The sequence below is a fragment of the Sphingomonas sp. genome, assembly GCF_041661825.1.
Classification (GTDB): Bacteria; Pseudomonadota; Alphaproteobacteria; order Sphingomonadales; family Sphingomonadaceae; genus Sphingomonas.
On record NZ_JBAZTU010000003.1, the window covers coordinates 965,923 to 1,078,350 of the forward strand.

Annotated in this window: 113 protein-coding genes, 1 tRNA gene, 1 pseudogene and 1 riboswitch (2 of these 116 cut by a window edge); of the genes and pseudogenes, 53 read left to right on the top strand and 62 right to left on the bottom strand. The window is 65.0% G+C overall.

Translation table 11 applies throughout. From position 1 onward, the window contains the following. Nucleotides 1–945: the 3' portion of a 2-isopropylmalate synthase gene (gene leuA, locus WC729_RS17515; RefSeq protein ID WP_372855061.1), read on the top strand. Its footprint begins 714 nt before the window's first position; only the last 945 of its 1,659 coding nucleotides appear in the window; its start codon lies off the left edge, out of view; it ends in the stop codon at nt 943–945. 104 nt (nt 946–1,049) lie between these two features. After that, nucleotides 1,050–1,376, top strand: a complete 327-nt coding sequence (locus WC729_RS17520; RefSeq protein WP_372855063.1) for a hypothetical protein — start codon at nt 1,050–1,052, stop codon at nt 1,374–1,376. Between the two features lie 80 nt (nt 1,377–1,456). Here WC729_RS17520 and WC729_RS17525 read toward each other — a convergent pair whose 3' ends face one another. The 4 genes from WC729_RS17525 to WC729_RS17540 form a co-directional block, all read right to left on the bottom strand. Next, nucleotides 1,457–2,167, bottom strand: a complete 711-nt coding sequence (locus tag WC729_RS17525) for a hypothetical protein (protein ID WP_372855065.1) — start codon at nt 2,165–2,167, stop codon at nt 1,457–1,459. Beyond that, complete coding sequence (locus WC729_RS17530; RefSeq protein ID WP_372855067.1) at nt 2,164–2,679, bottom strand: hypothetical protein; 516 nt, start codon at nt 2,677–2,679, stop codon at nt 2,164–2,166. The genes WC729_RS17525 and WC729_RS17530 overlap by 4 nt, the downstream gene beginning before the upstream one ends. Nucleotides 2,680–2,771: 92 nt before the next feature. After that, nucleotides 2,772–3,263: a DUF3237 domain-containing protein gene (locus WC729_RS17535; RefSeq protein ID WP_372855069.1), complete on the bottom strand. Its 492-nt coding sequence runs from the start codon at nt 3,261–3,263 to the stop codon at nt 2,772–2,774. A 173-nt stretch (nt 3,264–3,436) separates the two neighbouring features. Then, entirely contained in the window at nt 3,437–3,952 is a 516-nt protein-coding gene (locus tag WC729_RS17540; protein ID WP_372855071.1) for a nuclear transport factor 2 family protein, read from the bottom strand. 96 nt (nt 3,953–4,048) lie between these two features. On the opposite strand from WC729_RS17540, the gene WC729_RS17545 reads away from it, so the two are divergent. Then, nucleotides 4,049–4,945 (top strand): LysR family transcriptional regulator, encoded by an 897-nt coding sequence (locus WC729_RS17545; RefSeq protein ID WP_372855073.1) that lies wholly within the window; start codon nt 4,049–4,051, stop codon nt 4,943–4,945. On the opposite strand, the gene WC729_RS17550 is transcribed toward WC729_RS17545, so the two are convergent. Together WC729_RS17550 and WC729_RS17555 are read right to left on the bottom strand one after the other, a co-directional pair. After that, nucleotides 4,864–5,544 (bottom strand): DUF1772 domain-containing protein, encoded by a 681-nt coding sequence (locus WC729_RS17550; RefSeq protein ID WP_372855075.1) that lies wholly within the window; start codon nt 5,542–5,544, stop codon nt 4,864–4,866. The genes WC729_RS17545 and WC729_RS17550 overlap by 82 nt on opposite strands. 2 nt (nt 5,545–5,546) lie before the next feature. Next, nucleotides 5,547–6,371 (bottom strand): NmrA family NAD(P)-binding protein, encoded by an 825-nt coding sequence (locus WC729_RS17555; protein ID WP_372855077.1) that lies wholly within the window; start codon nt 6,369–6,371, stop codon nt 5,547–5,549. Nucleotides 6,372–6,468: 97 nt separating this feature from the next. On the opposite strand from WC729_RS17555, the gene WC729_RS17560 reads away from it, so the two are divergent. The 5 genes and pseudogenes from WC729_RS17560 to WC729_RS17580 form a co-directional block, all read left to right on the top strand. Continuing rightward, entirely contained in the window at nt 6,469–7,119 is a 651-nt protein-coding gene (locus WC729_RS17560; protein ID WP_372855078.1) for a TetR family transcriptional regulator, read from the top strand. A 248-nt stretch (nt 7,120–7,367) separates the two neighbouring features. Further along, a complete protein-coding gene (locus WC729_RS17565; protein WP_372855079.1) occupies nt 7,368–8,270 on the top strand; it encodes an alpha/beta fold hydrolase in 903 nt (300 codons plus the stop codon). A 99-nt stretch (nt 8,271–8,369) separates the two neighbouring features. Next, nucleotides 8,370–9,686, top strand: coding sequence for an FAD-dependent oxidoreductase (locus WC729_RS17570; RefSeq protein WP_372855081.1), 1,317 nt, complete (start codon nt 8,370–8,372; stop codon nt 9,684–9,686). 353 nt (nt 9,687–10,039) lie between these two features. Continuing rightward, nucleotides 10,040–11,518 carry a ComEC/Rec2 family competence protein gene (locus tag WC729_RS17575; protein WP_372855083.1) on the top strand — a complete coding sequence of 493 codons (1,479 nt, stop codon included), beginning with the start codon at nt 10,040–10,042 and terminating at the stop codon, nt 11,516–11,518. Nucleotides 11,519–11,525: 7 nt separating this feature from the next. Continuing rightward, a pseudogene (locus WC729_RS17580) lies at nt 11,526–11,864 on the top strand (DUF3470 domain-containing protein); the annotation flags it as partial. 196 nt (nt 11,865–12,060) lie between these two features. Here WC729_RS17580 and WC729_RS17585 read toward each other — a convergent pair. Then, on the bottom strand, nt 12,061–12,852 hold the full coding sequence (locus WC729_RS17585) for a phytanoyl-CoA dioxygenase family protein (protein ID WP_372855085.1): 792 nt from the start codon (nt 12,850–12,852) through the stop codon (nt 12,061–12,063). A gap of 272 nt (nt 12,853–13,124) precedes the next feature. Here WC729_RS17585 and WC729_RS17590 point away from each other — a divergent pair, with 272 nt between their 5' ends. Next, entirely contained in the window at nt 13,125–13,547 is a 423-nt protein-coding gene (locus WC729_RS17590) for a VOC family protein (RefSeq protein ID WP_372855087.1), read from the top strand. Between the two features lie 406 nt (nt 13,548–13,953). Here WC729_RS17590 and WC729_RS17595 read toward each other — a convergent pair whose 3' ends face one another. From WC729_RS17595 to folE, 3 genes are read right to left on the bottom strand one after another with little or no spacing between them, the layout of a single operon-like run. After that, nucleotides 13,954–14,331: a dihydroneopterin aldolase gene (locus WC729_RS17595; RefSeq protein ID WP_372855089.1), complete on the bottom strand. Its 378-nt coding sequence runs from the start codon at nt 14,329–14,331 to the stop codon at nt 13,954–13,956. After that, a complete protein-coding gene (locus WC729_RS17600) occupies nt 14,324–15,085 on the bottom strand; it encodes an SDR family oxidoreductase (RefSeq protein ID WP_372855091.1) in 762 nt (253 codons plus the stop codon). Before WC729_RS17600 ends, WC729_RS17595 begins: the two co-directional genes overlap by 8 nt. A 6-nt stretch (nt 15,086–15,091) precedes the next feature. Then, complete coding sequence (gene folE / locus WC729_RS17605) at nt 15,092–15,712, bottom strand: GTP cyclohydrolase I FolE (RefSeq protein ID WP_372855497.1); 621 nt, start codon at nt 15,710–15,712, stop codon at nt 15,092–15,094. Nucleotides 15,713–15,943: 231 nt separating this feature from the next. On the opposite strand from folE, the gene WC729_RS17610 reads away from it, so the two are divergent. Continuing rightward, nucleotides 15,944–18,577 carry a TonB-dependent receptor gene (locus WC729_RS17610; protein ID WP_372855093.1) on the top strand — a complete coding sequence of 878 codons (2,634 nt, stop codon included), beginning with the start codon at nt 15,944–15,946 and terminating at the stop codon, nt 18,575–18,577. A 247-nt stretch (nt 18,578–18,824) separates the two neighbouring features. Next, nucleotides 18,825–19,097, top strand: a complete 273-nt coding sequence (locus WC729_RS17615) for an SWIB/MDM2 domain-containing protein (RefSeq protein WP_372855095.1) — start codon at nt 18,825–18,827, stop codon at nt 19,095–19,097. Nucleotides 19,098–19,143: 46 nt separating this feature from the next. Here the strand turns inward: WC729_RS17615 and WC729_RS17620 are convergent. From WC729_RS17620 to WC729_RS17640, 5 genes are all read right to left on the bottom strand, one after another. Next, nucleotides 19,144–19,220: transfer RNA gene (locus WC729_RS17620), tRNA-Arg, on the bottom strand. 66 nt (nt 19,221–19,286) lie between these two features. Further along, nucleotides 19,287–19,736, bottom strand: a complete 450-nt coding sequence (locus WC729_RS17625; protein WP_372855097.1) for a DUF1178 family protein — start codon at nt 19,734–19,736, stop codon at nt 19,287–19,289. Then, entirely contained in the window at nt 19,733–20,557 is an 825-nt protein-coding gene (locus WC729_RS17630; protein WP_372855099.1) for a carbon-nitrogen hydrolase family protein, read from the bottom strand. Before WC729_RS17630 ends, WC729_RS17625 begins: the two co-directional genes overlap by 4 nt. Further along, nucleotides 20,554–20,811, bottom strand: coding sequence for a glutaredoxin 3 (gene grxC / locus WC729_RS17635; protein ID WP_372855101.1), 258 nt, complete (start codon nt 20,809–20,811; stop codon nt 20,554–20,556). The genes WC729_RS17630 and grxC overlap by 4 nt, the downstream gene beginning before the upstream one ends. A gap of 31 nt (nt 20,812–20,842) precedes the next feature. Then, the gene (locus tag WC729_RS17640; RefSeq protein ID WP_372855103.1) at nt 20,843–21,697 is read right to left on the bottom strand and encodes a ComF family protein; all 855 of its coding nucleotides are present in this window, start codon (nt 21,695–21,697) and stop codon (nt 20,843–20,845) included. Between WC729_RS17640 and WC729_RS17645 the strand changes: the two genes are divergently transcribed. Further along, nucleotides 21,620–22,453 carry a class I SAM-dependent methyltransferase gene (locus tag WC729_RS17645; RefSeq protein WP_372855105.1) on the top strand — a complete coding sequence of 278 codons (834 nt, stop codon included), beginning with the start codon at nt 21,620–21,622 and terminating at the stop codon, nt 22,451–22,453. The two genes, WC729_RS17640 and WC729_RS17645, sit on opposite strands and share 78 nt — an antisense overlap. Before the next feature lie 405 nt (nt 22,454–22,858). On the opposite strand, the gene WC729_RS17650 is transcribed toward WC729_RS17645, so the two are convergent. From WC729_RS17650 to WC729_RS17675, 6 genes are all read right to left on the bottom strand, one after another. Then, nucleotides 22,859–23,248 (bottom strand): response regulator, encoded by a 390-nt coding sequence (locus WC729_RS17650; protein ID WP_372855107.1) that lies wholly within the window; start codon nt 23,246–23,248, stop codon nt 22,859–22,861. Between the two features lie 66 nt (nt 23,249–23,314). Next, nucleotides 23,315–25,801, bottom strand: a complete 2,487-nt coding sequence (locus tag WC729_RS17655; RefSeq protein WP_372855109.1) for an ATP-binding protein — start codon at nt 25,799–25,801, stop codon at nt 23,315–23,317. Nucleotides 25,802–25,861: 60 nt separating this feature from the next. Continuing rightward, a complete protein-coding gene (locus tag WC729_RS17660; protein WP_372855111.1) occupies nt 25,862–27,268 on the bottom strand; it encodes an EAL domain-containing protein in 1,407 nt (468 codons plus the stop codon). A 524-nt stretch (nt 27,269–27,792) separates the two neighbouring features. After that, complete coding sequence (locus WC729_RS17665; protein WP_372855113.1) at nt 27,793–29,289, bottom strand: flavin-containing monooxygenase; 1,497 nt, start codon at nt 29,287–29,289, stop codon at nt 27,793–27,795. An 83-nt stretch (nt 29,290–29,372) separates the two neighbouring features. Then, the gene (locus WC729_RS17670; RefSeq protein WP_372855115.1) at nt 29,373–31,457 is read right to left on the bottom strand and encodes a malate synthase G; all 2,085 of its coding nucleotides are present in this window, start codon (nt 31,455–31,457) and stop codon (nt 29,373–29,375) included. Between the two features lie 72 nt (nt 31,458–31,529). Continuing rightward, a complete protein-coding gene (locus tag WC729_RS17675) occupies nt 31,530–31,982 on the bottom strand; it encodes a MarR family winged helix-turn-helix transcriptional regulator (protein WP_372855117.1) in 453 nt (150 codons plus the stop codon). A gap of 82 nt (nt 31,983–32,064) precedes the next feature. Here WC729_RS17675 and WC729_RS17680 point away from each other — a divergent pair, with 82 nt between their 5' ends. Together WC729_RS17680 and WC729_RS17685 are read left to right on the top strand one after the other, a co-directional pair. Further along, entirely contained in the window at nt 32,065–32,643 is a 579-nt protein-coding gene (locus WC729_RS17680) for a TetR family transcriptional regulator C-terminal domain-containing protein (protein WP_372855119.1), read from the top strand. A gap of 156 nt (nt 32,644–32,799) precedes the next feature. Beyond that, nucleotides 32,800–33,549, top strand: coding sequence for an SDR family NAD(P)-dependent oxidoreductase (locus WC729_RS17685; RefSeq protein WP_372855121.1), 750 nt, complete (start codon nt 32,800–32,802; stop codon nt 33,547–33,549). A gap of 43 nt (nt 33,550–33,592) precedes the next feature. Here the strand turns inward: WC729_RS17685 and WC729_RS17690 are convergent, their stop codons facing one another. Genes WC729_RS17690 through WC729_RS17700 form a run of 3 tightly spaced genes read right to left on the bottom strand, consistent with a single transcriptional unit; the run spans nt 33,593 to nt 36,173 of the window. Beyond that, nucleotides 33,593–34,030, bottom strand: coding sequence for a PilZ domain-containing protein (locus WC729_RS17690; protein WP_372855123.1), 438 nt, complete (start codon nt 34,028–34,030; stop codon nt 33,593–33,595). An 18-nt stretch (nt 34,031–34,048) separates the two neighbouring features. Beyond that, nucleotides 34,049–35,704 carry a TadG family pilus assembly protein gene (locus WC729_RS17695; protein WP_372855125.1) on the bottom strand — a complete coding sequence of 552 codons (1,656 nt, stop codon included), beginning with the start codon at nt 35,702–35,704 and terminating at the stop codon, nt 34,049–34,051. 1 nt (nt 35,705) lies between these two features. Further along, the gene (locus WC729_RS17700; RefSeq protein WP_372855499.1) at nt 35,706–36,173 is read right to left on the bottom strand and encodes a TadE/TadG family type IV pilus assembly protein; all 468 of its coding nucleotides are present in this window, start codon (nt 36,171–36,173) and stop codon (nt 35,706–35,708) included. A 209-nt stretch (nt 36,174–36,382) separates the two neighbouring features. On the opposite strand from WC729_RS17700, the gene WC729_RS17705 reads away from it, so the two are divergent. Continuing rightward, nucleotides 36,383–37,279, top strand: coding sequence for a PAS domain-containing protein (locus WC729_RS17705; RefSeq protein ID WP_372855127.1), 897 nt, complete (start codon nt 36,383–36,385; stop codon nt 37,277–37,279). 33 nt (nt 37,280–37,312) lie between these two features. On the opposite strand, the gene WC729_RS17710 is transcribed toward WC729_RS17705, so the two are convergent. Continuing rightward, on the bottom strand, nt 37,313–37,822 hold the full coding sequence (locus WC729_RS17710) for a hypothetical protein (RefSeq protein ID WP_372855129.1): 510 nt from the start codon (nt 37,820–37,822) through the stop codon (nt 37,313–37,315). Between the two features lie 333 nt (nt 37,823–38,155). Here WC729_RS17710 and hppD point away from each other — a divergent pair, with 333 nt between their 5' ends. Together hppD and hmgA are read left to right on the top strand one after the other, a co-directional pair. Then, the gene (gene hppD / locus WC729_RS17715; protein WP_372855131.1) at nt 38,156–39,229 is read left to right on the top strand and encodes a 4-hydroxyphenylpyruvate dioxygenase; all 1,074 of its coding nucleotides are present in this window, start codon (nt 38,156–38,158) and stop codon (nt 39,227–39,229) included. A gap of 272 nt (nt 39,230–39,501) precedes the next feature. Next, nucleotides 39,502–40,800 carry a homogentisate 1,2-dioxygenase gene (gene hmgA / locus WC729_RS17720; protein ID WP_372855133.1) on the top strand — a complete coding sequence of 433 codons (1,299 nt, stop codon included), beginning with the start codon at nt 39,502–39,504 and terminating at the stop codon, nt 40,798–40,800. A gap of 251 nt (nt 40,801–41,051) precedes the next feature. Here the strand turns inward: hmgA and WC729_RS17725 are convergent, their stop codons facing one another. Both WC729_RS17725 and proS read right to left on the bottom strand, forming a co-directional pair. Beyond that, complete coding sequence (locus tag WC729_RS17725; protein WP_372855135.1) at nt 41,052–44,810, bottom strand: ATP-dependent RecD-like DNA helicase; 3,759 nt, start codon at nt 44,808–44,810, stop codon at nt 41,052–41,054. Between the two features lie 1,103 nt (nt 44,811–45,913). Next, on the bottom strand, nt 45,914–47,449 hold the full coding sequence (gene proS / locus WC729_RS17730; RefSeq protein WP_372855137.1) for a proline--tRNA ligase: 1,536 nt from the start codon (nt 47,447–47,449) through the stop codon (nt 45,914–45,916). Nucleotides 47,450–47,532: 83 nt separating this feature from the next. Here proS and WC729_RS17735 point away from each other — a divergent pair, with 83 nt between their 5' ends. Continuing rightward, entirely contained in the window at nt 47,533–48,426 is an 894-nt protein-coding gene (locus WC729_RS17735; RefSeq protein WP_372855139.1) for a DMT family transporter, read from the top strand. Between the two features lie 54 nt (nt 48,427–48,480). After that, nucleotides 48,481–48,948: an isoprenylcysteine carboxylmethyltransferase family protein gene (locus tag WC729_RS17740; RefSeq protein WP_372855141.1), complete on the top strand. Its 468-nt coding sequence runs from the start codon at nt 48,481–48,483 to the stop codon at nt 48,946–48,948. Here WC729_RS17740 and WC729_RS17745 read toward each other — a convergent pair. From WC729_RS17745 to WC729_RS17775, 7 genes are all read right to left on the bottom strand, one after another. Next, a complete protein-coding gene (locus tag WC729_RS17745; RefSeq protein WP_372855143.1) occupies nt 48,945–49,460 on the bottom strand; it encodes a CcdC protein domain-containing protein in 516 nt (171 codons plus the stop codon). The two genes, WC729_RS17740 and WC729_RS17745, sit on opposite strands and share 4 nt — an antisense overlap. 86 nt (nt 49,461–49,546) lie before the next feature. Continuing rightward, nucleotides 49,547–51,115 (bottom strand): aminomethyl-transferring glycine dehydrogenase subunit GcvPB, encoded by a 1,569-nt coding sequence (gene gcvPB / locus WC729_RS17750; RefSeq protein WP_372855145.1) that lies wholly within the window; start codon nt 51,113–51,115, stop codon nt 49,547–49,549. Then, nucleotides 51,112–52,470: an aminomethyl-transferring glycine dehydrogenase subunit GcvPA gene (gene gcvPA, locus WC729_RS17755; RefSeq protein ID WP_372855147.1), complete on the bottom strand. Its 1,359-nt coding sequence runs from the start codon at nt 52,468–52,470 to the stop codon at nt 51,112–51,114. Before gcvPA ends, gcvPB begins: the two co-directional genes overlap by 4 nt. Before the next feature lie 40 nt (nt 52,471–52,510). Next, complete coding sequence (gene gcvH, locus WC729_RS17760; protein ID WP_372855149.1) at nt 52,511–52,882, bottom strand: glycine cleavage system protein GcvH; 372 nt, start codon at nt 52,880–52,882, stop codon at nt 52,511–52,513. A 1-nt stretch (nt 52,883) separates the two neighbouring features. Then, a complete protein-coding gene (gene gcvT / locus WC729_RS17765) occupies nt 52,884–54,035 on the bottom strand; it encodes a glycine cleavage system aminomethyltransferase GcvT (RefSeq protein WP_372855151.1) in 1,152 nt (383 codons plus the stop codon). Nucleotides 54,036–54,206: 171 nt separating this feature from the next. Further along, nucleotides 54,207–54,339, bottom strand: a riboswitch (glycine riboswitch). A 79-nt stretch (nt 54,340–54,418) separates the two neighbouring features. Continuing rightward, nucleotides 54,419–55,066 carry an MOSC domain-containing protein gene (locus tag WC729_RS17770; RefSeq protein WP_372855153.1) on the bottom strand — a complete coding sequence of 216 codons (648 nt, stop codon included), beginning with the start codon at nt 55,064–55,066 and terminating at the stop codon, nt 54,419–54,421. Next, a complete protein-coding gene (locus WC729_RS17775; RefSeq protein WP_372855155.1) occupies nt 55,063–55,668 on the bottom strand; it encodes a hypothetical protein in 606 nt (201 codons plus the stop codon). The genes WC729_RS17770 and WC729_RS17775 overlap by 4 nt, the downstream gene beginning before the upstream one ends. Before the next feature lie 156 nt (nt 55,669–55,824). On the opposite strand from WC729_RS17775, the gene ispH reads away from it, so the two are divergent. Genes ispH through rnhA form a run of 3 tightly spaced genes read left to right on the top strand, consistent with a single transcriptional unit; the run spans nt 55,825 to nt 58,191 of the window. Beyond that, a complete protein-coding gene (ispH, locus tag WC729_RS17780; RefSeq protein ID WP_372855157.1) occupies nt 55,825–56,781 on the top strand; it encodes a 4-hydroxy-3-methylbut-2-enyl diphosphate reductase in 957 nt (318 codons plus the stop codon). A gap of 4 nt (nt 56,782–56,785) precedes the next feature. Beyond that, on the top strand, nt 56,786–57,745 hold the full coding sequence (gene thrB, locus WC729_RS17785; RefSeq protein ID WP_372855159.1) for a homoserine kinase: 960 nt from the start codon (nt 56,786–56,788) through the stop codon (nt 57,743–57,745). Further along, nucleotides 57,742–58,191 carry a ribonuclease HI gene (gene rnhA / locus WC729_RS17790; RefSeq protein ID WP_372855161.1) on the top strand — a complete coding sequence of 150 codons (450 nt, stop codon included), beginning with the start codon at nt 57,742–57,744 and terminating at the stop codon, nt 58,189–58,191. The genes thrB and rnhA overlap by 4 nt, the downstream gene beginning before the upstream one ends. A 9-nt stretch (nt 58,192–58,200) precedes the next feature. Here rnhA and WC729_RS17795 read toward each other — a convergent pair whose 3' ends face one another. The 4 genes from WC729_RS17795 to WC729_RS17810 all read right to left on the bottom strand — a co-directional run bounded on the left by WC729_RS17795 (nt 58,201) and on the right by WC729_RS17810 (nt 62,048). Next, nucleotides 58,201–59,319, bottom strand: coding sequence for an acyltransferase family protein (locus WC729_RS17795; protein ID WP_372855163.1), 1,119 nt, complete (start codon nt 59,317–59,319; stop codon nt 58,201–58,203). A gap of 452 nt (nt 59,320–59,771) precedes the next feature. Beyond that, entirely contained in the window at nt 59,772–59,945 is a 174-nt protein-coding gene (locus WC729_RS17800; protein WP_372855165.1) for a YegP family protein, read from the bottom strand. Nucleotides 59,946–59,992: 47 nt separating this feature from the next. Continuing rightward, nucleotides 59,993–61,087: an NAD(P)/FAD-dependent oxidoreductase gene (locus WC729_RS17805; RefSeq protein ID WP_372855167.1), complete on the bottom strand. Its 1,095-nt coding sequence runs from the start codon at nt 61,085–61,087 to the stop codon at nt 59,993–59,995. Between the two features lie 19 nt (nt 61,088–61,106). Next, nucleotides 61,107–62,048, bottom strand: a complete 942-nt coding sequence (locus WC729_RS17810; RefSeq protein WP_372855169.1) for an alpha/beta fold hydrolase — start codon at nt 62,046–62,048, stop codon at nt 61,107–61,109. 60 nt (nt 62,049–62,108) lie between these two features. Between WC729_RS17810 and WC729_RS17815 the strand changes: the two genes are divergently transcribed. The 8 genes from WC729_RS17815 to WC729_RS17850 all read left to right on the top strand — a co-directional run bounded on the left by WC729_RS17815 (nt 62,109) and on the right by WC729_RS17850 (nt 70,551). Continuing rightward, a complete protein-coding gene (locus tag WC729_RS17815; protein WP_372855171.1) occupies nt 62,109–62,570 on the top strand; it encodes a prepilin peptidase in 462 nt (153 codons plus the stop codon). 49 nt (nt 62,571–62,619) lie between these two features. Then, on the top strand, nt 62,620–63,648 hold the full coding sequence (gene cpaB / locus WC729_RS17820) for a Flp pilus assembly protein CpaB (RefSeq protein WP_372855173.1): 1,029 nt from the start codon (nt 62,620–62,622) through the stop codon (nt 63,646–63,648). A gap of 1 nt (nt 63,649) precedes the next feature. Next, nucleotides 63,650–65,326, top strand: coding sequence for a type II and III secretion system protein family protein (locus tag WC729_RS17825; RefSeq protein WP_372855175.1), 1,677 nt, complete (start codon nt 63,650–63,652; stop codon nt 65,324–65,326). A gap of 22 nt (nt 65,327–65,348) precedes the next feature. After that, nucleotides 65,349–65,978 carry a CpaD family pilus assembly protein gene (locus WC729_RS17830; protein ID WP_372855177.1) on the top strand — a complete coding sequence of 210 codons (630 nt, stop codon included), beginning with the start codon at nt 65,349–65,351 and terminating at the stop codon, nt 65,976–65,978. Nucleotide 65,979: 1 nt separating this feature from the next. Beyond that, a complete protein-coding gene (locus tag WC729_RS17835; protein ID WP_372855179.1) occupies nt 65,980–67,272 on the top strand; it encodes a pilus assembly protein CpaE in 1,293 nt (430 codons plus the stop codon). A gap of 102 nt (nt 67,273–67,374) precedes the next feature. Beyond that, on the top strand, nt 67,375–68,349 hold the full coding sequence (locus WC729_RS17840; protein WP_372855181.1) for a type II secretion system F family protein: 975 nt from the start codon (nt 67,375–67,377) through the stop codon (nt 68,347–68,349). Between the two features lie 22 nt (nt 68,350–68,371). Continuing rightward, entirely contained in the window at nt 68,372–69,367 is a 996-nt protein-coding gene (locus WC729_RS17845) for a type II secretion system F family protein (protein ID WP_372855183.1), read from the top strand. A 98-nt stretch (nt 69,368–69,465) separates the two neighbouring features. Continuing rightward, a complete protein-coding gene (locus WC729_RS17850; protein ID WP_372855185.1) occupies nt 69,466–70,551 on the top strand; it encodes a hypothetical protein in 1,086 nt (361 codons plus the stop codon). A 337-nt stretch (nt 70,552–70,888) separates the two neighbouring features. On the opposite strand, the gene WC729_RS17855 is transcribed toward WC729_RS17850, so the two are convergent. From WC729_RS17855 to WC729_RS17880, 6 genes are all read right to left on the bottom strand, one after another. Continuing rightward, complete coding sequence (locus WC729_RS17855) at nt 70,889–71,413, bottom strand: DUF1254 domain-containing protein (protein WP_372855187.1); 525 nt, start codon at nt 71,411–71,413, stop codon at nt 70,889–70,891. Then, nucleotides 71,410–71,985 (bottom strand): DUF1214 domain-containing protein, encoded by a 576-nt coding sequence (locus tag WC729_RS17860; protein WP_372855189.1) that lies wholly within the window; start codon nt 71,983–71,985, stop codon nt 71,410–71,412. The genes WC729_RS17855 and WC729_RS17860 overlap by 4 nt, the downstream gene beginning before the upstream one ends. 104 nt (nt 71,986–72,089) lie before the next feature. Then, complete coding sequence (locus tag WC729_RS17865) at nt 72,090–72,320, bottom strand: hypothetical protein (RefSeq protein ID WP_372855191.1); 231 nt, start codon at nt 72,318–72,320, stop codon at nt 72,090–72,092. 256 nt (nt 72,321–72,576) lie between these two features. Then, nucleotides 72,577–75,243, bottom strand: coding sequence for a pyruvate, phosphate dikinase (gene ppdK / locus WC729_RS17870; protein WP_372855193.1), 2,667 nt, complete (start codon nt 75,241–75,243; stop codon nt 72,577–72,579). Nucleotides 75,244–75,321: 78 nt separating this feature from the next. After that, nucleotides 75,322–77,697 carry a glycine--tRNA ligase subunit beta gene (gene glyS, locus WC729_RS17875; RefSeq protein WP_372855195.1) on the bottom strand — a complete coding sequence of 792 codons (2,376 nt, stop codon included), beginning with the start codon at nt 77,695–77,697 and terminating at the stop codon, nt 75,322–75,324. A gap of 160 nt (nt 77,698–77,857) precedes the next feature. Then, complete coding sequence (locus WC729_RS17880) at nt 77,858–78,697, bottom strand: glycine--tRNA ligase subunit alpha (protein WP_372855501.1); 840 nt, start codon at nt 78,695–78,697, stop codon at nt 77,858–77,860. 259 nt (nt 78,698–78,956) lie between these two features. Here WC729_RS17880 and WC729_RS17885 point away from each other — a divergent pair, with 259 nt between their 5' ends. The 6 genes from WC729_RS17885 to ychF all read left to right on the top strand — a co-directional run bounded on the left by WC729_RS17885 (nt 78,957) and on the right by ychF (nt 84,372). Continuing rightward, on the top strand, nt 78,957–79,988 hold the full coding sequence (locus WC729_RS17885) for a TraB/GumN family protein (RefSeq protein WP_372855197.1): 1,032 nt from the start codon (nt 78,957–78,959) through the stop codon (nt 79,986–79,988). Nucleotides 79,989–80,040: 52 nt separating this feature from the next. Beyond that, the gene (locus tag WC729_RS17890; RefSeq protein ID WP_372855199.1) at nt 80,041–80,976 is read left to right on the top strand and encodes a TraB/GumN family protein; all 936 of its coding nucleotides are present in this window, start codon (nt 80,041–80,043) and stop codon (nt 80,974–80,976) included. 233 nt (nt 80,977–81,209) lie between these two features. Beyond that, nucleotides 81,210–81,914, top strand: coding sequence for a 50S ribosomal protein L25/general stress protein Ctc (locus WC729_RS17895; RefSeq protein ID WP_372855201.1), 705 nt, complete (start codon nt 81,210–81,212; stop codon nt 81,912–81,914). Between the two features lie 93 nt (nt 81,915–82,007). After that, nucleotides 82,008–82,583, top strand: coding sequence for an aminoacyl-tRNA hydrolase (gene pth, locus WC729_RS17900; RefSeq protein WP_372855203.1), 576 nt, complete (start codon nt 82,008–82,010; stop codon nt 82,581–82,583). Then, a complete protein-coding gene (locus tag WC729_RS17905; RefSeq protein ID WP_372855205.1) occupies nt 82,580–83,182 on the top strand; it encodes a TIGR02466 family protein in 603 nt (200 codons plus the stop codon). Before pth ends, WC729_RS17905 begins: the two co-directional genes overlap by 4 nt. 89 nt (nt 83,183–83,271) lie before the next feature. Then, nucleotides 83,272–84,372: a redox-regulated ATPase YchF gene (gene ychF, locus WC729_RS17910; protein WP_372855207.1), complete on the top strand. Its 1,101-nt coding sequence runs from the start codon at nt 83,272–83,274 to the stop codon at nt 84,370–84,372. On the opposite strand, the gene WC729_RS17915 is transcribed toward ychF, so the two are convergent. Next, nucleotides 84,369–85,694, bottom strand: a complete 1,326-nt coding sequence (locus WC729_RS17915; RefSeq protein ID WP_372855209.1) for an MFS transporter — start codon at nt 85,692–85,694, stop codon at nt 84,369–84,371. The genes ychF and WC729_RS17915 overlap by 4 nt on opposite strands. Nucleotides 85,695–85,866: 172 nt before the next feature. Here WC729_RS17915 and cyoA point away from each other — a divergent pair, with 172 nt between their 5' ends. The 11 genes from cyoA to WC729_RS17970 all read left to right on the top strand — a co-directional run bounded on the left by cyoA (nt 85,867) and on the right by WC729_RS17970 (nt 96,000). Next, the gene (cyoA, locus tag WC729_RS17920) at nt 85,867–86,829 is read left to right on the top strand and encodes a ubiquinol oxidase subunit II (RefSeq protein ID WP_372855211.1); all 963 of its coding nucleotides are present in this window, start codon (nt 85,867–85,869) and stop codon (nt 86,827–86,829) included. A gap of 8 nt (nt 86,830–86,837) precedes the next feature. After that, on the top strand, nt 86,838–88,844 hold the full coding sequence (gene cyoB / locus WC729_RS17925; protein ID WP_372855213.1) for a cytochrome o ubiquinol oxidase subunit I: 2,007 nt from the start codon (nt 86,838–86,840) through the stop codon (nt 88,842–88,844). A gap of 3 nt (nt 88,845–88,847) precedes the next feature. Continuing rightward, entirely contained in the window at nt 88,848–89,471 is a 624-nt protein-coding gene (cyoC, locus tag WC729_RS17930; protein WP_372855215.1) for a cytochrome o ubiquinol oxidase subunit III, read from the top strand. Continuing rightward, nucleotides 89,468–89,830, top strand: coding sequence for a cytochrome o ubiquinol oxidase subunit IV (gene cyoD, locus WC729_RS17935; protein ID WP_372855217.1), 363 nt, complete (start codon nt 89,468–89,470; stop codon nt 89,828–89,830). Before cyoC ends, cyoD begins: the two co-directional genes overlap by 4 nt. Beyond that, complete coding sequence (locus WC729_RS17940) at nt 89,827–90,507, top strand: SURF1 family protein (protein ID WP_372855219.1); 681 nt, start codon at nt 89,827–89,829, stop codon at nt 90,505–90,507. Before cyoD ends, WC729_RS17940 begins: the two co-directional genes overlap by 4 nt. A gap of 9 nt (nt 90,508–90,516) precedes the next feature. After that, nucleotides 90,517–91,830: an ATP-binding protein gene (locus WC729_RS17945; RefSeq protein WP_372855221.1), complete on the top strand. Its 1,314-nt coding sequence runs from the start codon at nt 90,517–90,519 to the stop codon at nt 91,828–91,830. Then, the gene (locus WC729_RS17950; protein WP_372855223.1) at nt 91,823–92,359 is read left to right on the top strand and encodes a response regulator transcription factor; all 537 of its coding nucleotides are present in this window, start codon (nt 91,823–91,825) and stop codon (nt 92,357–92,359) included. The genes WC729_RS17945 and WC729_RS17950 overlap by 8 nt, the downstream gene beginning before the upstream one ends. A 36-nt stretch (nt 92,360–92,395) precedes the next feature. Beyond that, on the top strand, nt 92,396–92,716 hold the full coding sequence (locus tag WC729_RS17955; protein ID WP_372855225.1) for a hypothetical protein: 321 nt from the start codon (nt 92,396–92,398) through the stop codon (nt 92,714–92,716). A 104-nt stretch (nt 92,717–92,820) separates the two neighbouring features. Next, the gene (locus WC729_RS17960; RefSeq protein WP_372855227.1) at nt 92,821–94,152 is read left to right on the top strand and encodes a hypothetical protein; all 1,332 of its coding nucleotides are present in this window, start codon (nt 92,821–92,823) and stop codon (nt 94,150–94,152) included. A 119-nt stretch (nt 94,153–94,271) separates the two neighbouring features. Continuing rightward, nucleotides 94,272–95,549 (top strand): ectonucleotide pyrophosphatase/phosphodiesterase, encoded by a 1,278-nt coding sequence (locus tag WC729_RS17965; protein WP_372855503.1) that lies wholly within the window; start codon nt 94,272–94,274, stop codon nt 95,547–95,549. A gap of 1 nt (nt 95,550) precedes the next feature. Continuing rightward, nucleotides 95,551–96,000, top strand: a complete 450-nt coding sequence (locus tag WC729_RS17970; RefSeq protein ID WP_372855229.1) for a MaoC family dehydratase — start codon at nt 95,551–95,553, stop codon at nt 95,998–96,000. A gap of 21 nt (nt 96,001–96,021) precedes the next feature. Here the strand turns inward: WC729_RS17970 and WC729_RS17975 are convergent, their stop codons facing one another. The 8 genes from WC729_RS17975 to WC729_RS18010 form a co-directional block, all read right to left on the bottom strand. Continuing rightward, nucleotides 96,022–96,423, bottom strand: a complete 402-nt coding sequence (locus WC729_RS17975; RefSeq protein ID WP_372855231.1) for a hypothetical protein — start codon at nt 96,421–96,423, stop codon at nt 96,022–96,024. A gap of 107 nt (nt 96,424–96,530) precedes the next feature. Beyond that, nucleotides 96,531–97,034, bottom strand: coding sequence for a DUF5681 domain-containing protein (locus WC729_RS17980; RefSeq protein WP_372855233.1), 504 nt, complete (start codon nt 97,032–97,034; stop codon nt 96,531–96,533). Nucleotides 97,035–97,214: 180 nt separating this feature from the next. Then, nucleotides 97,215–97,661 (bottom strand): hypothetical protein, encoded by a 447-nt coding sequence (locus WC729_RS17985; RefSeq protein ID WP_372855235.1) that lies wholly within the window; start codon nt 97,659–97,661, stop codon nt 97,215–97,217. A 90-nt stretch (nt 97,662–97,751) separates the two neighbouring features. After that, a complete protein-coding gene (locus WC729_RS17990) occupies nt 97,752–98,339 on the bottom strand; it encodes an adenine phosphoribosyltransferase (protein ID WP_372855237.1) in 588 nt (195 codons plus the stop codon). Beyond that, a complete protein-coding gene (locus tag WC729_RS17995; protein WP_372855239.1) occupies nt 98,314–99,159 on the bottom strand; it encodes a cytochrome c1 in 846 nt (281 codons plus the stop codon). The genes WC729_RS17990 and WC729_RS17995 overlap by 26 nt, the downstream gene beginning before the upstream one ends. Before the next feature lie 15 nt (nt 99,160–99,174). Then, the gene (locus tag WC729_RS18000) at nt 99,175–100,464 is read right to left on the bottom strand and encodes a cytochrome bc complex cytochrome b subunit (protein ID WP_372855241.1); all 1,290 of its coding nucleotides are present in this window, start codon (nt 100,462–100,464) and stop codon (nt 99,175–99,177) included. A gap of 10 nt (nt 100,465–100,474) precedes the next feature. After that, complete coding sequence (petA, locus tag WC729_RS18005; RefSeq protein WP_372855243.1) at nt 100,475–101,059, bottom strand: ubiquinol-cytochrome c reductase iron-sulfur subunit; 585 nt, start codon at nt 101,057–101,059, stop codon at nt 100,475–100,477. Then, a complete protein-coding gene (locus tag WC729_RS18010) occupies nt 101,060–101,191 on the bottom strand; it encodes a hypothetical protein (RefSeq protein WP_372855245.1) in 132 nt (43 codons plus the stop codon). It lies immediately after the preceding gene. Nucleotides 101,192–101,243: 52 nt separating this feature from the next. Here WC729_RS18010 and WC729_RS18015 point away from each other — a divergent pair, with 52 nt between their 5' ends. The 3 genes from WC729_RS18015 (at nt 101,244) to WC729_RS18025 (ending at nt 103,196) form a co-directional block, all read left to right on the top strand. Beyond that, entirely contained in the window at nt 101,244–101,693 is a 450-nt protein-coding gene (locus WC729_RS18015) for a tRNA (cytidine(34)-2'-O)-methyltransferase (RefSeq protein WP_372855247.1), read from the top strand. A 76-nt stretch (nt 101,694–101,769) separates the two neighbouring features. Further along, complete coding sequence (gene hemF / locus WC729_RS18020) at nt 101,770–102,609, top strand: oxygen-dependent coproporphyrinogen oxidase (RefSeq protein ID WP_372855249.1); 840 nt, start codon at nt 101,770–101,772, stop codon at nt 102,607–102,609. Continuing rightward, nucleotides 102,600–103,196, top strand: a complete 597-nt coding sequence (locus WC729_RS18025) for a GNAT family N-acetyltransferase (protein ID WP_372855251.1) — start codon at nt 102,600–102,602, stop codon at nt 103,194–103,196. Before hemF ends, WC729_RS18025 begins: the two co-directional genes overlap by 10 nt. On the opposite strand, the gene WC729_RS18030 is transcribed toward WC729_RS18025, so the two are convergent. Further along, nucleotides 103,163–103,909 (bottom strand): hypothetical protein, encoded by a 747-nt coding sequence (locus tag WC729_RS18030; RefSeq protein WP_372855253.1) that lies wholly within the window; start codon nt 103,907–103,909, stop codon nt 103,163–103,165. The two genes, WC729_RS18025 and WC729_RS18030, sit on opposite strands and share 34 nt — an antisense overlap. Continuing rightward, nucleotides 103,906–104,727 (bottom strand): hypothetical protein, encoded by an 822-nt coding sequence (locus WC729_RS18035; RefSeq protein WP_372855255.1) that lies wholly within the window; start codon nt 104,725–104,727, stop codon nt 103,906–103,908. Before WC729_RS18035 ends, WC729_RS18030 begins: the two co-directional genes overlap by 4 nt. A 116-nt stretch (nt 104,728–104,843) precedes the next feature. Between WC729_RS18035 and lipB the strand changes: the two genes are divergently transcribed. The 3 genes from lipB (at nt 104,844) to WC729_RS18050 (ending at nt 106,725) form a co-directional block, all read left to right on the top strand. Then, nucleotides 104,844–105,512: a lipoyl(octanoyl) transferase LipB gene (lipB, locus tag WC729_RS18040; protein WP_372855257.1), complete on the top strand. Its 669-nt coding sequence runs from the start codon at nt 104,844–104,846 to the stop codon at nt 105,510–105,512. A 101-nt stretch (nt 105,513–105,613) separates the two neighbouring features. After that, nucleotides 105,614–105,865, top strand: a complete 252-nt coding sequence (locus tag WC729_RS18045; RefSeq protein WP_372855259.1) for a hypothetical protein — start codon at nt 105,614–105,616, stop codon at nt 105,863–105,865. 173 nt (nt 105,866–106,038) lie between these two features. Next, a complete protein-coding gene (locus WC729_RS18050; RefSeq protein WP_372855261.1) occupies nt 106,039–106,725 on the top strand; it encodes a hypothetical protein in 687 nt (228 codons plus the stop codon). A 1-nt stretch (nt 106,726) separates the two neighbouring features. Here WC729_RS18050 and queE read toward each other — a convergent pair whose 3' ends face one another. From queE to WC729_RS18085, 7 genes are all read right to left on the bottom strand, one after another. After that, on the bottom strand, nt 106,727–107,359 hold the full coding sequence (gene queE / locus WC729_RS18055) for a 7-carboxy-7-deazaguanine synthase (protein WP_372855263.1): 633 nt from the start codon (nt 107,357–107,359) through the stop codon (nt 106,727–106,729). 10 nt (nt 107,360–107,369) lie between these two features. Then, entirely contained in the window at nt 107,370–108,059 is a 690-nt protein-coding gene (gene queC / locus WC729_RS18060; protein ID WP_372855265.1) for a 7-cyano-7-deazaguanine synthase QueC, read from the bottom strand. Nucleotides 108,060–108,230: 171 nt separating this feature from the next. Next, nucleotides 108,231–108,665, bottom strand: coding sequence for a DUF3617 domain-containing protein (locus tag WC729_RS18065; protein ID WP_372855267.1), 435 nt, complete (start codon nt 108,663–108,665; stop codon nt 108,231–108,233). A 95-nt stretch (nt 108,666–108,760) separates the two neighbouring features. Beyond that, entirely contained in the window at nt 108,761–109,672 is a 912-nt protein-coding gene (locus tag WC729_RS18070; RefSeq protein WP_372855269.1) for an Hsp33 family molecular chaperone HslO, read from the bottom strand. Nucleotides 109,673–109,801: 129 nt separating this feature from the next. Next, nucleotides 109,802–110,719, bottom strand: coding sequence for an ornithine carbamoyltransferase (gene argF, locus WC729_RS18075; RefSeq protein ID WP_372855505.1), 918 nt, complete (start codon nt 110,717–110,719; stop codon nt 109,802–109,804). A 7-nt stretch (nt 110,720–110,726) separates the two neighbouring features. After that, the gene (locus tag WC729_RS18080; protein ID WP_372855507.1) at nt 110,727–111,899 is read right to left on the bottom strand and encodes an aspartate aminotransferase family protein; all 1,173 of its coding nucleotides are present in this window, start codon (nt 111,897–111,899) and stop codon (nt 110,727–110,729) included. A gap of 128 nt (nt 111,900–112,027) precedes the next feature. Beyond that, a protein-coding gene (locus tag WC729_RS18085) for an NAD(P)H-dependent flavin oxidoreductase (protein WP_372855271.1) crosses the window boundary here: on the bottom strand, nt 112,028–112,428 show its end. It continues 1,003 nt past the right edge of the window; the window shows 401 of its 1,404 coding nt (coding positions 1,004–1,404); its start codon lies off the right edge, out of view; it ends in the stop codon at nt 112,028–112,030.

The following is a 112,428-nucleotide window of genomic DNA, read 5'->3' on the forward strand; positions in this document are numbered from 1 at the left end:
GTCGTCATCAGCCTGCACCCGCATAACGACCGCGGCACGGGCGTCGCGGCGGCGGAGCTGGGCCTGATGGCGGGCGCCGACCGGGTCGAGGGCTGCCTGCTCGGCAATGGCGAACGCACCGGCAATTGCGACCTGGTGACGGTCGCCCTCAACATGTATACGCAAGGCATTGATCCGAAGCTGGATTTCTCTGACATCGACGAGATCATCAATACGGTCACTTATTGCAACCAGCTCCCCGTCCATCCGCGCCACCCCTATGCCGGCGAGCTGGTGTTCACTGCCTTTTCGGGCAGCCACCAGGACGCGATCAAGAAGGGCTTCACCGCCCAGGCCGAACGCAACGACGAATTCTGGGAAGTCCCCTATCTGCCGATCGACCCGGCCGATCTCGGCCGCAGCTATGAGGCGGTGATCCGGGTCAACTCGCAATCGGGCAAGGGCGGCGTCGCCTGGGTGATCGAGCAGGACAAGGGCCTCAAGCTCCCCAAGCGCCTCCAAGCCGATCTCAGCCGCCACGTCCAGGCCATGGCCGACGAGACCAGCCGCGAGCTGAACGCCGAGGATATCTGGAACGCCTTCCAGAAGGCCTATCTCGCCAAGCCCGACGATCGCTTCACCTTGCTCGATTATCACGAGAGCGGCGCCTCGGGCGACCGCCTGTTCGTCGGCCGCGTCGCGATCGGCGGTGAGGAACGCTCGATCTCGGGCCGCGGCAACGGCCTGATCTCGGGCGTGATCGCCGCGCTCGGCGACACGACCGGCCCGCAGCTCGACGTGGTCGATTACAGCGAACACGCCATCGGCCACGGCGCCGACGCGCAGGCCGCGGCCTATGTGGAATGCCGCACGGCCGATGGTCGCACGGTGTTCGGCGTCGGCATCGATGCGGATATCGCGACGGCGTCGGTGCGGGCGGTGCTCAGCGCGGCAAACGCGGTTTAATCCCTCTTCGGCCCGCCATTGCGCCCCGTGAAGCCCCATCATAGGTTGCCCGCTGTGGCACCGATGCTGCGGCAATGGGGGGCTAGACCGGGATGACTCGCATAATGGCCCCGGCGCTGCTGGCCGGGAGTGCTTTGGCGCTGAGCGGTTGTGTCGCCGGCCTCGCGGTCGGCGCCGCCGGCATGGCGGCGCGCGGCGTGGCTGGGACACCGAAGAACAACGAACAGGCGCATTCCGCCGCAGCGACCGATTGCAGCACCCGTGCATCGTCCTATGGCACTGTGCGCCTCATCGATATCGAGCAGCGCAGCCCGAGCAAGATCGTCGTCTGGGGGACGGTGGACGACGGCAAGCAACGACGCTCGTTCGAGTGCCACTACGGGACCAAGGTCACCGGCTTCAAGCTGCGGCCGATTGCATCTTACAAATAGCAACGGTGCGAAGCGTCTGGTGTTGCGCTGAAGGCGCACGCCTTCCCGGGACAGAGACCACCGTCACAATCGCGGTACAGCTACCGCAGCCGCTGCCCCGTCTTCGCATCGATGATCTCGTCGCGCTCGTAACGAAGGATGCCGGGCATGACGCTGATCCGGTCGATCATCGTGCCGTCGAGGTTCGGCAGCGTGCCCGCCGCCCGATAGCCCGCCGGCACCCGCGTCAGCGCCGCGAGCGACGCCGGCACCGGATCCTTGTCCGACACTGGCTCGACCAGGATGGCCCGCGCTGTGGCATTGCCCAGCAGCTGGTGCGTCACGCCGCGCGCGTCGGCGCGCTTGCCGTTGCCCGTCTCCTTGGCCAGGTCGCGGATCGTGCCGAGATCGGTGATCACGCCGGGCTTCGCGTCGAACCGGATCGTGCCCATGCACAGGCAGTTCAGGAAGGGACCCTCCAGATGGAAACCCGTCTTCTCGCCATAGAGCCAATAGGTGCCGGGGCGCACCGCCAGCACATGAGTCCGCACCGGCAGGCTCTTGTCGAAGCTGCGATAACCGGGAAATTCGGCGAACTCGGCCGGGTCCGCGACTGAACCGTCGTCCCCGGCGATCCGGACGAAGCGGAATCCCCACAGGTCGATCGAGCGGACCAGGAGATAGGCGGTATCCGGCGCGAGCACGACAGGCTCCCCGGCCTTGTACTCGCGATACGGCAGTTCCTTGTCCTTGCCCGAGACGGGAGCGGCCAGCGCCAGCATGGCGAGCGCGAGGATCGATCCCGTCTTCATTCGCCCAGTGCCTCCCCTGCCGGGCGCGCGCCCGAGGCGATCTTCGCCTGCTGGAGCAGGAAGGGCGTCCGCTCGCTCTCGGCCAATGGCTTGCTGCCTTCTTCGAAATTGAACTGCGCCCAGACGGCTTTCGGCGCGCCGAACCGCTGATATCCCTTGAAGAACATGCATCGCCGCAGGTTCACGCGGCGAAGCGCCCGCCGGTTCCCCGATGCGATGGCGCCCGACACGCCCGCCAGCGCCAGGCCGCCCATCACCGGATTGCCCGTTCCCGGCGTCAGCCCCGACGCAAGACCGTCGCAATAGCGAATGTCGGCAAGCGCGGCCGGGAAGTCGGTGCCGTCCCGGTGGAAGTAGAAATATTTGTCGAAATCGGCGCGATCCGCAGCGGTGACCGCACCATCGAGTGCCGGAACAGCGATCGTGGCAGGATCGACGGCGGCCTGCGCTTCTGCGGCGCACTGCGCCGCCAATGTGGCGGCGATCCCTGCCATGGTGCCGAATATTCTCATCCGATTCTTTCCCCGCTTCTTTCTCCACGCCCGGCGCGGGTTGGGCAAGACCGCCTTGCCGCACGTCCCGGCCGTTCCGCTGCGTGGCGACCTCAAAGCATCTCGAACAAACTATAGATCGGCCCCGTCGCAACCCGGTGCCCGATCCCCACCGCAAGCACCCGATTGAGCCACTCGTACCGCGCATCCGAGGTGGTGAAGCTCGCGCTGGTCCGGAAATAATAGCTCTCCGGGTCGACCGCCTCCCCCTTCGCGATTCGCGCCATCACATCCGGCGGCCCGTGGCGGATGCCGGTATAGGTCATGCCGATCAGCGCGCCGTCTCCGGTCTGGAGGACGAGGCGGACGTCGAGCGTCGTCGCGCCATCGCCGTGAACCGTCTGCCAGTCGCTGCCGCCATCGAGAACGATCCCGGACAGCCGCCCGCCCTCGAAACTGCCACTCGGCACCACGCCGACGCGCCGCGGCGGACCTTCCGGGCCGCCGATCGAATGGATCGCACTCACCTCCAGGCGCAGCACGAACAGCGGCCGGGTCCGCACCGTTTTCAGGGTCTCGGGAAGATCGTCACCGGGTTGCGTCATCTCTGCTTCATCCTTCGGGTCGCGCGGGTTGCGCCCATTCCAGCTCTTTCCCGGCTACGGCAAACCACGGCACCGCGATATACCTGCGACAGCATGGCTGCACACCACCGCTGCGAACCGGCCGTCAGGAATGAATATGGTCGCCGCAATCCAGCCCGCATCGGGCATTTCACTTAACCCCAACCGAGCATTCGACCGAAACTGCCCTTCGTCGGGGCGCTGTTGCCTGCCGGACAAATACGCTCCGGTACGAACACCTGACCCGTGAGGGAGGAATCGCCGAGATACCTGACTTGCAATGCCCGGCGGGTGAATTTCCATCGCCCATGATCCTTGCGGACCTCGTCGTCGTAGAACGCGACCGCGCACCAGGGGTGGCCGTTTTCCCGCTCGCGACCGAATTCGATCAAGGTGCTGGTCACCATCGCCCGGCTGGCATCCTCCAGCACCACGGTGACGCCGGAACAGGTTTGGACGAGCAATTCTTGGCGCAGCACCGAGTTTCGCAAGCCTGTCATGACCGCGTCGTGCCCGTCGAATCTCAGGTCGATCGGGGCACGCGCTTCCCACACCGCATCGGGTGCGAACAGTGTATCGAGCAATTCCCAGTCGTGACGGTTGATCGCGGCATGATAGCGATCGATCAGTTCCCGGATCGCAAGACGATCGGCACTCTCTCTGGACAGCATTCCAACCTCCATCTGGCAACATGCGTGTCAAGATAGTGCCTTCGCGATATTGAAATAGTCGGCAAAATGTAGAATGACTATCTCATGTCAGAGAGAATGACGCGCACGTTGAACGGGATCGTTCTGTTCACGAAAGTGGCCGAGCTTGGGAGCTTCACGGCCGCCGCCAAAGCGCTGGGCGTGCCGTTGCCAACGGTCAGCCGGCGCGTAGCCGAACTGGAAGCGGAGATCGGCCTCCGGCTTTTTCACCGCACCACGCGACGCTTGAGCCTCACGGAGGTAGGTACTCGCTACCTGGAACATGGCAGGCGGATCGTCGAGGAATTGACCGCCGCGGGAACGGAAGCGGCAAACACGAAGCGGGAACCGGCCGGAAGGCTCAAGCTCACCGCGCCCGTTCTCTTCGGGCGTGATCAGATCGCCCCGGTCGTCGCGGAGTATCTGGCGACATACCCCAAGGTTCATTGCTCGTTTCATCTTTCCGATCAAACCGTCGATCTGGTCGAGCAGGGCTATGATCTGGCGATCAGGGGCGGCGACCTGACCAACTCGACCATGATCGTGCGTCGGATCGGCCGAATTGTTTCGGGCCTGTACGCGTCGCCGGACTTTCTCGCCCGGCAGAATGAGAAGCTGGAGCCGGGCGACCTCGATCGCTATCCACTCATCGACGTTCGGGTCGACAGCCTGAGACGAAGGTCCTGGATACTGTCTTCCGGCCGCGATCAACGCGAGATCATGTTCACCCCGCGACACGAGGCGAGCGACGCCGAAGCGGCGGCCCAGCTTGCCGAGCGCGGGCTGGGAATCTGTCAGTTGCCGACATTCATCGGCGACCGGCGCTGTGCGGCAGGCCGATTGACGCGTATCTTGCCGAGCTTCCTCGCAGGAGAGGTGCCGGTCAGCGCGATCTATCCGTCCCAGCGCGGGCAGACGCCGGCGGCGCGCGCGCTCATCGATCTCATCGCGGCTCGCCTGGCCGGGGAATCCTGAATGTGTTTGTCGGCAAGCATCGGTAACGACCACGCTGTTCCGCTAACGGCTTTCGGCAGCGTATCGCTCTTGAGTCGATACGCTGCCGACAACGCAATCGGGAATGATCGCATCACCTTACGGTGAGGGCAGCGATAAACATCCCCATCGCGATGGTGCTCGCGACGGTGCGGACATGGTTCCACATCGTCCATTCGGTCACGTAGCGCGACCAGTAGGCGACACCCTGCGGGGCTGGCGGGATCGATGCCCAGGAGTGCCTGGTTCATGGGCTGGTTGACCGCCATGGTTACGACGAACATGCCAAGGACATAGACCACGCCGCCCATCACCATCAGCGCCGAACCGGGCTGCCCCCACCGCATGATACCGAGGACCGCCAGGCTGGCGGCCGTGAGCGTCGTCAGCATGAACACGGGAATGAACGGCGATTTCACGATGTCGACGATCGTCGCGTTCATCGCAGCCATGCCCGCTGCGGGCGCGATGCGCCCGAGCGAGGTCATGATGAAAGCGGAGAAAGCGAAATAAACGCCCGCCATCAGACCGCAGCCGATCGCCGAGGTCCACAGCAGCGCAGGAGCGAGCAAGGCGCGCATGGTCAGATCCTCCAGGCGTTCGCTGCGGCGGCATCGCGGGCATAGTCGGCGAAATCCTTGGCCGGCCGGCCAAGCGCCTCCATCACGCCATGCTGGACCGCGCAGTTGCGGCCATCCAGCGTGACGGTGAAGAGTTCGTCGAGCAGATGGATGATGTCGTCGGGTACGCCCGCACCGCGCATGCCCGCCGCAAAGTCTTCTCCCGAAATCTGCTGGTAGGTGATGGGGCGGCCGACGGCCCTGGAGACTTCAGCGACTGCCTGCGAGAAGGTGATCGCGCGCGGCCCGGTCAATTCATAGAGCTTGCCGATATGGCGCGCATCGGTCAGCGCCGCCGTCACGACATCGGCAATATCGTCGACATCGACGAACGGCTCGGGGACCTCGCGAGCGGGCAAGGCGATCTCGCCCGACATGACGCCGTCGAGCAGATAGCCTTCCGAAAAATTCTGGTTGAACCAGCTCGACCGCACGATCGTCCACGGCACGCCCGACGCTTGCAACGCCACTTCGGCATCCTGGGCACCCGGCTCTCCGCGTCCCGAGAGCAGGACCAGATGCTGCAGACCGACCTTGCCGGCGAGCGCAGCCAGCGCGGCAATATCGGCCGCGGCGCTCGGCAGGGAAACGTCGGGGTAATAGGTGACATAGGCCTTCGCCACGCCGTCAAGCGCGGCCGGCCAGCTGGCCGGATCCGCCCAGTCGAACGGAATCGGCGTCGATCGCGACGACAGGCGAGTCGAAAATCCACGCTGCCGCAGACGGGAATCCACGCGGCCACCTGTTTTGCCGGCACCGCCGATGATGAGGATGGGTTGAGTGTCCATGGGGTAGCTCCTCTCCTTAAATACGAGACTATCTCGTATTTGCAAAACCCGATAAACTCTCGTATTGGAGTCGTCAAGCGATTTCCCTGGAGCGCACATGAACAGCAAGACATCGAAGACCGAGCCGGCCCCCGGGGGTGTTCGCATCGTGAGATTGGTCCCGACCCAGCAGCGCAGCCGCGAGCGGTTTGAGCGCATTCTCGATTGCGCGGTCGAGGTGATGACGGAAAAAGGCAGCGACGCGTTCAAGATGAGTGATCTTGTCGAGCGGACAGGCATCCCGTTCGGCTCGCTCTATCAATATTTCCCGGACAAGACGTCGGTGATCGGCACGCTCGCCGAGCGCTACAACGCCCTCGGCCGGGATTGCGTGCGCAAAAGCCTGTCGCGGCTCACCAGCGCAGCGCGTGTCCACGACGTGCTCTGCGACATCACCGACAGCTATTACCAGTTCTTCATCGACGAGCCTGCGGTTCGCCAGATCTGGCAGGCCACCCAGGCCGATCACGCGTTGCAGGCGCTTGATGAGGATGAGGGGAATGTGCTCACCCATCTGTTGTTCGAGGCGATGAGACCGCACACGCCAGGTGTGGCGGAGGCGTCGCTGGCGGAGTTCTGCCAGCTGATGATGATCCTCATCGCCGCAGCGGTGCGGCATGCGATTGTCTTGCCGCCCAGGAAAGGGCGCCGGATCCTCGCCTTGTTCAAGCGAACGCTGCCGAAGGACCTGAGCGCGCTCGGCGCATGATGGGTCCAGCTGCGCGTCCTCGCGACGCGCCGATCAGGCGATCAGGCGATCATGCTTTTTTCAAGCTACCGCCGGATTCGGCTGATTTTCAGGGTTTGATGGGCAGGAATTGTGGGAGATACACCATGGAAGACATGTGCCGCCTGGGTCGTTCGCCGTTGAGCGCGAGGGTTGAGATTCGACGAAGAGACTTCCTGTCCTCCTGTGCTGCCGTTGCTGGAATTGGGGTCCTGCCCGGGTGCCGGACGATGCGGGACGCGCGGGAAGCGCCGATGCGGCTGGACGCCGCCGCGTTTCAGGCATCGCGGCGTCTCGTCGATACGCCGTTCGGGCGCATCGCCTATGTCGAGCGCGGGGCCGGGCCGGCGGCGCTCTTCCTCCACGGCTTCCCGTTGAACGGATTCCAGTGGCGCGGCGCGCTCGAGCGCCTGTCGCAACACTGGCGCTGCCTCGCGCCGGACTTTATGGGCCTGGGCTATACCGAGGCGCCCCAGCAGCAGGACCTGTCTCCCCAGGCCCAGGCGACCATGTTGGCAGCGTTCCTTGATGCCCTCTCGATTCCTGCCGTCGACCTGATCGCCAACGACAGCGGTGGGACCATCGCGCAACTCTTCGCGGTGCAGCATCCGGCGCGGGTGCGCACCATGCTGCTCACGAACTGCGACGTGCACGAGAACAGTCCACCCCCGCAAATGCGCAACTCGATCGCAGCCGCGCGGGCCGGCACCTACGACCAGAAGATGGCACGTCATCTGGCGGACCGCACCTATGCGCGTTCACCGGGCGGCATCGGCGGTTCCGCTTATGTCGATCCTGCCAACTTCACCGACGAGGCGATCGACTATTATTTCACGCCGCTCGTGGCGTCGCCGCTGCGGCGGTCGCAACTCAACGGCTATCTGGCTGCCTTCGAGCCGAACCCGCTCCTGGCCATCGAACCGGCGCTGCGACGCAGCACCGTCCCGACACGCATGGTATGGGGCACCGCTGACCCGCTGTTCCCGGTCATATGGGCTGAATGGCTCGACCGGACCTTGCCCAAATCCCGCGGCATCCGCCGTGTCGAGGGCGGGAAGCTGTTCTGGCCGGAGGAATTGCCCGAGGTGATCGCAGAGGAGGCGCGCACGCTCTGGGGCGTCCGGCGTTCGTGACGTCGAAGGAGCGGCAGGCCGGATAGCATTGGCGTGTGAGGGGGTAACCGTTGGACCAAGGCACCCCAATAACTGCTGAACAAAGTGGGAGAAGACCCAGTGACCGTTGATGCCACATCTTCAGAGCCGTACCGCGTCATGATCATCGGCGGTGGAATCGGTGGCCTGTGCCTGGCCCAGGGGCTCAAGCGCGCCGGTGTTGGTGTCGCCGTTTATGAGCGCGACCGGACGCCGGAGACGCGCCTTCAGGGCTATCGACTCAACATCGAGCCGGTCGGCGCCAGGGCGCTAAATGCCTGTCTGCCGGAGTATCTCTGGTCGTTGCTGCTAGCGACCGCTGGCGATAGCGGCCAGCCGATGGGGGTTTTCGACGAGCGCTTGAACGAGTTGATGCGTGAAGATGCGAATCCGGCGTCGGACTCCCCCCTGGACGCAACACACTCCATCAGCCGGATCACGCTTCGCCGCCTGCTGCTCGATGGCCTTGCCGGGGAGGTAATGTTCGACAAGACGTTTGTGCGCTACGAGATGGCTGACGGCGGCAAAGTCACGGCCTTCTTCGCTGACGGGACGTCGGCGACGGCCGATGTGCTGGTCGGGGCGGACGGTGTCGGTTCACGTGTGCGCAAGCAGTTCCTGCCTCACGCTCGCGAGATCGACACAGCTGGCGTCGGGATCGCCGGCAAGCTTCCTCTCAATGCCGAAACGGAAAGCTGGGTGCCGGCAGGGCTCCTGGGTGGAAAGTCGATGATACTGCCTCGCAAGGATTTTCTCTTTACGGCGGTCTTTCGGAAGCGCGAGCGGACGCCCGAAGTCGATGAGAGGCTCGGCCTGGCACGATCGACAGCAGGCCTGCCCATGCAGGCGCATGAAGCCGACGTTCTGGACCAGGATTATCTGATGTGGGCGTTCGTGGGCCACCGCTCTACTTTTCCATCCAACCTGACGTCGCTCGGGCATGCTGCTCTCGCTGCGCTGGCTCGAGATCGTATGGGAGGGTGGCACCCGGCGCTCCGCCGGCTGCCGCTTGAGTCCGGGCAAGACGGCATCGAGATATTCGAGTTCCGGGCCGCGGCACCCGTGCGCCCGTGGCAAAGCGCGAATGTGACGCTGCTGGGCGACGCCATTCACGCCATGCCTCCTGTCGGAGGTGTCGGGGGCAACATCGCGTTGCAGGATGCAAGCCGGCTTTGCGCAGCACTCATTGAAGCTGCCAGCGGTCGATCGACACTCGGGGATGCGCTAAGCAGCTATGAAGCCGGGATGCTCAAATATGGGTTCGAAGCCGTAAGACAGACCCGACTCTATCTCCAGCTCGCCATTTCCCCCAGTCGGCTGCTTCGATGTGTCGCCAAAATGTTTTTTCGAGTCTGCGGGTCCGTGCCGGCCCTGCGACGGGCCGTCTTCCAGGATTGAGCGCCGAAATCGTCGCTTATCATCAGCCGCAACGTTGAGCGATCGGTCATGCCGCTTGGGATTCTCCGAATGAATCCTGGAGAGCTGCAGGAAGACCAGTTGGGACGCCCGCGAGACTGCCCTCGAATCTCCGTGGGAGCGGAGCCTTGGGAAGATCGTCGCCGGGTTCCCTCATCTCTGCTTCACCTTCGGGTCGCGCGGGTTGCGCCCATTCCGGCTCTTTCCCGGCTACGGCAAACCACGGCACTGCGATATACCTGCGACAGGATAGCTGCACACGACACCTGCACACAGGGACGCGTCTCTGATCCGTCACGCCGGGACGATATCAGATGCGCGCCGGGAGGCCGATCATGCTCAAATATCTCGACGACGACATCGTCAATCTGCGCCGCGCCGATGGCAGCGAGGGCCAATATTATTGGGGCGATCAATGCGACATCCTGTCGTCGACGCCTGCCGGCATGCATGTCGCGATCCACGGCGTGCGCGGCAAGATCGATGAAGGCATGATCGATCCCGACACCAAGCTCCGCGATACCGGCATCCTGCGGCTGTCGATGGTCGATGTGCAGCAGGGCGACGGCCTCATCCTCGAGACGCCGAAGGGCAAGGTGATGTTCATCGACGGCGGCGACAATCAATTGTTCGCCCGCCACGCCAATGCCCGGTTCCGCAACACCAGTGCGGTCGATCCGCTGGTCGTGGAGCTGATGCTCATCACGCACGGCGACGCCGATCATTTCGAAGGGCTGAGCGAGTTCCGCAAGTCGGAGACCGACACCCGCCCCGACAAGCGCATCTTCGTCGCGCCGAAACGGGTCTATCACAACGGCATCGTCAAGCGCCCGGGCAAGGACGCCGCCAAAAAGGCTCGCAAGGAAAGCGAGATGTTCGGCGCGACGGCCAAGGTCGGCACGGAGACCTTCATCACCGGGCTGGTCGACGATCCGGCGTCAGTGCCCCAGGCCGAGCGCAACGAGCCCTTCGACGAATGGGTTGCCACCCTGGCGGCATGGGAACCGCGCGTGCAGGCGGTCACCGGCCACCCCATCGAACGGCGCCGGCTCGATCACCTCAGCACGGGCGCCTTCGATTTCCTGACGGACGAAGCGATCAGCGTGGAGCTGCTCGGCCCGATCAGCGAAGCCGTCGCCGGACAGCCGGCGCTCCGCTTCCTGCGCGCGCCGAAGGATGACGCCAATCTGATGCTGGGGACTCAGCCTGCGGCGAAGAAGGGGAGCCTGTCGGCGTCCCACACGATCAACGGGCATTCGATCAACTTCCGGCTGCGCTTCGGCAATGTGCGCTTCTTCTTCACCGGCGACATGAACCAGGAAGCCAGCCAGCGCATGCGCGAGGCGATGCCGGCCGCGGCCCTGCGGTCGGAAATCCTCAAGGCGCCGCATCACGGCTCGGCCGATTTCGACATGGAGTTCCTGAAGGAGGTCGGTGCGGTCGTGTCGCTGATCTCCTCCGGGGACGAGAGCGAGGCGAAGGAATATATCCATCCGCGCGCAACCTTGATGGCGGCGCTCGGCAAGGCATCGCGCACCACCCCGGCGATCATTTTCTGCACGGAGCTGGCGGCCTTTTTCAAGACGCTCGGCTATGTCCCCCACCCGAAAAAGGCGGCGGAAAAGGTCTTCGCGTTCGAACGCACCAATTTCGGCATCGCTCATGTCCGCACCGACGGCGAGCGCGTGCTGGCGTTCACCCATTCGGGCAAGAAGTTCATGAACGAGGCGTATCGGTTCACCGTCTCGCCGACCGGCGACGTGGCCTTCGCGCCGGCGGTCGTGAAACGAAGCGCTCCGAAGGCGGCGGGATAGAATTTATATGACAGGCGTGATCACTGACGCATGCATCAAGTGCAAGCACATGGCCTGCGTGGAGGTCTGCCCCGTTGACGCCTTTTACGAGGGCGAGAATATGCTCGTAATCAGTCCGCTCGAATGCGTTGATTGTGGGTGCTGCATTGAGGAATGCCCGATAGACGCCATTGTTTTCGACGATAATCCCATCGCCAGACCCTGGCTCGACCTGAACGCAGAATATTCCCGCCTGTGGCCCAACGTCACCTTCGACGGCGGGCAAACGCCACCCGATGCGGACCAGTTTCACTATTTGCCGGGAAAGTTCGAACGCTATTTCTCCCCCAACCCGGGGAAAGGCGACATTGGCTCTCCATCCAAATCCGCACGAAATAATCCGTGTGCCGGGTGCAATGGAGAAACCACATTGGGACGCATGATCGGAATTTTCAGGAAATTCCTGAGATAGCTTCGAGGAAAGGGGTCAGAGTCATTTATGCGTCGCGCCAGTTGCCGGCGCAGCTGGCGCGACGAGGGCGAATCCACCCTTTGATCGGCAATCAGGTGATCGCGTCTCGTATCGCCATCTCGACCGGGCTGTAAGCGCCATCCGTCCGCTGCAGCGATAGCGGTTCGGCCGGCAGCAGCGGCGGCTGCGCCATGAAGCGTGGACGCGTCCCGCGATGCGGCTGCGCCGAGTGAACGAGGAACGGATGGCAGAGATACACCGTCCCCGCCTCGCCGGTCGCCAGAGCCTCGGGCCGCCCGGCCGATCCGGCGAAGCCGTCCGCCGCCAGCTCCCGTAAGGTCAGCCCCGCCTCGCCCGCCGGCGCCAACTGCCGGGCGATGTCGCGGTGCGACCCCACCCGGATCCGCGTCGGCGCATCCTTCTCGCCGACATCGGAGAACAGGAAGAGCATCAGCAACGCCCGCCCCCTGCTCTCCACATTGGCGCGCCACTCCATGAAATCGGGCTGCTCGGTGCCGAAGCTGACATCGATATGCCAACCCGCATCTCCGGGCTCGTCCGGCGACGGAAAGCGCACCGGGAACGTGCCGAGCGCCCCTTGCGGCAGCCAGCGGCCCGGCCCGACGAGCTGGTCGAACGCGCGGTGCAGGGCGGGCGTGTTGGCGGCCGCGCGGAACGGGGGCTGGCCATAGTGGCCGAGCCGGATCACCGGCCGGGTCCAGGTCGACGGGTCGTCCGGATCGCAGCCGGTGTCGCGCCACAGCAGCGCGCGCGCCTCGTCCGCCAGCTCCCTGGGGAAGGCATGGTCGATGCGGATGAAGCCGTCGGCGATGAAGGCACGGATGGTGTCGGCGCTCAGCGAGCGCAAGGGATCATCGGTCATGGAAAACTCTCGAACAAAGCATCGCGCCCGCGCCTCGGCACGGGCATCGACCAGGGCAAGGGATTCGGCTGGCCGATCAGGCCAGCGGAAACGCTGCCGCGAGATTGAGAGCGAAGATCGTCATGCTGCCGGCATGATATCGCGGCGCCCGGCCGATCGCAAATCAGGATCGAGAACCCCGCTCCGAAATATTTTTCACCCGCCTGTCGAAATCGCCCGCCCCCGTTCGACGCAGGATCAGAGGCGCCATGCCTCATGAAAGGAAAGCACCAATGCCCGACATGATTTTCGTGAACCTGCCGGTGACCGATCTCGCCGCCGCGACCCGTTTCTACCAGGCGATCGGCTGCACGAAGAACGAGCAGTTCAGCGGTGAGACCGCTTCCAGCATGGTCTGGTCGGAGACCATCACCTTCATGCTGCTGACCCGCGACTATTTCGCGACCTTCACGCCCAGGCCCGTCGCCGATGCCAGGGCGAGCACCGAGGTACTGCTCTGCCTGTCGCGCGATAGCCGCGAGGATGTCGATGCGCTCGCCGAGACTGCGGCGAAGACCGGCGGCACGGCCGATCTCCGCGATCCGATGGATCTCGGCTTCATGTACAATCGCACCATCGCGGATCCCGACGGCCATATCTTCGAGCTGGTCTGGATGAACCCGGCGGGCATGCCCTCCGGCGATCAGGCGGGCTGACCGGCCATATTCGACACCCGCCGGATCAGCGCGATCCGGCGGGAAGACTCGTCCGGACCCCGCCGCGATTCAACCAGGCCTCCGTCCGTGCTGAACTATCGCCCCGCGTTCAGCGGGGATCGACAGGAGCAGTACACCATGAGAGCCCAAGTAAAGCCGCGAGAAAATCCGATACCCCTCGCTGAAATATTCAAAAACTCGCGCAGTAGACGCGCAATGCCGATCCACCGGCGCGACCGCGTCAGCACGGTATTGGGCTAGATCCGTAATGCCGCTCTTCAATAATCGCTGCGCAGCCGCCAAGAACCGCTCGGATTCGCGCCTCTCGCAAGTGGGTCGCATAAATCGGCGAATGCTTGGCGGTCTCGCGCAGTCCGGGGCATTTCCCAACACCGTTTCGCGGACGTTACTGGGCCGCTGCACCCCTGCCCCGCACGATTTCGCACCCGACCGCCGCATCCGGATAGATATCCGGCTTCATCGACCGCACCGTTACGCGCACGACGCGGGCATCTGCGAGGCACAAGGCCGCGATCGCCTCGCACAATGTCTCCTGCAGATGGAAGTGCCGCCCCGCGACCAGCGCGCGGATATCATCGCGGACGAAGTCGTAATCGAGCACTTGCTCGATCCGGTCGTCAGACGGCGGTGCGGGATAGTCGACCTCCATCCGCACGTTCACGATCACACGCTGCGGCCCGGCCAGTTCCTCGGCGTGGATGCCAAGCCCCATGACCAGCTCCAGCCCCTCGAGGATCGTCGTGAAGCGCACGCCCTCAGCCATGTTGACGCGTCTCGAACATCACGTCGCTGTCGCGCGGCAGGAAATGCTGGCCATTGTCCACGAACAGGTTCTGCCCGGTGATGCCCCGCGCCGTCAGCAGGAAATCGACCGCCTCGGCGATCGCGGTCACCTCGACTGGCCGCCGCAGCAGATTTTCGCTCGCCACCGCGCGGAACTCCGCGTCGCTCTGGTCGAGACTCGGCAGCGACAGCCCCGGCGACACGGCATTGACGCGGATGCGCGGCCCCAGCGCCTGGGCGAGCATCACCGTCGCGCCGGCCAGCGCAATCTTGCCGCAGCTGTACGAGAAGAAATCCGGGTTCAGGTTCGCGATCTTCTGGTCGAGGATATTGACCACCGCGCCGTGCGCCAGGTCCGCCTGCGCCGCCAGCGCGGAGACGAGCAGCGCCGGCGCATCGAGGTTCACTGCCATATGATCGCGCAGCATCCCCGGCTCGGCGAGCGGCGGCCGGTCATAAGCGAACAGCGAAGCGTTGTTGACCAGTGCCGTGAGCGGCCCGCCGAACGCGTCGCGCGCCTGCCGCACCAGATGGGCTGGCGTTTCCGGCAAGGCGAGGTCCCCGGTCAGCACACAGGCGCCGGGCAGCTCGGCGGCCAGCGCCTCCGCCGTCTCGGGCGAGTGATGATGGTGGATCGCGACCCGCCAGCCCTGCGCCGCCAGGTGCCGTGCGATCGCCGCCCCGATCCGCCGCGGCGCGCCGGTAACCAATATGGTGCGGTCAGCCTCGCGCACGGTGCCTCAATAGCCCATCAGCGCGAGCACTTCCTTGCGGCTGCGATCGTCCTCGCGGAACACGCCCATCATCCGGCTCGTCACCATCGAGACGCCCGGGGTGCGCACGCCGCGCGCGGTCATGCAGGCATGGCTCGCCTCGATCACCACCGCGACGCCGACCGGCTTGAGGTTCTCCCAGATGCAGTCGGCGACCTCGGCGGTCAGCCGTTCCTGCACCTGCAGCCGCCGGGCGAACGCGTGGAGCACGCGCGCCAGCTTGGAGATGCCGACCACATAGTTGCCGGGCAGGTACGCGATATGCGCCTTGCCGATGATCGGTGCCATGTGATGCTCGCAATGCGACTGGAACGGGATGTCCTTGAGCAGCACGATCTCGTCGTACCCGCCGACCTCCTCGAAGATGCGCGACAGATGATGTGCAGGATTGTCGGCATACCCCGAGCAATATTCCTTCCACGCGCGCGCGACGCGCTGCGGCGTATCGAGCAATCCTTCGCGGCTCGGATCGTCGCCGGACCACCGGATCAGCGTCCGAACGGCTTCCGCTACTTCGTCCGGGACCGGGATCTTGGGTGTTTCGGCGACGAGGTCGCCATTTTCTGGCCCGCCTGGGCGATGTTCCATACTCATTTCATTACGCCTTATTCGAACCTGACGTTACGGCAACCTCGCATTGGGACAGTTCAGTTCGATTTCGAAACTGTCTCATTTGGGCAACAACTGTGCAACCCCGCTGTTTTCCTACGATTCCGGCATTGACGGGTGATTCAGGTGGACGCAGAATTAGCATACCTGGATTACGAACGATGCTCAGTTGGCATAAGACCCACGAGCTGGCCAAGAGGGGATATCATCATGAAGAAATTCGAATTGCTCGCAGCATCGGCTATCGCGCTGCTCTACGCCGTGCCAGCGCTGGCGCAAGAGACTCCCGCCCCGGCCACCACCGCTCAGGATGAGGCCGACGCCACTGACAGCGACGACATCATCGTCACCGCCACCAAGCGCGAACAAACGCTGCAGGACGTGCCGATTTCGGTCGCGGTCACCAGCGCCGCGACGATCGAGAAGGCGCAGATCCGCGATCTTATCGACCTCCAGTCGGTCGTACCCTCGCTCAAGGTCGCGCAGTTCAACGCGGCGGGCCAGACCAACTTCATCATCCGCGGCTTCGGCAACGGCAACGGCAATGACGGTATCGAAAGCTCGGTCGGCGTGTTCATCGACGGCGTCTATCGCTCGCGATCCGCTTCCGCACTGGACGATCTTCCCGAGATCGAGCGCGTCGAAGTGCTGCGCGGCCCACAATCGACCCTGTTCGGCAAGAACGTGTCGGCGGGCGCGATCAGCATCGTCACCAAGCGTCCGTCGTTCGACTGGGGCGGCAAGGCCGAGATCAGCGTCGGCAACTACAGCCAGATGCAGACCAAGGCGACGATCACGGGGCCGATCAGCGACAGCCTCGCCTTTCGCGTGTCTGGCAGCCTCAACGAGCGCGACGGCTATTTCAAGAACCTGACGACCGGCACCGGCGTCAACGACCGCCATCGCTGGTCGGTCCGCGGCGACATCCTGTTCGAGCCCTCGTCTGACTTCTCGATCCGCGTCATCGCCGATTACAACCTGATCAAGGAAATCTGCTGCGGCGTGACCTCGGTCTTCAACGGGCCGGCCACGATCAACGGGATCAAGAACTTGGGCTTCGCCGTATCGGACACCACGAAGGTATTCGACCGCAACGTCATCTTCAACACCGATCCCTATAACCGCGTGCTCGGCAAGGGCATTTCGGGCCAGGTCGACTGGAATTTCGGCTTTGCGAAGCTGACCTCGATCACCGCCTATCGCAACCAGATCAACCAGTCAGACCAGGACATCGATTTCACCGCCGCCGATATCGCCAACAACAAGACGTCGAACAACGCGAAGACTTTCACTCAGGAATTCCGCCTCGCCTCGACCGGCGACGGGCCGCTCAGCTGGCTGGTCGGCGGTTTCTATCAGGACGAGAAACTCGACACCGGACGCGACATCCGCTTCGGCAAGGACGCCCGGGCTTTCGTCAACGTGCTTTCAGGCGGGCTGATCACCGGACTTGAATCGTTGCAAGCGGCCGTCGGTACGCCCGGCATCGTCCCCGGCAGCACCTATTTTGCGGCAGGGCAAGGCATCGCTGACAATTACAAGATGAAACAGCGGTCCTATTCGCTATTCGGTCAGGCTGATTTCAAGGTTACCGATCGTCTGACCCTGACGGGCGGCATCGCCTATATGAACGACCGCAAGGCAGTAGTCTCGAACGTCGTCATGAATGACAAGTTCTCGGCATTGAATCTCGAGAATGTCCCTTCGCTCGGCTTTGTCCCTTACGGGTTGTTGCCCGTCAGTTTGAGGCAAGTCTTGGGCGCAAAAGGCTACGTCCCGGGGGCAACCGCTCCAGTGAACTTGTTTGGAGCCTCTTTGGGCGCATCGCTTCCCAATTGTCTCGCACAGGTCCCGACCACAGGATGCCTCACGGTACCTACGGCTCCTAACTCGCCCGCGTTCTCGAATCCGTTCGCCCTTAATGCTCTTCAGTTCTTCTACGCCAACACGGCGAACCATGGCCCGGTCAATTACCCGAACGCCAATGAATCGGGCATTTTTGAGGGTGACAAGGTCACCTTTGCTGCGCGTGCGGCCTATGACCTCGATTTCGTGAACGTCTATGTCAGCTATTCGACCGGCTGGAAGGCGAGCGCGATCAACCTGTCGTCGGACAGCCGCCCGCCACTGAACGGTGTCGGCCGCGGCGCAGCGCCTGAGGAAGTCACCGTTTACGAAGCGGGCGCCAAGGCCAAGTTCCGTGGCGGTTATTTGAACGTCGCTGTGTTCAAGCAGTCGATCAAGGGCTTCCAGTCCAACGCCTTTACCGGCCTGGGCTACAGCCTGGTCAACGCCGGCAAGGAATCGGTCCGCGGCTTCGAAGTTGACGCGGCCTACAGCCCGGTCTCGGCTCTGGCCCTCACCGGCGCGGTCACTTATCTTGATCCGAAATATGATTCCTTCACCGGCGCTGCCTGCGTGAACTACGATACCGTCCGCTGCCCGGTGAACCCGGCAACCGGGCTCCGTCCGTCGTTCCGCGATCTGTCGGGCCAGCGGCCGGCGGGCATCCCTACCTGGACCTTCTCGACCTCGGCCACTCTGTCGCATGATCTCACTGACGATATCGGTGCCTATCTGCGCGGCGAGTACAACTACACGAGCAAGTTCCAGCTGACTGAGACGACCCCGCCGAACCTGTCGACCTATGGGCAGAACACGGTCAACGCCAGCCTGGGCTTCCAGAGCAAGGCCAACCAGCTCGAACTGATGTTCTGGGTCCGCAATCTGACCAAGGACAACTACCTGATCTCGACCTTCCCGACGGTGGCGCAGGACGGCAGCTATAGCGGCTATCCGAACCAGCCCCGGACCTATGGTGCGACGCTGCGCAAGAGCTTCTGAGCCGCTCTCCACGTCGAAGGAATCGCCCCCTCTTCCCGTTCGGAAGAGGGGGTTTTTCTTTGTCTCCCCTCCGGAAACAGCACCAGTCGTCGCATCCCGGTCGAAAACCAGCCGATATGCGTGCCTAAGGAGGGGAATTGGCCACTGTAAGGCGTGACAATCCCAAAAAGGCGGCGCACAAGCATCGCACGCTGAAACAGGCGTGAAACCGATGTCGACATGAACGACACATCAGGAAGGACAATTTATGGCGAAAGAACCCACGGCAGCTCCCAAGACCGGCGGCATCCATGCGCCGGTGCAGCCGTCTCCCGAGCTGGGCGCGATCGTCGGCAACGACCGGCTCCCGCGCAGCCAGGTGATCAGCAAGGTGTGGGACTATATCAAGTCCAACAACCTGCAGAACCCGGCGAACAAGCGCGAGATCCTCGCTGACGAGAAGCTGAAGAAGGTGTTCGGTCGTGACAAGGTCACGATGTTCGAAATGAACAAGTACATCGCGCAGCACGTCAAGGCATAAGCGCTCTACGGGCCACTCCGGGTGGCACCGCCTGCGCAAGCGGTGCTGGTGCCCCCGAGTGGACTCGAACCACCGGCCTGCGGTTTAGGAAACCGTCGCTCTATCCTGCTGAGCTACGGGGGCGCGAGCCGGGTCGTAGAGATTGGCCCTTCGGCGGTCAATCGGGCGCAGGACCCATCACCATCCAGATTAGTTGATCGCCTCGGGCGGCACCACCGGGAACGGCAGCGGCGCGATCGCCACGCCTTCATCGGCCAGCGCCCTGGCCTCCCCAGCCGTCGCTTCGCCGTGGATCGGCGCGTGATCGGTCTCGCCGGCGTGCATCGCACGGGCGCGGTCGGCAAAGGCCCTGCCCACCCATTCGGATTTCTCGAGCGCCTTGGCCTGCGCTTCGGCAAGGGCGCGGATCGCGGCCTTCATCACCTCGGGTGACGGCGCCTCGCCCTGGACGACAGGAGCGCTCTGCCGATTGCCCTTGGCCGGGATGTTCGGCGCCATCACGGCCTTGCCGATATCCGCATCACCGCACAGCGGGCAGGACAGCAGCCCGCGTGCGCGCTGATCCTCGAACGCACCGCTCGAGCCGAACCATGCCTCGAACACATGCTCGCGCGAGCAGCGCAGGTCGAAAACGATCATGACGCGGTCTCGACGACCGGGATCGCGCGGCGATGCGCGAGTACCGGAATGCGCGCGCGGACGTCAGCCGTGCGGGCTGGATCGATCTCGGCGAAACCCAGGCCGGCTTCTTCGCCCATGTCGAGCAGCACCTCGCCCCAGGGATCGATCACCAGCGAATGCCCATAGGTCGCGCGGCCATCCTCGTGCACGCCGGTCTGCGCCGCCGCGACGACAAAGGCCGCTGCCTCGATTGCCCGGGCGCGCAGCAATATGTGCCAGTGCGCCGCTCCAGTCGGCCGAGTGAAGGCCGCCGGCACCGCCAGAATGGTCGCCCCGGCATCGCTCAGCGCCCGGAACAGGTCCGGGAAGCGCATGTCGTAGCAGATGGCGAGCCCGACCTGCCCGACTGGCGTATCGACCACCACGGCGCCGCTGCCGGGCGTGTAGGAGGCGGATTCCCGCCAGCTCTCGCCAGTCGGCAGATCGACGTCGAACAAATGCAGCTTGTCGTAGCGCGCGCGGATCTTGCCCTCGGGATCGATCACATAAGCGCGATTGGCCAGCTTGCCGTCGTCACCGCGTACCGCGAGCGAGCCGAGATGAACCCAGATGCCCTGTTCCGTCGCGGCCTTGCGTACTGCCGCCAGGACCGGATCGTCAGCCTCTGGATGGAGATTGGCCGCGGCCCGCGTCCGGTCGCTGTCGAGCAGGCCGGACATTTCAGGCGTGAACAGCATTGCCGCACCGCCCTTCTTCGCATCGGCGATCGCATCGGTCAGCGTACGGGCATTGGCAACGGGATCGATCCCCGTCGTCATCTGGAGCAGCGCGATCCTCATGCGGCGAGCAGCGCGTCGAGCTTGCCCTCACATTCGAGCGCAGCGAGATCGTCCGATCCGCCGACATGCTTCCCGTCGATGAAGATTTGCGGGACGGTGCTGCGGCCATTCGCCCGCTGCAGCATCTCGGCACGCTTCGGCCCGCCCATGGTGATGTCGAATTCCTCGACCTCGACGCCCTTGCTGTCGAGCAACCGCATCGCCCGCGTGCAATAGGGGCAGAAGGCCTTGGTGTAGATTTCGATCTTTGCCATGCGCCTGAAATGTGGGCGGCCCCGCCGCTTGTCAATCGTCGGCGGCAGGATCGAGCACCCGCGCCCAGCAGAGAATGGTGACGCTGGCCGCACCGGCCTGAAGCAGCACGCGCGTGCAGGCATCGCTGGTCGCGCCGCTGGTGTGGATGTCGTCGATCAACACCACTGCCTTGCCCTTGAGCGCCTGTTTCGCGCCCGCCTGGACGCGAAAGGCGCCCGCGACCGCCTTCGCCCTGCCCCGCGCGCCCATCCCGCGTAGTGGCGGCGTGGCGCGCGCGCGGCGCAGCAGCAGTGGATCGTTCGCCACAGCGGTGGCGCGAGTCAGCGCGCGGGCGATCAGCGCGGCCTGGTTGAAGCCCCGCGACCAGATGCGCCACCGATGAAGCGGAACGGGGATGAGCAGATCGGCACCCTCGGGCATCAGTCGTGCCATCTGTCGCGCGACCGTCTCGGCAAAGGCAGTACGCCCGCCATATTTGAGCCGCAGCGCGACGGTGCGGGCGACGTCGCCATACGCCACGGCGGCACGCACGCCGGCATGGCGCGGCGGTTGCTGGTGGCACGCCCCGCACAAGGCGCCCGGCCCGCGATCATAGGAGAAAGGCGCATGGCAGGCCGCGCACCAGGGCGGGCCGAGGAAGCGCAATTCGCCCCAGCAGGCGGCACAAAAGCGATGGTCCTCCCCTGTCACCGCGCCACAACCGGGGCATCGCGGCGGCAGCGCGAGATTGGCGGCGACACGAAGGGGAGCGAGGAACCGCTGCACGCCCTCTTGTCGCGCCGACCGTCCGACGGCACAAGCCCGGCCGTGAGCACCCCCGATATCTTCGACCGTATTGCACGACGCGCGCACCGCGATCGCGCCGCCGCCGGCTTTGCCGGTCATGATTTCCTGCGCGCGGCGATGCTCGACGGCATCCAGGAGCGGCTCGGAACGGTCACGCGCGGATTCGAGGACGTGCTCGATCTTGGCTGCTTCGACGACGCGTTCCTGCCACCACCCGGCGCGCGCATCGTCCGCTGCGACGCCGGCCTCGCTTTTGCGGGCGATGTTCAGGCCGACGAAGATCGCTTGCCCTTCGCCGATGCGTCGTTCGATCTGGTGGTGTCCGCGGGCGTACTCGACAGCGTCAACGACCTGCCCGGTGCACTGACCCTCATCCGGCGCGCGCTGCGGCCTGACGGCCTGTTCCTCGCCGCCTTCACTGGGGCCGGCACCCTGTCGACCCTCCGCGCTGCGTTTCGCGAAGCCGAGCGGGATCGCCCGGCCGCGCGTATTCATCCGCAAATCGACGTGCGTTCCGCGGGCGACCTGCTGGTCCGCGCCGGCTTCGCCCTGCCTGTCGCCGATGTGGAGTCGCTGAACGTGCGCTACGCCGATCTGGGGCGGCTGCTGGGCGATCTACGCGGCATGGCCGCAACAAACCTGCTGGTCGGTCGAACCCCGCTTCGCCGCGACACGCTCGCTCGCGCCGCCGACGCCTTTACCGAGCAGGCGGACCCTGACGGCCGTACGACCGAGCGTTTCGAGATCGTCTTTCTGACGGGCTGGGCCCCCGCCCCTTCCCAGCCTCAGCCGGCCCGGCGCGGCAGTGCCACCGCGTCGCTCGCGGATGCGCTGAAACGCATACCGCCTGAATAGGGGCCATCTGCAATACCGTTGGAGCGGATTGCCACATCCGAAATGGCGGTGAACGGCATCGATCGATTCAACGCGACCGCCGACCATGCCAGCATAGGATGACGACGTCTTTTTGGCGTCGCCCTGGTCATTCTCATCGTGGTTTATCGGGAACTGTCGCCGCCCTGTTCCGAGAAGGAATTCCCTGTTCGGCGGGCGCGAATTCCCTGTTATCGGATAACAGGGAATTTCTATTAAACTACTGATATTAAAAAGAAAGATTGAAGAATAATGTCCGTGAAAGCGGCAGAAGAATCAAATTCCCTGTTAATTTCCCTGTTATTGCTCCGGAACAGGGAATTCCGCCACCGCTAGCCAACGTTGTCAGGCCGTGCGGAGAAGAGTGTCTATCGCCACGATTCGGACCTAGCCGATCATCCCCTCGCCGGAGCCACGCGCCAGCATCCGCCCGATCGCATCGAACAGCGAATCCATCGCGACGGGTTTGAACAGCACTTCATCCGCGCCCTCGCTGAGGCACCGCTCGCGCAAATCGATCGCGGTATCGGCCGTCACGACGATGATCGGCAGCTTGCCTTTCGCGTCCGTGCGGCCGCGGATGTGCCGAATCGCCTCCAGCCCATCCATGCCGGGCATGCGGAGATCGACGAGAATCATGTCGAAATCCTGCTCTTCGATCAGTTGCAGGCCAATCTCGCCGCTCTCGGCGCCGACCATGGACGCGCCAGCAACGTCGAGCATGTCCTTCACAACACGCCGATTCATCGGATCATCCTCGATGAAGAGGATGTTCATGGCCTGAATGCCGGGGCGCTAGCCGCTTGGTGGTGAAATGGAACCATATCGGATGTCTCTATCTGATCATGCCGCGCGCGTTACAAGATGGCTGTCGTTGTCCGTGTCGCTTTTATCCAACGGAAAAAGCAATTCGGCCAACGCCGCGCCGGCGATCGGCTTGGCAATCACGATATCGAGCCCCGCCGCAAGAAATTCCGACCGTTGATCGTCACTCGGGGCCGGCCATAGCAGGGCCGAGACCACACTGGCGTCCTTCGCCGCCGCAGCCAGAGCCTGCACTGCGCCCGGCATATTGTCGCTCGCCTTCAGCGTGGCGTCATCGATGAGCAGCCGGGATACTCCGCCCGCGGCCATCAGCCCGATCGCTTCATCGACACTGCTTGCGAACAACACGCTGCCCGCCCGCGCCTCGAGCACGGCACGCAGCATGCTGCGCGAGATCGGATTGCGATCGAGAATGATCAGCGCACGGGCTTCAGTCCGTTCTTCGGTCGCCTCCACAGCCGCGGCACGGAACAGCGGCAATTCGAGGGTGAAGACCGACCCTTCGCCCACCTGGCTGCGCACCGTCACGTCACCGTCCATCGCTCGGGCAAGGTTCCGGCAGATGGCAAGCCCTAGCCCGGTGCCACCGAATTTGCGGGTCGTCCCGGCATCCACCTGGCGGAAGGATTCGAAGATCAGCTCGTTCTTGTCCGCCGGGATGCCGATGCCGGTGTCGGTCACCTCGATCATCAGCTTCGGTTGATCGCCTTCCTCACGAGCAAAGGCGCGCACGCGGACGGATCCGCTCTCGGTGAACTTCAGCGCGTTGGACAGCAGGTTGAAGGTGATCTGGCGCAGCCGAGCGGCATCGCCCTCGATTCGCTCCGGACAATCGGCAAGATCCAGCGTGAACCCGATGCCCTTTCCCCGCGCCTGCTCTTCCCACATGCGCGACACCTCATGGAGCGTCGCCTTCAGGTCGAACGCCTCGCGTTCGATCGTCATGTTGCCGGTTTCCATCTTGGCGACGTCGAGAATGTCGTCGACCAGCGCACGCATGCTGAGCCCCGCTCCGTGCACTACCTCGATCCGGTCGCGCATCGGCTCGGCCAATCGTTTGTCGGCCAGCATCACCTGAGTCATGCCGAGGATGCCATTGAGCGGCGTGCGGATTTCGTGGCTGGTGGTCGCGAGGAACTCGGTCTTCGCCGCCAGTGCCTTGGCAAGCGCGCTGTTGGTCGCGGCCAGATCGATATTCGCGGCGCGCACTTCGTTGCGGCTGCGCCGGATCGTAACGAGGCCGAAGCCGAGCATCGAGACGATGATGACCGTCGCGACGGCGGCACCGATAAAGATGATCCGCTGAGTCTGCGCGCGCGCCTGTTCGGCCTCGTACTTGCGCTGCGCCTCGGCCGCCTGCAGCCGGGTGATCTTCAATTCCTGATTGGCGAAATCGAAGCGCGCGGCGGCAAGCGCGGTGTTGGTCGATGCGGCGAGCGTCGAGGTCTGGTCGTCAAGCCGCTTCAGCGCCTCGAGATGGAGCAGTGCCTGCTTCTCGTCGCCGGTCTTCTTGAACAGGTCATAGGCGGTCTGATGCCCCTCGCGGAACGCCAGGGTCGTGGTGTGCAGGTCGACGCCTGCAAAGCTGCGTCCGATCAGCGAGGTCGCCCGTCCGAGATCGCCGTGCTGGAGCGCTGCCTGCGCCGCCAGGCCCAAATCCTGGCTGTCGGTCGGCATGCCGGCGGCACGCGACACCGTCGCCACCTCGGCTATGGTCCGATCCGCAGCGGCAAGATTGTCGGTGGCGAGCTGCGCCCGGACGATGTTGCGCAGGATCTGCACTTCGCGGCCGGGGCTCTTCATCGTCCGCGCGAGCGAGAGCGCTTCGTTGAACTGCTTCTCGGCTTCGGTGAAGCGGCCCAGCTCCTTCAGACACACGCCGCGATTATTGTAGATCGCCAGCAGCAGCGACGGATCGCCGCGATAGACCTCCATCGCCTGGCTCGAATAGCGCAGGCCGTTCTCGTAATCCTTGGCTTCCTGATAGAGCAGCGCGATGCTCAGCAGCGCGACCGCACGGCTGCGTGTCTCGCCAAGGTCGCGGAACACCGCATGTGCCGCCTGGTAATCGGAAAGTGCCGCGGCGACATCGGCCTTGGCGGTGTGCAGGCCGCCGCGCGACAGCAGGATATCGCCATTCAGCTTGGTCGGCGCGCCGCTACCCGTAACCGCCGCATAAGCGCGGTCGATCAGGGGCTGGGCGTGGTCGAGATCGTTGAGGCGGAGGTAGGCTTCACCCTGGAGCCATTGCGCGGTCGCCATGGCGATGGTCCGCTGACGTCCCTCGAGCGACGTTGCTTCGGCTTCCGCAGCCTTGGCTTTTTCGATCGTCTTGCCGGGATCGACCAGCATCATCGCCTTGGCGTCGGCCACCATGGAATCGAAGCGCGAACCGGCGTCCGTCACCTGCGGCGCGGTCTGCGCCTGCGCCGTAGCGGGCACGCCCAAAGCCGTCAGCGCCATCAGCGCCGCCGCCACCAAGGTGCGAAGAGTGAGCCCCATCATTCGGGCCGTTGTGGACGGGACATGTTAAATACGCGCTAAGGAACCGCGACAGTCGCGCGTTCAGGCGCTCTTCCAGAAGCTCGCCGGGCGGCGGAACATCGCATGGCCAGGGTCTTCGGGGGTGCGCGCCTTGTCGTCGCGCAGGAACTGGCGGAACGCGTCGATCGAGACGGGTCGGCTGATCAGATAGCCCTGCACCATGTCGCAGCCCATCACGCTGAGCAGCGCCATCGCCGCCTGGGTCTCGACGCCCTCGGCCGTGACTTCCATCTCCAGCGCATGCGCCAGGTCGATGGTGGAGCGCACGATCAGCGGATCTCGGTTGCTGCTGGTCAGTTGCAGCACGAACATCTTGTCGATCTTCAGCTCCTTCGCCGGGAGCTGCTTCAGATAGGCCAGCGACGACAGGCCGGCGCCATAATCGTCGATCGCAATGGTGATGCCGACATCGGCAAAGGCCTGGAGGTTGAAGATCGCACTCTGTGGATCGCGGATCACCGAGGTCTCGGTGATCTCGAACCCGATCTTTGCGCCACTCTCGCTGACCTTGGAGCAGGCAAGCTTCACGAAGCGCACATCGGCGAGCAACTGGCCTGAGATGTTGATGAAGATGGTCAGATCGTTGCCATCCTGCGCCAGCAGGCGCTGGTCGGAGATCACCTGATCGAGTGTCCACAAGGTCAGCGCGGAGATCTCCCGCGCTTCCTCGGCGACGGTGATGAAGTCGCCGGGCAGGATCAGCCCGCGGGTCGGATGCTGCCAGCGCACCAGCGCCTCGGCGCTCGCAATCTCCTGACGGCGCACATGGACCTTGGGCTGATACTGCAGGAACATCTCGCCATTCTTGATCGCGCCCGGCAATTCGCGGGTCAGCGTCAGCCGGTCGAACGCCGGCGTGCCCGCGGAAAGGTCGCGAATGACGGCATGGGCCTCGGTCCGTGCCTGCTCCAGCGCGCTTTCCGCCTCTTCGGCGAGCCGCACGTCCTCGGCATTGCCGAGCGGCGCAGCGGCGGCGCCGAAATGCATCTCGAGCCGGTGCTGCTCGCCGTCCAGGTCGAGCGGCAGGTCGAAATCGGCGGTCAGGCAGCCAAGCGCGGCGGCGAGATCAGTCAGCGAATCCCCTTCAAAGGCGACCTCGACGATATTGCGCCCGACCACCGAGATACGGGCGTCGGCCAGGCTGGCGTCGATCCGGTCGCTCACGTCGATCGGCAATCGGTCAGCGCGCGACCGGCCAAGATGACGGCGCAATGCCGCGAAATTGGAGATTTCAGCCAGGCACAGGAACTGCCAGGCCTTGGGCAGAGGCGGCACGATGCCGTCAGTATCGTCGAACGGCATCCCCGCCCGCTCCAGCAGCTGGCGCTGATGTTTCTCGAAGCCGCTCATGCCGCCCGGCGGCACTTCGGCGCGCGGCACAGCAACGCCGCCATCGCCTTCGGCGCGGTGGCGAAGTGCGGCCGACAAAGGCAGCTGCGCACCGCGCGCCCTGGGGCCCCTTGCCGGGTTATATGAACGTGAAGCGCGCGCCATCGGTACGAGCGGTAGCAGTCGACCGCTGAAGGAACTCTTAAACGTCCCGCTTTGGGCCGCGAAAGTCCCGGGAATCCGATTGCTTTATCCCTAATTTTCCGTTAATAAACAGCTGCGCTCGCCTGAGTGCACAAGGGAGAAAGCAAGTGCTTAAGTTCATTATTGCGCTGATCTACGGCGAGGGCATCCGTCCCTGGTAATCCAGTCAATCGACCTGATCTCCGACTGAAATAGCCTGTCTTTAACGAAGGTTAGTCGGAGATTGGGTCGATACGCCCTGCCTCCTTTCCACTAGCCACATCGCGGATTGCCGAACTAGGCGACGCGCGAAGATACCGGCCCGGTCCCGATTCGGGACTCGCAGCAATCCGGTAACCATTAACTCCAAATCGGTGGCTTCTCCGTCCGGATCGGTTCCGGATACGTGTCATGCGCGTGCCCCATTTTGGGCACGCAGCTCAGGCAGTCACTGGTTCGCGTACCGGCTCAGCCGGCTGCTTGCGTGAGGCGGGGTTGGAGAATTCCATGCCGTCATCGACCGAGCCGAAGCGCAGTGAGACCACGTCCTTCGCGTAGTTCTGATAGAGCTTCCAGGGCTTCTTGCTGCCCTGTTTCGGAAACTTCTCCATCGCCCGCGTGACATAGCCCGAGGTGAAGCTAAGGAACGGCTCGGGCGTCAGCACATCGTCGCCGATCCGCGGCGTGGCCTGGCGCAGCCCACGCTTCTTCATGGTGTTGAGCAACCGGCAAACATAGGCGCAGGTGAGATCGGCCTTCAGCGTCCACGACGCGTTGGTGTAGCCGAAGGACGAGGCCAGGTTCGGCACGTCGCTGTACATCATGCCCTTGTAGTTGAACGTTTGCGACAGATCGACCGCCGCCCCGTCGACGCTGAATGCCACGTCGCTCAGCAGTTGCAGCTCGAGCCCCGTTGCGGTGACGATCACGTCCGCGGGAAGCTCCGCGCCCGAACTCAACTTGATGCCCGTTGGCGTGAAACGTTCGATCGTGTCGGTGACGACCGAGGCCTCCCCCTTCTTGAGCGAGGCGAACAGGTCGCCGTCCGGCACCAGGCACAGCCGCTGGTCCCAGGGATTGTAGCGCGGGGTGAAATGCGTCGCGACGTCGTAATCCGGGCCGAGCTCGGTACGGACCATCTCAAGCAGCCGCGCCTTGGTCTTTTCCGGCCGCTTGCGCGCGAGATTGTAGAAGAACATCTGGAACAGCACGTTGCGCCAACGCGTGATGTCATAGGCAAGCATCGCCGGCAGCTTTCGCCGCAGCCAGTTGGCAAAGCCGTCCTCGGCCGGGCGCGACACGACATAGGTCGGCGATCGCTGCAGCATCGTCACATGTGCGGCCTTGTCGGCCATCGCCGGCACCAGGGTCACCGCGGTCGCGCCGCTGCCGATCACCACGACATTCTTGCCGCTGTAATCGAGATCCTCGGGCCAGAATTGCGGATGGACGATGCGCCCGGCGAAACTCTCCGCTTCGGGGAAATCGGGCGTGTGGCCGCGGGCGTAATTATAATAGCCGCTGCACATGAAGAGGAAATTGCAGGTGAAGGCGACCGGCCCGTCCGGGCCGTCGGCCTCGACCGTCCAGCGCGCATCGGGTGTGGACCAGGCGGCCTGCTTCACATGGTGACGATAGCGGATGTGCCGGTCGATCCCAGCCTCGCTGGCGGTATCGTTGACATACTTGAGGATCGACGGCCCGTCAGCGATCGCCTTCGCCTCGGTCCAGGGGCGGAAGGAATAGCCGAGCGTGTACATGTCGGAATCGGAGCGGATACCGGGGTAGCGGAACAGGTCCCAGGTCCCGCCCATCGCCGCGCGGCCTTCGAGGATCACATAGCTGCGATCCCGGCACAGCTTCTGCAGGTGATAACCGGCACCGATGCCGGAAATACCGGCGCCGACAACGACGACGTCGAAATGCTCAAGGCCCATGTATCGCTCTCCCACGATACCCGATATTCGATTTTTCGCAGGGACGCAAAGATCAGTTTCGATCCGCAATGCTTTTGCGCGGGTTACGCCTCCGCCTTGGCCCGCGCGCGATAGGCGTGCAGCAGCGGCTCGGTATAGCCGTTGGGCTGAGTCAGCCCTTCGAACACCAGGGCCCGCGCCGCCTGATAAGCCAGGCTCGTCGCCTCGTTCCCGGACATCGGCCGGTACAGCGGGTCGCCCGCATTCTGGACGTCCACCTTGGCCGCCATGCGCGCAAAGGCCGCGTCGATATCCGCCTCAGTGGCCACGCCGTGGAGCAGCCAGTTGGCCATATGCTGCGAGGAGATGCGCAGGGTCGCGCGGTCCTCCATCAGCCCGATATCGTGGATATCAGGCACCTTGGAGCAACCCACGCCCTGATCGATCCAGCGCACCACATAGCCGAGGATACCCTGGGCATTATTGTCGAGCTCGGCGCGCACCTCGTCCGGCGTCAAGTTGCGGCCCTTGGCCACCGGCACGGTCAGCAGCGGCGTCAGGCCAGGGATTGCCTCGCGCGCAATCTCCCCGCGGCGCGCAAACACATCGACCTGATGGTAATGCATCGCATGGAGCGTCGCTGCGGTCGGGCTCGGCACCCAGGCGGTGTTGGCGCCCGATTTCGGATGGCCGATCTTCTGCTCCATCATATCGGCCATCCGATCGGGCGCCGCCCACATGCCCTTGCCGATCTGCGCCTTGCCCGAAAAGCCGTGCGCCAGCCCGATCCGGACGTTGCGGTCCTCATAGGCCTTGATCCAGTCGCTCGACTTCATCTCGGCCTTGGGAATCATCGGCCCGGCACGCATTGCCGTGTGCATCTCGTCGCCGGTGCGATCGAGGAAGCCGGTGTTGATGAAGACGATCCGGTCTTTCACCGCCGCGATACAGGCGGCGAGATTGGCCGAAGTGCGGCGCTCCTCGTCCATCACCCCGACCTTGATCGTGTGGCGCTCCAGATCGAGCAGATCCTCGACCGCATCGAACAACCGGTTGGTGAAGCCGGCCTCTTCCGGCCCGTGCATCTTGGGTTTCACGACATAGAAGGATCCGGCGCGGCTGTTGCGATACGCACCGAGCCCGCGCAGGTCGTAGAGTGCGATCGTCGCGGTCATGATCGCGTCGAGAATGCCTTCGGGCGCCTCGCTGCCATCGGCCAGCGTCACCGCCGGGGTGGTCATCAGATGACCGACATTGCGCACGAACAACAGGCTGCGGCCTGGCAAGGCCAATGTGCCGCCGGCGACCGCGTCATAGCTGCGATCGGCATTGAGCTTGCGCGTGACCGTGCGACCGCCCTTGTCGAAGCTCTCGACCAGGTCGCCCCGCATCAGCCCGAGCCAGTTGGTGTAGGCCGCGACCTTGTCCTCGGCATCCACCGCAGCGATCGAATCCTCGAGATCGACGATCGTGGTGATCGCGGATTCGAGGATGACGTCGGCGATGCCGCCCAGGTCCCCGCCGCCGATGACTGAGGTCCGGTCGATCACCACCTCGATGTGCAGGCCGTTGTGCCGCAGCAGCAACGAATCCCCCTTGCGACCGACCAGTTGCGCCGGATCGACCAGATCAGGCGTTCCGCCACGATAGGCAGCCCAGCTCTCGCCTGACAGCGGCACCGCCTCGTCGAGGAACGCCTTGGCGTACGCGATCACCTGCGCGCCGCGCACCGGGTCATAGCCGCCCGGCACGGCCATGCCGGGCAGTGCATCGGTGCCGTAGAGCGCGTCGTACAAGCTGCCCCAGCGCGCATTGGCGGCATTCAGCACGAAGCGGGCGTTGAGCACGGGGACGACCAGCTGCGGCCCGGCCATGGTCGCGATCTCGGGATCGACATTCTGCGTGCCGATCGAGAACGGCGCAGGCTCCGGCACGAGATAGCCGATCTGGCGCAGGAACGCCTCGTCGGCAGCACCGCCAGCGGCGTAGCGCGAATCGATCTGCTCCTGCAGCGTGTCACGTTTGGCCAGCAATGCGCGGTTCTCGGGCGAGAACAGTCCGAATATGTCGGCCACGCCCTGCCACCAGATGCCGGGATCCACGCCGAGCGGCGGCAGTACCTGCTCCTCGACGAACGAGACCAGCTGCGGAGCAACGGACAAACCGGCACGATCGAGCATTTCGGGCATTGGGCCTCCTGGAAAAGTCGCGACTGCCTGGGGAGGGCTGCCTGTGCGCTTAGGACAGGCCGGGGCCGGTCATCAAGCCTGTTCGGGGTCGAGCGGCGCGGCCGATGCCTCGATCCGGTCGAGCATCGTGCTGAACGTCGCGATTTCCTCAGCGGAGAAGCCGGCAAAGACCTGCGCCTCCAGCTCAAGCGCCTTGGGCGCGACGCTTTCGTACAGTGTCTTCCCGGCCTTGGTCAGCGAGAGCAGGTGCGATCGTTGGTCGTCGGGATTGGGTCGGCGCTGGACCAGCCCGCGATCGACCAGCGCGATGGCGGCGCGGCTGACTGTCACCTTGTCCATGCGCGTCGCCGCGCCCAGCGCCTGCTGGGTCAGCCCGTCGCTCTCCGCGATCACCGCGATCAGCCGCCATTCGGGGATGCGCAGGCCGAACAACGACTGATACGCTGTCGCAATCGCCGACGAGACGCGGTTCGACGCAATCGACAGTCGATACGGCAGGAACTGGTCGAGCTTCAGGCTTGGCATGCACCTTCGCTAGCGCGGCTCAGGCGCCCCGTCACCCCATTGTCATAGTTGACATAAAAATATGGACGCCCATATTATCGCGATGGCAAAGCTCTCTAACCGCGACAAAATCCTCTCCGCTGGCGTCCGGGTCGTGCATGAGCGCGGCTTTGGCGGCGCCAGCGTGCGCGATATCGTCCAGGCGGCGGGCGTGCCCCAAGGCTCTTTCACCAACCATTTCGTCTCGAAGGAAGCGTTCGGGCTCGAGGTGCTGGACATCTATTTCCAGCAGAGCCTCGTCCTGTTTGCCGAGACCCTGCGCAATGAGGCCCTCACTCCCCTCCAACGGCTCGACGCCTTTTTCGAGGCGAATATCGACCGTGTGTCTGGCGCTGCCGTGTGCAATGGCTGCATGATCGGCAATCTCGCCGCCGAGAACAGCGACAGCGAGATGATGCGCCCGCGCCTGATCCATATCTTTCAGGAGGTGCAGGCTGCCATCGCTTCCTGTCTAAGGGCGGCGGTCACGGCCGGTGAAGTCCGTGCCGATCTGGAGTGTGACGATATCGCGGCCTTCCTGGTCGCATCGCTCCAGGGCACGAACCTGCTCGCCAAGGTTGAACGCAGTGCTGAGCCGATGGAGCGGCTCAAACGGATCACTTTCAACACGCTGCTACGCTGAAGCCGCCGTCTCTCGGCTTTAAAATTCCCGCCCAATCAGACCTTTATCAAATAAAATAATGACAGGCACATTTTGCCTCTTGTAGATAATACGTACGTACATATTTGACGAACCGCAGTGCAGTTCGCCTGCCAGGTTTCATCAGGGATCATTACCATGTCAGCACCCGTCGTCCTCGTCACCGGCGCCCTTAGCGGCATCGGCCGCGCCACCGCCGAAGCCTTTGCCCGTGAGGGCGCGAAGGTCGTCATTTCCGGCCGCAACGCCGAAACCGGCGAAGCAGTCGCCGCGGAGCTGCGCAATCTCGGCGGCGAAGCCCATTTCATCCGCGCCGATGTCCGCCATGAAGAGGATCTGCGCGCGCTGGTCGACGGCACCGTCGCCAGGTTCGGCCGCCTCGACATCGCGGTCAACAATGCCGGCACTGAAGGCCAGTTCGGCCCGATCACCGACCAGACCCCGGAAAGCTATGCCGCGATGTTCGATACGAACGTGCTTGGCGTGCTGCTCAGCATGAAGCACGAGCTTCGTGTGCTGCAGGCCCAGGGCTCGGGCTCGATCATCAACATCTCGTCGGTGCTCGGTCAGGCTGCCTTTGCCAATGCCGCGCTCTACACCGCGAGCAAGCATGCCGTAGAGGGTTTGACCAAGGCGGCCGCGCTGGAAGGCGCGCCCTTCGGCGTCCGCGTCAATGCCGTCGCGCCGGGGCCGATCGACACGCCGATGCTCGATCGCTTCACCGGCGACGAAGCAGGCAAGGCAGGCCTCGCCTCGACCATCCCGATGAGCCGTACCGGTGCGCCGGACGAAATCGCCCAGGCAGTGGTCTTCCTCGGCTCCGACAAGGCGTCGTTCATCACCGGCCATGTCGTCAACGTCGATGGCGGCAAGCGCGCCGCCCTCTGATAATACGATCGGGCGGCCCTTCGGGGCCGCCCTTCTCTGAAGGTCACTCCTCGCGCTGCGCGGCCAGCGACCGCACTTTCCAGATCGCGAAGTCGAGCGACATTTCCCAATGGACTCGGTTCAGCTCCACGGAGTGGCGCGGGTTGAGGCTAAGGATATGATCGACGACGGCGGGATACAGCTCCTTGTGGAGGCGTATGCCCGCCATCTCGTTCTCTGCCCATGCGGTGACTCCGACAAAGGTCTCGAATCCGGGAATAGTGATGAAGATCCGGATGCCTCTGTCGAGCGTGAAACCGGTGGCGAGCTTGCATCCCGCTCGCGAAATCTCGATCATCCTGCCGCTGAAGGCGCGCGACCCGTCCCGCCGGAAAGTAATGTCGAGATCGGTAATCCATCGCCGCGTTGCGCGACGATCGGTCCGCCTGTCGAGATCCATTGGATCAGCGGAGTTTCCGGTCATCACTTCAGCCTGTTTCATGGATGCTTGCCCTCCCGATTATCCGACCAGCGCCGGCGTTCCACAGCGGACCCCGTCGATCCATGTGTCGGCCTGTCCGACATGGACGCCCAGCAAGTTGGTGACCTGATCCACCACGCCGTCCAGCGCTGGCGCCGCGACGTTCAGGGCGCCGCCAACCGTCGCGGTCACCGACGACAGGTTGAGCCCCAGGCCAAGCGCGGTCGCGCGCAGGTCAATCCGCCCGATCAACGACGTGGCCACTCCCTGGGCGATATCGTTCGTCGATACCGTAAGCGGCCGGTGCGCCGCGATATCGTCGGCCGAGAAGGTGACGCTCTGCCAATTCACCCCGCCCAGCGTAACGCTTGACTGACCGGTCACATCGATCAGCACGGCATGCGCGATCAGCGCGCGCCGCTTGGTGACGGGGGCAGTGAAATCGCCGAGGGTGCCGGTGTCGATATCCGCGATGGATATCTCGCCGACCGCAGGCATCACATCCAGCGTGACTCGCGCACGCGCCGCGCCGTTGGGGCAGGAGATCGCCGACAGCTTCGCCTGTGCCTGCGCCAGTTCGACATAGACCGGCAATCGCACCGAAACGAGGCCCAGGGTCGCCGCGCCGGCCAGAGTCGTATCGAGGTACAGCCGGCTTTGCGCCGTCCTGACGATGGTCGATCCATCGCTGTCGACGGCCAGCCAGGGCGAATGGGAGGGCCGCTGCCCGATCGCCAGGGTCAGCCTCGACGAAGCGATACCCGGCACGGCGAGGCCAAGGTCCAGCGCGACCTGTCGCTGGCCGTTCGCAAGCTCGAGCATCTCGCGAGCGACGGCATAGGAATCGGTCGATATCGGCTTTGACGGGTCCACCCTGTTCAGGCCCCCGAGCGGCCCGAGATCGATCAGGTCGGAAAGGCGGATCGTGGTTGCCGGCACCTTCAATGCCATCGACCGCAATGCTGCCGCCGCCGTCGGGTCTCCCGTGACGGCAGCCAGCGCGGAAAGCGCCTGGGGGAGCGTGACCCGACTGTCCAACGTGTCGCCGAACGTCGCCGCGCTCAGATGCGCCTGGGTCCGCAACGCATCCGAGAAGGCCAGGATATCCACATTCGCCCCGACCAGCGCGTTATAGTCCATCACCGATACGTTCAGGGTCGTACCGGCCAGCCCCGACAGCAGGGCATTGGGCAAGCCGCCCTGCACGGCGGCCAATCTCGATCCGATCGAAAAGGCCGCCATGTCCATCCTGGTGGCAATGGCTCTGGCGGAGATCTCCATCGTCGCATGACCGGTCAGAAACCGCCCGAAAAAGAGCGGCGCGTCCTTCACCAGTACGACCCGGATGGCGTTCGGAGACGAACCGCCTGCGGCAAAGCGCTGCGCCACGGCGATGGAGGCATCCGCGGAATAGACGCCCGGCGTGAGCGTCTGGACCCGGGCATTCCCGTCCGAATTCGCCTGGATCGCGGCATTCGCGCCCGGTCCGGGATCGTCGATCGCGGTTGCCGACGCGAGCGCGGCCGCATCGGCCACACCCTGAAGCTTTCGTTTGCCGAGGTACAGGGAGCCGACATCCACCGCCAGCGCCGTGGCACTGATCATCATCAGCAGCCCGCCGGCCGTCAGGATCGTAACGCTGGCCTTCTGGTCGCTGATCAGGGAGCCCAGGGGGCGAAGGCGGATCCGCCGCATCCTAAAGCGCCCCGAGCCGGATCGCGGCGCTGCGCCGGATCATCCTGTCCTGGACCGGCAGCACGCCGAGGCTGAGCAATGGATCGTTGGATGCGTCATAGGTCAGCCGAACGACGAGCGTCGTGCCGTCATCCTCGATCACGATGCTGGACCGGGTCGGGTCGAGCGTCCCGGTTCGCCTGAAGCTGGTTTGCACGCTCTCTTGCGCGATGCTCGCGCGCTCCGCAGCGTTCAGGCCCGAAATGGTCGCCCGGGCGGCGTCGTTCGCTGCCTCCTGAACGTCATGGGCGCGGAAAAAGAGATGCCCATAGGTCACGACGCCCATGACGAGCATCAAAAGGAGCGGCAAGACCAGCGCCATCTCGATGACAGCAGTGCCGGAGACACCTACTATAAAATCGCGAACCTTCACAGCCAAAATGGATCGAATTCGCGTTCTTTCTATCCGATTTGTTGCTTTGGTCCCCATGCTCAAATGATGTATGATCAGCAATAACATGCGGTAATGACGACGAGGGGGAGGATCTGAGGATTATACGTAATTATCCTGAATGTCGCGGTACCGCTATCATATTGCATCGCGGCATCGGTATTTCGTTATTTGACCGTTACAAATAATATCGTGAAGAAGCAAAAAAACCCTGCGAAGCCAGCAACGTTCAACGGGCGAAGGTCATTATGCACAGCGTCGAACAGAAAGATTCTGTAACTTCTGCGGAAATTACGCGAAATTTCGGATATTGGCAGGAACGTGCCCAGGACCGGCCACTGACGATCACCCACCACGGCCGCCCCCGTTACGTGCTGGTGAGCAACGACAGGTGGCGAGAAGTAAGCCAGGCGGACCATGGCGAACGGCCCAAGCCGGACCAGGGCACGCTCGAATTCGCCCTGCTGATGAAGCATATGGATGGCGGCCTCGTCATCATCGACAACGACCTGAAGGTCATCCAGTCGTCCAGTGAGGCAACCCTGCTGCTTGGCCACCCTTGCGGCGAGGTCATCGGCAGGCGGATCGACGAGATCTTGCCGCAGGTCGGCTGCGGCCCGGCCATCGCCTGCATCCGGCACGTCTCCCGCACGGGCGAGGAAACCCATTTCGAATTGCCCGGAGAAACGCCGCAGCACCCTCCCCTGCGCATCAAGGCCTTTCTCTGGCCGAATGGCGTGGCGTTGATCGTTCGCGTCTTCCACGATCGCAATTTCGACAAGACCGCCATCGACGGCGAGGCGCTGGAGCGCGCCTGCGCGGCTCATGGATATATTGCCACGGTCAAGCTGACCGTGCGGGCAACGATCGCACAGCTCGACGCGCGTTTCGCTGCCCTGACGGGATTGGCGCCCGGTCAATTGAAGGGCACGCGCTTCGCCGATCTGACCGTACCCGCGAGCCGGGCTGCCGTACGGGAGGCGATCGAGGTGGTCCTGGAGGGAAGCGCCGCCTCGCGCGCCTTTGGCAGCAAGATATTGACCAATGCCGGCATCGAGGTGCCCGTGCGCGTCTCGATCGCGCCGATCGCCAGCGGCTTTGCCATCAGCGGCGCAATCATGCTGATCACGACGACCCCGGACTAAGGGTTTTCAGCGCGCGAAGGCATCGCGCGGGTTTCAGAAACAGGTCGGCTGCCCGCGTTTGACCGATTCCTCGATCGCCCTGCCGAAGACATGCTTGATCTGGTCGAGGATCAGCCCCTCATTGGGGCTCATCGCGGTCGTGCTGCCGCAACTGACCCATTTGTCACCCGCCTGGAGCGACCAGACGATCATGACCCGTTCGCCGGCATCGTTGCTGGAATTCGCGACCGAGCCTTCGATCAGGAAGTCGGAGGCCCCGGGCATGGCGATCGCCTTCGCCACGTCGCCGTTGATCCTGGTTGCCCAGCCGCGATCGCCGGCCGGGTCCGGATTCAGGGCGATGGTCGGATGTGATCGCGTCTCGCCGTCCGACTCCACCGGAACGTCCGCCTCGTCCTGCGACGGTGTCTTCCCTGCGGCAGTGGCGACTCCTTGCCGAGCCGGGCCGGAGGCGCCCGGCATGTCGTCGCGCCCGGTGGAGATACCGAAGGGGTCGGCGCGGAGGCCCATCACCAGAAGCGCGATAATCAGCAAGGCCGTCATGGGAAGGCGGACAATATCCGGCACCTGAAACCGGAACAGAATGAAAATGGATGTAAGCGAGAAAAACAGGAGAGTCAACAGGATAGCGATGCCGGGCGGTGTTCGGACCGTCGTGAACAGGACCATTTCGGTGCCCAGGGTGGCTGTCGCGAACAGGAGCGCGAGGAGCCCGGCACGGTCGAACCCAGGCTCGCTTGGTTTGAATCCTGCCATATCGTTACGAGCCCGTAGTCAGGGGCCGAAGCGATGGCAAGGTGACCTTTCACCGTGGACGGACCGCAAAAACCGCGATATAGTTTCATCTGTTACCACTTTACGCCTCGGAGATTCGCGATGACCGACCGCCAAGACAATCCCATGGGCCTGGACGGCTTTGAGTTCGTCGAGTTCACCGGGCCCGACCCCGATGCGTTGGCGAATCTGTTCGTGAAGATGGGCTTCACCCATGTCGGTACGCATCGCTCCAAGAATGTCCGGCGCTATGCCCAGGGCGACATCAACTTCCTGCTCAACATGGATTCGAACGGCCAGGTCGCGAATTTTCGCGAGCAGCACGGCCCCTCGGCCAACGCGATGGCGTTCCGCGTGGCCGATGCGGCCAAGGCGTTGAAGCTCGCGGTCGAGCGCGGCGCGGTGGCGGTCGAGGGCAAGGTCGGCCCGGCCGAACTCAACATCCCCGCGATCGAGGGCATTGGCGGGGCGAATCTCTATCTGGTCGACCGCCGCGGCGCCGCGACGATCTACGACATCGATTTCGAGCCCGTTGAGGGCGCCAGCGCCGACCAGCATAGTGTCGGCCTGCACACGCTCGACCACCTCACCCATAATCTCCAGCGTGGGCGGATGGATTATTGGGCGGACTATTATTCGCGTATCTTCAACTTCCGCCAGATCCGCTATTTCGACATCGAGGGCCAGGCCACCGGCCTGTTCTCCAAGGCGATGACCGCACCCGACGACAAGATCCGCATCCCGCTCAACGAAAGCCAGGACGAGCATTCGCAGATCGAGGAGTTCATCAAGGACTATAAGGGCGAAGGCATCCAGCACCTCGCGCTGGCGACCGACGACATCTTCGCCACGGTCGATGCGCTGCGCGCCAACGGCATCCGTTTCCAGACCACGCCGCAGACCTATTTCGACCTGATCGACAAGCGCCTGCCCGGCCACAACCACGACGTCGAGGAAATGCGCAAGCGCGACATCCTGATCGACGGCGCACCGGAGACCGGCGGCGGCCTGCTGCTGCAGATCTTCACCGAGAACATGGTCGGTCCGATCTTCTTCGAGATCATCCAGCGCAAGGGCAATGACGGCTTCGGCGAGGGGAACTTCAAGGCGCTGTTCGAGAGCATCGAGCTCGACCAGATCAGGCGTGGCGTGGTGCCGGGCGCGGTCGAGGCGTAATCTTGTTCCTCTCCCTTGACGGGAGAGGATACGAAGACTTGGCAGCTTGCTGCCTAGTCGTAGTTGGGGAGGGTGGGGCCACGAGCGCTCGCTGAACGGCGAGCGCCTCACCCTCACCCAGCTCCGACTAGGCCCGCGTGAAGAACGCGGACCAGGTCTGCGCAACCAGTTTCGGCTGGTGCCGGGGCGAAACGCCTCCCAGGCGTTTCTAAATCATGCCGGGGGCATGATTTACCCGGCGCCAGCCGAAACTCCCGTCAAGGGAGAGGGATATGGGAGCAAAACCTTTGTCCGATTACCAAACCGGCTTCGGCAACCATTTCGCGACCGAGGCAGTCCCCGGCGCCCTGCCCATCGGCCGCAACTCCCCGCAGAAGCCTCCTTTCGGCCTCTATACCGAGCAGCTCAGCGGCAGCGCGTTCACCGCGCCACGCCACGAGAATCGCCGCTCCTGGCTCTACCGCCTGCGCCCCTCCGCCGCGCACCCCGCCTTCGCGCGCTACACCGGCGCCAGGCGTTTCGCCCCCGGCATCGGCAAGGAGCCGCTCGCCCCCAACCGCCTGCGCTGGGGCCCGCTCGACCTCGAAGACAATGACTGGCTCGACAGCCTGACGACGATGGTCGTCGCGGGCGACGGTCCGAAGAGCCAGGCCGGTGTCGCGATGCACATCTACCGTGCCTCGAAGAACATGGTCGACCGCGCCTTCGTCTCAGCCGATGGCGAGCTGCTGATCCTGCCCGAGATGGGCACCCTCACCCTCTATACCGAGCTTGGCCGCATCGACGTGAAGCCCGGCGAGATCGCGCTGATCCCCCGCGGCGTGCGCTTCCGTGTCGTGCTGCCCGACGGCAAGGCCCGCGGCTATGTCGCCGAGAATCACGGAACGCCGTTCCGCCTGCCCGATCTCGGTCCGATCGGCGCCAACGGCCTGGCCAACCCGCGCGATTTCGAGACGCCCGTCGCCTGGTTCGAAGATCGCGAAGGCGATTTCGAGCTGGTGCAGAAATTCCTCGGCAAGCTCTGGACGACCAATCTCGGCCGCTCGCCGATGGATGTCGTCGCCTGGCACGGCAATTACGCGCCCTGGAAATACGATCTCGCCCGCTTCAACACGATCGGCTCGGTCAGCTTCGACCATCCCGATCCCTCGATCTTCACCGTGCTGACCTCACCCAGCGACGTGCCCGGCACCGCGAATGTCGATTTCGTGATCTTCCCGCCACGCTGGATGGTCGCCGAAAATACCTTCCGCCCGCCCTGGTTCCACCGCAACGTGATGAGCGAATGCATGGGCCTGATCTCGGGCGCCTATGACGCCAAGGCCGACGGCTTCAACCCGGGCGCGCTGTCGCTGCACAACCAGATGAGCGGCCACGGCCCCGACGTCGCGAGCTGGAAGGGCGCGAGCGAGGCCGAGCTGAAGCCGCACAAGATCGACGGCACCATGGCCTTCATGATCGAGAGCCGCTGGGTCTTCCACCCGACCGACTATGCGCTGGAGACAGGGGCGCTGGACGAGGATTATGATCAGGTGTGGACGGGGTTTCCGAAGGCGGAACTGCCGGGATAGGCGCGCCTGCGGGGGACTAGGGAGCACCGCAGGACGAACGACTGTTTTGCGCCCAATTGGCGTCGTTCATCCGTCCGATCGGCAATCGCAAAAAGCTGCCATTGGGTCATCTTCTGCCGGCAAGCCGGAATGGCTGACTTTGGGACTTACCCGATGTTCGCATCGATTACGGTGAACGACCGCTTTGGTTAGGAGCCGACATATGTCCGCAGGTGGACGTTCGCAGCTGCAGCGGCGCAACCGGTAACACGTTAAGGCGACATCAGCTTCGCCAGCCTTTCCACCTCGCTCATGTCCAGCCCGGCGCCAACAAGCTCGCGCGTCTCGATTAGCACGTCCCCGCCCGCATTCTCCTCGATCGGCCGGATTCCGGCAGCGAGATAGGCGGCGCGCTTGGTCTGCCAGCGCGCCGCGTATTGCGGGTCCGACAGCATTCCCAAGTGCTCCCAATAGTAGGTGACGCCGGACTCGTCGTCAGCGATCGTGAAGTCGGGCCAGCGTGTCTTGCCGCCCAGCAGCATGGGCCGCTCATAAACGTAGGCGATCCCCATCCCATGCAGCTTCTCGGCGATCGCAAGTTCGGACTTCGACCTGACGAACTCGCCCCTGCTCGTGCGGTGCAGGAGGTGCTGGTCGAGGAAACGCGGCCCCGAGCTCGTCTTGACCTCAACCGGGCCGGGATCAGTGAAAAGGTCGGTCATCCGGCGCGCGATCTCGGACGCCGACGGATCCGCGAAGCGGCGTAGTGCCCCCAGCTCATCCTCGTGAAGGATAACAAGTTCGTTCCGGTGCCGGGTGATCGCAGTGTAGAGCAGCTCCCGCGAGAGCGGACGGCAGTTGCGCGGAAGCACGAGGTACGATCGCCCAAACTGGCTCCCCTGGGTCTTGTGCACTGTAAGTGCGTATGCGAGCTCGAGATCGGGGGATCCTTCCTCGCCGGAGAACTCGCCAGCATAGTACGTGAATTTGATCCCCGGTTGGCTCGCGAACTCGACCTCAAGATCCTTGGGGCGGAACTTCATCTTGGCTGTCTTGTAGCCCCCGACGACCACGCCGATGTCACCGTTCGCGATGTAGGGCCGCTCCTGGCGCGGATAGGTCCGTCGGCGCCCGTTGTTGCGCAGGTTGATGACCTTGTCGCCCCACAGCACTCCCTGCGGCCCAGCCGGCTTCGGAATCTTGGCGTATCTGGTCAACGCTCTGTCACGCACCTTGCTCCGGAAGCGGCGCTGCACGGCCAGGTTGATGGCCTCGACACCTGATATACCCGCACGAACCGGCGATAGGATCTGCCAGTCGTGCGAGCTCGCTGCCGCGCCGCCTTCGGTCTCGCCGGACCGGCGCGCCCAGAACAGCACGTGGCCTTCCCATTCGCTACCGCCGATGCTCCGTTCGAAGCCGATCTGATCTGATCCGTCCGCCAGCTTCAGGCCTCGCACCAGTTCTTCCGCTAGGACGAGCTCCAGATCACTCGGCAGGCCCCACCGGGCGGTCCGGACGTGCGACAGAGTGCCCAGCTGGAGTGCATCCCAGACCTCATCGGCGCCTGCATCCAGGGGTTCACCGCTGAACTGCCTGGCGAGCAGCACGTCGCCCCTGTCGTGACCCCGCTGCCGTCCAATGATCGTCAGCTCGGCGTATCCGGAGGCCACCTTGGGGAATTTCGGTTTGGCGTCGTCGGGCGCTAGGTGCCGGCAGATGTCAACGAAGGGCCTGCCAGCGCCGATCGGCGGCAGCTGGCGGGGATCGCCAACCAGGATTAGCCTGTCGACTCCTTCGATCGCGTCGATGAGCGCTGCGAGCTGGTCTTCGGTGAGCATCGAGCACTCGTCGACGACCACAGAGCGATAGCTCTTCTCGCGGGGAGCCTCCGGATTGCGGAAGTAACGACCGCTCGACCCGTCATAGCGCTCGTGTCGCTGAAGGAATTGGGCAAGGGTCATGCCCTCGCCTAAGCGCTCGGTGGCTTCCTCTAGGCGGACGCGCGCCTTGCCCGTCGGAGCGAGCAGCAGGACGCGACCCACCGCGACCTCGGGGAGGTCGCAGATTACCTTGAGCAGCGTGGTCTTGCCGGATCCTGCAGGCCCGATCAGCACTGAGAAGCGTCCCGACGCTAGCTGTTCAAGCGCGGCCGTCTTTTCTTGGCGGGCCAACTCCTCGGTCTCGGCGTCAGGACCGACGTCCATGTCGGGCAAAGCGGCGTCCACGAGCGCGCGCCAGTTGTGGGAGAGTACGTGCCGCTTGCCCGCCACCCGCTTGCGAACGGCGTTGGTGATCACAGTGCGGGCCGAGCCGTACCGCCTCAGCTTCAGCGCGGGCTCGCCCCCCGACGTCTTAGCCTCCTCCAAGGTTTGCGCGAGATGGGCGGCCACCATGTCGAGGACGTCTTCATCGACCGCACAGCGCGGTTCCAAGGCAGAGTCGAGCGCGCGTCTCACGATCCAGCTCCGCGGCAGTAGGGTGTGGCCCTCCAGCTGTACTGCCCGCTCGAGCAGTTCGGTCACGAGCCCACGCACCCGGCGGCGGTCGATGCCGTCGCTCATATCCGTGCCCGGCGGCAATGGGACCTTCGCGCGGACCGCATCAGCTGGGAAGACGCCACGGTCGATGATGCCAAAGGCCGTGCGGTCGGCCGCAGCTTCGTCGCGCTCAAACAATAGATAGGGGTTCGCCAAGATCTCGGCATCCGTCGTCTCTTCCGAATAGTCGCGCTGGCTCGGCTGGTAGGCCCTGATCGCCTGATCGGCGATGAGGCTGCACCGGGCGATGAGGTCGAGAAGCTGCCGGCGAGGTTTGGCCAGCCCCCGCCACTTCTCGCGGTAGGTGGATCCGAAGCCGAACGACTCCGCTTGCGGGAACGACTTCGGCGCGGCGACGAACCCATCGATGAATGAAAAGCCGTCGAACACCTCGCCCTCCCTGCTTCCGGCGCTCGCGATCTCGTGAGCGAGCAGCGCCCCATGCTCTAGTCCGAAGGCTGTCAGCGCGCTGCCAAGCCCGGGGTGGATTCCCCTCGCGGTCCAGAGGCGGGCGACCTCCCGGTCGATCCAGGCGAGCGAGTTCGATATGTCCGTCTCGATCACTTTTGCCGACGCCCTCAGTGCGCTGGCACACGCGAGCAGCGACGCTATGGCGCCGTCATGACTAAGATGCTCTGACCCGTACGAGAACGCGTCGAATTGATCGTCCGGCGCGAACGCGACGCACTCCTCAACCGCAATGCCAGCGTCGACATTCGCGGCGGCGAGCACGTCGTAGTAGGGCATCAGGAACCCGTCTGCGCCGCCGGGGCGCAGGCTATGCCGAACGCACCGTTCCCAAAGGACGCCCTGGAGGTCACCCGGCGCGTCGTAGGCGTATTCGGTGTACTGGCCGATGCCTTTCACCCGCGCCGCTCCGACTATCACGCGGCTAGCACTTTCGGAGAGCGGTGTCTTCTTCGCGTAGAAGAAGCAGAGGGAGGCTCCGGGCTCAAGCGCGCCGAAGAACGTGTCCAGCATGACGAGCTGATTCGCCTTGTCCTGGACCCAGCCAGTCTCGAAGGAGAGTTCGGGTTCGCGTTCCGGCTGATAGCCCAGTCGCAGTGCCGCCGCCTTCCCGACCTCCCCCGACTTCTCGTCACCTTCCACGCTGGACTTCAGCATCCATCCGAAGGGAATGCAGGCGGCCGAAAAGGCTTCGAGCCTGAGCGTGGTTTCGCCAAAGTGCCCATGGCTCTCGGGGCTCGAAGACTTGTAGGGATGCTGCTTCTTCAGGACAAGATCGTGGTCAGCCATGAAGCTGACCCGCTCGTCAATGCACGGCGGCATGACCGAGGCAGCCAACTCCTCGAAGAGTTGCCCAGCTTGCTCGTCCTGGTCGTCGCGCTTTCCCGCAGCGATTCGGCTTAGCACAAGGCAGGCGGTGTTTGCCGAGGGCGAGATGCATACGCGGCCGTTCCATCCTCCGTCGTGCCAAGGCACACGTATTGTCACATGCTGCGATGGCAGCTTCCTCGATCCCGAGATCATTCGCTCCCCCTCAGACCGCTTGTCGGCCTAAAATCCCGCCAAATTTGCGGCCCCGACCCGTAACGTTCCGCGCGCTGCGCGGCCTCACTATTGGTCGGATACGCAAGCTTACAGCTGGCACTCCGATTTGGAAGGGCATGACCCTAAAAAACTGCAGTTTCTGGACTCGCTGCAAGCAACGAGGAACGACGAAAGTTGAATGTATTGCTGGCTCGCGTCCTCTCGACAGTAAGCGACTGCTTCCGATGGCAGCAAATGTTCACGTTGAGACCGCAGAATGACTGGGAATATTCAGAAGCGGTCAACTGCGTTTGCCACCTAGCGACGGCAGCTTTCCAATGTCGATCGCTTTTACCTCCCTGACCGCTAGCGGCCACTTCCAGCGTCGCTGGAGGCGAACTTCGACAAGGCCGGCATCATCCTGCCGCAACCCAACACACCGCCGCCAAGCGCACCATGACAGGCACCGCTACCTACCAACGCCGATTCAACCTCCCGCCCCTTCGTGCTGGAGTGTCCCGAACCACCAGGCCAGCCCGATCCGGAGCGAGCCGCCAAGTACCCGATTCCAGCACAAAGAAAAGCGCGATGAAAAACCGATACCCCCTGCAAAATTCTGCGAGTAAAGTGACAATAGATGTTCAATATACCTCACCCGACCAGGCCCGTCGCTCCCAGTCCCCACGCACCCATCAACCTGCGACGTGTAATAATTCTCGTGCAGCCGCCAAGAACCGCTCGATTTCGCCCTGTTCGCAGGTGCCTCGCATAAATCGCCGGTTATTTGCCGGAATCGAACGTCCCCGTGCAAAGTCCGTTAGCTGTTCTGCCGCGATACTACGCCACGGCTCCAACAGCCGGCACGATGACTATCGCACCGGCGGCTCGCCAATCGGCTGCATCCCGGATCGCCTGATGAATCGCGAAAATCGTGACCCAACCCGCTTCGGCCACCGATCGATTCAACGGTACCACCAGGCATGCGAAGGCGAGGCAGGATGGCGCGTGAGCATCATCCTGCCTCGCTCTTTCCCATGACCGATCCATTACCGCATCACCCGCGGCGCGGCGGAGTGCCGGCGGTGCGACAGGAAGGTGAGGCCCTAATAGGACCGCCCCACCAAAACCCGTTCCACCGCCGGCTCGCCCGTGAACACGCAGGCGCCATCAACCGCGGCCGCATCCATCGGCGCGTTGCGGATCGTGAGTTTCAGCGCCTTCAGCCGCTCGCCCACAGCTTCCAGCGCGGCGCCGGTCGGCTTCGACCATTGCACTTCGACCCAGCCAGGGTTCTTTACGTTCTCGGCAAAGGCCCGCTCGATCCCGGCGAAATCGGTCACGTCGCGCGCGATGTTCGCTTCCAGCCGCCCGCGCGCCTCGGCATGCAGGCTCGTCTGGATTCCCTCCAGCGTAGCTGCCGCCTCGCTGATAAAATCGGCCTGCGCCACCACGGCGCTGTCGAGCTTGCCGTCCTCACGATAGAGCCGGTCGCGCCGGATCACCGAGACGTTGCCGCCTGCGACATCGCGACCGCCGACTTCGATCACGATCGGCGCGCCCTTCTTGACCCAGCCCCAGCGCTTGGTCGCTGCCTTGGCGGGCTTGAGATCGAGCAACGCCCGCACCGGCTCGCCGAACGCCGACAGCTTCGCCAGTTCCGCCTGCAGCGCCTTGCAATAATCGACGATCGCCGCGTCCTCGGGCTGGTCGCGCAGCATCGGCACAATCACGATCTGCCACGGCGCGATGCGCGGCGGCACGCGCAGGCCGTCATCGTCGCCATGCACCATGATCACGCCGCCGATCATTCGGGTGGAGACGCCCCAGCTCGTCGTATTGGCCAGTTCCAGCTCGCCCGCGGCATTCTGGAAACGGATGCCCTGCGCGCTCGCGAAATTGGTGCCGAGGAAATGGCTGGTGCCCGCCTGGAGCGCCTTGCCGTCCTGCATCATCGCTTCGATCGAATAGGTCGCGACGGCGCCGGGGAAGCGCTCATTCTCCGGCTTCTCGCCCGCGATCACCGGCAGCGCCAGGCAATCCTCGGCGAAGCTGCGATAGACTTCGAGCATCTTCAGCGTCTCTTCGCGTGCCTCCTCGGCCGAGGCATGCGCGGTATGCCCTTCCTGCCAGAGGAACTCGCTGGTGCGCAGGAACATGCGCGTGCGCATCTCCCAGCGTACGACGTTCGCCCATTGGTTGATCAGCACGGGCAGGTCGCGCCACGACTGGACCCAGCGCGCAAAGGCAGTGCCGATCACCGTCTCCGAGGTCGGCCGCACGACGAGCGGCTCTTCCAGCTTCGCGGTCGGATCGGGCATCAGCCCGCCCTTGCCGTCGCTCACCAGCCGGTGATGCGTGACGACCGCCATTTCCTTGGCGAAGCCTTCGACATGCTCCGCTTCCTTCTCGAAATAGGAAAGCGGGATGAACAGCGGGAAATAGCAATTCTCATGCCCGGTCGCCTTGATCCGGTCGTCGAGCAGGCGCTGGATCCGCTCCCAGATGCCATACCCCCATGGCCGGATGACCATGCAACCGCGCACGCCGGATTCCTCGGCGAGGTCGGCTTCCGTGATGACGGACTGATACCATTCGGCGAAGTTCGCTTCGCGGGTGACGGGGAGTGCGCGCTTGATCATGCGAGGCCGGATAGCGACTCCGGATTAATCCGTCACCCCGGACTTGTTCCGCAGCTCACTCTTCCGCAAGAGCGAGCCACCTCATGAACGCCGACCGCATCCTTCCCGCCATCGCACTTCGCCTGTTGTCGGTCGTGTTCCTCGCGACCATGGCGGCGCTGATCAAGCTGGCGGAAATCCGCGGCGCGCGCCTGTCGGAGATATTGTTCTTCCGCCAGCTGGTCGGGATCCCCCTGGTCGCGACGGTGATCGCGCTCGGTCCGGGGCTCGGCACGATCCGAACCGGCCAGCTCCGCGCCCATATCATGCGCGCTGTGGTCGGACTGACCAGCATGACCTGCCTGTTCAGCGCGGTGACGTTGCTGCCGCTCGCCGAATCGACCACGTTGCAATTCACCGTGCCGATCTTCGCCACGATCCTGGGCGCGCTGGTGCTGCGGGAACCAACCGGCTGGCACCGTTGGCTCGCCGTCGCGGCGGGGTTCGTCGGGGTGCTGATCGTCGCCCGGCCGGGCACCGGGCATTTTGTCCTGTGGGGCACGGTGGCCGGCCTCACCGCCGGGTTCCTGACCGCGGTCGTCTCGATCCAGCTTCGCCGGATCGGTCGGACGGAGAATCCCACCACCACCGTGTTCTGGTTCGCGACGCTCTCCATGGTGCCGCTCAGCATCGTCTATGCCTTCGATCACCAGGCGCATTCGCCCGATGTCTGGCTGTTGCTGATCGGTGTTGGCGTGGTCGGCAATCTCGGCCAGATCGCGCTCACCACGGCGCTCAAGCTCGGGCCTGTCTCGATCGTGGTGCCGATGGACTATTCATCGCTGCTCTGGGCGACGCTCTACGGCTGGCTGCTGTTCGGCACTCTGCCTGGCCTCCCCACCTGGGTCGGCGCGCCGATCATCATCGGCAGCGGCCTCTATATCGTCTGGCGCGAACATGTCCGCCGACGGACCGAAACCGAGCAGGCAATCGTTTAGGTTGCCTTCGCCACGCTCGTCCCCGCATGATGGGCGCATAGTCGGGAGAGAAAGATGCAGGTTCATCCGGACAGCGCGAAGATCGGCTTTCCGCCGCCGCTCATCTATCTCGGCATATTGCTTCTGGGCTTCGCCTGGACCGGCCTGACCGGCCGGCTGGGCCCCGCGGGCACGCTCTCGATCTGGACGGGCGGCGCCTTCCTGCTGATGGGCGCGGGCGTGATCATCGCCGGCTCCGAACGATTCCGCAGCATGGGGACCGAGGTGAAACCCTGGCTTCCGGCAACGCACCTGGTCACGACCGGCATTTACCGCTTCACCCGCAACCCGATGTATCTCGGCATGGCGATCCTTTATACGGGGCTCGCTATCTTCCTGGACAGCTTCACGGCGCTCCTGCTGCTGCCGGTCGCGATCCTGCTGGTCCGCACCCAGGTGATCGCCCGCGAGGAACGCTATCTGCTTGGCAGGTTCGGCGCCGACTATGTCGCCTACAAGAAGAGCGTCCCGCGCTGGTTTTAGGCTCGCGCAGCCCGCGCCTCGTCAAGCAGCCGCTTCGCACGCAGATACATCTCGACGCGCTGCACGGCGAACAGGCCGAGCGCGAGCACGACGAGGATGTCAGTCAGCATCGCGACGTTCAGATGCAGCGCGCTGCTCCCCGCCTTCGCTGCGGCACGCAGCCCCACGATTCCGAACAGGAAAGCAATGCCGGCCAGCGACGCCTTCTGATTGAGCTGATGCGTCTCGGGATCGACGGTGATCCGCATCGTCTTGCCCCGCTGCCAGCCGAGCGCCGCACCGACCGCCAGGGCCAGGACGCATAGCAGCCAGCCGGTGAGAGTCGGTGGATACTGGACCAGCATCCAGGTGCAGACCAGCAGGTAGATCGCGGGGAAGATCCACAGCCGCTCGATCCTGAGCGGCCGAAGTTGACTCAGGCGCCGTGCGCGGAAAGCGAAGACCAGGACGAAGATCGCCGTCGGGACCGCATATTGGATCCAGCCCTGTGGCTGGCCGGTATGAACCTGCATTCCGCCCCGCTCCGTGTCCCGTCAACCCGCGGCCGATAGCGATGCCCCGTGAGTGTGACGGGTTCGTGACCGCGATCGACCGCCCCTTATTCCGCCGCTTGCGCCAGCTCCTGGTCTTTCCACACCAGCACCGGCTTGCGCGCTGCCAGCGTCTCGTCGAGCCGGCTGCGCGGCGCGAAATGCGGCGCGGATTTCAGCGCGACATCGCCCGCCTTGGCGCGCTCCGCCACCGATCGCAGCGCACCGATGAACTGGTCGAGCGCCGCCTTGCTCTCGGTCTCGGTCGGCTCCACCAGCATCGCGCCGTGCACGACCAGTGGGAAATACATCGTCATCGGGTGATAGCCCTCGTCGATCAGCCCCTTGGCGATGTCGATCGTCGAGAAGCCTTCGGCCAGGTTCGAATCCGAGAACAAAGCCTCATGCATGCACGGCCCCGACGCCCCGAACGGCGCATCGAGCGTGCTGTCGAGCGAGCGCAGGATATAATTGGCGTTGAGCACCGCATCCTCGGCGACCTGGCGCAGGCCGTCCGCACCGTGGCTGAGGATATAGGTCAGCGCCCGGGTGAACATGCCCATCTGGCCCTGGAAGGCGACCATGCGGCCGAAGCTGCCGGCATGATGCTCCTCGGCAGTCTCTTCCTCGACGAGGTGGAAGCCGTCCGCCGTCTGCTCGACGAAGGGCAGCGGCGCGTACGGCGCCAGCGCTTCCGAGAACACCACTGGCCCCGAACCCGGCCCGCCACCGCCATGCGGGGTGGAGAAGGTCTTGTGCAAATTGATGTGCATCGCATCGATGCCGAGATCGCCCGGGCGGACTCGCCCGACGATCGCATTGAAGTTGGCACCGTCGCAATAGACCAGCCCGCCCGCCGCATGCACTGCGTCCGAGATCTTGCGCATGTCGCGCTCGAACAGGCCGCAGGTATTGGGGTTGGTGATCATCACGCCGGCGACGTCAGGCCCGAGCCGCGCGGTCAGCGCCGCCAGGTCGACCCGGCCTTCGCTGGTCGCGGGGATATCCTCGACCGAATAGCCGGCGAACGCCGCGGTGGCCGGATTGGTGCCGTGCGCGCTTTCGGGCACCAGGATCACCTTGCGGTGCCCCTCACCGCGCGCTTCCAGCGCGGCGCGGATCGCCAGGATGCCGCACAACTCGCCATGCGCGCCCGCCTTGGGGCTCATCGCCACTGAATGCATGCCCGTCAGCGTCACCAGCCAGTGCGCGAGCTGGTGGATCACCTCGAGCGCCCCCTGCACGGTGTCGACCGGTGCGAGCGGGTGGATGTCGGCAAAACCGGGCAGCCGGGCCATCTTCTCGTTGAGCCGCGGGTTATGCTTCATCGTGCACGAACCGAGCGGGAACAGGCCGAGGTCGATCGCATAATTCTGCCGCGACAGCCGCGTATAGTGGCGCACCGCCTCGGGTTCGGAGAGGCCTGGCAACCCGATCGGCGCCGTACGTCCGAGATTGCCGAGCCGCGAGGCGACCTTGGCCGGGGCCGCAACCTCCACGCCGGTGGTCTTGGTCGATCCGATCTCGAAGATCAGCGCCTCTTCCAGCATCAGCGCCTTGTTGCCGGTGAAGGTCGGGGCGGTGGCGGAACCGGCTTCGGGGCGCTCGGGGCGCCAGCCGCTTGCGTTGATCGTCATGCCAGCACCTCCTGGAGCGCGGAGGCAAATGTCTCGACATCCTCCATGGTGGTCGTCTCGGTCACCGCGACGACCAGGCCGTTCGCGAGATCGCCCTCGCCGGGATAGAGTCGTCCGAGCGACACACCGGCCAGGATGCCGCGATCGGCGAGCGTGCGCACCACCGGCCGCGCCTCGACCGGCAGCTTCAGGGTGAATTCGTTGAAGAAGGCGTCGTTGACTAGCTCGACGCCCGGCACCTGCACCAGCCGCTCCGCCGCGGCGACCGCGCCGGCATGGTTGGTCTCGGCCAGCGCCCGCAGCCCGGCCTCACCGAGCAGGGTCATGTGGATCGAGAAAGCCAGCGCGCACAGCCCTGAATTGGTGCAGATGTTCGACGTCGCCTTTTCGCGGCGGATATGCTGCTCGCGGGTCGACAGCGTCAGCACGAAACCGCGACGCCCATCGGCATCCAGCGTCTCGCCGCAGAGCCGCCCCGGCATCTGGCGGACATATTTTTCCTTGCAGCCGAACAGCCCGACATAGGGGCCGCCAAACTGGAGCCCGACGCCGATCGACTGGCCTTCGCCCACGACGATATCGGCGTCCATCTCGCCCGGCGACTTGATCGCGCCCAACGCTACCGGCTCTGTGACGACCGCGATCAGCAGCGCCTTCTTCGCGTGGCACGCGGCGGCCAGATCGGACAGGTCGGCGATGCGGCCGAGAATATCGGGATACTGAACGACGACGCACGAGGTGTCGTTGTCGATCCTCCCGATCAGGTCCGCGATGTCGGTATCGGCCGACAGCGAGGGCGTGCCCGTTTCCAGGACGTCGCCCGTGAATTTCGCCATGGTCTTCGCGACTGAGACATAATGCGGGTGAAGCCCGGTCGACAGGATCGCCTTGGCCCGCTTGGTCACCCGGCGCGCCATGCCGATCGCTTCCCAACAGGCAGTCGAGCCGTCGTACATCGACGCGTTCGCCACATCGGTGCCGAGCAACCGCGCGACCTGGGTCTGGAATTCGAACAGCATCTGCAGCGTGCCCTGCGCGATCTCCGGCTGATACGGCGTGTACGCCGTCAGATATTCGCCGCGCTGGATCAGGTGATCGACGCTCGCCGGCACATGATGTTTGTAGGCACCGCAACCGAGGAAGAAGGGCGCCTCGCCCGCTGCCAAATTCTTGCGCGCCAGCGCCGACATATGACGCTCGACCGCCAGTTCGCTGGCATGGCCCGGAAGGCCATGGATCGGGCCATCGAGTTGGGCAATCGCGGGAACATCGACAAACAGGTCATCGATCGACTTGGCACCGATCGTGGCGAGCATCGCCTGACGATCATTGTCGGTAAGGGGCAGGTAACGCATTCACTTCTCCTCCCCTCCCGCGCGCGGGAGGGGGTTTAGATCAAAGCTTCGCGACGAAGGCGGCGTAGGCGGCCTCGTCCATCAGGCTCTTGAGTTCTTCCGGATCGCTGAGGGTCAGCTTGAAGAACCAGCCCTCGGCCTCCGGATCCTCGTTGACGAGACCCGGATTGTCGCTCAGCGCCGCATTGCCCTCGAGCACCGTACCCGAAACCGGCGAATAGACGTCCGACGCTGCCTTGACCGATTCGACCACGGCGGCCTCGTCGCCCTTGGTCAGTTCCTTGCCCTCGGCGGGCACGTCGACGAACACGATGTCGCCGAGTTGGCTCTGCGCATACTCGCTGATGCCGACCGTGCCGATGTCGCCGTCGACATCGACCCATTCATGATCTTCGGTGAAGTAACGGCTCATCTTACTTGCCTCCTGCTCGGACATAGCGGTGTGGAATTAGCGGCATCGCGGTGACGGTCGCCTGATGGACCTTGCCGCGCTGCGCGATCTGGATGACGGTGCCGATCGCAGCCATCGCGGCAGGCACATAGGCCATGGCGATCGGAGCGCCGAAGCTCGGGGCGAAGCCGCCGCTGGTGACCTTGCCGACATCGGACCCGTCCGCGTCGACCACCGCCGCGCCTTCGCGCACTGGCTGGCGGCCCTCGACGACCAGCCCGACGCGCTTCACCACGGGGCCCTGTTCGCGCTCGAGCAGGATACGCTCGGCGCCCATGAAATTGCCTTCCTCGCGCCGGCGCTTCGACAGGGCAAAGCCGAGATCGGCCATCACCGGCGTCGTCTCGGGATCGAGATCGTGGCCGTACAGCGGCAAGCCCGCCTCGAGCCGCAGCGAATCGCGTGCGCCAAGCCCGATCGGCTTGACTTCGGCTTCTGCGGTCAGCGCATCGGCCAGCGCTTCGGCGGCTTCGGCTGGGACCGATATTTCGAACCCGTCCTCGCCGGTATAGCCCGAGCGGCTGATCCACAGCGGCGTGCCGTTCCACTCGAACGGGCCCGCGGTCATGAACACCAGCGCCTCGACGCCTGGCACCAGCCGCGACAGCACGTCGACCGCCTTCGGCCCCTGCAGCGCAAGCAGCGCCTGCTCGTCCATGATGTTGATCGTGATGTCGTCGGGGAGGTGATCGAGCAGATAGGAGATGTCGTCATATTTGGTCGCGCCGTTGACGACCATATAGAGACCAGCAGAAGCGCCGAACTCGCCTGCCCCCGGCAGGCGAGTTACCATCAGGTCGTCGAGAATGCCGCCATTCTCGGCGAGCAGCAGCGAATAGCGCATCTTCGTAGGGGCAAGCCCCTTGATGTCGCCCGGCAGCAGCGCCTCGAGCGCGGCGTCCGCATCGTCGCCGGTAAACAGCAGCTGGCCCATATGACTGACGTCGAACAGGCCGGCGGACTCGCGCGTCCACAGATGCTCGGCCATGATGCCTTCATACTGGACGGGCATGTGATAGCCGGCGAATTCGACCATTCGGCCGTCCCGCGCACGGTGCCACGCATCGAGCGGCAGCGTCTGGATTTCGATCTCGGGGCCTTCGGTGTCGCTCAATGCCGGTCTCCGTCACAAGGTGTCACGGCGTTACGCAGCGCATCACCACGCCGCGTATCGCCGCCCCCTCTGTCACGGGAACCTGAGAGCTTTCACCGCTCGCTTATGCGATACGGCTTACCCCTTCGGTGGGCCACGCGAACGTCGCTGCAGCCGCTTTCCAGAGTGTCGATAGCCCGCGCGGTCCGGTGTGCCTGAGAGATTCCGGGGCGGTTGCTCCTTCGGCGCCCTGGATCAGGGATTCCATGCCAAGCCATTGCTTTGACAAGGGTCCCACGTCCGGGGTCTCTCCCGCGCGTGCCTATGAGGGTTGCCCCCCATCGACACCCCGGTGTGACGCGGTGCAGCATGCGAGTCAATCGGGCTTGGGCTTGCTATTTACCTTAAGTCATCAATTTGACGGCGCGGCGGCGCCAACCGTCATAAAGCAACTCCATGCCTGCCAGTTCGGCGAGCGCTTCTGGGTCCTTGCGATGGTCGCCGGCGATGAGCAGGCCGAATACCCGGCGCACCGTCCAGTCGGGCAGGGGCCGCTCGACCATCGACAGCAGATCGCCCAACTCAGCCGTCCCCTCTTCGATCACGCGGTAATACCAGCCGCTGCGGCGCTCCTTGACCATCAACGCCGGAAGCGCCGGCCATTGCAGTCTTTCGCCCTGCTTCCAGCAGGGTTGGCGCCCCTGACTGATCTCGATCAGCGCGCTGCCCAGGCGGAAACGGTCGCCGATACACACATGGTCCTCGGTCAGCCCGTGCGTCGAGATATTCTCGCCAAAGGCACCCGGGCCGGCGAGCACCGTATCGTCCGCTCTGCCCTCGCCCCAGCGCGCATAGTGATCGTGCGGATAATGGTGCAGCGCCTTGTCCGGCCCGCCATGCACGCTGAGATCGGCCTGCTCGTCGCCTTCCAGCCCGAGAAAGCCGATCTTCACCGGCCCCTTCACGGGCGATTTGGCGATCGCGCTGTTTTCACCCCGCGCGAGGTACCGGGCCTTGCCTGCAAGCAGGGCAAAGGCCCGCACATCCGTCATCGCGTCGCGTTGTACTTGAGCTGATCGTCGGTCAGCTGGAAACCGACCAGCGCCTCGAAGGTCGCACGCAACACGGCCTGGCGAATCTCCGGACGAGTCAGGGGATCGACCGCGGCATCGCTGCCGCCGGCCTTGCGCTTCTCGGTCAGCTTCTTGCGGACATCGTCCGACAGGCTGGCCGCCGCGCGCGAAATGGTGCTGGTCGCCTGACCGCTGGCGGTCGCGCGGTCCTGCCCGGCATTGAAATGCACCGAAACATGGCCGACGCGCTTGGCGATGACGGCGGTGCCGCCACGCACCACCGTGATGAAGTAGGGCAGGTTCACGTCGCGCGCCGTATCGGTACGGGCACGGCGGGCCTGGATGTCGAAGGTGACGGTGGTGACGATATCGTCGGTCGCATCGGCGCAGGTGGAGCGGACATTGGTCATCACCGCGGCCACGTCGATCGCCGTCGAGGCAGTGCTGGCGGGCGGATCGAACAGCGTGATGTCGCCCGTCGCCGCGGGAACGCCGACGCTGGGGCACGCCGAGCGGATCGCCGTGATGCCACCGGTTTCGTCAATGTCTCCGGTGGTGGAGCAGCCGCCTGCCAGCAGCATCAGGATGGCGGGAACGGCAATTTTCCGGGCTGTCACGGGCACACGCACCTTATCACATAGGAAGGGGCCTCGCGCTCACGCGCACCGGCCCCGGAACGGCGCGCACCATAGGAACCGGCTTTCGCACACGCAAGCAATCGCGTAGAGCGCTCCGTAATGACCGATCTCCACAAACCGCCGCTCGAACTGCTCATTGCCGCCCCTCGCGGCTTCTGTGCAGGTGTCGATCGCGCGATCCAGATCGTCGAGCTGGCGATCGAGAAATATGGCGCGCCGGTCTATGTCCGGCATGAGATCGTCCACAATAAATTCGTCGTCGATGCGCTGCGCGAAAAGGGTGCGATCTTCGTCGAGGAGCTCGACGAGGTGCCCGATGGCGTGCCCGTGGTCTTCTCCGCGCACGGTGTACCCAAGGCAGTGCCGACCAAGGCGGCGCAACGCGGCCTTTCCTATCTCGATGCCACCTGCCCGCTCGTCTCCAAGGTGCATCGCCAGGCCGAGCGGCTCGTCGCGGCCGGCCGCCACATCGTCTTCATCGGCCATGAGGGCCATCCCGAGGTGATCGGCACGTTCGGCCAGGTCCCCGAAGGATCGATGTCGCTGGTCGAAACCGTCGCCGATGTCGAGACGATGCAACCGGCCGACGCCGACAACCTTGCTTTCCTCACCCAGACGACGCTGTCGGTCGACGATACGGCCGCCATCGTAGAGGCGCTGCAGCATCGCTTCCCCAATATCCAGGCACCGCGTGGCGAGGATATCTGCTACGCCACATCGAACCGTCAGGCCGCGGTCAAAAAGATCGCCGGCGCCTGTGACGCGATGCTGGTGATCGGCGCGCCCAATTCCTCCAACTCGGTCCGGCTGGTCGAGGTTGCAGTACGCGAAGGGACCCCGGCCGTCCTGGTCCAGCGCGCAAGCGACCTGAATTTCGACTTCCTCGAAGGCGTCCGGACGCTTGGCATCACTGCCGGAGCCTCCGCCCCCGAAGTCCTGGTCCGGGAACTCGTCGACAGGCTTTCGGAGCGGTTCGACGTCAGCGAGTACGAAGTCGAGACCACGCGCGAGACGATCTCCTTCAAGCTGCCCCGCGGCCTCGAAGTCGCAGCCTGACTTCATGGCGGTTTATACTCAGGTTTCAGCGGAGGCGCTGGGCACCTTTCTGTCGGGTTTCGACCATGGCGAGCTGGTCTCCGCCAAGGGCATCGCCGAGGGTGTCGAAAACAGCAATTACCTGGTCGACACGACGGGCGGCCGCTTCATCCTGACGCTGTACGAAAAGCGCGTGCATCTCGACGACCTGCCCTTCTTCTTCGCCATGATCGATCATCTCGGGGCGCATGAACTGCCGGTGCCCCGCGCGCTGCCCGATCGCGACGGCACGGTGATCCATCAGCTCGAAGGCCGGCCGGCCTGCCTCATCGAGTTCCTGACCGGCGTGTCGGTCTCGCATCCCACCATCGCCCAGGCCTTTGCCGCCGGCAACGCGATGGGGCGGATGCACGACGCACTGGCGGATTTCCCCCTGACGCGCCCGAACTCGATGGGCGTCGACACCTGGCGCCCGCTGTTCGAACGCTGCGGCCGAGACCTGGATGGCATTGCGCCCGGCCTCTACGACGATGTCGGCTTCGCGCTCGATTCAGTCCTCGATGCATGGCCGGCCCATCTTCCGGTGGGTGCGATCCATGCGGACCTGTTCCCCGACAATGTCCTGATGCGCGGCGATGCCGTGACCGGGCTGATCGACTTCTATTTCGCCTGCACGGACATCCGCGCCTATGACCTCGCCGTGATGCACACCGCCTGGTCGTTCGACGCGACGGGCAGCAAGGCGGACTGGGCAGTCGGGCGCGCGCTGATCGAGGGATATGGCCAGTCGATCGACCTCAGACCCGATGAACGGGCCGCGCTGATCCATCTCGCCAAGGGCGCCTGCATCCGTTTCCTGCTGTCGCGGGCCTGGGACTGGCTCAACACGCCCGCCGACGCCCTGGTGACGCGCAAGGACCCGCTCGCCTATCTGCGCCGCCTGAAGGCCTATGCGGCGCGCACGACCTCGCTGGATATTGCATGACCGAGCTGACCAAAGTCGAAATCGCCACTGACGGCGCCTGCAAGGGCAATCCGGGCCCGGGCGGCTGGGGCGCGATCATCCGCTCCGGCACCAGCGAGCGCGAACTGGCGGGGGGCGAGAAGCTGACCACCAACAACCGGATGGAACTGACCGCGGCAATCGAGGGCCTGAACGCGCTCAAGCGGCCGTGCCATGTCACGCTGTCGACCGACAGCCGCTACGTCATGGACGGCCTGACCAAATGGATCAAAGGCTGGCAGAAGAATGGCTGGAAGACCGCCGCCAAGCAGCCGGTCAAGAATGCCGATCTGTGGCAGGCGCTGCTCGACGCCGCCAAGCCGCACCGGATCGAATGGCTCTGGGTGAAGGGTCACGCCGGCCACCCAGACAATGAGCGGGCCGACAAGCTGGCCAGCGATGCTGCGGTAGCCGCCGGGCGGGGTTAGCCCTCGACCCTATTGGAGAGCGTTGCTCGTTGTCACAGCGGGCGAGCCGCCAATATCCGGTCGAGAGGACTGCATCCGCCTTTCCCCCCGGAATCGATCGCCGATGAGCGCCTTGATGAAACGATCCGTCCAGAGCGCGATCACCATCATCGAGCCGAGAAATATCACGCCGATAACCGCATTGGGATGCACGACACCGACTCTGGCCAATGCCGATTCCACGATCACGGCCGCAGGACTGTGGAGCACGTACAGCGGGTAGGAGATTTGCCCCAGCAGAAGGCACGCCCGCCGCACCCTCGCGCCAGGCTCGACCATGGTGGCGAAGAAGACGAGCACTGGTATCCACAGGGTGATCGCAACCAACGAATACCATTGACCCAGGTTCGGCATCGCAAGCGTGGCGCCCGCCAATCCAATGACCAAAACCGAGCCGGAAGACGAAATATTGACGCGCCGGCGGATTCGAAACAACAACAGCCCGGCGGAGAACGAGAATACCACCCGCACGAAGCCGGTAGAAAAATGCGGCCAGGAATGGCCCTCATCCAGGCCCATGTCGTTCAGGGACATGATCAACAGGAGCGCGCCGAAAATACAGGTGGCACCGATCAGACGCGCCTTGGTGACCCTCCTGTAGGCGACGGCATAGATATAATTGATGGCCAGTTCGAAGAACAACGACCACGCTGGCGGATTCAGCGGGAACGTCTCGTTGTTCCAGGTGAAGGGCGATGGCAGGATAAGCAGCCCGACCAGAAACGGCCCCATCAGCGTCGCTGCGCTCAACCGAGGATCGGTACCCGTCAACCAGCATAACATGCCCGCAGCGAGACCCAACAACAGTCCCGCCAGATAGAGCGGATAGAGCCTGATCAGCCTGAGCTTCATGAACCCCATCGGGGTCAGCCCATTCTCCAGCCGGCGATCATAGGCGCTCGCGATCACGAAGCCGCTGATGACGAAGAACAGGTCCACGGCAAGCGGGCTGTGCGGGAATTCCCAGCCGGGGAATAATGGCCCGGCGTGACGAATCGCGATTAGCGCTGCAGCGATCCCGCGAAGGCCGTCGAGCGTGGCATAGACATGAGTGCCTGATCGGTCGCCTGGAACTGCGGGGCTGAGCATGGCGCTGGATACCAACGCCGGCTTAAAGATAGATTAGAGCGGGATCGTGACGGCGCCGGGACTCGCCGAATGCCGCGGGCGGGCGACGCAGGCCATTCGCCCGATCGATTCAATACTGCGCCTGATCGTGTCATCCACCGGCAATGAGCGCTCTCGACCGCATTCCCGATCCGGCTCTTCGATCGACCGCCGGCACCGCAGCGCCAACGCGCCAATTCCCTGTTCAGCCCACACCAATTCCCTGTTCCGCGTTCGTTTTTCCCTGTTCCTTGCCGTTGAATTCCCTGTTCCGCAGGAACAGGGAAATGCCACTCAACATCTTGATTCCACACCAGAATTCCGGCAAAAATCCGACCAAATCAGGCGCAAAAATAAAAAAATTCCCTGTTCCGCCCTCGGAACAGGGAATTTCCGTCGTCAGATTCTCGATTCAAATCGCCTCGGGGCGGGGCTTATCCTTCCTCGACCGGCGCGCCGGGCCCATTCTTCAGCACCGACTCGATCGCGTTCTTGGCACCGGCCTTGTTCGCATAGCCTTCGGTCCAGAAAATGATCTCGTTGTTGTACTTGAACTTGGCGACGTACTCGCCGGCCTTGTTCTGCTCGATCACGAATTTATGCGCCATGTCGTTCCTCCACCTTGGGCTGATTCAGGGTAGCTTTGCCCGGACCGTTACGCCAGCGTTCGAAATCGCCCTGGCGCATATGCCGCCGGATCGATCGCAGCGACGACGGGATCGGGACTCTTGCCCAGCAGCAACGCCGCCGCGAGCGCAGCGCCGGCAGGGGCGGTCTGGATGCCGAAACCGCCCTGCCCTGCGCACCAGAAGAAGCCGGTGAGTTGGGGATCGAAGCCATAGACCGGCAGCCTGTCGGGGGCGAAGCTCCTCAGACCGGCCCAGCGCCGCTCGACCGCCGTCACACGCCAGTCGACGACGTGCTCGAACCGGTCGATCGCGATCGCCACGTCGAGTTCCTCGGGCTGGACGTCGCAGGGGTCGACCGGGGCCTCATCGTGCGGGCTCAGCCAGAGGCGCCCGCCAACCTCCGGCTTGAAATAGAATTTGCCCGAAATGTCCGAAACGAGGGGCAGCCCCTCGGGCACGACGGGGTCGGTCCGCAGCTGGGTCATGGTGCGGCGATAGGGCTGGATTCCGATCGGCCCGGCACCCGCGATGCGCGCCACGTCGTCGGCCCATGCGCCGGCGGCATTGACGAGGATGGCCGCAGCGAAGTCCCCGGCGGCAGTGGTCACGCGCCACTGCCCGCCTTCGCGCCTGGCGGCACGAAGCGGCGCGTTCAGGATCATTTCGCCCCCCGCCCGGCGTGCGCGGGCGATGCAATCGGCATGGAGCGCAGCCACGTCGATATAGGCGCTGCTCGCCTCCATCACACCGAGCGTCCAGTCGTCGCGCAGGCCGGGAACGACCAACGCCGGATCGACCCGTCCGAGCACAACGTCCGTGCCCTCGAATTCGGCAAGGAAGGCATCGATCGCGGCGGCGTCCGCCGTCCGCCCGATATGGAGCGACCCCAGAGGCGCCAGGAAACCACCCGCCTCAAGTGCCGGACCGGACGCACTGGTCAGCGGCTGGACGCCTGGGCCGCCATAGGTTTCCGACCAGAAGGCCGCCGACCGGCCAGTCGCGTGATAGCCGGGCGCGTCCTCGCCCTCGATCAGCAGGACCGACGCATGGGGCGCCAGCGCCGCCGCGAGGCTCGCCCCGGCGATTCCGGCCCCGACGATCGCGATATCGTACCGCTTCAAGATCGCGCCTCCGCGGGGCTCAGCGTTGCGCGCGCGAGGCGAGGAAGATGTCGATCTCGCCGATCGCGCGGTTGCGCACGCCGTCCGCCTCGCGCAGCACCTCGTGCGCGGATTCCTGCCCGAACCGCACCACGCGCACATCGGGCAGTTTGCCGGCGACCTGCAGCGCCGCCTTGGGGCTCACCAGCTTGTCCGCCTCCGCGACGAGCATCAGCACCGGGACCGTCATCGTCTTCAGCCGCGGATCCTCGCGCAGGCGCCGGGTCGATTCGAACGCCTTCATCACCCATTTCCAGCTCGGCGGGCCGAGCAGCAATTCGGGCTTGGTCGATTGCCAGTAGAGCTCGTCCTCGTAGCGGGCGGGATCATGAGTCAACAGGGCCTGGCGCGTGGCGGTGGTCGCCGGGCGCTCATTGACCTTCCACGCCGGGCGCGCCGAATTGCCGACGCCGCCGAGGAACCTGGCAAGCCGCTCGCCCATCCGCGCGCCGAGCGGGCTGTGCAAGCCGAGCATCGGTGCGATCAGCACCGCCGCGGTCGGGCGCGCGACACCTTCGGTCAGGGCGCGAAGTATCAGGTGTCCGCCCATCGAATGGCCCATCGCGACCTGCGGCCCCGCCGCTTCCGCCGACCATTCCGCCCAGAAAGCGGCGAAATCGTCGATGAAAGTGCCGAAGGTCTCGACATGGCCGACATGCTGGTCGGGTGAGAGGCGCCCCGATCCGCCCTGCCCCCGCCAGTCGAACGCCGTGATCGACCAGCCCTGGCTATGCCAGTGCGCGAACGCCTCGAGATATTTCTCGAAGATATCGCCGCGGCCGCCCTGGAACAGGATGCTGCCGCGCGGATGACCTTCCGCCGGCCAGTCGAAACGGCGCAGCGGCCAGCCATCGGGCGCGATCCAGGACGAGATCCGGGCGGTGGCCGGAATCGCGCGGCGATAGAGCTGCGGGGAAACCATGGACGCTGGTTACTTTTTAGAAAGCCATGTCGTCTAGGGATATTGCTGATGGTCGGGGGAATGCCAAACGCTTTACTGCTCGGCGCGCTTGCGCTGCTCCTTGTTTCGGCAGGGATCCAGGACGCGCGCACCCGCGAGATCGCCAATTGGAAGAACATCGCGATCGTGGCGCTCGCGCCCTTGTGGTGGTGGGCGAACGGCTGGGCGCTCTGGCCCGACATCGCGATCCAGGTCGGCGTGGCGTCGATCGTCTTCGCCTTTTTCCTCGGCGCCTTTTTCATGAACTGGATGGGCGGCGGCGACACCAAGATGATCGGTGCGCTCGCTTTGTGGTTCCCGTTCGACGCACTCGCCTGGATGCTGATCGTCATGTCGCTGCTCGGCGGCGCGCTCACGCTGCTGCTCATGATCGAGCGCGCGATACGCAAAAAACCGGAGCAACCGGAGATTCCCTACGGCGTGGCGATCGCGATCGCAGCGCTTCTTACACTTCGCGAACCGATTCTTAACCAGTTCCTGTGAATGCTTAACGCGGGTTCAATCGTCCCGCGCCCGAAAGGCCTGAAACGTCATGGATAGTCGCAAGATCATTCTTCTGGTGGGCGCGTTGATCGTCGCAGCGATCACCGCATTCATGGCGCGCAGCCTGCTCATCGGCGGCGCCGCCCCGCAAGCCGGTGCCGCGACCTCGGTCGCCGTACCCGTCGATGGCCCCGAGGTGCTCGTCGCCACGCGTGCGCTGCCGGTCGGTACGATCCTGGATGCCACCGCGCTGAAGTTCCAGCCCTGGCCCAAGGAACTGGTCGACAACGCCTATTTCATCAAGAAGGATACCGACCTGAAGTCGCTTCAGGGCACGGTCGTCCGCAATGCGATCACCGCTGGCCAGCCGGTCACGCAGGGCGCGCTCGTGAAGCCCGGCGATCGCGGCTTCCTGGCGGCGGCGCTCGGCCCGGGCATGCGCGCCGTGACGTTCCCCGTTTCGGCACAGACCGGCGTCGCCGGCTTTGTCTTCCCGGGCGACCGGATCGATCTGGTCCTGACCCAGACGGTGCCGGGCGGCGGCGACGGCCCGCCGCTCAAGGTCGCCGAGACGGTCATGCGCAACCTGCGCGTGCTGGCGACCGACCAACGCACCGACAATCAGGTGGGCGAGGACGGCAAGACCGTCGTGCGCACCTTCTCCAACGTGACGATCGAGGCGACGCCGAAGATCGCGGAGAAAATCGCGGTCGCCCAGACGCTCGGCTCGCTCTCGCTGTCGCTGCGCTCGATCGCCGACAACAATAGCGAGCTCGAGGAAGCCATCGCCAACGGCGACGTCAAGGTGCCCGAGGGCAACGATCCCAAGGCCGAAAAGGCGATGCTGCTGCAGGTCGCGAGCCAGCCCCAGGCGGGCAGCTCGACGATCGCCACGGGCGCCGACGTGTCGCGTTTCCAGCGCAGCACGGTGCCCGGCAAGCCGCCTTCGTCCGTACCAGGCATGCCCGGCGCACCGGGTGCCGGAGGATATCCGGGGGCCGCGGCGCCGGTCGGGCCGGTGGTGCACGTCGCGCGAGGAAATTCGGTGACCGATGTTTCGGTCGGGGGGAAGAAGTAGGATGCGCATCAGGAACCTCTTGCACCGCTCGGTTGCGGTGACGGCAGCGGCGGCCATGGTCGCCAGCCTGCCCGCGACCGCGATCGCCGGTGCCGCCAAGGCTCGCCCGGCCAAGCCGCGCTCGATCGCCGGGCGCCCCGCCCGGATCGGCACGCCCCCGGTCGGCACGCAACGGCCGACCCGCGAGGTGCTGCTGTCGATCGGCCAGGGTGAGCTGATCACCCTGCCGGCGGACGTTGCCGATGTCTGGGTATCCAATGCGACCGTGGCCGACGTCTATGTCAGCAACCCGCGCCAGATCCATCTGTTCGGCAAGGAATTCGGCGAAGCAACGCTGTTCGCGACCAGTTCGTCGGGCGGCGTGATCTATTCGGCGAACGTCCGGGTCAGCCAGAACATCACGTCCATCGATCGCATGCTGAAGCTCGCGATGCCGGATGCCGACATCCGTGTGACCACGACCGGCCAGATCGCCGTGCTGACCGGGACCGTCGGATCACCGGACGACAGCGCCCAGGCCGAACGGCTGGTGACGGCATTGCTCAACCCCGGAATCGACGCCTCGGCGCCGGGCGCCGCGTTGAAGATCGGCGTGTTCAACCGCCTTCGCACCGCGACGCCGCTGCAGGTCAATCTGCAGGTGCGCTTCGCCGAGGTCAGCCGCAGCTTCATCAAGAATGTCGGCGTCAACCTGAAGTCGCTCGATACGACCGGCGGCTTCCTGTTCGGCATCGGCTCTGGCCGCGACGCCGGCACGATCACGCCCCCGGTACCGCCCACGGCGACGACGCCGGGCACGGGCACGTCCTTCACCTTCCTGAACGGTTCGGCACGCACGACCCTGGGTCTGGCCGGCAAGTTGTTCGGCCTCGATCTGCTGAGCGCGATCGATCTCGGCGAAACGATCGGCCAGGTGTCGACGCTCGCCAACCCGAACCTCACCGCCCTGTCGGGCGAAACCGGTACCTTCCTGGCCGGCGGCGAAGTGCCGATCCCGGTGTCGCAGGGCCTCGGCTCGGTCACGGTCGAATATAAGCAGTACGGCGTTAGCCTGGCCTATACGCCCACCGTGCTGGCCGACGGGCGGATCTCGCTCCGCGTGCGGCCGGAAGTGTCGCAGCTCGATTATTCGAATGCCGTGGCGATCGGCAGCTCGCGCGTGCCGGGCCTGACCACCCGCCGCGCGGAGACGACGGTCGAGCTGGGCTCGGGCCAGAGCTTCATGATCGGCGGCCTGCTGCAGAACAGCCACAACAATTCGTTCGAGAAGACCCCCGGCGCGGGCGACGTGCCGATCCTCGGCGCGCTGTTCCGTTCGAACGCCTTCCAGCGCAACGAGACGGAACTGGTGATCATCATCACGCCGTATCTGGTGAAGCCAGTCAACGCGAACGAGATCGTCCTGCCGACCGACGGCTACAAGGCGCCGACCGACCTCGACCGGGTCCTGCTGGGCCAACTCGGCGGCGGCATCAATGGCGGCGATCGGCCCAAGCCGAGCATGGCCCCGCCCGTCGGCGCCGGCCCCTCCTTTGGCGCCGCAGCCCCGATTCCCGTCCTGCCCGCGCCTGCTCCGCAGCAGCGCCGCGAGGATCAGGTCACCAAGAACGCACCGCCTGAAGCCAAGTCGAAGTCGAAAAAGGGTGCGAGCGCCGCACCCGGTTTCAGCTTCAATTGACGCCGTCTCGAGGGATAAACCCATGATCAAGCGTACGATCCTCCTCGCAACCGCCCTCGCCCCGGCCCTGTTCCTGGGCGCGTGCAGCGGCACGCAGAACCGCGGCCTCGAATCTGTGCACCAGCCGGTGGTCAGCCGGACCGACTATGTGTTCGACGTCAACACCAGCGGCAACACGCTTGCCCCGGGCGAATCGCAGCGCCTGGCCGGCTGGATGGCGTCGCTCCGCCTCGGCTATGGTGACCGGGTCGCGATCGACGATCCCAATCCCTATGGCGGCGGCATTCGCGACGAGGTCTCGACCGAGATCGCGCACTACGGCCTGCTCCTGTCGGACGACACGCCCGTGACGGGTGCGGCCATTGCGCCCGGCACGGCACGGATCGTCGTCAGCCGGATGAAGGCGACGGTGCCCGGATGTCCCGACTATAGCCGCAGCGCGCAGCCCGAGTTCGAGAGCAACACCTCGTCAAACCAGGGGTGCGCGATCAATTCCAACCTGGCGGCGATGGTCGCCAATCCGGCAGATCTCGTGCGCGGCCAGCCCGGTGCCGACACCACCGACACCGCGGTCTCGACCCGCGCCATCGGAACCTATCGCAAGGCCACGCCGACCGGCGCAGGCGGCCTGAAAGACGCGGGGAGCAAATAACATGAACGCCCCCTTCAGCAGCTCCGGCCGGGTCGGCCATCGCGAACCCTTCGTCGCCTTTGTCTGCGACGAGACTACCGCCGAGATCGTCCGCCCCGTCGCGGTCGAAATGGGCTGGGTGCCCGAGAAGGTGAACAAGGGCGGGCTGCGCAACGCAGTCCAGTCCCTGTCGGTCTCGGCCAGCCCGCAGATCCTGTTCGTCGACCTTTCCGAATCCGGCGATCCGCTCAACGACATCAATGCGCTCGCGGAGGTCTGCGAGCCCGGCACGGTCGTGATCGCGGCCGGCCAGGTCAATGATGTGCGCCTGTACCGCGATCTCGTCGTCAGCGGCATCCAGGACTATCTGCTCAAGCCGCTGAGCCCCGACATGCTGCGCGAGGCATTCACTCACGCGCAGACCATCCTCAACGCGCCCAAGCTGATCGATGTCGGCGCCGAGCGTCCGCATTGCTCCACCGCCTTCATCGGCGCGCGGGGCGGCGTCGGCGCCTCGACGCTCGCGACCTCGGTCGCCTGGATCCTCAGCGAGAAGGGCGGACGGACCACCGCGCTGCTCGATCTCGACGTGCATTTCGGCACCGGCGCGCTTGCGCTCGACCTCGAGCCGGGCCGCGGCCTGACGGACGCGATCGAGAACCCCAGCCGCATCGACGGGCTGTTCATCGAACGCGCCATGGTCAAGGCCAGCGAGACGCTGTCGGTGCTCTCCGCCGAGGCCCCGATCAACTCGCCGGTCCTGACCGACGGCGCCGCCTTCTACCAGTTGCAGGAGGAGATGCGCGCCGCGTTCGAGTGCACCATCGTCGACCTGCCGCGCAACATGCTGGTCCAGCATCCGCACCTCATCACCGATGTGCAGGTCGCCGTGGTGGTGACCGAGCTGACCCTGGCCGCTGCGCGCGATTCGATCCGGATCCTGTCCTGGCTCAAGTCCAACGCGCCGCAGACCCAGGTCTTCGTCGTCGCCAACAAGATGCACCTGAACGGCCAGCTCGAGATCAGCCGCAAGGATTTCGAGGGCTCGATCGAGCGCAAGATCGATTTCGTCGTCCCGTTCGACCAGAAGCTGGCCGCACAGGCAGCCAAGCTGGGCAAGCCGGTCGCCGAGGCCGGCAAGGGCTCGAAGACGACTCAGCCGATGGTCGAGCTGGCGACCAGGCTGATGGGCGTCGGCGATGCCGCCGACAGCGACGATAGCCGAAAGAAGAAGGTGGGCGACAAGGGCGGATCGCTGATGGGCAAGTTCGCCGATCTCAAGTCGATGATGCCGAAGCGTTCGGCAAAGAAGTGACCCGGTCCATGCGGCCCCGTGGTTTTGCCGGCGGGAGCCGGCGGGCAGAAAAATTCGCGGGCGTAAACCGTCCGTCAACGAAGCGGGGCGCTTGATACCGCGATGGAACTGATGCCGTTCATCATGCTGTTCGCAGGCGCCGCCACGGTGCTGGTGCTGATGGTGTTCGCCCTTTCGGGCCCGTCGCCGGAGCGCGCGCGCGAGCGCCGGCTGAGCGCAGTCCGCGCGCGGCACAGCGACTCGTCGAACGCACTGGTCGAAGCGCAGATGCGCCGCATTACCGCGAGCCGCGCGACCAGGATGGACGTGGCGGCGATGCGGTTCCTGCCCCGCCCCGCGTTGCTCAAGAAGCGGCTGGCGATGACGGGCAAGACCTGGACCGTGGGCCAGTACGGCATGGTCACCCTGGGCATCACCGTCGTGGTCGCCATATTGCTCTGGCTTCAGGGCATGCCGATCGCGTTGTCGCTGCTGCTCGGCATCATGCTGGGCGCCGGCATTCCGCATTTCGGGGTCGGCTTTTTCATCAAGCGCCGTATCGCCAAATTCACGTCGAAATTCCCCGACGCGATCGAGTTGCTGGTCCGCGGGCTTCGTTCGGGCCTGCCGATCACCGAGACGATCGGCGTGGTCGGCCAGGAGGTCGAGGGGCCGGTCGGCGTCGAGTTCCGCTCGATCACCGACAAGATGAAGATCGGCCGCACGATGGACGTCGCGCTGCAGGAGACTGCAGACCGGCTCGGCACGCCGGAATTCCAGTTCTTCGTCATCACCATCGCGATCCAGCGCGAGACCGGCGGCAACCTTGCCGAGACGCTCGCCAACCTGGCGAACGTGCTGCGCATGCGCGGCCAGATGAAGCTGAAGATCAAGGCGATGTCGTCCGAATCCAAGGCGTCGGCCTATATCATCGGCGCCCTGCCTTTCATCGTGTTCGGCATGATCTGGATGATCAACGGCAGCTATATGCAGGGCTTCTTCATCGACCAGCGGCTGATGGTCGCGGGCGGCGGGGGCATGATCTGGATGGCGATCGGCGCCGGGATCATGGCCAAGATGATCAACTTCGAAATTTGAACAGGGGCACGGCGTAACTTCAATGGGCGAGGCAGCAGGACCAACGATCCTCGGGGTCGATGTGATGTGGGTAGCGACGCTGCTCTCCGGCATCGCCGCGTTCGCGGTGCTGCTGGCGGTCTATGCCGCGACCACGGCGCGCGACCCCATGACCAAGCGTGTCAAGGCCTTGAACGACCGCCGCGAGCAGCTCAAAGCCGGCATCACCGCCTCCACCAAGCGCCGCGCGAAGCTCGTCACCAAGAACGAGACGACCGATCGGATCAAATCGATCCTGTCCGGCCTCAAGGTGCTGCAGGACAGCCAGGTCAAGGCAGCGCAGATCAAGCTGATGCAGGCCGGCATCCGGTCCAAGGAATATGCCGTCGCGGTCATCTTCGGCCGCCTCGTCCTGCCGATCGTGTTCGGCGGGTTGATGGTTTATGTTGTCTACGGCACCGACATGTTCGCCGAGTACAGCGCGATCAAGCGTTATGGCATCGTCGCGATGAGCTTCATCCTGAGCTACAAGGCGCCGGACATCTTCCTGAAGAACAAGATCGACAAGCGCTCCAACGCGATCCGCAAGGGTCTGCCCGATGCGCTCGATCTGCTCGTGATCTGTGCCGAAGCGGGACTGACCGTCGACGCCGCGTTCAACCGCGTCGCCCGCGAACTGGGCCGCGCCTATCCCGAACTGGGCGACGAGTTCACCCTGACCGCGATCGAGCTGGGCTTCCTGTCGGAGCGTCGCCAGGCGTTCGAGAACCTGGCGATGCGGGTGAAGCTCGATGCGCTGAAAGGCGTCGTCACCACCATGGTGCAGACCGAAAAATACGGCACGCCGCTGGCGTCGGCGCTGCGCGTGCTCTCCGCCGAGTTCCGCAACGAGCGTATGATGCGCGCCGAAGAAAAGGCCGCGCGCCTTCCGGCGATCATGACCGTGCCGCTGATCCTGTTCATCCTGCCGGTGCTGTTCATCGTCATTCTCGGCCCGGCGGCCTGCTCGATCTCCGACGCTTTCAAGGGCGGGATCTAACTCCAGCCGACGCTCCCCAGGTCCGAATCGGATGCTTGCTACGACGCGCCGTTGACGGCAGGATCGTTAACGAATCCTATACCGGATAAGGGCGCGTCATGCTGTTCAGCACTCCCTCGCATTTCCTCGTCCTGGGGCTGCTCGCCTTCGGCTTCTGGCTGGTCGGCTTCGCGACTCATCCGGGCGGCCGCAAATGGCGGGAAATGTACGAACAGGAAGCCGACGACTTCTCCTCCTACCGCACCGATTCCGACGACAAGGTCCGCGCCGCGACGCGCCGGGTCACCGAACTGGAGCGCGAAACCGCCGGCTTCGAACGCGAGCGGGCCGAATCCGCTGCCGCGATCGCCGACCTCGAGGCGAGTCTGGAGCGGGAACGGACGGAGTCCGCTGCTGCGATCGCCGATCTCGAGGATCGGCTCCACGCCGCCAGGACGCCTGCCCCACCGCCCGTCGCGCCTGCGGCCCCTGCCCCGTTCACGCCGACCTTCGTCGCGCCAGAGCCAGTGGTTGCACCCGTTGCCGCGGCGCCTTTCTACACCACACCAGTAAGCGGACCTGCGCCTGTCGAGGCAGCTGAGCCGACCCCGGCCGAGACCATCGACGCGCCTGAGGCACCGGTCGCCGAGGCAATCGAGCATCCGGTGGACGAACCGGTGGCCGCGGAACCGCCACTCGCCGACGCAAGCGAGCCGGAATCGGTCGAAGCGGAAGCACTGGTGGCGGAAACGCCCGAACCCGAGCCGATCGAAGAGACCGTAGCAGAAACGCCTGCGGAAGTGGTGGACGAACGGCCCTCCGAAACCCGCGCGATCGAGCCGCCCGCCGCGGAAATCGCCGCCGCCGCCCCGCTGCCGATCGGCGCTCCTACGCCGACACCCGCCTTCGCGCCGGCCGTGCCCGACGAGAGCAAGAAGGCCTGGTTCGGTGCTGCCGGTTATAACGACCTGACTCAGATCCGCGGGATCGACGGTGTGCTGAGCACGCGCCTGTTCGGATTGGGCGTGACCCGCTTCGCCGATCTCGAAAAACTGTCCGCGGTGGACGAAATGGCGCTGGAGCAGCGGCTGAACGTGCCGGTCGGATTCATCGCGCGAGAGCAATGGCGCGAGCAGGCAGCGTTGTTGCGGGCGGGCAATTTTGCCGAGCACAGCAACCGGTTCGGGGCGCCGATCCACGTTTGAGGCGGGTGGGTTTCCAACAGCGACTCGGGTTTTCGGCTGTTCGGCGTCCCACATTTTTTCTTTCCGCTGTTATGTTGGAGAATCGCGGAAGATTTCAGGCGCTTTTTCAAAGCCTTGCTGTACGTTTTCCCTGTTAATCGATAACAGCGGAAAAACAGGCGAAAACAGCGGTAAAATGCGCGTTCGTTTCCGCTGATACGCGGCTGATCAGCGCCCTTTCATGATGCAACGATGAGAATGAGCGGGGCGTGAATCGAAAGGATTCTCGCCGCGCCAAGCTTTCACGATCGGCCACCATGTTGAATCGATCTCCCCCGCAAGAGGCCTCAGGACGGTGCTATCCCGCCGCCCGACAGGTGGTCGCACGACGTTCCTGATCGATCGCCGGGAAGCGGGCGCGGTCGTCGATCAGGATGCGGATCAGGGCGATGCCGCGCGTGCCGTCGACATGGACGGCCTCATAGCCGGCCGGCGCGCTCTGGCCCGATGCCAGGACGGCGACGCGGAACGGCTTGTACGCCGCCTTGATGCCGTTGCGGACCAGCGCGACGTCCGTGTGGGTGTCGAAGATCGACAGCGACCAATATGGCGACGGGACCGGCACCGCGTCGATCAGCAGCGGCCCGTTCGACAGATCGAACGGGCAGGAGGAATAAGCGAGGTCGGGACTCGGCCGGACGATCGCTCGCGAGGAAGCGGTAGCGAGCGGCGCATGCGTGAAGCGGTTGGGGCCGCCGACCTTCGACACACGGTCGAGCGCGAGGCGCATCAGCATGTCGGGCGTCATCGCCAGCACCAGATGCCAGGCGACCGTGCCGAGCAGCGTCGCGACGATCAGCGGACCGAGCCAGCGGCGGATCATGTGCACGCTTCCCGCACGATGCCGGGTAGTTGCGCCTGAGTGAAATTGCCCTTGCCGCCGTCATCGGGGAGATAGGCGCGCAGGGTCAGTTCGAACCGGTCGATCCCGCCGGTCGGGAGCCAATGGCCAATCTGTTTTTCGGGCGAGGCGATGACGGTCCAGTGCGCCTGTTCGGACGAGGGCAGCCCCGCGCTGCCGACCGAATAGATGCCGGGCTGGTTGGGGACGAGATAGCCGGCACGGTCGTATAGCGTCAGGCTCCACCAGCGACCGGGGAGGCCGCCACCATTGATGGCATAGGTGCAGCGGCCTTCGAGCGGGCGGCCGGCGTCATCCACAGCTGCGGTGTAATAGCGGGCTTCGGTGGCGGGGAGCGCGAGCAGGCCGCGCAAGGCAACGACCGCGCGGGTGTGGGCGCTGGCGTGTGCGGTGCCGAAGTCGCGGCCGGTGGTCCAGGGGCCGATCCTGTCGGACGAACCGAGCGCGCCGGCGCGGACGCTCCATACGGCGGCGCCTGCGCCGAGGAGGGTGCCGGCGATGGCGCCGATCACATAGCGTGCCCAGGGTTTCATGCCCCTCCCCATTTATGCCAAGCTTCGAGGCGCCCGTTAGATAAGGTTATGCGACGAACGGAGCAGGACGCCAAGCCGGCTCCGATTTCTAGCGGCCGCGCCGATCAGATGGTGTGTAGGCACGCAGCCTGCGCACCAGCGACGGCAAGGTTGGCGATTACGACAACAAACCAGAATCCGCCGAATATCCTGGCCCAGCGATAGGCGCTTGGTGAAAGTCGTTCAGGCTCACCATAGGTCAACAGATAGCCCACCCACCTGGGGCGGAAGAAGAGAGCGCCAAACATCAGCAAAGATATCGCGTAGAATGCGATCTCATGTGGAACGATCGTCACTCCTGGAGCCCCCACCATATTCCACCCAACTCAGCCACGTCACCTCGTAGCATCAACGAGGCATCGGTCGATATGCGGTGACAGTCAGCCGGCTTTGCTTCCCTTGCTTCCAGGGACGGGCCGCGGGTGCCCGCACGCTCAAAAGTCTCGTCACACCAAGTCTCGAAGCGTCGATCGGGGCATCGAGCCCCGCTCGCCGCTGCCCCACCCCTTGCCCCTCCCCTGAAGGGGAGGGGTTTATTTTGGGGGGCGGTTCCTAGGACCGCGTCGCCAATGCCGCCTGTGCCGCGGCAAGCCGGGCGATCGGCACGCGGTACGGGGACGCGCTCACATAATCGAGGCCGATCTTCTCGCAGAAGGCGATGCTCGCCGGATCGCCGCCGTGCTCGCCGCAGATGCCGAGCTTGATGTCGGGGCGAGTCGCCCTGCCCCGGTCCGCGGCCATCTGGATCAACTCGCCGACACCCTCGATGTCGAGGCTGACGAACGGGTCCTTCGGATAGATGCCGCGCTCGACATAGGTTGTCAGGAAGCGCGCGGCGTCGTCGCGGCTGACCCCCAACGTCGTCTGAGTAAGGTCGTTTGTGCCGAAGGAGAAGAACGCGCCGACCTCAGCGATCTCGCCGGCCTTGAGGCAAGCTCGCGGCAATTCGATCATGGTTCCAACGAGATACTCGATGGTCCTGCCCTTGTCAGCGAACACCGCGGCCGCTGCCTTTTCGACCACTGCCTTCATCAGCTCCAGCTCGCGGCGCGTCCCGACCAGCGGAATCATCACCTCGGGGATCGGCGCGGCACCCGATTTCTCCGCGACCTCGATCGCCGCCTCGAAGATGGCGCGGGCCTGCATCTCGTAGATCTCGGGATAGGTCACGCCGAGCCGGCAGCCGCGATGGCCGAGCATCGGGTTGAACTCGTGCAGCTCGGCCGCGCGGCGTTTCAGCACCTCGACCGCGACGCCGGCGGCGCTGGCGACCTCGGCGAACTCGGCTTCCTCATGCGGCAGGAATTCGTGCAGCGGCGGATCGAGCAGACGGATGGTGACGGGTAGGCCCGCCATCACCTCGAAGAGCTGGACGAAATCGCCGCGCTGCTCGGGCAGCAACCGGTCGAGCGCGACGCGGCGGCCCTTCTCGTCCTCGGCCAGGATCATCTGGCGCACCGCGGTGATGCGGGCGGCGTCGAAGAACATGTGCTCGGTACGGCACAGACCGATGCCTTCGGCGCCGAATTCGCGCGCGACCTTCGCGTCGAGCGGCGTCTCGGCATTGGCGCGGACCTTCAGGCGGCGCACGCCGTCGGCCCAGACCATCAAGGTACCGAAATCGCCGGCCAGCTCGGGCTGCACGGTCGGCACGGCGCCCATCATCACTTCGCCGGTCGAGCCATCGATCGTGACGATGTCGCCTTCCTTCACCTCGCGCCCGCCGACGCGCATCACGCCTGCCTTGGCGTCGATCGCGATCGTGCCGGCACCGGAGACGCAGGGACGCCCCATGCCGCGCGCGACCACTGCCGCATGGCTGGTCATGCCGCCGCGCGCCGTCAGGATGCCGCGCGCCGCGTGCATGCCGTGGATGTCCTCGGGCGAGGTCTCGACGCGGATCAGGATGACGCTGTCGCCGGCGTTGGAGCGCTTCTCAGCCGTGTCGCTGTCGAACACCGCCGCGCCCGAAGCCGCACCGGGGCTCGCGGGCAGGCCCTTGGCGATCACGTCGCGCACGGCGGCGGGATCGAGCGTCGGGTGGAGCAGCTGGTCGAGCGCCGCGGGATCGACCCGGGCGACTGCTTCCTCGCGCGTGATCAGGCCTTCCTCGGCCATGTCGACCGCGATCTTCAGCGCGGCCTTGGCGGTGCGCTTGCCCGACCGGGTCTGGAGCATCCAGAGCTTGCCCTGCTGCACCGTGAACTCGATGTCCTGCATGTCGCGGTAGTGCGTCTCGAGCAGGTCGAACACCTTGGCGAGTTCGGTGAAGGTCTCGGGCATCGCCTCTTCCATCGAAGCGGGCTTGGCGCCGGCGGTCTCGCGCGCGGCCCTGGTCAGATATTGCGGGGTGCGGATGCCGGCGACGACGTCCTCGCCCTGCGCATTGATCAGGAACTCGCCATAATAGGCGCGGTCGCCCTTGGCCGGATCGCGCGTGAAAGCGACGCCGGTGGCGCTGGTCTCGCCCATATTGCCGAACACCATCGCCTGGACGTTGACTGCGGTGCCCCAGGCGGCGGGAATGTCGTTGAGGCGGCGATAGACCTTGGCCCGCTCCGACTGCCACGATCCGAACACCGCGCCGACCGCGCCCCAGAGCTGATCGTGCACGTCCTGCGGAAAGGGCTTGTGCCACTGCGCCTCGACCAGCGCCTTATACTCGACGACGAGTGCCTGGAGATCCTCGGCGGTCATGTCGGTGTCGAGGAAATAGCCCTTGTCTTCCTTCGCGATTTCAAGCGCTTCCTCGAAGCTGTGATGATCCAGTTCGAGCACGACGTCGGAATACATCTGGATGAAGCGGCGATAGCTGTCCCAGGCGAACCGCGCATCGCCGGAGGTCTCGGCAAGGCCCTGCACCGTCTCGTCGTTGAGACCGAGATTGAGCACGGTATCCATCATGCCCGGCATCGACGCGCGGGCGCCGGAGCGGACCGAGACGAGCAACGGATCGGCCGCATCGCCGAATTTCTTGCCCGTCACGCCCTCGATATGGCCGATGCCGGTGGCGACTTCAGCGCGCAGCCCTTCGGGGAACTGCCCGCCCTCGTCATAATAGACCGCGCAGAAATCGGTCGAGATGGTGAAGCCCGGGGGCACCGGCAGGCCGATCGAGGCCATTTCCGCCAGGTTCGCGCCCTTGCCGCCGAGCAGATTCCGGTCGCCCTTGCCGCCATCGGAAACACCCCCGCCGAAGCGGTAAACGTACTGCGTCATTGCTCAGTCCTCTGTGTGCCTGGTTTTTCGCTGGGGAGGCGAGGCAATCTGGTGCGGTCGGGGCGAAGATGCGTGTCGTCAGCCCTCGATTTTGGAGAAGTCGGCGACAGAATGGACCGCATCGCGGACCCGGGCGAGAAGCGCGAGGCGCGCTTCGCGTTTGGCGGGGTCGGGGTCGTTGACGGTCACGTCGTCGAAGAACCGGTCGATCGGTGCGCGGAGCGAGGCTAGCGCGGCCATGGCGGCTTCGAAATCCTCGGCTTCGACCGCGGTTGCGGCGCGCGGCGCTGCGCTGTCGAGCGCGGCGATGAGGGCCGCTTCGGCTGGTTCGGGCGCGTACCCCAACAACCCCTCTCCCAGCGGGAGAGGGAGGGGCCCGCTCGGCGCAGCCGAGTGGGAGGGTGAGGGCGACGATGACAAAGACGCGTCACCCTCACCCCGCGGCGCATCCGCGCCTGGCCCCTCTCCCGCTGGGAGAGGGGTGTACCCTTCCTTCTTCAGGATATTGGACGCGCGCTTGTAGCCGGCGAGGAGATTGGTGCCGTCCTCGGTGGTGACGAACGCCTGGAGCGCGTGCACGCGGGCGAGCAGGCGGACGAGATCGTCCTCGCCAAACGAGGTCACCGCATCAATCAGGTCATGACGAACGCCGGCTTCGCGCTGCTGAATCTTGAGCCGCTCAATGATGAACTGCGTCAACTGGGTGTCGATTTGGTCGTCCCAATAATCGCTCTTCGACAGCGTAGTGTCGAAATAGGTCAAGCGGGCGCGGCTCGCCATCAGATCATATTCGGCCCTGATCCCGTTCATCAGGATGAGACGCAGGACCCCAAGCGCCGCACGACGCAGCGCGTAGGGGTCCCTCGATCCGGTAGGCGGCTCCCCGATGGTGAAAAAGCCAGCCATATTGTCGAGCTTGTCCGCCAGCGATACCGCCACGGTCACGGGTGCGGTGGGCACATCATCACCCTGCCCGACCGGTTTGTAATGATCGCGCACCGCGTCGGCGACTTCAGCCGGCTCTCCCTGGGCGCGGGCATAATAGCCACCCATCACGCCCTGAAGCTCGGGGAACTCGCCGACCATGCCGGTGACCAGATCAGCCTTGGCCAGACGCGCAGCGCGTTCGGCCATGTCGGCGAGCGCAGCAACCTCATCCCCCTCCCGCTTGCGGGAGGGGTTAGGGGAGGGCGTGTCCGAAGCAGCGCCGTCCGTGGTGACAGGCCCTCCCCCGACCCCTCCCGCAAGCGGGAGGGGGGAAGAAGTGACGATTCCTTCTTCGACCAGCCAACGCGCGAGTTTGGCCACCCGCTCGACCTTGTCGGCGAGCGTCCCCAGCTTCTCATGGAACACGATCTTCTCAAGCTTCTTGGCCTGCTCGTCGAGCGGCACCTTGAGGTCCGTTTCGTAGAAGAATTTCGCATCCGACAGCCGCGCCGCGAGCACCTTGCGATTGCCCTCGACGATCTTCGCGCCGCCATCGACCGCATCGATATTGGCGGTGCAGATGAAGGCGTTCGCGAGCGTTCCACCCAGCGGCAAGCCCCCTCCACCATGCTGCGTATGGTCCCCCTCCCCGTTCCGGGGAGGAATTCGGCAGACGAAGTACTTCTGGTTCACCCGCGCCGTGAGCTGGATCACCTCGGGCGGAACGCTCAGGAACGCGGGATCGAACCGGCCTAGCAGCGGCACCGGCCATTCGGTCAGTCCGGCATTCTCGGCGACCAGCCCTTCGTCCTCGATCAGCTCGAGCCCGGCCTCAGCCGCCAGCGCCTGCGCGCCCTCGCGGATGATCGTGCGGCGTTCGTCCTGGTCGACCAGGACGTGGCAGGCGCGCAGCTTGTCGGCATAGTCGCCGGCATTGCCGATGGTGATCACGCCCGGATGGTGGAAACGATGCCCGACCGTCGCCGCGCCGCTGGCGATGCCGGCGATCTCGAACGACACGACATCATCGCCGAGCAACGCAACGATGCCCTGCAGTGGACGGACCCAGCGCAAGCTCTCGGTCGAGCTGGAGGCATCGCCCCAGCGCATCGACTTGGGCCAGGGAAAGGCGCGGATGATCGCCGGGATCGCTTCGGCCAGCACATCCGCGGTGGCGCGGCCGGGCTTTTGGGTGACGGCGAACAGGACCTTGTTGCCCTTGCCGTCGTCGCGCTCTTCGAGCTGGTCGCGGGTCAGGCCGGTCGAGCGGAGGAATCCCTCCAGCGCCTGGGCGGGCGCGTCGGCGCGGGGGCCTTTGCGTTCCTCGGTGGTCGCCTCGGTTTCAATGGGCAGCTCTCGCGCGATCAGCGTCAGGCGGCGCGGCGTCGCGAAGGTGACGATCGCGTCGGCGCGGAGGCCCGCCTTGTCGAGCTCGGCGGCGAACAGGCGGGCGAGATCGTCGCGCGCCTTGTCCTGCATGCGCGCGGGGATTTCTTCCGAGCGGAGTTCGAGGAGGAAGTCGGTCACATTCCCTCTCCCAGCGGGAGAGGGAGGGAGCAGCGAAGCTGCGGGAGGGTGAGGGTGATGAGGCAGATGCGGTCGCCCTCACCCTTCCCATCGCTGACGCGATGGGCCCCTTCCCTCTCCCGCTGGGAGAGGGAGTCGAGGGCGAATGCCATCACGCCCATCACGCCGCCCACCCGTTCTTGTCCATCCACGCCTGGCAGCTGCCCTTCGCCAGATCGCGCACCCGGCCGATATAGGCCTGGCGTTCCGCCACCGAGATCACGCCGCGCGCCTGGAGCAGGTTGAACACATGGCTCGCCTTGATCGCCTGCTCATAGGCGGGGATCGGCAGTTTCGCTTCCAGGCAATTCTCGCACTCGGCGGTCGCCTTGCGGAACAGGTCGAACAGGCGATCGGTATCGGCGACCTCGAAATTCCAGGCCGACATCTCTTTCTCGTTCTCGAGGAACACGTCGCCGTACGTCACGCCGTGATCGTTGAACGCGAGATCGAACATCGAATCCTTGTTCTGCAGGTACATGGCGAGGCGTTCGAGCCCATAGGTCAGCTCGCCGGCGACCGGCTTGCAGTCGAAGCCGCCCATCTGCTGGAAATAGGTGAACTGAGTCACTTCCATGCCGTCGCACCAGACTTCCCAGCCCAGCCCCCAGGCGCCGAGCGTCGGGCTTTCCCAGTCGTCCTCGACGAAACGGATGTCGTGGCGGGTGAAATCGATGCCGATCGCGGCGAGCGATCCGAGGTAGAGTTCCTGCAGATCGGCCGGGCTCGGCTTCAAAATCACCTGATATTGATAATAATGCTGTCCCCTATTGGGATTCTCGCCGTAGCGGCCATCGGTCGGGCGGCGGCAGGGCTGGACGAAGGCCGCGTTCCACGGATCGGGGCCGAGCGCGCGCAAGGTCGTCGCCGGGTGGAAGGTGCCGGCCCCCATCTCCATGTCATAGGGCTGCAGGATCAGGCAGCCGCGTTCGCTCCAGTATTCGTGGAGCTTGAGGATCATGCGCTGGAAGCTCAGCGGCTCAGTCACGGTGCGGGAAAACCCTTCGCAGATGCGGCAAGAAGATGCGCGCCGCTTTGGCGCATGCCCCGAAAAGGGTCAACCGCCACCGATTGACAGCCGTCACGGTTTGAGGCGTGTTAACCATATGAGACGGAGGGCGCGCTCGCCGGGAGACGGCCTGGGGGCACGACGCATCATCGCGGGCCTCGTCGGACTCCTGACTCTGGCAAGCGCCCTACCTGTCGAGGCGCAGCGGCGCGTGAGCCGCCCCCTCATCGCCTATCCTCCGATCAGCGAGCCGGGCATGGTGATATGGCGCGGCCGCCGGTTCGGGCCGCCGCGCATCGCCTATCCTCGCCTTCCGGTGGACGACCGTGTCGCGCCGATGGACTATGCATTCGACAGCATGGATGAGGGCGATATCCCCTCCCCCGCGGAGATCCGCGCGGCGGAGGCGCGGATCGCGCTGATGCAGCTGTCGCAAAATTACCGGCCGCGCCCCGCGATCTGGCGGATCGGGGACCGTGACTCGACGATCTATCTGTTCGGCACGATCCATATCCTGCCGCCCGGCTTCCAGTGGCGCAGCCCCACGCTCGACCGCGTGGTGCGCGAGGCGGGGTCGCTGATCGTCGAATCGGTGGAAGAGAAACGGGCCGATCCGGCGGCGAGCCCACCCGCCCGGGCGCTGCCGCCGCTCAGGACCCGGGTCTCGCCCGATCACCGTGCCGCGCTGAAGCGCTTCACTGACGGGCTGGCGCCCGAAGCGGCGGCCGCGCTCGACGGCATGCCCACCTGGATCGCCGCGGTGGCGATTGGCTATGTCCGCGATTTCCGCGCGGGCGAGATACCCGGGCCGGGCGCCGACGACTGGCTGACCGGGCAGTTCCATGCCGCGGGCAAGCCGGTGGTGCCGATCGAGGATGGCAGCCGCGTCTATGCGACGGTCAACGCGATCCCCGAGGCGGAGCAGCGCCGCATGCTCGACCTGGCGCTCGACGCGCCGCAGCGCAGCCGGGCCGAGCTGCGCGCGCCGATCCATGCCTGGGCCAAGGGCGAGATCGGGCCTGAATCGGCACTGACGGTGGATATGGTCGGATCGAGCGGCACCGAGGCGCTGGCCGGGCCGCTGCTCACCAGCCGCAACCGCGCCTGGGCCGACAGCCTGGTACAGCGCCTGCGCCTGCCGGGGACCGCGCTGTTCGCGGCGGGCGCCGGGCATTTTGTCGGGCCGGGATCGGTGATCGACCTGCTCCGCCGGCGCGGAATCACGGTAAAGCGGGTGGAGTGACGCCCCGATTGCCGATAAGCACCGCGAAATTTCTTTCGGGATTCCCATCAAGATGAAGATGCTCGGCAAGCTGATCGCGCCGTTGACCCTGTTGTTCGCGGCACCGGCCTGCGCCCAGCCCGCCCCTGCCCCGACGCCTACGCCCACCCCCGTGGCCGATGCGGGAAAGCCGGCGGTGCGCGATGCCGATCCGGCACTCTGGGTGGTCAAGGACAAGGACACGACCATCTATCTGTTCGGCACCATCCATGTGCTGAAGCCGGGGCTGAGCTGGTTCGACGACGGGGTGAAGAAGGCGTTCGACGCCTCTGGCCAGGTCGTGCTCGAGCTGGTCATGCCCGATGCCGCGGCGATGCAGGCGCTGATCATGTCCAAGGGGCTGGCGCATGACGGCACCACGCTGACCCAGAAGATGCCCGAGGCGAAGCGCCCCGCGCTGACCAAGGCGCTGGGCGATCTCGGCCTGCCGGCGACGGCGTTCGATGCGATGGAGCCCTGGTATGCGGCGACCAACCTGTCGCTGCTGCCGCTGATGAAGAAGGGCTACGACGTCAGCAACGGTCCGGAACAGTCGATCACCAAGGCCGCCGCCGCGCAGGGCAAGCCGGTTATCGGGCTCGAGACGGCGGAGGAGCAGCTGAGCATCTTCGACGCGCTGTCGATGTCGGCGCAGGTCGCTTTCCTGTCGAGCACGATCGACGAGCTGCCCAAGCTCGATGCGACGATGAACACGATGGTCGACAGCTGGGCCAAGGGCGATCCCGACGCCTTGGGCAAGACGCTGAACGACGATCTCGATGCGTCGCCCGAGGTGAAGAAGGCGCTGCTGACCGATCGCAACAAGCGCTGGGCGTTCTGGATCAACAACCGGATGAAGCAGCCGGGGGTGGTGTTCATCGCGGTCGGTGCAGGGCATCTCGCGGGCAAGGACAGCGTAATGGAGCAGTTGAAGGGGTATCGGCTGAAGGCGAAGCGGGTGAAGTACTAAATCCTTCTCCCATCGGGAGAAGGTGGCGCGAAGCGCCGGATGAGGGTGATTTGGAACCACGGTCACCCTCACCCTTCCCATCGCTTCGCGACGGGCCCCTTCCCTCTCCCGCTGGGAGAGGGAGTGAGAGCTTGCCTCCAGCCCCCCTCTCCCCTATAGGCGCCCGCTTCCGGTCAGGGTCATCCCTGGAGGCCTGCCCGGAGATTTGATACCCAAGCATATCGGAGACTGTAATGAGCGATCAGCTTACGCTCGCAGCCGAGACGCGTGGACAGGTTGGCAAGGGAGCCTCCCGTTCGCTTCGTCGTGAAGGCCGCGTACCCGCCGTGATCTACGGCAACAAGCAAGACCCCGCCTCGATCCATGTCGAGGAAAAGGCGCTGATGCGCCTTCTCATGACGGGTCATTTCATGAATTCGGTGGTGATGGTGGAAGTCGACGGCAAGGCCGTTCGCACCCTCCCCAAGGACGTCTCGTTCGACGTCGTGTCCGATCGTCCGGTCCATGTCGACTTCCTGCGCATCTCCGAGCACGCGACCGTGCACGTGAACGTGCCGGTGGTGTTCACCGACGAGGAACTGTCCAAGGGCATCAAGCGCGGCGGCGTTCTCAACATCGTGCGCCATGAGCTCGAGCTGATCTGCGACGCGGCCGAGATCCCCGACGAGATCGCGATCTCGCTCAAGGGCACCGATGTGGGCGATTCGATCCACATCTCGAACGTGAAGCTGCCCAAGGGCACCAAGTCGGCGATCGACGACCGCGATTTCACCATCGCGACGCTGATCGCACCGTCGGCGCTCAAGTCCGAGACGCTCGAGCAGGTTGCCGAAGAGGCAGCTCTCGCCGAAGCGGCACATGACGAGCATGTCGCCGAAGTCGAAGCCGAGGAAGCTGCTGCGGAAGCCGCTCCCGAAGGCGAAGCCTCGGAAGGCTGAACGAACGATCCGCGCCGCTGGCGGCGTGGGACAGGATCGGGGGCAGCGGAAGCAACGGCTTCCCTGCCCCTTTTCTTTGCGTAAGAGGAATGCATGCAACTCTGGGTCGGCCTTGGTAATCCCGGCGCGCACTATGCGCTGCAGCGGCACAATGTCGGCTTCATGGTCGCCGACACGATCGCCGACTTGCACGATTTCGGCCCGGTGAAAAAGGCATTCCAGGGCTGGACCCAGGAAGGCCGGATCGGCCCCGAGAAGATCCTGCTGCTCAAGCCTGCCACCTTCATGAACGAAAGCGGCCGCTCGATCGGCGAGGCAATGCGCTTCTACAAGCTCGAGGTCGGCGACGTGACCGTGTTCCATGACGAGCTCGATCTCGCGCCGTTCAAGGTGAAGGTGAAGATCGGCGGCGGCACTGCAGGGCATAACGGCCTGCGCTCGACCGAGGCGCATATCGGCAATGAATTCCGTCGCGTGCGGATCGGGATCGGCCATCCGGGGCACAAGGACAAGGTCAGCCCTTATGTGCTGGGCAATTACGCCAAGGCCGAGATGGATCCGCTTTCGGACCTGCTCGGCGCGGTGGCGGCTGAGGCCAAATGGCTGGCCGAGGGCAATGATGCCCGATTCATGAGCGACGTCGCGCTGCGGCTGGGGGATTCCAAATGACGGTGCGCAACCTGTTCGCGACGCGGCTTTACGAGGGCGTGCTGGGTGATGCCGCTTTCGTGGCGGAGCTCGACCATTCGTGCCGCGTCCTGGCCGAGGACGATCGCGCCGGGCGGCACTGGTCCAAGGCGAACGGCTATCGCGGCTATACCAGCTACGCCTCGCTCAACGACCTGCCGCAGCGCGATCCGGTGTTCGGCGAGCTGGTGAAGCGGCTGAACAAGCATGTCGCGGCGTTTGCGGCCGCGTGCGCGTTCGATCTGGGCGGGAGCAAGCTGAAGCTCGACAGCTTCTGGGTGAACGTCATGAAGCCGGGCGGCACGCATTCGGGCCATATCCATCCGCATAGCGTGGTGTCGGGCACGGCGTATATCGCGGTGCCGCCGGGCGCCGGGCCGCTCAAGCTGGAGGACCCGCGCCTGCCGCTGATGATGGCCGCCCCGACCCGGCTCGACGATGCGCCGGAGGATTTGCGCAGCTTCGTCTATGTCGAGCCCGAGGCGGGCAGCGTGCTGCTGTGGGAGAGCTGGCTGCGCCACGAGGTGCCGGCGGGCACGGCGAAGGACGAACGGATCAGCATCAGCTTCAACTATCGCTGACTCTGGCTTTGGGGCTGCGAAACGCCTATCTGGCCGCGCAATCACGGCGACCTGAAAGACCGGTCGCGACATTCTGACAAGGAACGAAGATGGGTTTCCGTTGTGGTATCGTGGGCTTGCCCAATGTCGGCAAGTCGACGCTGTTCAATGCGCTGACGGAGACCGCCGCGGCGCAGGCGGCGAACTATCCGTTCTGCACGATCGAGCCGAATGTCGGCAATGTCGCGGTGCCGGACAAAAGGCTCGACCAACTCGCCGCGATCGCGGGTTCGGCCAAGATCATCGAGACTCAGCTCGGCTTCGTCGACATTGCCGGCCTGGTTCGGGGTGCGTCCAAGGGCGAGGGTCTCGGCAACCAGTTCCTCGGCAATATCCGCGAGGTCGACGCGATCGTCCATGTGCTGCGCTGCTTCGAGAATGGCGACGTGACTCATGTCGAGGGCAAGGTCGATCCGATCGCCGATGCCGAGACGGTCGAGACCGAGCTGATGCTGTCCGACCTGGAGAGCCTCGAAAAGCGCGTGCCCAATTTCGCGAAAAAGGCCGCGCAGGGCGACAAGGAAGCGAAGATCGCTGCCTCGGTGCTCGGCCAGGCGCTGGAGTTGCTGCGCGAGGGCAAGCCGGCGCGGCTGACCAGGCCGAAGGACGAGGAAGAGCAGCGCGTCTTCGCTCAGGCGCAGCTGCTGACGTCGAAGCCCGTCCTCTATGTCTGCAACGTCGATGAGGGCGATGCGGCGCACGGCAATGCGCTGTCGGCCAAGGTGTTCGAAAAGGCCAGGGCCGAGGGCGCCGAGGCCGTCGTCGTCTCCGCCGCGATCGAGGCCGAGATCGCGACCATGGCGCCGGACGAGCGCGGCGAGTTCCTGTCCGAGCTGGGGCTGGAAGAGACCGGCCTCGCCCGCGTGATCACCGCCGGGTACAAGCTGCTCCACCTGCTCACCTTCTTCACCGTCGGCCCGAAGGAAGCGCGCGCCTGGACCGTGCATGTCGGCGCCAAGGCCCCGCAGGCGGCGGGCGAAATCCACACCGATTTCGAACGCGGCTTCATCCGCGCCGAGACGATCGCATTCGACGATTATATCGCGTTCAAGGGCGAATCCGGCGCGCGCGATGCGGGCAAGCTGCGGTCCGAGGGGAAGGACTATGTCGTCCATGACGGCGACGTGCTGCTGTTCCGCTTTAACGTTTAACTGGTGCGGCCGGCCAGGTTCCGGTTCACCACCAGCGCCACCAGCGTTCCGAGCGCGCCTGACAGCAGGTACAGTCCCGCGGCGATCAGCCCGAGGCGGGTTGCCAGCAGCAGGGCGACCAGCGGCGCGAAGCCGGCACCGAACAGCCAGGCAAGATCGGACGTGAGCGCCGATCCGGTATAGCGCGACTGGAGCGAGAAGCTCGACGCCACCGCACCAGACGACTGGCCGAACGACAGGCCGAGCAGCGCGAAGCCGACGATCATGAATGCCGCAGCGCCCAGTTCCCCGGTCGCGAGAAGCTGCGGCGCGAAACCGCTATAGACTGCGATCGCCGCCGCCGAGACACCAAGGACCGAGCGCCGGCCGTAACGGTCGGCCAGCAACCCCGAGCTGACGATGGCGATCAGCCCGACCACCGCGCCGACGATCTCGACCAGCAGGAAGCGCGCCGCGGTCTCGTTGGTGAACAGCACCACCCAGGACAGCGGGAACACCGTGACCATGTGGAACAGCGCGAAGCTGGCGAGCGGGGCGAAGGCGCCGACCACGATCTTCCAGCCGTCCGAGCGGATCGTCGCGGTGATGCGCGATGGCTTCAATTCGTCGTTGCGGAACAGGGTTTCGTAGTCGGGCGCGACGACCATGCGCAGCCGGGCGAACAGCGCCACGACGTTGAGCGCGAAGGCCACGAAGAAGGGATAGCGCCAGCCCCAGTCGAGGAAATCCGCCGTCGACAGCGCATTGAGGAAATAGGCGAACAGGCCGCTGGCGACGATCAGCCCGAGCGGGGCGCCAAGCTGCGGGATCATGGCGAACCAGCCGCGCCGGTTCTCGGGCGCATTGATCGCGAGCAGCGAGGCGAGACCGTCCCACGCCCCGCCGAGCGCGACGCCCTGGCCGATGCGGAAGGCGCACAGGATGATCGCGGACAGGCTGCCGACCTGTGCATAGCCGGGCAGGAACGCCACAGCGACGGTCGACGATCCGAGCAGGAACAGCGCGATCGTCAGCTTCGCGCTGCGCCCGTAATTCCGGTCGATCGCCATGAAGATGGCCGAGCCGAACGGGCGCGCGACGAAGGCGAGCGCGAAGATCGCGAACGACCACAGGGTGCCGTTCAGCCGGTCGAGATAGGGAAACACGACCTGTGGGAACACCAGCACCGAGGCGATCGCATAGACGAAGAAGTCGAAGAATTCCGACGTCCGCCCGATGATCACGCCGATCGCGATCTCGCCGGGCTGCACCTTGGAGTGGCCCTTGGCGTGCAATGCCAGCGCATCGCGTTCCAGCGTGTTGGAGGGTATCTGATGGGCCATCCGGCAGCTCTGTTCCTTGATTCCCGCCGCGCGCGACCGGTATCGTTTCTCTGTCCTTCCCTTTAGACCCAGAGCGGGTTTCGAGGGCATAGGACAAATTGTCCAATCGTGCCGGGGCCCGGTGCGGGCGTAGGCGGCCCGGATGACCTCTCCTGGCATCTCTCCCTCGCGCATGATCCGCCGGATTGCCCCCCTGGCGTTGCTCCTGCTCGGAGGGTGCGGGCTTCAGGTGCTCGATCCGGCGGGCGACGTCGCGAGCCAGCAGGCGCAGATCCTGATCATCTCGACGGTGCTGATGCTGGTCATCATCGTGCCGGTGATGGCGCTGACGGTCTTCTTCGCCTGGCGCTATCGCGCGTCGAGCAAGACCGCCGAGCATCGCCCCGACTGGGACCATTCGACCGGGCTCGAGCTGATCATCTGGTCGGCGCCGCTGCTGATCATCATCATGCTCGGCGCGATCACCTGGATCAGCACGCATACGCTCGATCCGTATCGCCGGCTCGAACGGATCGCGCCGGGGCGGACGATCGCGGCACATGCCAAACCGCTCGAAATCCAGGTCGTCTCGCTCGACTGGAAATGGCTGTTCATCTATCCCGAACAGGGCATCGCCACGGTCAACCAGCTCGCGCTGCCGGTCGACCGTGAGGTCCGCTTCCGCCTGACCTCCGGCAATGTGATGAACTCCTTCTACGTGCCCGCGCTTGCCGGGCAGATCTACACCATGGCGGGCATGGAGACGAAGCTGCACGCCGTGCTCAACCGGCCGGGCGTGTTCGAGGGCTTCTCCGCCAATTACAGCGGCGCCGGTTTTTCCGGCATGCATTTCAAGGTCGCCGGGATGGACGATGCCGGCTTCGCCCGCTGGGTCGAGAAGACCCGCCAGGGCGGCGGCCTGCTCGACCGCCAAGCCTATCTGGCGGCCGCCCGCCCGAGCGAGAATGTCCCGCCCGGCTATTGGTCGTCAGTCGATCCGCAGCTGTTCGCCCGCATCGTCGACATGTGCGTCGAGCCGGGCAAGCCCTGCATGACCGAGACGATGAAGCACGACATGGCCGGGTCCGCGACAGGCCACGCCATGCATATGCCGGCCTCTCCCACCCAGCCCCCCGCACATCCATCGCATCGCTGAGGACCATCATGTCCCCCGACCTTATGAAGACCATCTTCGGCCGCTTCACGCTGGAGGCATTGCCGCTGCACGAGCCGATCGTGGTGATGACGTTCCTCGCGGTCGCGGCGGGCGGCGTCGCGCTGCTCGCGGTGCTGACCTATTACAAATGCTGGAGCTATCTCTGGAACGAGTGGTTCACCAGCGTCGACCACAAGCGCATCGGGGTCATGTACATGATCCTGGGCTTCATCATGCTGCTGCGCGGCTTTTCCGACGCGATCATGATGCGCCTGCAGCAGGCGATGGCGTTCGGCCCGAACCAGGGATATCTGCCCGCCGACCATTACGACCAGATCTTCACCGCCCACGGCGTGATCATGATCTTCTTCGTGGCGATGCCGTTCGTCACCGGGCTGATGAACTTCGCGGTCCCGCTGCAGATCGGCGCGCGCGACGTGTCCTTCCCCTATCTCAACAATTTCAGCTTCTGGATGACGGCGGCGGGCGCTGCGATCGTCATGATGAGCCTGTTCGTCGGCGAGTTCGCGCGGACCGGCTGGCTGGCGATGGCGCCCTTGTCGGGGATCGACGCTTCGCCCGATGTCGGGGTCGATTATTATATCTGGGCGCTTCAGGTCGCGGGGGTCGGGACGTTGTTATCCGGCATCAACCTGATCGCGACGATCGTGAAGATGCGCGCGCCGGGCATGACGATCATGAAGATGCCGGTCTTCACTTGGACCGCGCTGTGCACCAACATCCTGATCGTCGCCGCCTTCCCGGTGCTGACCGCAGTGCTCGCGCTGCTCGGCCTCGACCGCTATTTCGGCACGCATTTCTTCACCAACTCCATGGGCGGCAACCCCATGATGTATGTGAACATGATCTGGATCTGGGGCCATCCCGAGGTCTACATCCTGATCCTGCCCGCCTTCGGCATCTTCTCCGAAGTCACCTCGACCTTCTGCGGCAAGCGGCTCTTCGGCTATACCTCGATGGTCTATGCGACGGTGGTCATCACCATCCTGTCGTACCTCGTGTGGCTCCATCACTTCTTCACCATGGGCTCGGGCGCGAGCGTCAACAGCTTCTTCGGCATCACGACGATGATCATCTCGATCCCGACCGGCGCGAAGATCTTCAACTGGCTGTTCACGATGTACCACGGCAAGATCCGCTTCGAGCTGCCGATGATGTGGACCATCGCGTTCATGCTGACCTTCACTGTCGGCGGCATGACCGGCGTCATGCTCGCGGTACCCCCGGCCGATTTCGTGCTGCACAATTCGCTGTTCCTGGTGGCGCATTTCCATAACGTCATCATCGGCGGCGTCGTGTTCGGCATGTTCGCCGGCATCACCTACTGGTTCCCCAAGGCGTTCGGCTTCAAGCTCGATCCTTTCTGGGGCAAGGTCAGCTTCTGGTTCTGGGTTTCGGGCTATTGGTTCGCTTTCACCCCGCTCTATGTGCTCGGTCTGATGGGCGTGACGCGCCGCCTGCGCCATTTCGACGATCCGTCGTTGCAGGTCTGGTTCCTGATCGCCGCGTTCGGCGCGGGGCTGATCGCGCTCGGCGTGCTGGCCCAGCTCATCCAGTTCTATGTCAGCATCCGCGACCGCAACACCGATCGGCTGCGCGACACGACCGGCGATCCCTGGGGCGGTCGCACGCTCGAATGGGCGACCTCCTCGCCCCCGCCCGCCTATAATTTCGCCTTCACGCCGGTGATCCACGATCTCGACGCCTGGTACGACATGAAAGCGCGCGGCCATGCCCGCCCGGTCGAGGGCTTCCGCGCGATCCTGATGCCGAAGAACACGCCCACCGGCCTGATCCTGGCCGGCCTGAGCTTCACCTTCGCAGTCGCGATGATCTGGTATGTCTGGTGGCTGGCTGCGGCGAGCCTGATCGGCGTGGTCGCCGTCGCGATCCGGCACAGCTTCAACTACGACCGCGAATTCCACATCCCGGTGGATCTCGTGACCGCCACCGAGAGCGATCGCACCCGGCGGCTCGCAGCGCTGGAGGCCTGACCGATGGCTAACACAGCAACCCCGACCGACGCGCCGGCCTTCTATCTCGCCGACGAGCACGACCACGAAGCCGGCGGCAGCACGATGCTGGGCTTCTGGATCTACCTGATGAGCGACTGCCTCATCTTCGCGATGCTGTTCGCCTGTTACGGAGTGTTCGGCAATGCCTATGCCGGCGGCCCTAAACCGGCCGAGATCTTCGAGCTGCCGCTGGTCGCGCTCAACACCTCGATGCTGCTGCTGTCCTCGATCACCTATGGCTTCGCGATGCTGGCCATGGCGGAGGACCGCAAGGCCGGCACGCTTGCCTGGCTGGCGGTCACCGGGTTGTTCGGCCTGGCGTTCGTCGGGGTAGAGCTGCACGAATTCTCCGCGCTGATCGCCGAGGGCGCGACGCCGCAGCGGAGCGCTTTCCTCTCCGCCTTCTTCACCCTGGTCGGCACGCACGGCCTGCACGTCTCGCTCGGGATCGTCTGGCTGGTGACCTTGATGGTCCAGGTCGGGCGGCACGGACTGGGTGCTGCCAACAAGCGCCGGCTGATGTGCCTGTCGCTGTTCTGGCACTTTCTCGACGTGATCTGGATCGGCGTGTTCACCTTCGTCTACCTGCTCGGAGTCATCAGATGAGCGCTGACAGCCACAGCCACGACGCCCCCGCGCACGGCACGCGCCGCAGCTATCTGACCGGGTTCGCCCTGTCGGTGGTGCTGACCGCCATCCCTTTCTGGCTGGTGATGACCGGCGCGCTCGGCAACAATCAGGTCACCGCGCTGGTGATCATGGGCTTCGCCTTCGTCCAGGTGATCGTCCACATGATCTTTTTCCTCCACCTCGATACGCGGTCCGAGGGCGGCTGGAACATGCTGGCGCTGATCTTCACTTTGGTGCTGGTGGCGATCGTGCTGATCGGGTCGCTCTGGGTCATGTATCACATGAACCTCAACATGATGCCGGCCATGGGGTCGCATGACGCGAGCGTGATGTGAAACGCTTCGTCCTGGGGGCGCTAACGCTCCTGGTGGTGGCCGGGCTGGTATCGCTCGGAGTCTGGCAGCTCGAACGCCGCCAATGGAAGCTCGCGCTGATCGAGCAGGTCGACCGCCGGCTCGCCGCGGCGCCCGCCCCTGCTCCCGGACCAGCGCTCTGGCCGCGCATCGCGCGCAGCGATGCCTATACCCGAGTCACCGTCCGCGGCAGCTTCCGCAACGATCGTGAGACGCTGGTGCAGGCAGTGACCGAGCTTGGCCCGGGCTTTTGGGTACTCGCCCCGCTGGTCACCGATCGGGGCTTCACTGTGCTGGTCAATCGCGGCTTCGTGCCGACCGGCCGGAAATCCTGGGCGCGCGACGCCGCTCCCGTCACGATCACCGGCCTTCTCCGCATCAGCGAACCCAAGGGCGGTTTCCTGCGATCGAACGATCCCGCCGCCGGCCGCTGGTATTCGCGCGACGTGGCGGCGATCGCGGCGGCGAAGTCGCTGGGCACGGTTGCGCCCTATTTCATCGATGCGGATGCTACCTCGACCACAACCTGGCCGCGCGCCGGGCTGACGGTGATCGCTTTCCCCAACAACCATCTCCAATATGCACTGACCTGGTTCACTATGGCCGCCCTGCTCGCCGGGGTCAGCCTGCGCATGGCGCTCCGCCGCAAGGCCGCCTAGATACGGCCGATGGCCGCCATCGACGCCCTTCTACCCGCCGAGCGATCGACGCAGAGCGCCGCGGTCGCCAGCGCGCGCAACATGCTGCTGCTCACCCATCTGCGCTGGCTTGCGGCGGTGGGGCAGCTCGGCACGATCCTGTTCGTCAATCTGGTGCTGGGCGTCGCGCTGCCGATGGCCGCGATGATCGCGGTGGTCGGCGGGCTGATCCTGCTCAACATCGGTACGCTGATCACGCTCGCGCAGCGCCGCCCGGTCTCCAACTGGCATTTGTTCCTCGCGCTGCTCGTCGATTTCGCCGCGCTGACCGCGCAGCTCTACATGAGCGGCGGGGCGACCAACCCGTTTGCCCCGATCGGCCTGCTCCAGGTGGTGCTCGGCGCGGTGCTGCTCGAAGCCTGGTCGAGCTGGGCATTGCTGGCGCTACACAGCGCGGCGTTCGGGCTGCTCGCTATCTACCACGATCCGCTCGACCTGCCGCCGGCCTATGCCAGCACCCTGTCGCCGGCGCATCTCTTCGCGAGCTGGGTCAATTTCGTGCTCGCGGCGGTGCTGCTGGTGTTCTTCGTCACGCGGATCGGGCGCAATTTGCGCCGGCGCGACGCGAGCCTGGCCGAGATGCGCCAGCGCGCGGCCGAGGAGGATCATATCGTGCGTATGGGCTTGCTCGCCTCGGGCGCAGCGCATGAACTGGGCACGCCGCTCTCTTCGCTGTCCGTGATCCTCGGCGACTGGCGCAAGCAGCCCGCCCTGCGCGCCGATCCCGCACTGTCGGTGGAGATCGAGGAGATGCAGGCAGCGGTCGCGCGGTGCAAGGAGATCGTCGGCGGCATCCTCTATGCCTCGGGCGAAGCGCGCAGCGAGGATCTGGAGCGCACCAGGCTCAGGGCGTTCCTCGCAACGGTCACCGGCCCCTGGTCGGCGCAGCATCCGGGCAAATTCGCCTTTATCGACCGGCTGGAGCGCAATCCCGCGATCGCCGCCGACCGCACCCTGGCGCAGATCGTGACCAACGTGCTCGACAACGCCGCCGAAGCAGGGGCGACCCGGATCGCGATGACCGCCGAGATGATCGAAGGCGACCTCATCCTCGCCGTCCACGATGACGGCAGCGGCTTTCCGCCCGACATGCTCGATCGGGTGGGCAAGCCCTATGCCTCGACCAAGGACCGGCGCGGCGCGGGGCTCGGCCTGTTCCTCGCGGTCAATGTGATGCGCAAGCTGGGCGGCAGCCTCGACGTCAGGAACGCCGAGGACGGGGGCGCGATGGTCACCCTTTCGGTCCCGCTCGCCGCGCTGGCGCTGGACGATGCCGATGGCTGACCCGAAGCTGCTGATCATCGAGGATGATGAAGGTTTCTCGAAGACGCTGTCGCGATCCTTCGAGAAGCGCGGTTACGAGGTCCGCGTGCTGAACGACCCCGCCGGGCTCGCCGCGCTGCTCGAGACCTTCACGCCGGCCTTTGCCGTGGTCGACCTGCGGCTGGGCGGCGCGTCGGGCCTGACCTGCGTCCAGGCGCTGCACGCGCATGACGCGAAGACGCGGATCGTGGTGCTGACCGGCTTTGCCAGCATCTCGACCGCGGTCGAGGCGATCAAGCTCGGCGCCACCAACTATCTGACCAAGCCGTCCGACAGCGACGATATCGAGCGCGCGTTCGACCGGGTCGAGGGCGATGCGAGCGCTGACCTAGCGGTGCGCCCGACGTCGATCAAGACGCTGGAATGGGAGCATATCCACCAGACCCTGGCCGATGTGGATTTCAACGTCTCGGCGGCGGCGCGGCGCCTCGGCATGCATCGCCGCACGCTCGCGCGGAAGCTGGAGAAACGCCATCTGCCGCGTGATTGAGTTGCGGGGGGACCCGCGCCTCCCTATTCTTGTCGCATGATCGCCCGGCTGATCCTGTCGCTGCTGCTCGCCGCGCTGACGCTTCCCTCTATGGCGGCGGCATCGTGCCATGAGGCGCCGGCAACGGAGATGGCTGCGTCGCATCACGGCATGCCGATGCCCGCCGCGCCTGCGCATGACGACAAGGCAGTGGTCGGCCACGCCTGTATCGGCTGCATCCCGCCATCGACGCTGAAGACCGGCGCTGCAGGCGTACCCGTGCCGAGGAGCGCCGAAATCCGCGTCGCGCGCGCCGTGACCTTCGATCCCGGCAAGGCGCCGGCGCCCGACACCCCACCTCCGCGCGCGGAAGCATGATCCCGGGGGCAGCCCTGCCCCGATCATGTTCCTCCTTGCGAGAGTTTCAGACGATGAATCGATATAAGTTGCTCGCGGCTACGGCCGCGGCGGCGCTGATCCCCATGGCTGCATCAGCGCAGACCATGGACCATGGCATGCATCTGCCGGCGCCGACACCTACCCCCACACCGGCCGCCCCGGCAATGGACCCCGATATGCCCATGCCGGCCCCCGCACCTGCGCCCGAAGCGCCGCAGGACCATCACGACCATCATCCCGGCATGGTCATGCCCGGCGATGCCCCCGCGATGGAATCGCCCGCGATTGCCAATGGCTCGGGCACGTCGCGCCTGCCCGCCAATGAAGGGGCGATGCACGGCGTGCACATTCCCGCGGGCGACTGGATGGTGATGCTCCACGGCTATGTGTGGGGCGCGTTTACCGACCAGGGCGGGCCGCGCGGGGACGAAGAGGCCTTCGTCCAGTCGATGGCGATGCTCAGCGCGACGGGCGAGGTCGCACCGGGCGTGCGCCTCGGGCTCCAGTCGATGCTGAGCCTCGAACCGCTGATGGGCGCGAAGGGCTATCCCAATCTCTTCGCCACGGGCGAGACGGCGGACGGCACCACCCATCTCGTCGATCGGCAGCATCCGCACGACCTGTTCATGGAGCTGTCCGGCCGGATCGATGTGGATGTGGCGCCGGGCACCAGCCTGTTCCTCTATGGCGGTCCGGTGGCGGAGCCCGCGCTGGGGCCGTCCGCCTTCATGCACCGCGCCTCGGCGCAATATCTGCCGCTCGCGCCGATCACGCATCACTGGTTCGACAGCACGCACATCACCTATGGCGTGGTGACGGCCGGCGTGGCGACGCCGCGCTTCCAGATCGAGGCGTCCGCCTTTCGCGGGCGCGAGCCGGACCAGTATCGCTGGAACATCGAGACACCGAAGCTCGACAGCTGGAGCGTGCGCGCGACCTGGACGCCCTCGCCCGCCTGGGCGCTACAGGTCAGCCATGGCCGGATCGAGAGCCCCGAACAGCTCGAACCCGACCGCAACGAGGCACGCACCACGGCGAGCGTGCAATATGCAAAAGGCGGGCTTTCCACATTGGTCGCCTTTTCCGCCAAGAAGGATCTGCCTGGCCGCACCTCCACGGCTTGGCTGGCCGAGGCGAACTGGAACATCGGCAAGCACCACACCCTGTTCGGCCGCGCGGAGAATGTCGCCAATGACGAGCTGTTCCCCGATCATGCCGACCCGCTGCACGATCGGATATTCCGGGTAAGCAAATTCGAGGGCGGGTACGCCTATCGATTGCCGTTGCCCGGGCCGTTCGGGCTGGCGGTTGGCGGGGCGCTGGCGGCCTATGCCAAGCCGGCCGCGCTCGATGCGGCTTATGGCGATGCGCCGGTCAGTTATACGCTGTTCGCCAAGCTCTCGCTCGGGCAATAGGCGAGCCGCGAATCCCACCGTCACCCCGGACTTGTTCCGGGGTCCACCGAGCGGCGGGCGCTGGAGGTGAAATGAGCCAGTACGCCAGGCCGCAGAGTGGATGCCGGAACAAGTCCGGCATGACGGGGTGGGTGTTGGCGCTGGCGGCATTGGCATTGTCCGCCTGTGCCGCCACCCCGCCACCCGCGCCGATCGCCTCGGCTCCGGCCGCCGAAGCGCGCGCACCGGTCACCATCCTCGTCTCGATCGACGGGTTCCGCGCCGATTATCTCGATCGCGGCGTAACCCCCAATCTGTCGGCCCTGGCGGCGACCGGCGTGAAGGCGGCAATGCGGCCGTCCTTCCCCTCGAAGACCTTCCCCAATCACTGGGCGATGGTCACTGGGCTCAGGCCCGATCGCACGGGCATCGTCGCCAACGAGATGGAGGATAGCGAACGCCCCGGCGAGATCTTCAAGACGACGACCGACGATCCCTTCTGGTGGAACGCGGCCGAACCGGTCTGGGTGACGGCGGAGAAGGCGGGCATCCGCACCGCGACGATGTTCTGGCCCGGATCCAACGTCGCGATCGGCGGGACGCGCGCCAGGGAGTGGCCCAACGACACCACCGGCGGTACCCGCCCCGAGGACTGGCAGCAGTTCAATATGGCGGTGGACAATAACCAGCGAGTCAACAGCGTGCTCGACTGGCTGCGCCGCCCGTCGCCGATCCGCCCGAAGCTCGTCGCCCTGTATTTCGACACGATCGACACCGCCGGCCACCGGTTCGGCCCCGGCGATCCCCGCACGACCACCGCGATCCGCGAGATCGACGCGTCGATCGGGCAACTGGTCCGCGGTCTCGCCGAGATGGGCCAGCCGGCCAATCTGGTGATCGTCGCCGATCACGGCATGGCCGAGATCAGCAAGGACCGGGTGATCCGGATCGACCAGATCGCCGACCCGGCGGATTACCGCGTGGTCGAGGCGACGACCTATGTCTCGCTCGCTGCGGTGCCAGGGCATGAGGCGGCGCTCGAGGCTGCGCTGCTCAAGCCGCACGAGCACCTCACCTGCTGGCGCAAGGCCGAGATCCCGGCGCGTTTCCATTATGGTCACAACCCGCGCGTCCCGCCCTATTTCTGCCTCGCCGATATCGGCTGGGTGGTGGTGAAGAACGCGTCGTCCAGGACGAGCGACAATGGCAATCATGGTTATGACAATATGGCGCCCGAAATGGCCGCCCTGTTCATCGCCAATGGCCCCGCGATCCGCCCGGCCGGCATGTTGCCGAGCTTCGACAATGTCGATGTCGCGCCGCTGATCCGCGACCTGATCGGCCTGCCCCAGGCAAGCGGGCTGGACGGCGACGACGCGCCGTTCCAGAGCGTACTGATCCGCAATCGGGGCAAGTGACATGCAATATTTCGAGGACATCGAGGTCGGGGCGAAGTCGAGCTTCGGCCGGTATGAGGTCACCCGTGACGAGGTGATCGAATTCGCCTCGAAATACGACCCCCAGCCCTTCCACCTCTCCGACGAGGCCGCCGCTGCCACGCATTTCGGGCGACTGTCGGCCAGCGGCTGGCAGACCTGCGCGATGACCATGTCGATGGTCGTCGCAAACCTGAAGGCGCACAAACAGGCCGGGCTCGGCTCGCCGGGCATCGACGAGCTGCGCTGGCTGAAACCCGTCTATCCCGGCGACGTGCTCCGCTGCGAAACCGAAATCCTCGACAAGCGCGCGTCGCAGAGCCGGCCCGAGATGGGCAGCTATCGCAGCCGGATGACCGTACTCAACCAGGATGACGTGCCGGTCATGACCTTCATCTCGATCGGACTGATCCGGACTCGCCCGGCCGGCTGACCCAGCCGGGCGCGCGTATCCTTAGCGGCGGCGACCGCCGCCGCCACGGTTTCCACCGCCGCCACGCATGCCGCCGCGGTTCACGCCGTAATCGCGCCAGACCGGGCGAACGTCGCGGCGGTCGCGGTGCCAGCTCTGCGACCGGCCCTGCCAATAGCCGCGCTGCCCGTCGTTCCAGCGATGCCGCCGGTTCTGCCGATCATAGACGTAATAGCCGGTGCCCGGATAATAATAGTCACCCTGCCAGCCCCAATAAGGGCTGCCGCTATAGCCACCATAATAGGGATCCCAGTCTCCACCATTATAGCCGAGCGATACGCCGCCATATCCTCCGCCATAGCCGTACCCGTCAGAGGCACAGCCGGAGAGGCCAAAACCGGCGGCAAGCGCGAGACCGGCAATCGAAAGCTTGAAAGGTGACATTGACGCAACTCCCGTGATGGGAGCGCCGATGTGGTGCGGGCAGCGGCGCTTCGATCATAGTCCAACGGCGCAGGCCAGGAGCGGTTCCGCTGCGTGACACCGACTGCTTACGCCTCCCCCGTGTCAGGCACCTCTCGCACCACGACCGCGCCCGTCCGCGAGTCGGCGATGATGTCGTCCGCATAGGATTTTTGCACCACCATTCGCCCTTCCCTGTCCGACCATTCCCGCTCGATCGTGTCGCGCTCGAGCACATTATAGAGCGCAATCTGCGCCCGCTTCTGTTCCGCCTCGGCCGCCTTGACCAATTGCGTCCAGCGATGCTGCGCAGTCTGATTGCCCTGCCGCGCCGCGGTCGCCATCGCGCGCAACACGGCCTCGTGAGTCGACAGATCGAGCACTTCCCCATCCTCCTCCACCGTGACCCGACGATAGGCCTCGGCGAGGATCATCTGCCGACCCGGCTCGGTAGAACCCGGCAATCGGTCGCCCGGCGCTCCGGTCGCCCGCGGCCGCCCGGCAGGGTTGCCGGAAACACCTTTGCGGAAACGATGCTCGACCGGCGGCTTGCCATATCCGGTCGCGGTCGATTCAAACTTGCGTGCGGTCATGCGACGACTCCTTTCATGATTGCCATCGCCCCCAACAAACCCGATTCCGCCGCAAGGTTGAATCAAGCCCCGCTTTTTTCGGCGCCGGGATTACCCTGTTCGGCCGAGCCAATTCCCTGTTCCGCGCCGGCGAACTCCCTGTTCCACGCGAGCAGGGAATTTCCTCGCAAGCCTTTGAGTTCAGGCCGCGACTCGGCAACGAAGCGTGCTTCGGAGACGGTCGAAAAAAAGAAATTCCCTGTTAAATTCCCTGTTACGCCCGCCGGAACAGGGAAATTCGCCTCGTCCGAACCGCCCGCGGCCGAAATCGACCCGGCGTCCGAAATCGGCCCAAACGACGCGCCGCACTATCGCCCCGAATATGCCCGTCAGGCGCGCAAGCTGTGCATGCTCGGCGCTGACGAAGCAGCCATCGCCGACTTCTTCGAGATCGAGATCGCGACCTATGAGGATTGGCGCCTGCACCGGCGGGACTTCGCCGCCGCCATCGCGGCCGGCCGGCGTGCCGTCGATGATCAGGTGGAAGGCGCGCTTTTTAAGCGCGCCTGCGGCTATAGACGGCAAAAGACCAGGACCATCAGGCCCGCATGGGCGGAGGAGCCGATCGTCCTGACGTGGCGGGATCATGTTCCGGCAGACGTGACCGCCGCACTTACATGGCTTGCGGTACGCCGGCCGGACGAATGGGGTGAAGCGCGGCCCGCCAGGGCCCGCCGCTCAATGCCCGTCGAACGCCACCAGCGATCGAACCACGATCCCGTCCTCGCGCAACGCGTCGGCGCCGCCAAGCTCGGGCAGGTCGACCAGGAATCCGGCCTGAGTGACCAAAGCCCCGGCCTTGCGCAGCAGGCGGACGGCGGCGCGCGCAGTGCCGCCGGTGGCGATCAGGTCGTCGACCAGCAGCACGGTCGCCCCCGGCGCGCAGGCATCGGCATGCATCGCAATCCGGTCGGTACCGTATTCGAGCGCATAATCCTCGGCGATCGTCGCGCCGGGCAGTTTGCCGTCCTTGCGGATCAGCAGCACGCCGGCGTTCAACGGCGCCGCCAGCGCGGCCGCGAAGATGAAACCGCGGGCCTCGATCCCGGCGACCAGATCGATCTTGCCCTCAACCTGGGCCGCCATGCGCTCGATGCTGAGCGCAAAGCCCTTCGCGTCGAGCAGCAAGGTCGTGATGTCGCGGAACATGATCCCCGGCTTCGGAAAGTCGGGGATCGTCCGGATCAGTGCCCTGAGGTCGTCATTGGCGCCGGGCGCGCCGACGGCGGAAGCCTCAGTCTCAGTGCTTAACGTTGCGCCAAACATTCTGATACGCTCCCCAGGCCAGGAAGACGAAGATCAGCAGGAAGATGATCACCGGCCAGCCATAGGAATGGCGCGCCGTCAGGTTAGGCTCGGCGGTCCAGACGAGGAAGGCGGAGACGTCCTTCGCCATCTGGTCGACCGTGGGCTTGGTGCCGTCGAGATAGGTCACCTGGCCTTCGCTGGTCAGCGGCGGCGGCATGGCGATGTTCATCGTCGCGAAATAGGGGTTCGCGTGCAGGCCCTCGGGCGTCTTAACGTCCTTGAATTCCTTGAGCATCTCGGCCGATTGCGGCTCATAGCCGGTCAGGAGCGAGTAGACATAGGCCGGACCGTCATGGCGCGCCTTGGTCATCAGCGACAGGTCCGGCGGGTTCGCGTTGTTGTTCGCCGCACGCGCGGCGATCTCGTTCGCGAAGGGCGACGGGAAGTGATCCGAGGGCACGTTCTTGCGGGTCGCGGGCTCGCCGGTGTCCGGATTGATCGAAGGCTGCTCGATCACCCACTGGTTGGCGATCGCCTTCACCTGGGCTTCGCTATAGCCGATCTTCTGCAGGTCGCGGAACGAGACGTGATGCAGCGAATGGCAGGCCGAGCAGACTTCCTTGAACACCTGGAAGCCGCGCTGCAGCTGGCGATTGTCGAACTTGCCGAACACGCCGTTGGACTCGAGCTCGAGCTCCTTGGGGTGCTTGTGCCATTCGCTCGTCTCGATCGACGGTGCCGCCGGATCGGTGATCTGGCCCTGGACGGTCCAGAAGAGAGCCCAGCCGAGTACGACGACGAACGCCGCACCGACCAGCATTGCAAGATTGCGGACCATTGTAGCTGTTGCCCCTTATTCGGCCGCGAGCGCGGTCTGCGCCGGCGAGGTGCCACCATGCTTCGCCAGCACCGCCTCGGTGATCGAGTTGGGCAGCGGCGTGGGGCGTTCCGCCCGCGAGATGATCGGCACGATGATCAGGAAATGCGCGAAATAATAGGCTGCGCAGATCTGGCTGAGGATGACGTAGAGCGGCGTCGCGGGCGAACCGCCGCACCAGCCCAGGATCAGGACGTCGACGACGAGGATCCAGAAGAAGGTCCGGTAGGTCGGCCGGTAATTGGCCGAGCGGATCGGCGAACTGTCGAGCCAGGGCAGGAAGAACAGCAGCAGGATCGAGCCGAACATCGCCAGCACGCCCCACAGCTTCGCCGGGAGGATGAAGTCCGAGGTGAAGGCACGCAGGATCGCGTAGAACGGCCAGAAATACCATTCGGGCACGATGTGCGCCGGCGTGGAGAGCGAGTTGGCCGGGATGTAATTGTCCGGATGGCCGAGGTAGTTCGGCGCCAGGAAGATCAGCACCGCGAACAGCACCAGGAACACGCCGAGACCGACGCCGTCCTTGGCGGTGTAATAGGGGTGGAACGGCACCGTATCCTGCTCGTCCTTCACTTCGACGCCGGTCGGGTTGTTAGAGCCCGGAATGTGCAGCGCCCAGATGTGGAGGATGATGACGCCCGCGATGACGAACGGCAGCAGGTAATGCAGCGAGAAGAAGCGGTTCAGCGCGGCCTGATCGGGCGCGAAGCCGCCGAGCAGCCAGATGCGGATATAGTCGCCGACGATCGGTATCGCCGAGAAGAAGCCGGTGATCACCTGCGCGCCCCAGAAGCTCATCTGACCCCAGGGAAGCACATAGCCCATGAAGGCAGTGGCCATCATCAGCAGGAAGATGACGACGCCGAGCAGCCAGACCATCTCTCGCGGCGCCTTGTAAGAACCGTAATAGAGGCCGCGGAAGATGTGGATATAGACGACGATGAAGAACATCGCGGCACCGTTGGCGTGTGCGTAGCGCAGCAGCCAGCCGCCGTTCACGTCGCGCATGATGTGCTCGACCGAATTGAACGCGCCGTCCGCCGTCGCGCCATAATGCATGGCGAGCACGATGCCGGTGATGATCTGGATGCCGAGCGCGGCACCGGCGAGCACGCCGAAGTTCCAGAAATAGTTGAGGTTGCGCGGCACCGGGTAACCGGCGCCCACGGCGTTATAGACGAGACGCGGAACGGGCAGCCGTTCGTCGACCCACTTCATCAGCGGGTTGGTGGGTGCGTAATGCTTGGCCCAGGGAAAGCTCATGGGTGCGTCCTCAACCGACCGTTACGGTGGTGGCAGAATTGAATTTATAGTCGGGCACCGCGAGATTCTTCGGGGCCGGGCCTTTGCGGATGCGCGCTGCGGTGTCGTACGCCGAACCGTGGCACGGGCAGAAATAGCCGCCGAACGGCCCGCGATTCTCGCCCTCGCCCGCGCCGAGCGGCACGCAACCGAGATGGGTGCACACGCCGAGCGTGATCAGCCAGTTCTTGTGGCCTTCCTTGGTGCGCTGCTCCAGCGTCTGCGGGTCGCGCAGCTCGCTCACCGGGACCGCATCGGCCTCGGCGATTTCCTTCGGCGTCAGGTTGCGCACGAAGAGCGGCTGTTTGCGGAACGAGGTCTTGATCGCCTGACCCGGCTGGATCTTCGACAGATCGATCTCGGTGGTCGACTGCGCGAGCACGTCGGCCGACGGGTTCATCTGATTGAGCAGCGGCAGCACGACGACAGCACCGCCGACGCCGATCCAGGCCACAGCCGCGATATTGATGAAATCGCGGCGGCGGGGATCCTCCACCTCCTCATGGAACGGTGCCGGGTCTTCCCCAGGCGGTACGGCGGTATCAACAATTGCCATTCACTTGCCCTTGCACTTCAGGTCGCGGCGACGTTCGGAGAAGCGCGTTGCGATTGGTCCGCGCACGCCCGCCGATCCTCCGTCCCCACGGAGGCTGGCGGCCTGATAGACGCGGGCGGTACGCTTTGCCAACAGCATTTTAGCCCTGTTGTTACGCGAGCGGGCAAAGGCCTATGCGAGCGCCATGCGTATGGCCCTTTACCAGCCCGATATCGCCGGCAATGTCGGCACGATCCTGCGGCTTTGCACCTGTCTCGAGGTCGGGGTCGACCTGATCGAACCGATGGGATTCGCCTGGGGGGATCGCGCGCTTGCGCGGGCGGGCATGGACTATCTCGATACCGCCCAGGTGGTTCGCCATGTCGACTGGACGGCGTTCGAGGCGCAGGCGCCGGGCCGGATCGTGCTGCTGACGACGCGCGGCGGCGTGCGTCTCGACGACGCCGAGTTCCGGGCGGACGACATACTCCTCCTCGGCAGCGAGAGCGCGGGCGTGCCGCCGGAGGTCCATGTGCGCGCCGAACTGGCGGTCCGAATCCCGCTGGCGGCGGGCAGGAGATCGCTGAACGTCGCGGTCGCCGCGGGAATCGCGCTGGGCGAGGCACTTCGCCAGACAAAGCGCTGGCCGGCCTGATTCAACTCTGCGCCCGTTCGGCCCAGGACAATCCGTCTTCTCGACTTCCACGGAATCCATCGGCAAAGGCTGGCGCATGGAACTCGACTCCGAACAATCCACCGCCCGCGCCTGGTTCGAAAGCCTGCGCGACCAGATCTGCGCCGAATTCGAATCGATCGAGGCGGAGGCCGGATCGGACGCCAGGTTCGACTATATCGCCTGGGATCGCACCGATCCGTCGGGCGAGCCCGGGGGCGGGGGCGTGCGCGGGGTGATGAAGGGCCAGGTGTTCGAGAAAGTCGGCGTCAACGTCTCGACCGTGGGCGGCAGTTTCGAAGGCGATTTCGCCAAATCGATCCACGGCGCGGGCGAGGATCCGCGATTCTTCGCGACCGGCATCAGCCTGGTCGCGCATATGGCCAACCCACAGGTGCCGGCCGTGCATATGAACACGCGTTTCCTCGTCACGACGAAGCGCTGGTTCGGCGGCGGCGCGGACCTCAACCCGCCCCTGCCCGTCGCTGCCGACACCGAAGACTTCCATGCGACGCTCAAGGCAGCGTGCGATGCGCACGACCCGGCGCATTATCCGCGGTTCAAGCAATGGGCGGACGATTATTTCTACATCCCGCACCGCCAGGTGCACCGCGGCATGGGCGGCATCTTCTACGATCATCTCGAAGGCGATTTCGCGGCGAACTTCGCTTTCACCCAGGATGTTGGCCGCGCCTTTCTCGACGCCTATCCGCGAATCGTGCGGCGGCGGATGGGCGATGCGTTCACCGACGCCGATCTGGCGACGCAGCGCGCCTGGCGCGGGCGTTACGCCGAATTCAACCTGGTCTATGACCGCGGCACGCTGTTCGGGCTCAAGACCGGGGGCAATATCGACGCGATCCTGATGAGCCTGCCGCCGGTCGCCACATGGGACTGACGCCGGTCTCCCCGAACGAAGTGGCGACGATCGTCACCACGCTCGAGATGCGGCAGCGACCGCCGCTGCGACCGATGCCTGCCACCCGCCTGCGCCTCGTCGGGTGGCCGACACCGACACCGGACAAATATCGCGCGCTGTTCAAACGAATCGGCGCGCCCTGGCTATGGTTCTCCCGGTTGGCGATGGACGAGGCGAGCCTGACCCGAATCATCCATGATCCGGGCATCGGGGTGTTCGCCGCGCTCGATCCGGCCGGCGTCGAAGTCGGCATGCTCGAACTGGACTTCCGCACCCCGCGCGAATGCGAAATTTCCTATTTCGGCCTGATTCCCGAACTGGCCGGGCAAGGCCATGGCCGCTGGCTGATGGCCGAGGCGCTGGCGCGCGGTTGGGCCAAAGGGATCGAGCGGGTGTGGGTGCATACCTGCACGCTCGACCATCCGTCGGCCCTTGGCTTCTATCGTGCCTCGGGCTTCACCGCCATCTCGCGGACGATCGAGACCTTTGCCGATCCGCGCGCGACCGGCATGCTGCCGCCCGACGCCGCGCCTCAGATCCCCCGGCTGGACGTCAACCGCCGGTAAAGGGCGACCTGGACCAGGATCGCGCCAAGCACGCCGACCGTGGCGCCCGCCGCGGACCCGATATCGAGCAGCGCGGCGACCACTGGATTGGCCATGGGGGCGCCATCGAGCGTCCCGCCGATCGCCTCGAACGGCCAGGAGAGGAGGTTGCCGGCGAGCAGCGACATGCAGCCGAACCCGGCCAGGATCAGGCCGTAGCCGCGGGTGAGCGTCAGGCTGCGCGACATGGAGCCGATGGCACCATAAGGCTGCTCGGCCACGACCGCGGGCGCTGCCAGCAACAACCGCCCCTGCGCGTAGAAGCCCGGCAGGTAGAAGAGCATCAGGCCGAAATAGACGGGTATCGCGACGAGGATGCTGAGCAGCAGGAAGCGCGGAAACAGACGCAGCGCCCGCACCAGCCCTCGTGCGACGTCCGGGCGTTCCGGATCGAGGTACAAGGTGAAGACCGCCACGACACCGAACAGCGATACCAGTGCAAGCACGACAACGAGCAGGCTATACTGGTTGGACCAAGATTCCATGGCATCCAGCCACGCCTTGAGCGCCGCCTGATCGAGTGTGGCGGGCGTCTTCGGCGGCAAGGCGACGAACAGCTTCATCGCCAGTTCGGGCACGAACAGGAAGAAGCCCGCCACGCCGATCAGCAGGTCGCGATCGCGCTTCCACAGCCGCCAGGCGTCACTGAAGACGCCGTTCACATCGAGGGTCATAGCGAATCGACGATCGCCTCGCGCGCATCGCGCACCGCCAGATAGAGCCTTCCGACAAACGCCGAGGCGAGCACGCTGAACGCAGTGCCAATGACGCTGACGGCGGCGGCGGTCAGCACCGTGCCGATCGTCACCGGGCCGCTGCCCTCCGCAACGAGCCTGAGGATCGACCCGAAGACCAGGTTGGCGGCCAGTATCGAGACGCCCCACACGATGACATAGAGGATCATCACGCCGACGATCTTCAGCGTGATCGGACGAGTCAGCCTGAACGAGCGCGCAAGGGCGCCGAACCACCGCTCCTCCATCAGCAGGATCGGCGTGATCAGCGCGAGGCGGGCGCCGAGCCAGATCAGGACGACCGTGAGAAAGAGGCAATAGAGCAGCAGGAACCCGCCCACGCTCGTCGGAAGATCCGCTGCGCCTGCGCCGCCATTCATCGCTGCCTGGAAATCGAAACCGGCAAGGCCGAGCGCCACCGGGATGGGCAGTACGAGTATGAACATGCCGAGCAGCAGGACCAGCATCAAACCGATGACCGGAACGAGTCGCTTGCTGGCGAGCGCGGTCGCGGCGCTCTTGCCCGAGCCCGGATCGAGCGCGAGCGCAGTAATGGCAAGCTGCCCCCAAAGGGTCACGATCATCAGGACGAGCGACAGAACCTGCACCGTCAGCGCGGTCGCGCCGGGCTGGGCAGTCAACGGTTTGATGCTGGCCGACAGGGCGGACGGAAGGAAGATCGCAAGAAAGGCGATCGGGATGATCGCGGAGAGATTGTCGCTCAAGAATTCGGTCGTGCGATCCCAGACCGTTCCCATGCTTACCATATGCGTCACGTCCTCCCGCGGCGCATCAGCGCCGCCGCCCTGTTAGCGCAGCTTCCTGCGGCACGCCATGCTTGCGCAAGACGCGCGAGTGGCGCAATCGGGCCCGCGTGACTGCCCTTCCCGACGAGATCGAATGGCGCGTCGAACCGGCGCCAATACCCTATGACGAGGCGATCGCCGAGATGGAGGCGCGCGCGGCCGCCGTCGCCGCGGGCGAGGCACGCGAGCTGATCTGGCTGCTGGAACATCCGCCGGTCTATACCGGCGGCACCAGCGCCGACCCGGCCGAACTGCTTGATCCGCGCTTTCCGGTTGTGCAAACCGGACGCGGCGGCCGCTATACCTATCACGGACCCGGGCAGCGGATCGGCTATCTCGTCCTCGATCTCAACAAGCGCGGGCGCGACGTGCGGCATTTCGTCCACAGCCTCGAAGGATGGCTAATCGCAGCGCTGGAGGAGATCGGCATCGCGGCGTTCCGCGCGCCCGGCCGCATCGGCATCTGGACCAATGTCCCCTCGCCTTTCGGCGGTCCGGGCGAGGCCAAGATCGGCGCGATCGGGGTCCGCGTGCGGCGCTGGACCACGCTGCACGGCTTCTCGGTCAACCTCTCGCCCGACCTGTCGCACTTCGGCGGGATCGTGCCGTGCGGGCTGCCGGACTATCCCGTGACCAGCGCCGAAGCGCTCGGCAAGCCATCGGATTTTGCAACTTTTGACGCAGCGCTGGCGTTTGCGTGTCCTGCGTTCCTGCAAACTCTTTCTTCTGGCCGATAAAACGAGGCTTGAGGGGCGCTCGATATCAGACTAATGTCCACCACGGTTTGGGTATTAAGGGTCTCGAGACCATCCAAATCCACTATCTAGGGAGCTTTCCAATGCGTGCATTCATTTCCAAGGTCGTTACCGGTTCGATGATCGCCGGCGCGGCGCTGATGGTTTCGGCCTGCGGCCCGAAGACCGAGACGACCACGACCAACGACACCACCATCACCGAGATGGGCAACGACACCACGATTTCGGACAACATGACCACCGTCGACAGCACCTCGATGGACGGCAACATGATGGGCAACGACACCGCGGTCGTCACCAACGAGACCTCGACGACGACCACGAACGCCCAGTAATCGCCCGCCAGGGTTAGATTGTTTGGGGGGCCGTCCGGGAAACCGGGCGGCCCTTTCGATTCAACCGACCAACGATGCCGGTAGGGGGAGTTCCTGCGAAGGAAAAAGCCTTGGGTTGGGAATCGAAAAGCCTTAACCCTGCCGACACACTGTCCCGAGAGGTTGACGAGGCGATGATCAAGCTGTTGCGTATCCTTTGTTCGTCCGCTGTCGCGATCGGCGCCTTTGCCGCTGCCCCCGCTTCGGCGCAGTTCTTCCTCGTCGAAAAGGACATGTCCGGGGTTGCCGTGCGCGGCCACGAGACCGGCCTTGGCCAGGAGCTGCCGGGCGCGACCGAGGCGGAGCAGCGCGCTGCTCTGGTATGGAACATGCGCGCCGCGCTCAACGTGGCGGCGCTGCAGTGCCAGTTCGAGCCGACCTTGATGACTCAGGCCAACTACAACGTCATCCTGATGAATCACGCGGACGAGCTGAAGAAATCCTACGACGTGCTGACCAAATATTTCACACGCACCGGCAAGACCGTGAAGGCCGGCCAGACCGCGCTCGACCAGTTCGGCACCCGCACCTATTCCAGCTTCACGACCGTTTCCGCGCAATATGGCTTCTGCCAGACAGCCGCCCGGATCGCCCGCGACGCGATCTTCGCACCGCGCGGCTCCTTCTACACGATCGCGGAGGGCCGGACGCGCGAGCTGCGCAACAGCCTGATCCCGACCGGCGAGCAGCGCTACCCGCGTGGCATCTTGTTCACGCGCCAGGCAGGCACCCTGCCCCGCTTCGACGAGATATGCTGGGACAAGAAGGGATACTGGATCGCCAAGAAGTGCGGCGCCTTTCAGCTGAGCGCAATCAACTGATCTAACGCAAGCCGAGCGCCTTGTGCGCCTGCAGGGTCAGGCGCCATTTCGGGCGCGCGAGCACGAAATCGATCGCGGCCGCCTGGTTTTCGACCAGCGCAATATCGTCCATCGGCTGGACCAGGAAATGGGTGAAGTCCCAGCCCTCGATCGCCTCGACGTCGCTGCCGGGCTGCGGCCAGACCAGCTTCATCTCGTCACCCGAGCGCTGCACCACATCGCTGCCTGCCTTGGGACTGATGCAGACCCAGTCGATGCCGGGATGCGCCGCGATCGTGCCATTGCTCTCGATCGCGATGACGAAGCCTGCCGCGTGGAGCGCATCGACCAGTGCATCGTCGACCTGCAGCATCGGCTCACCGCCGGTGAGCACGACAAAGCGCTCGGCCATGCCCTCACCCCAATGATCGACGACCGCCGCAGCCAGTGCGCCGGAATCAGCGAACTTGCCGCCGCCAGCACCATCGGTACCGACAAAATCAGTGTCGCAGAAGCGGCAGACCGCAGTCGCACGGTCCTGCTTGCGGCCCGACCAGAGGTTGCAGCCGGCAAAGCGCACGAATACCGCCCGACGCCCGGCGTTCACGCCCTCGCCCTGCAGGGTGAGGAACATCTCCTTGACCGTGTAGCTCATCGCCCGCGTCTCAGTAGAATTCGGCGTAGCGGGTGGGGTCGGGGACGCCGGCTTCCTCGAAACCCTTGGCGCGCAGGCGGCAACTGTCGCACAGCCCGCAATGCACCCCGCCCGGCGCGGGATCGTAGCAGGACCAGCTGATCCCGGCGTCGAGCCCGAGCCGGGCCGCCTCGCGCACGATATCGGCCTTGGTCATATGCTGCAGCGGCGCATGGATGCGGAACGGCTGCCCCTCCACCCCGGCCTTGGTGGCGACTTCGGCGAGCTTTTCGAACTCGGCGATGAACTCGGGCCGGCAATCGGGATAGCCCGAATAATCCAGCGCATTGACGCCGATATACAGATCCCGCGCACCCGCCGCCTCGGCCCAGCCCAGCGCCAGGCTGAGGAAGATCGTGTTGCGCGCCGGCACATAGGTGACGGGGATGCCCTCCCCCACGCCGGTCTTGGGCACGGCGATGTCGGAGGTGAGCGCCGAGCCGCCGAATTCGGAGAGATCGAGCGGCAGCACGATGTGACGCTCCGCCCCGAGCAGCTTCGCGATGCGCCGCGCCGCGGCGAGCTCGAGCCGGTGGCGCTGGTTATAGTCGACGGAGAGAGCGAGCAGGCGATGCCCGTCCTCGCGGGCACGCGCCGCCGCCACCATCGAATCCAGGCCGCCCGACACCAGGGCGACCGCCAGGGTCGTTGAACTTGTCATGATGCGGCGAGAGTTAGGCCCTGCATCGCGGCTCCGCAATCCCGCGCTGCCGTCCCACAAAAAACGGGCCGCCCTAAAGCGACCCAGTGATGCCCCTCAGGGCCTATTAGGGAGAAAACCGTGCCCACGAATGACACGCGTCCTGGATAGCAGGACGCGGTAACCAACGCGTTAATGCGCGGCGATCGCCTTGGGCGCGCAAGCGCCGATGCGGCGGGCCTCATAATCCATGTCGAAGGGCGCGCCGCCCGCAATCCCCTGAGTCTGCAAATGCAACAGGCGCGGCGTCTCCAGCGTCAGCGCGGTACGGCCATGGCCGGCGCCGGGGCAGGTATAATGGACCGTCGCGCTGTCGGCCGCATCAGCGATCACGAAGCGCGAGCATTGCGCGCCGACATGGCCGACCTGCAGCAATATGGCTGGATCCGACACGCATAGCGAGCGCGCAGGCGCGGTCGATCCGGCCTCGCGAAGCTGCCACTGACCGGTCTCGATGCGCGTGAGCACCGCGAGCTGCGGCGCGCGCGCGGGTGCCGCAGTGCCGACGCCCGCCGCGAAGAGCAGTCCGGCCAATGCGCGCCGCGCGATACGCTGAACATCGATCATCTAGAACCTCGCTCGCCACAGGTGCCCCCTGCAGGGCATCAAGCCAGCGACCCTGATCACTGTTTGCCGCAGTTGCGAAAGAGATTCAACAACGTTCAGGCAGCGTAATGATCGGTCACCGGCACCGGAAACGTCCGCGCGCAAAACGCGCAATCGACCACGATCATGCCATTCTCGTCCGCCATAGAACGTTGTTCTTCCGGCGGAAATTGCGACAGGACCGACGCGATATAGTCGGGCGAGCAACGGCAGCCGCGGACCAGCGACGCGTCGCTCAGCAGTCGGACCTCATCCTCCTCGTTGAACAACCGCCACACCAGGGTGTCGAGCGGGGTCGACGAATCGGCAAGCTCATCGGTGCCCATGGTCTGGCCGAGTATCGCGACATGCTCCCATTCGGGATGGTCGAGCCGGGTGTGAAGGCGCTCGCGGCCGTCCTCGCCCTCAGGCAAATGCTGGAGGAACAGGCCGCCCGCGACATGGCGACCATCCGCCCCACGGGAGATGCCGACACGAACCAGCGTCGGAATCTGCTCCGACTGGATGAAATAGCTCTGCGCCGCCTCGGCGAGCGTTGCCCCGTCGAGCGGAACGATACCCTGATAGCGTTCCTTGGTTGCCGCCTGATCGAACGTGATGGCGAGATAGCCCTGACCGAACAGCGCGAACAGCGTTGGGTTTTCGGGACCCTCTGCGAGGCGCTCCTCGTCGAACTGAACATAGCCGCGCAGTTCCCCGCCGCGATAATCGCAGACGAGCAACTTCACCACGCCGTTGTCGGTCTGCGCCTGGAGCGTGAGCTGCCCCCCCGCATCTTTCAGCGTCGATCCGATCAGCGCCGCGAGCGTCAGCGCCTCGGCAAGCAGGCCCTCGATCGCGGGAGGATAGGCATGGGCAGCAAGGATCTCGTCGAGCACCGGACCCAGGCGCACGATCCGGCCCCGCGCATGGCGAGCGGGGATAGTGAAGCCGAGCGCACGGTCGAGATCAGTACTGGAGAGGTCCATCGGGCAAAAATCCGTTCGGGCTGAGCCTGTTGAAGCCCTGCCCTTCCTGGCGACGTGAAGGACAGCCCCTCGACTGGCTCGGGGCGAACGGGATTCCGTCAGGCAAAGATAGGTGCGCCGGAGCGCCGATCAACCGATCTGGCCGAAGCACCATCGCAGGACCGATTTCTGGGCGTGGAGGCGGTTCTCCGCTTCTTCCCAGATCAGCGACTGCGGGCCGTCGATCACCGCGGAGACGACTTCCTCCTCGCGGTGCGCCGGCAGGCAATGGAGGAACTTCGCCTCGGGCTTGGCCAAGCCCATCAGCGCCTCGGTGACCTGATAGGGCATCATCGCCGCGAGCTTGGTCTCGGCATGGAGCTGGCCCATCGAGATCCAGGTATCGGTGACGACGACGTCCGCACCGTCGACCGCTTCGCGTGGATCGCCCACGACGCGGGCCCGACCGGCCGCGCGAGCGATCACGCCCTCTTCGGGCTGGAATCCTTGCGGGCAAGCGGCGATCACATCGAAGTGCAGCAGCGACGCCGCCTCGACGAACGAGGTCAGCACATTGTTGCCGTCGCCGAGCCAGGCGATCTTGAGGCCGGGCAGCGACTTGCCGCTTTCGACGATGGTCAGGAGGTCGGCGACGAGCTGACAGGGATGCGACCAGTCGGTGAGGCCGTTGATGACCGGCACGCTGGCATAGGCCGCCATCTCCTCGACCTTGCTGTGGTCGTCAGTGCGGATCATGATCGCGTCGCAATAGCCCGAGAGCACGCGCGCCGTGTCGGCCACGGTCTCGCCGCGACCGAGCTGAGTCGTGCCGGCATCCAGCACGATCGAACTGCCGCCGAGCTGGCGGATCGACATGTCGAACGACACCCGGGTGCGGGTCGAGTTCTTCTCGAACACCATTGCCAGCGTGTGGCCGGCGAGCGGGGCGTCGGCATCCGCCCTCCCCTTCGGCCAGCCGGCGCGCGCCGCCTTGCGATCGATCGCGTCGGCCAGCATCGCGGCGATGCCGTCCGCGCCGGCATCGGACAGGTCGAGGAAGTGCCGGATCGACACGCTAGTCGTCCGATGCGGGCACATAGACCCGCGCGGCCTCGGACAGCTTCTCGATGCACTCGGCGATATGGCTCTCGTCGATCACCAGCGGCGGCAGGATGCGGACGACATTCTCGCCGGCCGCGACAAGCAGCAGGCCGTGATTGTCGCGGCAATGCGCGACGAAGCGCCGGCTGTCGGACTTCAGCTTGACGCCGAGCATCAGCCCCTTGCCGCGTACGCTGTCGAACAGCTGATCGTGATTGGGGATCATCTGCTCGAGCCCCTGGCGCAGCCGTTCGCCCATCGTCACGACAGTGTCGAGGAAACCGGGCTCCAGGATCACGTCGAGCACTGCCTCGCCCGCCGCCATGGCGAGCGGGTTGCCGCCATAGGTGGAGCCGTGCGTGCCGATGACCATGCCCTTGGCGGCTTCCTCGGTCGCGAGGCACGCCCCGAGCGGAAAGCCCGCGCCGATGCCCTTGGCGACTGCGGCGATATCCGGCGTCACGCCGTAATTCTCATGCGCCAGGAATTTCCCGGTACGCCCATAGCCCGCCTGGACTTCGTCGAGCACGAGCAACAGGCCGTGCTCGTCGCAGGCCTTGCGCAGGCCCTGGAGGAACTCCTCGGTCGCCGCGCGGATACCGCCTTCACCCTGGATCGGCTCGACCAGGAAGCCGGCGGTATTGTCGTCGATCAGCGCCAGCGCACCTTCGAGATCGTTGAACTGCGCATAGGCGAAACCCGGCAGCAGCGGCTCGAACCCGTCGCGCATCTTGGGCTGGTTGGTCGCGCTGATCGTGCCCAGCGTGCGGCCATGGAACGCCGTGTCGAAGGTGATCAGCGTGTGACGCTGCGGATTGCCATTGGCATAGTGATAGCGGCGCGCGGTCTTGATCGCGCATTCGACCGCTTCGGCGCCCGAATTGGTGAAGAACACCGTGTCGGCAAAGGTCGCATCGACCAGCCGCTGTGCGAGATGCTCGCCCTGCGGGCTGCCGTACAGGTTCGACACGTGCATCAAGGTCGCTGCCTGATCGGCGATCGCCTTGACCAGCTTCGGATGACCGTGGCCGAGCGCGTTGACCGCGATGCCGCTGGCGAAATCGAGATAGCGCTCGCCCTGCTCCCCGATCAGGTAGCAGCCCTCGCCTCGCACCGGCCGGACCCCGCTGCGGGGATAGACGGGCATGAGTGGGGTGATGGGCACCGCAGGTCTCCTCAATAGAAAAGGGCGGCCCAGCCGGGCCGCCCGGAGCGGGTGTTTACGTGGGAGGGGCCGCTTGCGTCAATATCGCAGGCAGTAGGGCCCCGACGCCGTCAGTCGCCGGTCAGGATCCGGTCGACGAGCTGCTTCACCGTCGGCACGAAGCCGTTCGAATAGAAGGGGTCCTTCTTGAAATTATAGGCGCCGTGGCCGGCGAACATCAGGTTCTGCTCGATCGGTCCGCCATGGGCGATGTCCTGCAGCGTCTTCTGGATGCAGAAGCTGCGCGGGTCGGCGAGGCGGCCGGTCGAGTTGGTCTCGCTGTCGGCCCAGGAGGAGAAGGCGCACTGGCTGAGGCAGCCCATGCAATCGGCCTGGTCCTTGCGGATCACGCCCTTTTCGTCAGGCGTGACGAACACGAGCGTGTTGTCCGGGGTCTTGAGCGCGTCGGTGAAGCCTTCGCCGAACCATTGGCGGGCGCGCAGCAGGTCGTTGCGCGTCACCCAGAAATTCT

Excerpts from the sequence above, each read along its gene's own strand:
- rnhA (WP_372855161.1), top strand. The coding sequence starts at position 57,742 with ATGACCGAGCTGACCAAAGTCGAAATCGCCACTGACGGCGCCTGCAAG.
- WC729_RS17655 (WP_372855109.1), bottom strand. The coding sequence starts at position 25,801 with ATGATGGGGCTCACTCTTCGCACCTTGGTGGCGGCGGCGCTGATGGCG.
- WC729_RS17740 (WP_372855141.1), top strand. The coding sequence starts at position 48,481 with ATGCAGGTTCATCCGGACAGCGCGAAGATCGGCTTTCCGCCGCCGCTC.
- WC729_RS17675 (WP_372855117.1), bottom strand. The coding sequence starts at position 31,982 with ATGCCAAGCCTGAAGCTCGACCAGTTCCTGCCGTATCGACTGTCGATT.
- WC729_RS17665 (WP_372855113.1), bottom strand. The coding sequence starts at position 29,289 with ATGGGCCTTGAGCATTTCGACGTCGTCGTTGTCGGCGCCGGTATTTCC.
- petA (WP_372855243.1), bottom strand. The coding sequence starts at position 101,059 with ATGGCAATTGTTGATACCGCCGTACCGCCTGGGGAAGACCCGGCACCG.
- WC729_RS18070 (WP_372855269.1), bottom strand. The coding sequence starts at position 109,672 with ATGGACCTCTCCAGTACTGATCTCGACCGTGCGCTCGGCTTCACTATC.
- WC729_RS18025 (WP_372855251.1), top strand. The coding sequence starts at position 102,600 with ATGGGACTGACGCCGGTCTCCCCGAACGAAGTGGCGACGATCGTCACC.
- WC729_RS17955 (WP_372855225.1), top strand. The coding sequence starts at position 92,396 with ATGATCGCCCGGCTGATCCTGTCGCTGCTGCTCGCCGCGCTGACGCTT.
- WC729_RS17640 (WP_372855103.1), bottom strand. The coding sequence starts at position 21,697 with ATGACCGGCAAAGCCGGCGGCGGCGCGATCGCGGTGCGCGCGTCGTGC.
- WC729_RS17915 (WP_372855209.1), bottom strand. The coding sequence starts at position 85,694 with ATGGCCCATCAGATACCCTCCAACACGCTGGAACGCGATGCGCTGGCA.
- cyoC (WP_372855215.1), top strand. The coding sequence starts at position 88,848 with ATGGCTAACACAGCAACCCCGACCGACGCGCCGGCCTTCTATCTCGCC.
- hmgA (WP_372855133.1), top strand. The coding sequence starts at position 39,502 with ATGGGAGCAAAACCTTTGTCCGATTACCAAACCGGCTTCGGCAACCAT.
- WC729_RS17980 (WP_372855233.1), bottom strand. The coding sequence starts at position 97,034 with ATGACCGCACGCAAGTTTGAATCGACCGCGACCGGATATGGCAAGCCG.
- WC729_RS17970 (WP_372855229.1), top strand. The coding sequence starts at position 95,551 with ATGCAATATTTCGAGGACATCGAGGTCGGGGCGAAGTCGAGCTTCGGC.
- WC729_RS17535 (WP_372855069.1), bottom strand. The coding sequence starts at position 3,263 with ATGACGCAACCCGGTGACGATCTTCCCGAGACCCTGAAAACGGTGCGG.
- WC729_RS17895 (WP_372855201.1), top strand. The coding sequence starts at position 81,210 with ATGAGCGATCAGCTTACGCTCGCAGCCGAGACGCGTGGACAGGTTGGC.
- WC729_RS17830 (WP_372855177.1), top strand. The coding sequence starts at position 65,349 with ATGATCAAGCGTACGATCCTCCTCGCAACCGCCCTCGCCCCGGCCCTG.
- pth (WP_372855203.1), top strand. The coding sequence starts at position 82,008 with ATGCAACTCTGGGTCGGCCTTGGTAATCCCGGCGCGCACTATGCGCTG.
- WC729_RS17610 (WP_372855093.1), top strand. The coding sequence starts at position 15,944 with ATGAAGAAATTCGAATTGCTCGCAGCATCGGCTATCGCGCTGCTCTAC.
- WC729_RS18015 (WP_372855247.1), top strand. The coding sequence starts at position 101,244 with ATGCGTATGGCCCTTTACCAGCCCGATATCGCCGGCAATGTCGGCACG.
- WC729_RS17550 (WP_372855075.1), bottom strand. The coding sequence starts at position 5,544 with ATGCGCGCCTTGCTCGCTCCTGCGCTGCTGTGGACCTCGGCGATCGGC.
- WC729_RS17835 (WP_372855179.1), top strand. The coding sequence starts at position 65,980 with ATGAACGCCCCCTTCAGCAGCTCCGGCCGGGTCGGCCATCGCGAACCC.
- WC729_RS17825 (WP_372855175.1), top strand. The coding sequence starts at position 63,650 with ATGCGCATCAGGAACCTCTTGCACCGCTCGGTTGCGGTGACGGCAGCG.
- WC729_RS17945 (WP_372855221.1), top strand. The coding sequence starts at position 90,517 with ATGGCCGCCATCGACGCCCTTCTACCCGCCGAGCGATCGACGCAGAGC.
- hppD (WP_372855131.1), top strand. The coding sequence starts at position 38,156 with ATGACCGACCGCCAAGACAATCCCATGGGCCTGGACGGCTTTGAGTTC.
- WC729_RS17595 (WP_372855089.1), bottom strand. The coding sequence starts at position 14,331 with ATGGCTGAGGGCGTGCGCTTCACGACGATCCTCGAGGGGCTGGAGCTG.
- WC729_RS17525 (WP_372855065.1), bottom strand. The coding sequence starts at position 2,167 with ATGAAGACGGGATCGATCCTCGCGCTCGCCATGCTGGCGCTGGCCGCT.
- WC729_RS17590 (WP_372855087.1), top strand. The coding sequence starts at position 13,125 with ATGCCCGACATGATTTTCGTGAACCTGCCGGTGACCGATCTCGCCGCC.
- WC729_RS17845 (WP_372855183.1), top strand. The coding sequence starts at position 68,372 with ATGGGCGAGGCAGCAGGACCAACGATCCTCGGGGTCGATGTGATGTGG.
- folE (WP_372855497.1), bottom strand. The coding sequence starts at position 15,712 with ATGGAACATCGCCCAGGCGGGCCAGAAAATGGCGACCTCGTCGCCGAA.
- WC729_RS18000 (WP_372855241.1), bottom strand. The coding sequence starts at position 100,464 with ATGAGCTTTCCCTGGGCCAAGCATTACGCACCCACCAACCCGCTGATG.
- WC729_RS18035 (WP_372855255.1), bottom strand. The coding sequence starts at position 104,727 with ATGGGAACGGTCTGGGATCGCACGACCGAATTCTTGAGCGACAATCTC.
- WC729_RS17545 (WP_372855073.1), top strand. The coding sequence starts at position 4,049 with ATGACGCGCACGTTGAACGGGATCGTTCTGTTCACGAAAGTGGCCGAG.
- cpaB (WP_372855173.1), top strand. The coding sequence starts at position 62,620 with ATGGATAGTCGCAAGATCATTCTTCTGGTGGGCGCGTTGATCGTCGCA.
- gcvH (WP_372855149.1), bottom strand. The coding sequence starts at position 52,882 with ATGAGCCGTTACTTCACCGAAGATCATGAATGGGTCGATGTCGACGGC.
- WC729_RS17950 (WP_372855223.1), top strand. The coding sequence starts at position 91,823 with ATGGCTGACCCGAAGCTGCTGATCATCGAGGATGATGAAGGTTTCTCG.
- WC729_RS17690 (WP_372855123.1), bottom strand. The coding sequence starts at position 34,030 with ATGAAACAGGCTGAAGTGATGACCGGAAACTCCGCTGATCCAATGGAT.
- WC729_RS18080 (WP_372855507.1), bottom strand. The coding sequence starts at position 111,899 with ATGCCCGTCTATCCCCGCAGCGGGGTCCGGCCGGTGCGAGGCGAGGGC.
- ychF (WP_372855207.1), top strand. The coding sequence starts at position 83,272 with ATGGGTTTCCGTTGTGGTATCGTGGGCTTGCCCAATGTCGGCAAGTCG.
- WC729_RS17890 (WP_372855199.1), top strand. The coding sequence starts at position 80,041 with ATGAAGATGCTCGGCAAGCTGATCGCGCCGTTGACCCTGTTGTTCGCG.
- WC729_RS17960 (WP_372855227.1), top strand. The coding sequence starts at position 92,821 with ATGGCTGCATCAGCGCAGACCATGGACCATGGCATGCATCTGCCGGCG.
- WC729_RS17745 (WP_372855143.1), bottom strand. The coding sequence starts at position 49,460 with ATGCAGGTTCATACCGGCCAGCCACAGGGCTGGATCCAATATGCGGTC.
- thrB (WP_372855159.1), top strand. The coding sequence starts at position 56,786 with ATGGCGGTTTATACTCAGGTTTCAGCGGAGGCGCTGGGCACCTTTCTG.
- WC729_RS17985 (WP_372855235.1), bottom strand. The coding sequence starts at position 97,661 with ATGATCCCGCCACGTCAGGACGATCGGCTCCTCCGCCCATGCGGGCCT.
- cyoA (WP_372855211.1), top strand. The coding sequence starts at position 85,867 with ATGATCCGCCGGATTGCCCCCCTGGCGTTGCTCCTGCTCGGAGGGTGC.
- WC729_RS17710 (WP_372855129.1), bottom strand. The coding sequence starts at position 37,822 with ATGACGGCCTTGCTGATTATCGCGCTTCTGGTGATGGGCCTCCGCGCC.
- queE (WP_372855263.1), bottom strand. The coding sequence starts at position 107,359 with ATGAGCTACACGGTCAAGGAGATGTTCCTCACCCTGCAGGGCGAGGGC.
- gcvPB (WP_372855145.1), bottom strand. The coding sequence starts at position 51,115 with ATGACGATCAACGCAAGCGGCTGGCGCCCCGAGCGCCCCGAAGCCGGT.
- WC729_RS17860 (WP_372855189.1), bottom strand. The coding sequence starts at position 71,985 with ATGAAACCCTGGGCACGCTATGTGATCGGCGCCATCGCCGGCACCCTC.
- WC729_RS17905 (WP_372855205.1), top strand. The coding sequence starts at position 82,580 with ATGACGGTGCGCAACCTGTTCGCGACGCGGCTTTACGAGGGCGTGCTG.
- WC729_RS17695 (WP_372855125.1), bottom strand. The coding sequence starts at position 35,704 with ATGCGGCGGATCCGCCTTCGCCCCCTGGGCTCCCTGATCAGCGACCAG.
- WC729_RS17810 (WP_372855169.1), bottom strand. The coding sequence starts at position 62,048 with ATGGTTTCCCCGCAGCTCTATCGCCGCGCGATTCCGGCCACCGCCCGG.
- WC729_RS17795 (WP_372855163.1), bottom strand. The coding sequence starts at position 59,319 with ATGCTCAGCCCCGCAGTTCCAGGCGACCGATCAGGCACTCATGTCTAT.
- WC729_RS17850 (WP_372855185.1), top strand. The coding sequence starts at position 69,466 with ATGCTGTTCAGCACTCCCTCGCATTTCCTCGTCCTGGGGCTGCTCGCC.
- queC (WP_372855265.1), bottom strand. The coding sequence starts at position 108,059 with ATGACAAGTTCAACGACCCTGGCGGTCGCCCTGGTGTCGGGCGGCCTG.
- WC729_RS17700 (WP_372855499.1), bottom strand. The coding sequence starts at position 36,173 with ATGGGGACCAAAGCAACAAATCGGATAGAAAGAACGCGAATTCGATCC.
- cyoB (WP_372855213.1), top strand. The coding sequence starts at position 86,838 with ATGTCCCCCGACCTTATGAAGACCATCTTCGGCCGCTTCACGCTGGAG.
- WC729_RS17680 (WP_372855119.1), top strand. The coding sequence starts at position 32,065 with ATGGCAAAGCTCTCTAACCGCGACAAAATCCTCTCCGCTGGCGTCCGG.
- WC729_RS17735 (WP_372855139.1), top strand. The coding sequence starts at position 47,533 with ATGAACGCCGACCGCATCCTTCCCGCCATCGCACTTCGCCTGTTGTCG.
- WC729_RS17975 (WP_372855231.1), bottom strand. The coding sequence starts at position 96,423 with ATGTCACCTTTCAAGCTTTCGATTGCCGGTCTCGCGCTTGCCGCCGGT.
- ppdK (WP_372855193.1), bottom strand. The coding sequence starts at position 75,243 with ATGACGCAGTACGTTTACCGCTTCGGCGGGGGTGTTTCCGATGGCGGC.
- WC729_RS18045 (WP_372855259.1), top strand. The coding sequence starts at position 105,614 with ATGCGTGCATTCATTTCCAAGGTCGTTACCGGTTCGATGATCGCCGGC.
- WC729_RS18030 (WP_372855253.1), bottom strand. The coding sequence starts at position 103,909 with ATGACCCTCGATGTGAACGGCGTCTTCAGTGACGCCTGGCGGCTGTGG.
- WC729_RS17585 (WP_372855085.1), bottom strand. The coding sequence starts at position 12,852 with ATGACCGATGATCCCTTGCGCTCGCTGAGCGCCGACACCATCCGTGCC.
- WC729_RS17615 (WP_372855095.1), top strand. The coding sequence starts at position 18,825 with ATGGCGAAAGAACCCACGGCAGCTCCCAAGACCGGCGGCATCCATGCG.
- WC729_RS17855 (WP_372855187.1), bottom strand. The coding sequence starts at position 71,413 with ATGATCCGCCGCTGGCTCGGTCCGCTGATCGTCGCGACGCTGCTCGGC.
- WC729_RS17565 (WP_372855079.1), top strand. The coding sequence starts at position 7,368 with ATGCGGGACGCGCGGGAAGCGCCGATGCGGCTGGACGCCGCCGCGTTT.
- WC729_RS17800 (WP_372855165.1), bottom strand. The coding sequence starts at position 59,945 with ATGGCGCATAAATTCGTGATCGAGCAGAACAAGGCCGGCGAGTACGTC.
- WC729_RS17725 (WP_372855135.1), bottom strand. The coding sequence starts at position 44,810 with ATGATCTCGGGATCGAGGAAGCTGCCATCGCAGCATGTGACAATACGT.
- WC729_RS17995 (WP_372855239.1), bottom strand. The coding sequence starts at position 99,159 with ATGGTCCGCAATCTTGCAATGCTGGTCGGTGCGGCGTTCGTCGTCGTA.
- WC729_RS18050 (WP_372855261.1), top strand. The coding sequence starts at position 106,039 with ATGATCAAGCTGTTGCGTATCCTTTGTTCGTCCGCTGTCGCGATCGGC.
- WC729_RS17555 (WP_372855077.1), bottom strand. The coding sequence starts at position 6,371 with ATGGACACTCAACCCATCCTCATCATCGGCGGTGCCGGCAAAACAGGT.
- WC729_RS17560 (WP_372855078.1), top strand. The coding sequence starts at position 6,469 with ATGAACAGCAAGACATCGAAGACCGAGCCGGCCCCCGGGGGTGTTCGC.
- WC729_RS17540 (WP_372855071.1), bottom strand. The coding sequence starts at position 3,952 with ATGCTGTCCAGAGAGAGTGCCGATCGTCTTGCGATCCGGGAACTGATC.
- cyoD (WP_372855217.1), top strand. The coding sequence starts at position 89,468 with ATGAGCGCTGACAGCCACAGCCACGACGCCCCCGCGCACGGCACGCGC.
- hemF (WP_372855249.1), top strand. The coding sequence starts at position 101,770 with ATGGAACTCGACTCCGAACAATCCACCGCCCGCGCCTGGTTCGAAAGC.
- gcvPA (WP_372855147.1), bottom strand. The coding sequence starts at position 52,470 with ATGCGTTACCTGCCCCTTACCGACAATGATCGTCAGGCGATGCTCGCC.
- WC729_RS17685 (WP_372855121.1), top strand. The coding sequence starts at position 32,800 with ATGTCAGCACCCGTCGTCCTCGTCACCGGCGCCCTTAGCGGCATCGGC.
- WC729_RS17815 (WP_372855171.1), top strand. The coding sequence starts at position 62,109 with ATGCCAAACGCTTTACTGCTCGGCGCGCTTGCGCTGCTCCTTGTTTCG.
- WC729_RS17965 (WP_372855503.1), top strand. The coding sequence starts at position 94,272 with ATGACGGGGTGGGTGTTGGCGCTGGCGGCATTGGCATTGTCCGCCTGT.
- WC729_RS17630 (WP_372855099.1), bottom strand. The coding sequence starts at position 20,557 with ATGAGGATCGCGCTGCTCCAGATGACGACGGGGATCGATCCCGTTGCC.
- WC729_RS17650 (WP_372855107.1), bottom strand. The coding sequence starts at position 23,248 with ATGAACATCCTCTTCATCGAGGATGATCCGATGAATCGGCGTGTTGTG.
- WC729_RS17990 (WP_372855237.1), bottom strand. The coding sequence starts at position 98,339 with ATGTTTGGCGCAACGTTAAGCACTGAGACTGAGGCTTCCGCCGTCGGC.
- WC729_RS17705 (WP_372855127.1), top strand. The coding sequence starts at position 36,383 with ATGCACAGCGTCGAACAGAAAGATTCTGTAACTTCTGCGGAAATTACG.
- WC729_RS17520 (WP_372855063.1), top strand. The coding sequence starts at position 1,050 with ATGGCCCCGGCGCTGCTGGCCGGGAGTGCTTTGGCGCTGAGCGGTTGT.
- WC729_RS17840 (WP_372855181.1), top strand. The coding sequence starts at position 67,375 with ATGGAACTGATGCCGTTCATCATGCTGTTCGCAGGCGCCGCCACGGTG.
- grxC (WP_372855101.1), bottom strand. The coding sequence starts at position 20,811 with ATGGCAAAGATCGAAATCTACACCAAGGCCTTCTGCCCCTATTGCACG.
- proS (WP_372855137.1), bottom strand. The coding sequence starts at position 47,449 with ATGATCAAGCGCGCACTCCCCGTCACCCGCGAAGCGAACTTCGCCGAA.
- WC729_RS17880 (WP_372855501.1), bottom strand. The coding sequence starts at position 78,697 with ATGATCCTCAAGCTCCACGAATACTGGAGCGAACGCGGCTGCCTGATC.
- WC729_RS17770 (WP_372855153.1), bottom strand. The coding sequence starts at position 55,066 with ATGACGGATGTGCGGGCCTTTGCCCTGCTTGCAGGCAAGGCCCGGTAC.
- WC729_RS17530 (WP_372855067.1), bottom strand. The coding sequence starts at position 2,679 with ATGAGAATATTCGGCACCATGGCAGGGATCGCCGCCACATTGGCGGCG.
- WC729_RS17775 (WP_372855155.1), bottom strand. The coding sequence starts at position 55,668 with ATGCTGCTGGCAGGCGGCTGCTCCACCACCGGAGACATTGACGAAACC.
- WC729_RS17625 (WP_372855097.1), bottom strand. The coding sequence starts at position 19,736 with ATGATCGTTTTCGACCTGCGCTGCTCGCGCGAGCATGTGTTCGAGGCA.
- WC729_RS17575 (WP_372855083.1), top strand. The coding sequence starts at position 10,040 with ATGCTCAAATATCTCGACGACGACATCGTCAATCTGCGCCGCGCCGAT.
- ispH (WP_372855157.1), top strand. The coding sequence starts at position 55,825 with ATGACCGATCTCCACAAACCGCCGCTCGAACTGCTCATTGCCGCCCCT.
- WC729_RS18065 (WP_372855267.1), bottom strand. The coding sequence starts at position 108,665 with ATGATCGATGTTCAGCGTATCGCGCGGCGCGCATTGGCCGGACTGCTC.
- WC729_RS17670 (WP_372855115.1), bottom strand. The coding sequence starts at position 31,457 with ATGCCCGAAATGCTCGATCGTGCCGGTTTGTCCGTTGCTCCGCAGCTG.